Annotated in this window: 83 protein-coding genes, 1 tRNA gene and 3 pseudogenes (2 of these 87 only partly in view); 41 read left to right on the top strand and 46 right to left on the bottom strand. The window is 73.5% G+C overall.

Annotated features, from left to right (window positions below; all coding sequences use genetic code 11):
* On the bottom strand, positions 1-347 hold the 5' portion of the coding sequence (locus tag NAEX_RS03275; RefSeq protein WP_096326056.1) for a hypothetical protein. The gene continues 154 nt to the left of window position 1, outside the view; only the first 347 of its 501 coding nucleotides appear in the window; it begins with the start codon at positions 345-347; its stop codon lies beyond the left edge, outside the window.
* A gap of 99 nt (positions 348-446) precedes the next feature.
* Between NAEX_RS03275 and NAEX_RS03270 the strand changes: the two genes are divergently transcribed.
* Positions 447-1,718: a leucine-rich repeat domain-containing protein gene (locus NAEX_RS03270; protein ID WP_143140423.1), complete on the top strand. Its 1,272-nt coding sequence runs from the start codon at positions 447-449 to the stop codon at positions 1,716-1,718.
* 247 nt (positions 1,719-1,965) lie between these two features.
* Here NAEX_RS03270 and NAEX_RS03265 read toward each other — a convergent pair whose 3' ends face one another.
* Positions 1,966-3,144 (bottom strand): DNA polymerase III subunit, encoded by a 1,179-nt coding sequence (locus NAEX_RS03265; protein ID WP_096326054.1) that lies wholly within the window; start codon positions 3,142-3,144, stop codon positions 1,966-1,968.
* A 115-nt stretch (positions 3,145-3,259) separates the two neighbouring features.
* Between NAEX_RS03265 and NAEX_RS03260 the strand changes: the two genes are divergently transcribed.
* The 3 genes from NAEX_RS03260 (at position 3,260) to NAEX_RS03250 (ending at position 7,712) form a co-directional block, all read left to right on the top strand.
* Positions 3,260-3,961, top strand: coding sequence for a PspA/IM30 family protein (locus tag NAEX_RS03260; protein WP_096326053.1), 702 nt, complete (start codon positions 3,260-3,262; stop codon positions 3,959-3,961).
* Positions 3,962-4,019: 58 nt separating this feature from the next.
* Positions 4,020-5,795 (top strand): hypothetical protein, encoded by a 1,776-nt coding sequence (locus tag NAEX_RS03255; protein ID WP_096326052.1) that lies wholly within the window; start codon positions 4,020-4,022, stop codon positions 5,793-5,795.
* A 381-nt stretch (positions 5,796-6,176) separates the two neighbouring features.
* Positions 6,177-7,712, top strand: coding sequence for a DUF7305 domain-containing protein (locus NAEX_RS03250; protein ID WP_143140422.1), 1,536 nt, complete (start codon positions 6,177-6,179; stop codon positions 7,710-7,712).
* A 95-nt stretch (positions 7,713-7,807) separates the two neighbouring features.
* Here NAEX_RS03250 and NAEX_RS49485 read toward each other — a convergent pair whose 3' ends face one another.
* Both NAEX_RS49485 and NAEX_RS03240 read right to left on the bottom strand, forming a co-directional pair.
* Positions 7,808-8,776 carry a YndJ family transporter gene (locus NAEX_RS49485; protein WP_170135409.1) on the bottom strand — a complete coding sequence of 323 codons (969 nt, stop codon included), beginning with the start codon at positions 8,774-8,776 and terminating at the stop codon, positions 7,808-7,810.
* Positions 8,777-9,417: 641 nt separating this feature from the next.
* Entirely contained in the window at positions 9,418-11,244 is a 1,827-nt protein-coding gene (locus NAEX_RS03240; RefSeq protein ID WP_096326049.1) for a DUF2330 domain-containing protein, read from the bottom strand.
* Between the two features lie 254 nt (positions 11,245-11,498).
* On the opposite strand from NAEX_RS03240, the gene NAEX_RS03235 reads away from it, so the two are divergent.
* The 5 genes from NAEX_RS03235 to NAEX_RS03215 all read left to right on the top strand — a co-directional run bounded on the left by NAEX_RS03235 (position 11,499) and on the right by NAEX_RS03215 (position 14,255).
* Complete coding sequence (locus NAEX_RS03235; protein WP_096333509.1) at positions 11,499-11,777, top strand: integration host factor subunit alpha; 279 nt, start codon at positions 11,499-11,501, stop codon at positions 11,775-11,777.
* Between the two features lie 10 nt (positions 11,778-11,787).
* Positions 11,788-12,402, top strand: a complete 615-nt coding sequence (locus NAEX_RS03230; RefSeq protein ID WP_096326048.1) for a MerR family transcriptional regulator — start codon at positions 11,788-11,790, stop codon at positions 12,400-12,402.
* Positions 12,403-12,665: 263 nt separating this feature from the next.
* A tRNA-Pro gene (locus NAEX_RS03225) sits at positions 12,666-12,739 on the top strand.
* Positions 12,740-12,861: 122 nt separating this feature from the next.
* On the top strand, positions 12,862-13,671 hold the full coding sequence (gene surE, locus NAEX_RS03220; RefSeq protein WP_096326047.1) for a 5'/3'-nucleotidase SurE: 810 nt from the start codon (positions 12,862-12,864) through the stop codon (positions 13,669-13,671).
* 11 nt (positions 13,672-13,682) lie between these two features.
* A complete protein-coding gene (locus NAEX_RS03215; protein ID WP_338042513.1) occupies positions 13,683-14,255 on the top strand; it encodes an adenine phosphoribosyltransferase in 573 nt (190 codons plus the stop codon).
* A 167-nt stretch (positions 14,256-14,422) separates the two neighbouring features.
* Here the strand turns inward: NAEX_RS03215 and NAEX_RS03210 are convergent, their stop codons facing one another.
* Positions 14,423-14,932 carry a hypothetical protein gene (locus NAEX_RS03210; protein ID WP_143140421.1) on the bottom strand — a complete coding sequence of 170 codons (510 nt, stop codon included), beginning with the start codon at positions 14,930-14,932 and terminating at the stop codon, positions 14,423-14,425.
* Positions 14,933-15,662: 730 nt separating this feature from the next.
* On the opposite strand from NAEX_RS03210, the gene NAEX_RS03205 reads away from it, so the two are divergent.
* A complete protein-coding gene (locus NAEX_RS03205; protein ID WP_170135408.1) occupies positions 15,663-16,874 on the top strand; it encodes a patatin-like phospholipase family protein in 1,212 nt (403 codons plus the stop codon).
* A gap of 175 nt (positions 16,875-17,049) precedes the next feature.
* Here the strand turns inward: NAEX_RS03205 and NAEX_RS03200 are convergent, their stop codons facing one another.
* The 5 genes and pseudogenes from NAEX_RS03200 to NAEX_RS03180 form a co-directional block, all read right to left on the bottom strand.
* Positions 17,050-19,401, bottom strand: a complete 2,352-nt coding sequence (locus NAEX_RS03200; RefSeq protein WP_143140420.1) for a prenyltransferase/squalene oxidase repeat-containing protein — start codon at positions 19,399-19,401, stop codon at positions 17,050-17,052.
* Between the two features lie 102 nt (positions 19,402-19,503).
* A pseudogene (locus NAEX_RS54345) lies at positions 19,504-19,644 on the bottom strand (helix-turn-helix domain-containing protein); the annotation flags it as partial.
* Positions 19,645-19,854: 210 nt separating this feature from the next.
* The gene (locus NAEX_RS03190) at positions 19,855-20,964 is read right to left on the bottom strand and encodes a HEAT repeat domain-containing protein (protein WP_096326043.1); all 1,110 of its coding nucleotides are present in this window, start codon (positions 20,962-20,964) and stop codon (positions 19,855-19,857) included.
* A 162-nt stretch (positions 20,965-21,126) separates the two neighbouring features.
* Complete coding sequence (locus NAEX_RS03185; RefSeq protein ID WP_096333507.1) at positions 21,127-21,492, bottom strand: Mpo1-like protein; 366 nt, start codon at positions 21,490-21,492, stop codon at positions 21,127-21,129.
* 317 nt (positions 21,493-21,809) lie between these two features.
* Positions 21,810-22,274: an NUDIX domain-containing protein gene (locus tag NAEX_RS03180; RefSeq protein WP_245913601.1), complete on the bottom strand. Its 465-nt coding sequence runs from the start codon at positions 22,272-22,274 to the stop codon at positions 21,810-21,812.
* A gap of 62 nt (positions 22,275-22,336) precedes the next feature.
* Here NAEX_RS03180 and NAEX_RS03175 point away from each other — a divergent pair, with 62 nt between their 5' ends.
* The 3 genes from NAEX_RS03175 to NAEX_RS03165 are packed head-to-tail and all read left to right on the top strand — an operon-like array spanning position 22,337 to position 25,351.
* Entirely contained in the window at positions 22,337-22,849 is a 513-nt protein-coding gene (locus NAEX_RS03175; RefSeq protein ID WP_096326042.1) for a DUF507 family protein, read from the top strand.
* The gene (locus NAEX_RS03170) at positions 22,849-23,655 is read left to right on the top strand and encodes an adenine nucleotide alpha hydrolase family protein (protein ID WP_096326041.1); all 807 of its coding nucleotides are present in this window, start codon (positions 22,849-22,851) and stop codon (positions 23,653-23,655) included. The genes NAEX_RS03175 and NAEX_RS03170 overlap by 1 nt, the downstream gene beginning before the upstream one ends.
* 13 nt (positions 23,656-23,668) lie before the next feature.
* Positions 23,669-25,351: an acetate--CoA ligase family protein gene (locus NAEX_RS03165; protein ID WP_100792877.1), complete on the top strand. Its 1,683-nt coding sequence runs from the start codon at positions 23,669-23,671 to the stop codon at positions 25,349-25,351.
* A gap of 315 nt (positions 25,352-25,666) precedes the next feature.
* Here NAEX_RS03165 and NAEX_RS03160 read toward each other — a convergent pair whose 3' ends face one another.
* From NAEX_RS03160 to NAEX_RS03145, 4 genes are all read right to left on the bottom strand, one after another.
* Positions 25,667-27,457 carry a HEAT repeat domain-containing protein gene (locus NAEX_RS03160; protein WP_096326039.1) on the bottom strand — a complete coding sequence of 597 codons (1,791 nt, stop codon included), beginning with the start codon at positions 27,455-27,457 and terminating at the stop codon, positions 25,667-25,669.
* A 318-nt stretch (positions 27,458-27,775) separates the two neighbouring features.
* Positions 27,776-28,744 (bottom strand): TerC family protein, encoded by a 969-nt coding sequence (locus tag NAEX_RS03155; protein ID WP_096326038.1) that lies wholly within the window; start codon positions 28,742-28,744, stop codon positions 27,776-27,778.
* 11 nt (positions 28,745-28,755) lie between these two features.
* On the bottom strand, positions 28,756-29,277 hold the full coding sequence (locus NAEX_RS03150; RefSeq protein ID WP_096326037.1) for a hypothetical protein: 522 nt from the start codon (positions 29,275-29,277) through the stop codon (positions 28,756-28,758).
* Positions 29,278-29,316: 39 nt separating this feature from the next.
* Positions 29,317-30,135, bottom strand: coding sequence for a competence/damage-inducible protein A (locus NAEX_RS03145; RefSeq protein ID WP_096326036.1), 819 nt, complete (start codon positions 30,133-30,135; stop codon positions 29,317-29,319).
* A gap of 131 nt (positions 30,136-30,266) precedes the next feature.
* Here NAEX_RS03145 and NAEX_RS03140 point away from each other — a divergent pair, with 131 nt between their 5' ends.
* The 5 genes from NAEX_RS03140 to NAEX_RS03120 all read left to right on the top strand — a co-directional run bounded on the left by NAEX_RS03140 (position 30,267) and on the right by NAEX_RS03120 (position 37,292).
* Positions 30,267-31,271: an aspartate carbamoyltransferase catalytic subunit gene (locus tag NAEX_RS03140; protein WP_096326035.1), complete on the top strand. Its 1,005-nt coding sequence runs from the start codon at positions 30,267-30,269 to the stop codon at positions 31,269-31,271.
* Positions 31,272-31,290: 19 nt separating this feature from the next.
* A complete protein-coding gene (gene carA / locus NAEX_RS03135; RefSeq protein WP_096326034.1) occupies positions 31,291-32,481 on the top strand; it encodes a glutamine-hydrolyzing carbamoyl-phosphate synthase small subunit in 1,191 nt (396 codons plus the stop codon).
* Positions 32,482-32,758: 277 nt separating this feature from the next.
* The gene (locus NAEX_RS03130) at positions 32,759-33,418 is read left to right on the top strand and encodes a hypothetical protein (protein ID WP_143140419.1); all 660 of its coding nucleotides are present in this window, start codon (positions 32,759-32,761) and stop codon (positions 33,416-33,418) included.
* A gap of 266 nt (positions 33,419-33,684) precedes the next feature.
* A complete protein-coding gene (locus NAEX_RS03125) occupies positions 33,685-35,547 on the top strand; it encodes an OPT family oligopeptide transporter (RefSeq protein ID WP_096326032.1) in 1,863 nt (620 codons plus the stop codon).
* Positions 35,548-35,663: 116 nt separating this feature from the next.
* Entirely contained in the window at positions 35,664-37,292 is a 1,629-nt protein-coding gene (locus tag NAEX_RS03120; protein ID WP_170135407.1) for an NAD(P)/FAD-dependent oxidoreductase, read from the top strand.
* 164 nt (positions 37,293-37,456) lie between these two features.
* Here the strand turns inward: NAEX_RS03120 and NAEX_RS03115 are convergent, their stop codons facing one another.
* Both NAEX_RS03115 and NAEX_RS03110 read right to left on the bottom strand, forming a co-directional pair.
* On the bottom strand, positions 37,457-38,095 hold the full coding sequence (locus NAEX_RS03115; protein WP_096326030.1) for a M23 family metallopeptidase: 639 nt from the start codon (positions 38,093-38,095) through the stop codon (positions 37,457-37,459).
* Between the two features lie 248 nt (positions 38,096-38,343).
* The gene (locus tag NAEX_RS03110; protein ID WP_096326029.1) at positions 38,344-39,321 is read right to left on the bottom strand and encodes a hypothetical protein; all 978 of its coding nucleotides are present in this window, start codon (positions 39,319-39,321) and stop codon (positions 38,344-38,346) included.
* Positions 39,322-39,427: 106 nt separating this feature from the next.
* Here NAEX_RS03110 and NAEX_RS49480 point away from each other — a divergent pair, with 106 nt between their 5' ends.
* The 6 genes from NAEX_RS49480 to NAEX_RS03085 all read left to right on the top strand — a co-directional run bounded on the left by NAEX_RS49480 (position 39,428) and on the right by NAEX_RS03085 (position 45,358).
* On the top strand, positions 39,428-39,583 hold the full coding sequence (locus NAEX_RS49480; protein ID WP_170135406.1) for a hypothetical protein: 156 nt from the start codon (positions 39,428-39,430) through the stop codon (positions 39,581-39,583).
* A 41-nt stretch (positions 39,584-39,624) separates the two neighbouring features.
* On the top strand, positions 39,625-40,059 hold the full coding sequence (locus NAEX_RS03105; RefSeq protein ID WP_143140418.1) for an acyl-CoA thioesterase: 435 nt from the start codon (positions 39,625-39,627) through the stop codon (positions 40,057-40,059).
* A gap of 27 nt (positions 40,060-40,086) precedes the next feature.
* Positions 40,087-41,136 carry an NAD(P)H-dependent glycerol-3-phosphate dehydrogenase gene (locus tag NAEX_RS03100; protein WP_096326027.1) on the top strand — a complete coding sequence of 350 codons (1,050 nt, stop codon included), beginning with the start codon at positions 40,087-40,089 and terminating at the stop codon, positions 41,134-41,136.
* 252 nt (positions 41,137-41,388) lie between these two features.
* On the top strand, positions 41,389-42,975 hold the full coding sequence (locus NAEX_RS03095) for a serine/threonine protein kinase (protein ID WP_143140417.1): 1,587 nt from the start codon (positions 41,389-41,391) through the stop codon (positions 42,973-42,975).
* 72 nt (positions 42,976-43,047) lie between these two features.
* Positions 43,048-43,761, top strand: a complete 714-nt coding sequence (locus NAEX_RS03090) for a hypothetical protein (RefSeq protein WP_096326025.1) — start codon at positions 43,048-43,050, stop codon at positions 43,759-43,761.
* A gap of 418 nt (positions 43,762-44,179) precedes the next feature.
* Positions 44,180-45,358: a coproporphyrinogen-III oxidase family protein gene (locus tag NAEX_RS03085; RefSeq protein WP_096326024.1), complete on the top strand. Its 1,179-nt coding sequence runs from the start codon at positions 44,180-44,182 to the stop codon at positions 45,356-45,358.
* Between the two features lie 265 nt (positions 45,359-45,623).
* Here NAEX_RS03085 and NAEX_RS03080 read toward each other — a convergent pair whose 3' ends face one another.
* The gene (locus NAEX_RS03080; RefSeq protein ID WP_096326023.1) at positions 45,624-46,301 is read right to left on the bottom strand and encodes a hypothetical protein; all 678 of its coding nucleotides are present in this window, start codon (positions 46,299-46,301) and stop codon (positions 45,624-45,626) included.
* 531 nt (positions 46,302-46,832) lie between these two features.
* The gene (locus NAEX_RS03075; RefSeq protein ID WP_096333505.1) at positions 46,833-47,531 is read right to left on the bottom strand and encodes a pirin family protein; all 699 of its coding nucleotides are present in this window, start codon (positions 47,529-47,531) and stop codon (positions 46,833-46,835) included.
* A gap of 86 nt (positions 47,532-47,617) precedes the next feature.
* On the opposite strand from NAEX_RS03075, the pseudogene NAEX_RS54340 reads away from it, so the two are divergent.
* The 6 genes and pseudogenes from NAEX_RS54340 to NAEX_RS03045 form a co-directional block, all read left to right on the top strand.
* Positions 47,618-48,436: pseudogene (locus NAEX_RS54340) on the top strand (LysR family transcriptional regulator); the annotation flags it as partial.
* Positions 48,437-49,040: 604 nt separating this feature from the next.
* Positions 49,041-50,108 carry a hypothetical protein gene (locus NAEX_RS03065; RefSeq protein WP_096326022.1) on the top strand — a complete coding sequence of 356 codons (1,068 nt, stop codon included), beginning with the start codon at positions 49,041-49,043 and terminating at the stop codon, positions 50,106-50,108.
* 87 nt (positions 50,109-50,195) lie between these two features.
* Positions 50,196-50,765, top strand: a complete 570-nt coding sequence (locus NAEX_RS03060; RefSeq protein ID WP_096326021.1) for a nucleotide exchange factor GrpE — start codon at positions 50,196-50,198, stop codon at positions 50,763-50,765.
* Between the two features lie 6 nt (positions 50,766-50,771).
* Positions 50,772-52,607 carry a molecular chaperone DnaK gene (dnaK, locus tag NAEX_RS03055; RefSeq protein ID WP_096326020.1) on the top strand — a complete coding sequence of 612 codons (1,836 nt, stop codon included), beginning with the start codon at positions 50,772-50,774 and terminating at the stop codon, positions 52,605-52,607.
* A 5-nt stretch (positions 52,608-52,612) separates the two neighbouring features.
* A complete protein-coding gene (locus NAEX_RS03050; protein ID WP_096326019.1) occupies positions 52,613-53,698 on the top strand; it encodes a DnaJ C-terminal domain-containing protein in 1,086 nt (361 codons plus the stop codon).
* A gap of 534 nt (positions 53,699-54,232) precedes the next feature.
* The gene (locus NAEX_RS03045; RefSeq protein WP_143140416.1) at positions 54,233-56,158 is read left to right on the top strand and encodes a WD40 repeat domain-containing protein; all 1,926 of its coding nucleotides are present in this window, start codon (positions 54,233-54,235) and stop codon (positions 56,156-56,158) included.
* A 311-nt stretch (positions 56,159-56,469) separates the two neighbouring features.
* Here NAEX_RS03045 and NAEX_RS03040 read toward each other — a convergent pair whose 3' ends face one another.
* Together NAEX_RS03040 and NAEX_RS03035 are read right to left on the bottom strand one after the other, a co-directional pair.
* A complete protein-coding gene (locus tag NAEX_RS03040) occupies positions 56,470-57,213 on the bottom strand; it encodes a hypothetical protein (protein WP_096326017.1) in 744 nt (247 codons plus the stop codon).
* Positions 57,210-57,800 (bottom strand): MYXO-CTERM sorting domain-containing protein, encoded by a 591-nt coding sequence (locus NAEX_RS03035; protein WP_143140415.1) that lies wholly within the window; start codon positions 57,798-57,800, stop codon positions 57,210-57,212. The genes NAEX_RS03040 and NAEX_RS03035 overlap by 4 nt, the downstream gene beginning before the upstream one ends.
* A gap of 726 nt (positions 57,801-58,526) precedes the next feature.
* On the opposite strand from NAEX_RS03035, the gene NAEX_RS03030 reads away from it, so the two are divergent.
* Entirely contained in the window at positions 58,527-59,474 is a 948-nt protein-coding gene (locus tag NAEX_RS03030) for a myxococcus cysteine-rich repeat containing protein (RefSeq protein WP_100792892.1), read from the top strand.
* Between the two features lie 125 nt (positions 59,475-59,599).
* Here NAEX_RS03030 and NAEX_RS03025 read toward each other — a convergent pair whose 3' ends face one another.
* From NAEX_RS03025 to NAEX_RS03015, 3 genes are all read right to left on the bottom strand, one after another.
* Entirely contained in the window at positions 59,600-62,113 is a 2,514-nt protein-coding gene (locus tag NAEX_RS03025) for a TonB-dependent receptor plug domain-containing protein (protein ID WP_096326014.1), read from the bottom strand.
* Positions 62,110-63,153 carry a hypothetical protein gene (locus NAEX_RS03020; protein WP_096326013.1) on the bottom strand — a complete coding sequence of 348 codons (1,044 nt, stop codon included), beginning with the start codon at positions 63,151-63,153 and terminating at the stop codon, positions 62,110-62,112. The genes NAEX_RS03025 and NAEX_RS03020 overlap by 4 nt, the downstream gene beginning before the upstream one ends.
* A gap of 382 nt (positions 63,154-63,535) precedes the next feature.
* Entirely contained in the window at positions 63,536-66,262 is a 2,727-nt protein-coding gene (locus tag NAEX_RS03015; RefSeq protein ID WP_170135405.1) for a trypsin-like peptidase domain-containing protein, read from the bottom strand.
* Positions 66,263-66,940: 678 nt separating this feature from the next.
* On the opposite strand from NAEX_RS03015, the gene NAEX_RS03010 reads away from it, so the two are divergent.
* Positions 66,941-67,459 carry a hypothetical protein gene (locus NAEX_RS03010; RefSeq protein WP_143140414.1) on the top strand — a complete coding sequence of 173 codons (519 nt, stop codon included), beginning with the start codon at positions 66,941-66,943 and terminating at the stop codon, positions 67,457-67,459.
* 96 nt (positions 67,460-67,555) lie between these two features.
* A complete protein-coding gene (locus NAEX_RS52725; protein ID WP_143140413.1) occupies positions 67,556-69,076 on the top strand; it encodes a hypothetical protein in 1,521 nt (506 codons plus the stop codon).
* Positions 69,077-70,107: 1,031 nt separating this feature from the next.
* On the opposite strand, the pseudogene NAEX_RS54335 reads toward NAEX_RS52725, so the two are convergent.
* Positions 70,108-70,656 (bottom strand): annotated as a pseudogene (locus NAEX_RS54335) (serine/threonine-protein kinase); the annotation flags it as partial.
* A 269-nt stretch (positions 70,657-70,925) separates the two neighbouring features.
* On the opposite strand from NAEX_RS54335, the gene NAEX_RS49475 reads away from it, so the two are divergent.
* Positions 70,926-71,822: a hypothetical protein gene (locus NAEX_RS49475; protein WP_170135404.1), complete on the top strand. Its 897-nt coding sequence runs from the start codon at positions 70,926-70,928 to the stop codon at positions 71,820-71,822.
* A gap of 172 nt (positions 71,823-71,994) precedes the next feature.
* Positions 71,995-72,411 (top strand): inorganic diphosphatase, encoded by a 417-nt coding sequence (locus NAEX_RS02985; protein ID WP_177325898.1) that lies wholly within the window; start codon positions 71,995-71,997, stop codon positions 72,409-72,411.
* 156 nt (positions 72,412-72,567) lie between these two features.
* Here the strand turns inward: NAEX_RS02985 and NAEX_RS02980 are convergent, their stop codons facing one another.
* From NAEX_RS02980 to NAEX_RS02955, 5 genes are all read right to left on the bottom strand, one after another.
* Positions 72,568-73,308: a hypothetical protein gene (locus NAEX_RS02980; RefSeq protein ID WP_096326005.1), complete on the bottom strand. Its 741-nt coding sequence runs from the start codon at positions 73,306-73,308 to the stop codon at positions 72,568-72,570.
* A gap of 9 nt (positions 73,309-73,317) precedes the next feature.
* Positions 73,318-74,433 (bottom strand): hypothetical protein, encoded by a 1,116-nt coding sequence (locus NAEX_RS02975; RefSeq protein WP_096326004.1) that lies wholly within the window; start codon positions 74,431-74,433, stop codon positions 73,318-73,320.
* 693 nt (positions 74,434-75,126) lie between these two features.
* Positions 75,127-76,542, bottom strand: a complete 1,416-nt coding sequence (locus tag NAEX_RS53650) for an MYXO-CTERM sorting domain-containing protein (protein WP_096326002.1) — start codon at positions 76,540-76,542, stop codon at positions 75,127-75,129.
* Between the two features lie 78 nt (positions 76,543-76,620).
* Positions 76,621-77,451: a polyamine aminopropyltransferase gene (speE, locus tag NAEX_RS02960; protein ID WP_096326001.1), complete on the bottom strand. Its 831-nt coding sequence runs from the start codon at positions 77,449-77,451 to the stop codon at positions 76,621-76,623.
* Between the two features lie 107 nt (positions 77,452-77,558).
* Positions 77,559-79,856, bottom strand: a complete 2,298-nt coding sequence (locus NAEX_RS02955) for a hypothetical protein (RefSeq protein WP_096326000.1) — start codon at positions 79,854-79,856, stop codon at positions 77,559-77,561.
* Positions 79,857-80,024: 168 nt separating this feature from the next.
* Between NAEX_RS02955 and NAEX_RS02950 the strand changes: the two genes are divergently transcribed.
* The 3 genes from NAEX_RS02950 (at position 80,025) to NAEX_RS02940 (ending at position 85,188) form a co-directional block, all read left to right on the top strand.
* Complete coding sequence (locus tag NAEX_RS02950) at positions 80,025-81,827, top strand: phospho-sugar mutase (RefSeq protein ID WP_096325999.1); 1,803 nt, start codon at positions 80,025-80,027, stop codon at positions 81,825-81,827.
* Positions 81,824-83,134: a carboxypeptidase-like regulatory domain-containing protein gene (locus NAEX_RS02945; RefSeq protein WP_096325998.1), complete on the top strand. Its 1,311-nt coding sequence runs from the start codon at positions 81,824-81,826 to the stop codon at positions 83,132-83,134. Before NAEX_RS02950 ends, NAEX_RS02945 begins: the two co-directional genes overlap by 4 nt.
* A gap of 185 nt (positions 83,135-83,319) precedes the next feature.
* On the top strand, positions 83,320-85,188 hold the full coding sequence (locus NAEX_RS02940; RefSeq protein ID WP_096325997.1) for a serine/threonine-protein kinase: 1,869 nt from the start codon (positions 83,320-83,322) through the stop codon (positions 85,186-85,188).
* Positions 85,189-85,277: 89 nt separating this feature from the next.
* Here NAEX_RS02940 and NAEX_RS02935 read toward each other — a convergent pair whose 3' ends face one another.
* The 11 genes from NAEX_RS02935 to NAEX_RS02885 all read right to left on the bottom strand — a co-directional run bounded on the left by NAEX_RS02935 (position 85,278) and on the right by NAEX_RS02885 (position 98,615).
* Complete coding sequence (locus NAEX_RS02935; RefSeq protein ID WP_096325996.1) at positions 85,278-87,932, bottom strand: VIT and vWA domain-containing protein; 2,655 nt, start codon at positions 87,930-87,932, stop codon at positions 85,278-85,280.
* A 440-nt stretch (positions 87,933-88,372) separates the two neighbouring features.
* Positions 88,373-90,265, bottom strand: a complete 1,893-nt coding sequence (locus NAEX_RS02930; RefSeq protein ID WP_143140412.1) for a hybrid sensor histidine kinase/response regulator — start codon at positions 90,263-90,265, stop codon at positions 88,373-88,375.
* A 518-nt stretch (positions 90,266-90,783) separates the two neighbouring features.
* Positions 90,784-92,583, bottom strand: coding sequence for a Na(+)/H(+) antiporter subunit D (locus NAEX_RS02925; RefSeq protein ID WP_096325994.1), 1,800 nt, complete (start codon positions 92,581-92,583; stop codon positions 90,784-90,786).
* Positions 92,576-92,821, bottom strand: coding sequence for a hypothetical protein (locus NAEX_RS02920; RefSeq protein ID WP_096325993.1), 246 nt, complete (start codon positions 92,819-92,821; stop codon positions 92,576-92,578). Before NAEX_RS02920 ends, NAEX_RS02925 begins: the two co-directional genes overlap by 8 nt.
* Complete coding sequence (locus tag NAEX_RS02915) at positions 92,818-94,395, bottom strand: proton-conducting transporter transmembrane domain-containing protein (protein WP_096325992.1); 1,578 nt, start codon at positions 94,393-94,395, stop codon at positions 92,818-92,820. The genes NAEX_RS02920 and NAEX_RS02915 overlap by 4 nt, the downstream gene beginning before the upstream one ends.
* Complete coding sequence (locus NAEX_RS02910; protein WP_096325991.1) at positions 94,392-95,912, bottom strand: monovalent cation/H+ antiporter subunit D family protein; 1,521 nt, start codon at positions 95,910-95,912, stop codon at positions 94,392-94,394. The genes NAEX_RS02915 and NAEX_RS02910 overlap by 4 nt, the downstream gene beginning before the upstream one ends.
* Positions 95,905-96,363: a cation:proton antiporter subunit C gene (locus NAEX_RS02905; protein WP_245913597.1), complete on the bottom strand. Its 459-nt coding sequence runs from the start codon at positions 96,361-96,363 to the stop codon at positions 95,905-95,907. The genes NAEX_RS02910 and NAEX_RS02905 overlap by 8 nt, the downstream gene beginning before the upstream one ends.
* Complete coding sequence (locus NAEX_RS02900) at positions 96,360-97,568, bottom strand: Na(+)/H(+) antiporter subunit B (protein WP_170135403.1); 1,209 nt, start codon at positions 97,566-97,568, stop codon at positions 96,360-96,362. The genes NAEX_RS02905 and NAEX_RS02900 overlap by 4 nt, the downstream gene beginning before the upstream one ends.
* Positions 97,565-97,876, bottom strand: coding sequence for a monovalent cation/H(+) antiporter subunit G (gene mnhG, locus NAEX_RS02895; protein ID WP_096325989.1), 312 nt, complete (start codon positions 97,874-97,876; stop codon positions 97,565-97,567). Before mnhG ends, NAEX_RS02900 begins: the two co-directional genes overlap by 4 nt.
* Before the next feature lie 2 nt (positions 97,877-97,878).
* Positions 97,879-98,142: an MrpF/PhaF family protein gene (locus tag NAEX_RS02890; RefSeq protein ID WP_170135402.1), complete on the bottom strand. Its 264-nt coding sequence runs from the start codon at positions 98,140-98,142 to the stop codon at positions 97,879-97,881.
* Positions 98,142-98,615: a Na+/H+ antiporter subunit E gene (locus NAEX_RS02885; protein ID WP_177325897.1), complete on the bottom strand. Its 474-nt coding sequence runs from the start codon at positions 98,613-98,615 to the stop codon at positions 98,142-98,144. Before NAEX_RS02885 ends, NAEX_RS02890 begins: the two co-directional genes overlap by 1 nt.
* Before the next feature lie 192 nt (positions 98,616-98,807).
* Here NAEX_RS02885 and NAEX_RS02880 point away from each other — a divergent pair, with 192 nt between their 5' ends.
* The 3 genes from NAEX_RS02880 (at position 98,808) to NAEX_RS02870 (ending at position 104,984) form a co-directional block, all read left to right on the top strand.
* A complete protein-coding gene (locus tag NAEX_RS02880; RefSeq protein WP_096325987.1) occupies positions 98,808-101,459 on the top strand; it encodes an endonuclease MutS2 in 2,652 nt (883 codons plus the stop codon).
* 26 nt (positions 101,460-101,485) lie between these two features.
* Positions 101,486-104,200, top strand: coding sequence for a signal peptide peptidase SppA (gene sppA / locus NAEX_RS02875; RefSeq protein ID WP_100792871.1), 2,715 nt, complete (start codon positions 101,486-101,488; stop codon positions 104,198-104,200).
* A gap of 61 nt (positions 104,201-104,261) precedes the next feature.
* Positions 104,262-104,984 carry a TerB family tellurite resistance protein gene (locus NAEX_RS02870; protein ID WP_170135401.1) on the top strand — a complete coding sequence of 241 codons (723 nt, stop codon included), beginning with the start codon at positions 104,262-104,264 and terminating at the stop codon, positions 104,982-104,984.
* 402 nt (positions 104,985-105,386) lie between these two features.
* Here the strand turns inward: NAEX_RS02870 and NAEX_RS02865 are convergent, their stop codons facing one another.
* The 6 genes from NAEX_RS02865 to NAEX_RS02840 all read right to left on the bottom strand — a co-directional run.
* Positions 105,387-108,422 carry a M16 family metallopeptidase gene (locus tag NAEX_RS02865; protein WP_143140410.1) on the bottom strand — a complete coding sequence of 1,012 codons (3,036 nt, stop codon included), beginning with the start codon at positions 108,420-108,422 and terminating at the stop codon, positions 105,387-105,389.
* Positions 108,419-109,060 carry a hypothetical protein gene (locus NAEX_RS02860; protein WP_096325983.1) on the bottom strand — a complete coding sequence of 214 codons (642 nt, stop codon included), beginning with the start codon at positions 109,058-109,060 and terminating at the stop codon, positions 108,419-108,421. Before NAEX_RS02860 ends, NAEX_RS02865 begins: the two co-directional genes overlap by 4 nt.
* A gap of 68 nt (positions 109,061-109,128) precedes the next feature.
* Positions 109,129-111,843 (bottom strand): signal peptide peptidase SppA, encoded by a 2,715-nt coding sequence (gene sppA, locus NAEX_RS02855; RefSeq protein ID WP_096325982.1) that lies wholly within the window; start codon positions 111,841-111,843, stop codon positions 109,129-109,131.
* A complete protein-coding gene (locus NAEX_RS02850; RefSeq protein ID WP_245913595.1) occupies positions 111,840-112,262 on the bottom strand; it encodes a co-chaperone GroES in 423 nt (140 codons plus the stop codon). The genes sppA (NAEX_RS02855) and NAEX_RS02850 overlap by 4 nt, the downstream gene beginning before the upstream one ends.
* A 67-nt stretch (positions 112,263-112,329) precedes the next feature.
* Complete coding sequence (locus tag NAEX_RS02845) at positions 112,330-114,681, bottom strand: hypothetical protein (protein WP_096325981.1); 2,352 nt, start codon at positions 114,679-114,681, stop codon at positions 112,330-112,332.
* Positions 114,682-114,696: 15 nt separating this feature from the next.
* Positions 114,697-115,343, bottom strand: the 3' portion of a protein-coding gene (locus NAEX_RS02840; protein WP_170135400.1) for a DUF4159 domain-containing protein. 160 nt of this gene lie beyond the right edge of the window; only the last 647 of its 807 coding nucleotides appear in the window; the start codon falls outside the window, past its right edge; the stop codon is at positions 114,697-114,699.

The following is a 115,343-nucleotide window of genomic DNA, read 5'->3' as shown; positions in this document are numbered from 1 at the left end:
GCCAGGCCGAAGCCGGCGGTCAGCACGAGGGCGCCGCCGATGACGTCGACCTCGTTGTCGCGCTCGGCCGCGAGCAAGACGATGGCGAGGCCGGCGGCGCTCAGGCCGAGGCCGGCGAGCGAGAGGCCGATGCCGGCGCCGAGGCGCCGGCGATAGCGGGCCCGCGTGAACTCGTAGAAGCCCTGGCCGGCGCGGCGCTCGCTCAGGTAGGCGGTCCACACGCGCTCGAGATCGAGGCCGGTGCGGGCCTGCAAGTCGCGGTAGACGGCCGCCTCGTCGGCGGGCGCCGGCGCGGCCGGGGCGACGAGCAACAGGCCCGTCAAGGCGGGCGCGAGGCAGGGCGACACGTGGCGATCGTACTCCAGGCGAGCGCCCGCGATAAGGCGGCCGCCAGGCGTCGAGTCCGCCAGACCGGCGCCGGATGCCGCGCGTAGTAGGCCGGCAAGATGCGTAGGTTAGGTCTGTGGATCATCCTGGTGTCTGCTTGCTCCGACCGCCCGCTGCCCGGCGAGAGCGCCAGCGACTCGACCACCACCTGGACGACGACGTCCGGAGAGCCGTCGCCGACCACGCCGTCGCCGACCACGGAGTCGCCGACGACCACACCGCTGCCGATGACCTCACCGACGGCGCCCGGCGACCCGACCACGGGCGAGCTTCCGACCACGACGTTCGACGTGACGACCGAGCCGACGACCGGCGTCCCCACCTCGTGCGGGCCGCCGTGCCCGGAGGAGCTGTCGATCGCGGGCGACCTCGACGTCGGCGCCACGCCGGGCGACTTCACTTGCGTGACCATGATCGGGGGCAACCTGAGGATCGACGCCGACGCGTCTCCGGCCGACGTGGCCACGCTGGCTAACGTCCGGCAGGTCTTCGGCAACCTCACCATCCGCGACCAGCCGGGGCTCGCCGACCTGTCCGCGTTCTCGTGCCTCGAGCGGGTCAGCGAGCTGACGATCCAGGGCATGCCGCAGATCGCCGACCTGTCGCACCTGTCGCGGCTCGAGTTCGCGTTCTCGCTCACGCTCGAGGACCTCGGGATCACGGCCCTCCCGAGCTTCGGCCCCGGCTTCACGGGCGTGGGAGAGCTGTTCCTGCGCGACAACCCGGGGCTGACGGACCTGAGCGCGACCTCGAATTGGAGCTCGATCCTGCTCAGCCTGGTGATCCAGAACAGCCCGGCGCTGGCCGACCTGTCGCCCCTGGCCGGGGTCCTCGGCGATCCGGAGCTGTTCTACAGCGTGTCGCTGATCGATCTGCCGGCCGTGACGTCGCTCGACGTGCTGAAGTCGCTGGTCGACATCGACGGGCTGCAGCTGGTCGGCCTGCCTGGCGTCACCGACCTGTCGGCGCTCGCCGGCCTGCGGCGGGCCGACCTCCTCGCGCTGTTCGGCTTGCCCAAGGTGACGAGCCTGGCGGGGCTGTCCGGGCTCGAGCAGGTCGACGGCAGCCTCAGCCTCGGCCATTGCACGAAGGACGGCATGGACGGGCTGACCAGCCTGGCCGGGCTCGACTCGCTGATGCACGTCGGCGCGCTGTCGATCTTCCACTGCGACGGGCTGACCTCCCTGGCCGGGGCGCCGGCGCTCGGCCACGTCAACCAGCTCGCGGTGTCCGGCAACCCGCTGCTGCCCGGGGCCGAGTTCGACGCGTTCGTCTCCGCGATCGGCACCGTGCCCGGCGAGTGTTTCAATGAGGAGTGCGGCTGCGAGTGACGCATCGCGAGGGGTCATGCCGGGCCTGTGCGAGCTCGCCGGCGCGCCGGCGTCGATGCACGTCCACTCGTCGACGGTAACCGGCGACCCGCAGCTCCCGCAGGGGGCGTTCGAGATCTTCGTGGCCGAGGGTCCCCAGTTTGCCCGACGCCTGCTTCACCGACACGTGCGACTCGGGTGAGCCGGCGAAAGACATGTCGCCGGAGCATGTCCCGAGGAGCAGGCTCCTTCGCGCATGTCCTTCGGGCTATGTCCCCGAGAGCAGGGCGCTCTGCTCGAGCAGGCCCTGCTCGAGCATCAGCCTGACGTTGCCCATGCGCTCGACGCGGGCGCCGAGGCGCTGCAGGGCGGTGATGGCGGCGACCATCGTGCCGGGGGCGACGGCCGGCGGCGGGGGCAGGCCGGGCAGGCCGGGGCGGCCGCGCAGCTGCTCGCGGACGTGGAGGATCCACAGCTCGACCAGGCGGCGGACGGCGGCTCGCTGCAGCGCGGGGGCGTCCTTCTTGCTCGCGGGCTTGTCGCCGTCGTCGCCGCCGGCGGCCTTGGCGGCCTTCTTGGCGGCCTTCTTCTTCCTGGCGCCGGGGACCTCGGGCTCGGCCTCGGCGGGGCTGTCCTCGGGGACAGCTTCGCTCGGGGCGGTGGCGACGGACCAGGCCTGCCACAGCGGGTGGTTGTCGCCGCCGAAGATCGCCGGCGGGCCGGCGCGCACGGCGGCGATCGCCTGCTTGACCAGCTCGAGGCTGCGGGCCAGCGACGGGTCGGAGGCCAGCTCGAGGGCCACGCCGGCGCTGCCCTCGGCCAGCAGCACCGCCATGTCGAAGCGCTCGGGCGGCGCGTCGGCGGCGCGGGCGTCGACGATGCTGCGGACGATGTCGTCGTCGAGGCGGCCGAGGCGGACCGGGAGCGAGCGGCTGAGGATCGTCGGCAGCACGCCCTGGAGGTTGGTGGTGAGCAGGGCGAAGTGGACCCCGGGGCGCGGCTCCTCGATCGTCTTGAGCAGGGCGTTGCCGGCGGCCTCGCCGAGGGCGTCGGCCGGGTCGACGACGACGAGGTAGGCGCGGCCCTCGTAGGGGGCGTGGGTCTGGCGGACGTGGCAGGCGCGGGCGGCGTCGACGGAGATCAGGCCGGCCTTGCTGTCGGGCACCAGCCAGTCGACGTCGGGGTGGTTGCCGGCGAGCACGCGCTGGCAGGTGGGGCAGGCGCCGCAGCCCACGCCGGGGCGCTGCGGGCACAGGAGGGCGCAGCCGAGGCCGCGGGCGAAGGTCGCCTTGCCGACGCCGCGCGGGCCGACGAGCACGAGCGCGTGGTGCAGCTGCCCGCGCCCGAGCGCGCGCAGCACGGCCGCCTGGGCCTGCGCGTGGCCGAGGACACCGACGAGGCGCGAGCCCGGCTCGGCGCCGGGCGAGGGTGGAGGGTCGCCTGCCATCCGCGCGGCCTTGATAGGCGGTTACGCGGGCGCTTGCAAGGTCGGACGCGACAGGCGACGGGCCGCGCGCTAGACTGGGCGACCGAAGGCGGGCGAGGCGCCCGCGAGGACGCGCATGTCGGAGAAACCGGGGCTGTTCCGCCGCCTGAAGAAGGCCATCCAGAGCACGCTGAACGACGCGGTCGAGGCCGTGTCCGACCCGGGCCAGGAGGTGGCCCTGATGCTCGACGACCTGGCCGAGAACATCCGCAAGTCGGAGCTCGACCTCAAGCAGTCGATCGTCGACCAGAAGATGATGGAGAAGAAGCTCGAGCAGCTGACTCGCGACGAGACGGCGTGGCAGCGGCGGGCCGAGCAGGCGATCACGATCGGCGACGAGACGCTCGCCCGCGCGGCGCTGCAGCGCAAGGGCGAGATCACGCAGGAGAAGCAGGCCACCGACGAGGCGCTGGTGCAGCAGCGCAAGCTGGTCGAGGACCTGCGCCAGGGCATCACCGACGCCAAGGCCAAGCTCAAGGCGCTGAACCTCCGCCGCGGCACGCTGATGGCCCAGGCCCGCGCGAGCAAGCAGAGCGGCGGCGCGAGCACGATCCCCGGCGACGCCGGCGCCGGCGCCCGCATGGACGCGATCGAGAGCAAGATCGCCCGCCTCGAGGCCCTCAACGAGGTCAGCGCCGAGGACATGGACGGCCGGATCCAGGAGGCCCAGATCGACGCCCAGCTCAACGGCCTCAGCGCCAAGAACGACCTCGACGACGCGCTCGCGGCCCTCAAGGCCAAGATGCAGGCCAAGCAGCTCGACGAGGGCAAGAAGTAGGGCGGTCCTCTCGGGCATGCCCGAACGGCCAGGTGTGATGGGACAGGTCCCCGGGGACATGTCTGCCGGAACATGTCCTCGCGGCGGGGCGGCGCTGCTGGCCGCCCTGGCCCTGCTGCTGCTGGCCGCGTTCCCCTACGCCGAGGCGACCCGCAACGCCAACGAGCGCCCGCGCCTGCTGCAGGCCGCGTCGCTGGTCGAGCGCGGCGCGTGGCGCATCGACGGCCTCGGCCTCGACCCGGGGCCCGACGTCGCCCGCGCGCCGTCCGGGGCGCTCTACCCCAACAAGCCGCCGGGGACCAGCGTGGTCGCGGCGCTCGGGTACTGGGCCGCGCGGGCGACCGCGGGCGACCGGCAGGCGGCCCGCGGGGCGGGTGCCGATGGCGTGTTCGAAGGGACAGGTGGAGGCGGGGCGTCGGCGGGAGCGGGTGCGCGGGGCGTGTCCGAAGGGGCAGGTGCACGAGGCGTGTCCGAAGGGACAGGTGCGCGGGGCGTGTCCGAAGGGACAGGGGCGCGGGGCGTGTCCGAAGGGGCAGGTGCGCGCGGGCCGACGCTGCGGGCGGTGACCTGGTGGGCGCGCCTGTTCGGCGGGGTGCTGCCGACGCTGGCGCTGTGCGGGCTCCTGTGGCGGTCGCTGGCGCCGAGCTACGGGGCGCGCGCGGCGGCGCTGGCGATCGGGCTGTACGCGCTGGCGACCCCGGCGGCCGCCTACGCGCACCTCCTGTACGGGCACCAGCTGGCGGCGTGCCTGCTGTGGGCGGGGCTGCTGCTGCTGGTGCGGGCGCGCGAGCAGGCGCGGCCCGGGCCGGCGGCGCTCGGCGGGGCGCTGGCCGGGTCGGCGGTGCTGGTCGAGTACACGGCGGCGTTCGCCGGGCTGGCGGCGGCGGGGCTGGTGCTCGGGCTGGCGCGCGCGCGGGCGTGGGCGAGCGCGGGTGCGGCGGTGGCCGGGGCGGCGGTGCCGGCGGGCCTCCTCCTGGCGTACCACGCGGCGGTGTTCGGCGGGCCGCTCAAGACGGGGTACCACCACAGCGCGACGGCCGAATTCGCCGAGAAGCACGGCCAGGGCCTGCTCGGGCTGGTCGGGCCGAGCTGGCACGCGATCGAGACCCACGCGCTGGCGCTGGCGTCGGGCCTGTGCGGCTGGGCCCCGCTGTGGCCGCTGGCGGCCTGGGGGCTGTGGCGGCTGGCCGGCGGGACATGGGACAAGGGACATGTCCTGCGGGGCAGGGCCGAGCTGGCGGCGTTCGCGACGGTGCTGCTGGCGTGCGTGAGCCTCAACTTCGAGGGCGGCTGGCGCGTGGGGCCGCGCTACCTGGTGGTGGTGCTGCCGGCGCTGGCGCTCGGCTGGGCGGCCGCGGCCGCGCGCGCGCTGGCCGGGCCGCCGCGCGGCTGGCCGGCGACGCTGGGCCTGGGCGTCGCGGCGGCGCTGGCGAGCTGGTCGCTGGTGGTCAACGGGCTGGCGGCCAACCTGTGGCCGCACTTCGACCTGACGAACGTGCATCAACCGGTGCCGGAGGTCCTGCTGCCGCTGTGGCGGGCAGGCTTCGCGCCGTACACGCTGACGGGGGCGCTCGGGCTGCCGGGGCCGGGGATCGGCTGGGTCGTGTGCGCCGGGCTGGTGGGGCTGATCGCGCTGGCGACGCCGCGCTCGCTCGGCCTGCGCGGGCGGATCGCGGTGCTCGTCGGGGCGCTCGTCGGCCTCGGCCTGGTGGCGGCCACGCAGGCGCTGCCGCGACACCCGCGCTCGGCCGCCAACCTGCGCTACATCGAGAAGGTGTGGGAGCCGCCGCGCTCGGGCGCACCCGCGCCGAGCCAGCGTTTTCTGGTGCCCTGAGGGACATGTCGGGAAGCACATGTCCGCGGGGGCAGATGGGCGGGCGTCTGCCGTCCGCGCTGCGGACGGGTGTCGGCTGCTGCGCGATGACCCCCGCTCTCGTGAGCGGGTACGCGTCGCCGGCCGACGGCGAAATCGAGCTCGTGCTCGGCCCGATCGTCCTCACGGGGAAGATCGGCGGATGTCCTGACGAGCGGCGCTCGCCCGCGGAAATGTCCGCAGCTGCACACGGGGTGGACGGTCGTCGCGCCGGTTCTTCGCGGGCAGGCGAGTCCGCAGCGAGGCGCTGCGACGGCGCCGCGCACAGCACCACGTGTCGCACGCAGGGCTCGGAGACTTACATTGCGACGGCGCGGTCCGAGTCGATACGCTGCGACCCGTATGGCGAGACGCGGCGCGAGGTTGTGGGTGGCGATGGCGATGGCGGCCTGCGGCGGGTCGGGCGACGACAGCGGCGGGACGGGGCTCAGCGCCGGGACGACGATGATGGGCTCGACCGGTACGGCGTCGGGGACCGGCAGCGCCGGCACGGAGGTGCCGACGACGGGCTCGACGGTCAGCGGCGGCGTCAGTGATTCGACGGGGACGTCGACGACCGGGCCGACCACGGGCGAGCCGGGGACGTCGACGACGAGCCCGGGCACGAGCACCGGCACGACGGGGACGACGACCGCGACGACCGGCGGCGAGACGACGGGCGAGACGACGAGCGGGACCACCGGGGCCGTCGACTTCTGCGACGGCGAGGGCGGGATCTTGCTGCCGGGCGACGAGGTGACGTGCACCGGCGACCTCGGCAAAAAGACGTTCTTGTTCGCGATCTGCTCGTGCAGCGGGCTGACCGCCAACAACAGCCTGAAGACCGACTCGTTCGACAGCAACGACCCGAACATGGTGCCGATGGACGGCGGCTCGGTCGGGGTCAACGGGCCGTACAACGCGGCGTCGATGGTCGACATCGGCGGGTCGCTGTGGGTGGACGGCAAGATCCAGACCTTCAACGCCCATCAGGTCGCGCAGCAGCTCAAGTGCAGCGACGACCTGACGGCCGGCTCGGCCTCGCACGTGGCCGACGACCTGTTCACCGAGGGCAACCTGTTCGCGCAGAACATGACGCTGACGATCGACGGCGACCTGCACATGTTGCCGAACAAGACCAACAACGGGGCGAAGGTGCTGGGGGCGACGATCAAGGAGCAGGTCGACGTCAAGACGCCGTGCGACTGCGAGGACCTGATCGACGTGCCGAAGATCGTCAGCGGCTACATGCAGGACAACGACAACGACGCCCTGCCGATCGCGCCCGACGAGCTGGTCGGGCTGCCGCAGCCGAAGTCGGTCGAGCTGCCGTGCGGCCGCTACTTCTTCACGGCGATCGACAGCAACAGCAGCCTCGACATCACGCTGACCGGTCGCACGGTGATCGCCATCGCCGGCGACGTGCAGAACGCCGGCGCGTTCCACATCACGCTCGGGCCCGAGGCGGAGCTCGACCTGTTCATCGCCGGCGACGCCAATTTCAACAACGTGGCGACGATCGGCGACCCGAAGCGGCCGGCGGCGACGCGGATCTACGTCGGCGGGTCGTTCAAGTTCGCCAGCAACTTCACGCTCGGGGCCAACCTGTACCAGCCCAACGCGGTGTTCACGGCCAACAACATGTCGGAGATCTGGGGCGCGCTGTTCGTCGGCGGGCTGCAGCTGGCGAGCCCGCTGGTGGTCCACTACGACCAGGCGATCCTCGACCTCGACGGCTGCGACCCGCCCGACCAGGGCTGCGGCGACTGCCACGACTGCGCCAACCCGACCCCCGCTTGCACCCCGGAGGGGACCTGCGGGCCGTGCGTGGTCGACGACGACTGCTGCCCGCCGCTCGTGTGCGACGCGGGGATGTGCAAGGCGATCATCCCGCAGTAGGCGGCGGCACGGCGCGAGGTCGCGAAGGGTCATGTCCTGAGGGACATGTCTCGAGGTTCTCTCTCCGCGAGCTCGGGCCGAGGTCTCGTGCTCGTTCAGTCGCGCGGCGCGGGCGCCTGCAGGCCGGTCCAGGCGAGCAGGCCGAGGCCGAGGAAGCCGAGCGCGTTGACGAGGCCGTGGGCGCGCAGCATCGTGAGGATCGGGACGGCGGCGCCGTAGAAGCCCTGGGCGGCGAACATGCCGGCGAGGGTGGTGCTCAGCAACAGTGACCCGGAGGACAGGGCCAAAAGGACACGTGCCCAGGCGGGCCGATCGCCCAGGCGGGCGGCGGCGACGAGCTGCAGGCCGGCGAGGAGCGGGAGGCCGAGGACGTAGAGGCCGGCGCCGGCGAGCTCGATCGATCGGACGCCGGTGCCGATGCCTACCGCGAGCGTGGGGAAGGCGAGCATCAGGACGAAGGCGGCGAGGCGGTAGACGGGGCGCGTCCAGTCGGCGGCGCCGCCGAGGCCGCGGCCGAGCAGGCCGACCATGACGAGCGTGCCGAAGCCGGCGGCGTGGAAGTGGCCGGCGGTGAGCGCCGCGGCGAGGCCGCCGAAGCCGCCGAGGACGAGGTCGCCGCGGTAGACGAGCAGCCACACGGCCGCGGCGGGCAACAACACGAGGCCGAGGTCGAGGGCGAGCTCGGCGGGGGCGAGGCTGCGGCGGACGTGGAAGCGGAGCAGGCCGTGCAGGGCCGCGAAGCCGCACACGAGCAGCCAGAGCCCGGTGAGCCCGGCGGCGGCTGCCGGTCCGAGGCCGGGCGCGAAGGCGGGGACGGCGGCGACGAGGCCGGCGAGGCCGGCGAGGCCGGCGAGGCGAGCGGCGTTGGCGTATGTCCTCGGGGACATGTCGTCCGCCGCCGTGAAGAGCAGCGCCCGCGGGACGGCGACGAGGACCACGAACAGGACGATCACCTCGGCGAGGGCGGCCTCGTCGCCGAGGTCGCCGAGGCGCACGCCGACGACGGCGAGCCAGACGAGGAGGCCGATCACCGGGGCGCCCGTGCTCAGCGAGGCAGGAACCACGCGCGGGAGTGTAGCGTGGCGATGCGCGCGGGTGGCCCGGGGCGCATCGCTGGCGCGGCCGACGAGGGCCCGGATCGGCAGGGTCGATGGCCGGGCGAGGCGCGACGGCGGCGGGGCGAGGGCGGGGTCGAGCGCGAGAGCTCGGGGACGCGGCCGGGCGAGGCGTCGGCAGGACGATGGACGGACGCAGCGAGGCGTCGGGGTCGCCGGGGCCTTCGTGCGGAGGGCGGAAGCGCTCGTGGCGGCGACCGGTGAGCTCCGCCCTCGCGCGCGGCGCCAGGGCGCGGAGGTGCGAGTGCTGCAGGGCATGTCACCTAAAACATGTTCTAAAAAACATGTCCTACGAGGCATGTCCATCGTCGTCGGCGGCGGGCAGGGCCGGCGGCGACGGAGCGCTCGCGCGCTGCAGCGGCCGTCGCAAAGCCGCGGCCAGGAGACATGCTGCAATGACATGTCTCCGGAGACATGTCCCTTGTTTCGGCCGCGCACGACGGGGAGGCCGAGCGGGCCAGCAGCGAGGGGGCGGTCGGGGCGGGCTCGGCCACCCCGGGGGCGACCACGGTCGCAGGGGCAGCCCGAGGCGCTGCCGCCCGGAGACATGCTGCTATTTAAAACAGGTCTCCAGGGGCATGTTTTTGGGGTCAGCCGCGTCGGCGGCGCGGGCGGACGGCGAGGAGGCCGAGGAGGGCCAGCAGCGAGGGGACCGTCGGGGCGCCGCCGCGGCCGTCGCAGGCGCAGCCGCTGCCGCTGGCGCCGCCGACGACGTTCGGGCTGCTGTCGCTCTCGGTCGAGTAGAAGGTGGTGCCGGTGCTGCCGCTGCCGCCCGAGGTGTCGGGGCCGGTGGTGGGGCCGTCGGTGTCGCTGGTGGTCGGCCCGCCGGTGGTGCCGGAGGGCGGCGGCGGGTGCTGCTGGTTCCACTCGGCCAGCAGCTGGTCGATGAGCGGGGTGTTGTCGACGAGCGGCTGCGGCATGCCGTCCATGACCATCTGGTCGACGTCCTCCTCCCACGGCATCTCGTCCTGGAACTGCGGCCACGGGTCGCCGAAGTCCATGTTGACCTGGCGACCGTCGGGCAGGGTGACGACCGCGAAGTCCTCGCACGAGATGTCGCGCTGGGCGATCCGGACGTTCGGGACGTCGGGCAGCTCGGGGTTGAGGAGGAACAGCGGATCTTCGGTCATCTCGTTGGGCGAGATGGTGGTGTAGAGGCGCGTGAGGTACGGCCAGGTATCGACCAGGTTCTTGGCGTGCTCGGCCGGCTCGATCACGCGGGCCAGCAGATCCTTGGCGAAGCCGCTGCCGTCGCCCCACGCCCCGAGGTCGATGTCGGCCTCGAAGCAGCTGAGACAGCTGTAGAACTGCTCGGGCGAGATGCCGTTCGGCACCGGGAGGTAGGTGGCGAGCAAGCCCTCGATCAGCGGGTGGTTGAACTGACAGAAGAACTCGTCGCTGCAGTCGGTCAGGCCCTGCTGGTTGAGCTGGCTCATGACGTCGACGGCGGCGAGGCCGGTGAAGGGGTCGGCGCTCCACCCGGCCGAGTAGAATCGGCCGACGCTGAGGACGCTGCTGTCGCCGGCGAACTCGGTGACGAAGGCGTGGCCCTCGGCCATGAAGGCGTCGACGGCGAGGCTGACGACCTCCTTGTAGTTGGCGCCGAGGTTGAGCCAGTCGATCTTGAGCGGGTTGACGAGGACGTGGCGGTAGTTGGTGGGGATCGCCCGGCCGTCGCCGAGGCTGAAGGCGCGGATGTCCATGTCCTCGACGGCGGCGATCCGGGTGAGGCGGATCGGGACGCAGCCCTCGGGCTCGGCGAAGCTGAGGACGATCGGGTGGATGCTGCTCAGGCCCTCGCCGTTGCTCAGCTTGAAGGCGACGACGCTGTTGCCCTCGTCGAGGTACTCCTGCAAGATCGGCTCGGCGTTGGGGTCCTGCTGGTAGCCGTTGTCGCCCAGCCACTGCATGATGTCGCCGGCGTTCATGCCCCCGAGCACGACGACCTCGAAGGCGCCGACGGTCTCGATCTTCTTGACGTCGACGCCGGTGTCGGTGCCTTCGCCGGTCGTGCCGTCGCCGGTGAACGAGCCGCCGGAGGTCGCCGGGAAGCCGTCGGTGCCCTCGCCGCCGCAGAACTCGAAGTTGTCCTGCAGGCCGTAGGTCGGGACGGTGGCGTTCAGCAGCTCCCGGAACAGCAGCTCGCTGCCGACCGAGAAGGTGGGGACCTCGGGCAGCGGGATCAGCCACGCGAATTGCTGCGCGTTGGTGTCCGGGTCGTACTGGATCTGGATGTGGACCTCGACCTGACCCTGGTCGATCACGAAGAGGATGTTCTCGCCGGTCTGATCGACCGGCATGGCGTTGGGCCCGGGCTCACAGACGGTGCCGCCGCAGGCGTCCGCCTGGCTGGGCGGGAGGGCGGCGAGCAAGAGGGCTGTCCACGGTAAGGCATAGGCGCAAGCAGATCGCAGCATCGCCGCGATCCTCGCTCGCGGCCGCCGGCGGCGCAACCCGTCTGAGCGGCGTTCTGCGAGCTCCTGCGAGGTGGTGCAGTCGTGAACAGGAAGTCCCGGACGGGGGAGGGCGCGGCGCCCGGACGGATGCCGCTCGTGCCCGACGTGTAATGCTGCAAACAAGCGCGGCAGTTGAGTTTTTCTCGCGCGGAGCTAGGTCCAACGCACGGCCGCCGGGCTTGCGTGACGCCGAGTTTTTGCCAAAGATCCGCGGCGTGACGAAGGCGGACATCATCGAGCGCGTATGCGAGGAAGTCGGCGGCTTCTCCAAGAAGGAGGCCGCCGACGTGGTCGAGGTGGTGTTCGAGCTGATGAAGAACACGCTCGCGGAGGGCGAGAAGATCAAGATCTCGGGGTTCGGCAACTTCGTCGTCCGCGCCAAGAACCCGCGTCCGGGCCGCAACCCGCAGACGGGCGTGCAGATCACGATCGACGCCCGCAGGGTGCTGACGTTCAAGCCGAGCAACGTGCTGAAGGCCGCGCTCAACGCGTAGCGAGACGGCGATGAGCGGCGCAGACGAGGACGCGGGACAGACGAGCCGGCGCAAGGCGGGCGACGGCGCAGCGAGCGAGGGGCCGTCGAAGCCCGCCCGCACGCGCGCCCGCGCGAAGAAGGCCGGCGCGGCGACGGGGCCCGACCTGGGGTCCGACAAGCTGTACTTCAAGATCGGCGAGGTGGCGCAGATCGTCGGCGTGCCGGCCTACGTGCTCCGCTACTGGGAGACCGAGTTCAAGGTCATCCGCCCGCAGAAGTCGCGCACGCAGCAGCGGGTGTACCGGCGCCGCGACGTCGAGACGCTGCTGAAGATCAAGCACCTCCTGTACGCGAAGAAGTTCACGATCGCGGGGGCGCGCCAGCAGCTGCGCCTCGGCGGCGAGGCGGTCGAGATGGCGCCGCCGTCGAGCCGATACCTGGCGTCGCAGTCGCTGGCGGCGCTGCGCGAGTCGCTCGACGACCTGATCGCGTGGGTCGAGAACACCGAGGCGACGGCGAGCACCGCGGCCGACCCGGTCGAGTTCATCCGCACGCGCGGCGGCGCCCGGGCCCTGATCGACGAGGCGGCCGCGGCCGGCGAGGCGCAACCACTGCTGCAGCGCAGCGGCCGCGAGCCGCTGTGAGGGCGAGCGCGACGCGAGGGGAGCCTCGCGGGCGTGCGGAGGACGAAACTCGGAGGCTGGGGAGCTCGCCCCGGCGCGGAGAACGAGCCGCAAGGGCCCCGGGAGGCTCGAAAGGCTCGGGGCGGAGGCGGTCGAGGGCGTGCGGGGCCGGCCGCGGGCCGGGCGATCCGCGTCGGCGGCCGCGCTCGTGAGTTTGCCGGGCGGACCGGGGTCGCAGGGGGCTTGCCGGGGCGGAGCAAAGCGCGTATACCGGCGCTCCGTTTCGGGGCGTAGCGCAGCCTGGTAGCGCACTAGACTGGGGGTCTAGGGGTCGGAGGTTCGAATCCTCTCGCCCCGACAAACGCGAAGAGCCGACAGGTTTCCCCTGCCGGCTCTTATTTTTTTCCGCGCTCCGCGGGAAGCTTGCGCCGCCCTGTTTCGCGTCGGGGCCGCCGGGTGGTCTGTGCTACAAGGCGCGGCGTGTCGCAACGGCCGCTGATCCTGGTCACCAACGACGACGGCATCCTCGCGCCCGGGATCCTCGCCCTGGCCGAGGCGGTGGCGCCGCTCGGCGACGTGGTGGTGTGCGCGCCGGAGACCGAGCGCAGCGGCTCGTCGCACGCGATCACGCTGCACTCGCACCTGCGCGTCGACGAGGTCCGCCCGGGCTGGCACCGGGTCAACGGCACGCCGGTCGACTGCGTGTACCTGGCGTCGCTGCACCTGTGCGAGCGCCGGCCGGCGCTGGTCGTGTCGGGGGTGAACCCGGGCTATAACCTCGGCTCCGACGTGTTTTACTCGGGGACGGTCGGGGGCGCCGCCGAGGGGTTCATCCGCGGGGCGTCGGCGATGGCGGTGTCGGTCCACGCGCGCGAGTCGCCGCGGGTGGCGATCCCGGTGGTGCGGACGCTGGCTCGCATGCTGCTGGCGCAGCCGTCGCTGAGCCTGCTGAACGTCAACATCCCGTGGATCTCCCACAGCGCGCCGCCGCCGGAGGGGCCGCCGGAGGTGCTGGCCGAGGGGATCCCGATCGTCGTGACGCGGCTGGGGGCCCGGCCCTACGTCGAGCAGGTCGAGCGCCGCCAGGACCCGCGCGGGATGGCCTACTTCTGGATCGGCGGGCCGCCGCGCGACGCCGGCGAGCACGAGGGCGAGGACACCTGGGCGGTCAAACGCGGCTTCGTGTCGGTGACCCCGCTGGTCCTCGACATCACGGCGCCCGATCTGACACCGTGGCAGCAGATGTTCGCCGGGACGACCGTGCAGGTCGATCCGCGAGGCGACGAGTGAGGACCGAGACGATGCGCGAGAGCCCCGATTTTCGCATGTCCGAGGTCGAGCGCGCGGCGGCGCTGCGCGACGTGGCCAGCCTGATCCGCGCGGTGCCGGACTTCCCGTCGCCGGGGATCCTGTTCCGCGACATCACCCCGGTGCTGCGCGACCCGGCGGCGATGGCGGCGGCGCTGCGCCTCCACCTCGACGCGGTCGCCGATCTGGCCGGCTCGATCGACCGCATCGTCGGCGTCGAGTCGCGCGGGTTTCTGTTCGGCATGCCGATCGCCCACGCGCTCGGGGTCGGCTTCGTGCCGGCGCGCAAGCCCGGCAAGCTGCCCGCGGCCACGGTGACGCAGGCGTACGCGCTCGAGTACGGCGAGGGCACGCTGCACATGCACGCCGACGCGATCGACGCCGGCGACCGCGTGCTGCTGGTCGACGACCTGCTGGCCACCGGCGGGACCGCGGGCGCGGCCGCCCGCCTGGTCCAGCGCCTCGGCGGCGAGGTGGTCGCCGGCCTGTTCCTGATCGAGCTGCCGTTCTTGAAGGGCCGCGAGCGGCTGGCGCCGCTGCGGGTCGAGGCGCTGCTGCCTTTTTGAGCATGTCGTAAAAGGCATGTCCAAACGGGCATGCCCGTACGAGCATGTTGTTCCGGGCATGTCGCAAGGGACAGCGCTCGGCCGCGTCGCGGGCCGTCGGCGAGCGAGGGCGGCGGGCGGCGCGGGGCGTGCTCGAACGGGCGGGTCCGTTCGGCGAGGGGCGCCGCTCAGTCGCGGCGCGGGCCGTCGTCGAGCAAGGCGAGGAGGGCGGCGCGGCGCGGGTCGACGACGGCGAGGACGTGCTCGACGATCGCCCCGGCGAGCGGGTGCCCGTGGGCGCGCCAGAAGCAGCGGGCGCGGTCGCCGAAGCCGGCGAAGAAGCGCGCGGCCAGGGCCTCGGCGGTGGCGAGGGGCATGCGCGCGTCGTCGTCGTAGATGCCGCGCATGAGCAGGCCGACGACGCTGGAGCGAGCGGCGGCGGGGTCGGCCTCGACCCACGGGAAGGGACGGCCGGGGAGGTCGACGATCCGCGCGAGGTCGGCGAGGGCCTGCGCGAACGGGTCGGCCTGCTTCGCCGCCGGCGCGGCCGACAGCAGCTCGCCGCGCAGGAGATCGGCGAAGTCGTCGTCGGGCAGGTCGGAGGCGGCGGCTGGGTCGTCGCGCTCGAGGGCGCGGCAGACGACGCGGCCGCCGCGGGCCTGGGCGATCGCGCGGGTGAGGTCGGCAGCGTCGAGCACGACGAAGGCATGATGCCGCACGGGCGGGCGCGGGGGCACCGGCGGCGTCGAGCACGACGAAGGCACGATGCCGCACGGGCGAGCGCGGGGGCACCGGCGTTTCGCGGCCGGACACGCGAGGGCCCGGGCGTGGCGCCGGCCTCCACCATCCGCCGCACGGGCGGGCGCGGGGGCACCGGCGGCGTCGAGCACGACGAAGGCACGATGCCGCACGGGCGGATGCGGGGGCACCGGCGTGTCGCGGCCGGACACGCGAGGGCCCGGGCGTGGCGCCGGCCTCCGCAATCCGCGGAGGGGGTCGGCGGAGCGGTCCCGGCAGGGCGGTGCCGCCCGGGTGGCGGCGCAGGGACGGAGCGCGGCGTGGCGGTGATCGACGAGCTGATCGATACGCCATGTCTTCGGCGCGTCGCGGCCGGCCACGCGGCGGTGGTCGAGCGAGCGCCCGGGCGTGGCGCCGGCCTCCGCGGTCCGCGGAGGGGGATCGGCGGAGCGGTCCGCGGGGCGGCAGGGCGGTGCCGCCGGATGGCGGCGCGCGGACGGAGCGCGGCGCGGCGGCGAGCGACGAGCTGATCGATAAAACATGTCTTTGGGGGCATGTCGTCGGGCGGCGGAGCCGCCGGGGTGAGGCGATCGCTCGCGGTGAGGGCAGGTCGGCGGCGGGTGCCATACTGGGGGGTCGGGCGCGTCGCGCGGCGACGGGCCCGCCGCGCCGGAGCCGACGGCCATGCCCGTGCCCAAGCGACCCCACACCGCGCTCGTGCTGTCGGCCGGCGGCGTGCGAGGCGCGTACCAGGTCGGGGTGCTCGACGGGCTCGTCGACGTGCTGGGCGTGCGCGGGGCGAGCGGGGCGCCGCTCTTCAGCGTCTTCGCCGGGACGTCGGTGGGGGCGCTCAACGCGGCGTACATGGCCGCCAACGCGCACCACGCCGATCACCGCGTCGCCGGGCTGGTCGACGTGTGGCAGCGGCTCGCGCTGCGCGACACCCTGCGCTGCACGCCGCTGACGCTGTGGGGCTGGCCGCTCTGGCACCTGCCGGGCCGCTACGCGAAGTACGCCAGCCGAAGCTCGCCGTACGTGGGGCGCTCGCTGTTCGACCCGCGCCCGACCGAGCGCCTGCTGGAGCGCGTGATCGCGTGGGACCGGCTGCACGCGAACGTCGAGGCGGGGGTGGTGCGCTCGCTGGCGATCGCGGCGCTCGACGTGTGCGACGGGCGGACGACGCTGTTCGCCGAGCTGGCGCCGGGGGTCGAGCTGCGCCCGAGCCAAACCCACGCGCGCACCCACCTGACGCCGATCGACGCCCAGCGGGTGCTGGCCTCGTCGGCGCTGCCGCTGGTGTACCCGGCGCGCAACATCGAGGGGCGCTCCTACATGGACGGGGCGCTCCGCTTCGGCACGCCGATCGGCCCGGCGCTGCGGGCCGGCGCCGACCGGGTGGTGGTCATCTCGCTGCTCGAGCGCTCGCCCGCGCCGCAGCCGATGGACGCGCCCGATGTCCCCGGCTTCGTGTTCATGCTGGGCAAGATCTTCGGCGCGCTGCTGCTCGACCCGGTCTCGCACGACGTCGACAACCTGCTGCGGATCAACCGCATGTTCGCGGCGATCGACGAGGTGCTCGGGGCCGCCGAGTTCGCGGCGGTGACCGAGCGCCTCGACCAGGCGCGCGACCTGCCGTATCGCCGCGTGCCGACGCTGGTGTTCCGGCCCAGCGAGGACCTGGCGGCGGTCACGGCGTCGTTCATCCGCCGCGACCTCGCAGACTCGGGGATCGACCCGATCCGGCGAGCGATCATCCGCTGCCTCAGCCGCTCGCCCGTCGCCCGCACGACCGAGCTGGCGTCGATCCTGCTGCTCGACGGCAGCCTGGCGACGCGGATGATCGAGCTCGGCCGCCGCGACGCGCTGGCGGCGACGGACCGGATCCGCGAGTTCTTCGCGTGAGCGCTCGCCCCGGCGCGCGCTCGTCCGCGTGCGCCGCGGTCACGGCGAGCGGCGGAGGCGAGCGGCTGCGCACGGCGTGCTCTCAGGGGCATGCTCGAACGAGCATGTGCTTTAGGCCATGTTCCATCGGGCATGTCTCACAGGGAAGGCGGCCGGCGGCGAATGCGGCCCGGGGTCACTCGGCGGTGCGGCCGAGGCGGCGGGCCAGGGCCCAGGCGGGGAAGATCTGGCGGTAGAGGTCGTAGTCGAGGACGGCCGTGTTGAAGAACACGCCGCTGGCGCGCTCGCGCGGCCAGCTGCCGTCGGGCTGCTGGCGGGCCTGGAGGTAGGCGATCGCGCGCTCGATCGCGGGCGCCTCCTCGGCGGTCTCGGCGGCCATGAGCGTGAGGACGGCCCAGGCGGTCTGGGCGACCAGGCTGGGCTCGTGCGGGGGGAGCTGGACGTCGCGGCCGTCGAGCAGGCCCTCGAAGCTCTCGCCCCAGCCGCCGTCGGGCCGCTGGCGGCGCAGCAGCCAGGCGACGGCGCGGCGGATCGCGGGGTGCTGGCGGGGCAGGCCGGTGGTGAGGAGGGCGTGCACGGCGAAGAAGGTGCCGTAGGTGAAGTTGATGCCCCAAAAGCCGAGCCAGCCGCCGTCGGGGTGCTGGGCGCGGAGGAGGAAGGCGACGCCGCGCTCGATCGCGGCGTCGACGTCGGCCAAAAGGCCCGGCGGGATGGCGTCGCCGAGGCGAACGCGGGCGAGGGCGAGGCCGCGGACGCAGCTCGCGGTGCACTCGGTGTACGAGTACTCGAGCATGCAGTTGCCGTAGATCTCGGCCGGGTTGAAGTGCTTGAGCACGAGGCTGCCGCGGCGCGGCTCGTAGGAGCCGAACCCGCCGTCCTCGTTCTGACGGCGCAGGACGAACCGCAGGGCGGCGAGCTGGCGCTCGCGCGGGAGCGGCTCGGCGAGGCGGTGGTCGGCGCAGTGGATCAGGGCCTCGAGCGCCTCGGCGGTGCAGTCGCTGACGGGCCACGGGTGGCGCTCGTCGGCGAAGCCCCAGCCGCCGTCGGCGGGCTCGCGGTAGTGCGCGGCGCCGCCGGGGATGTCGCCGCGGATCTGCGCGGTCGCCAGCCAGGCGGCGGCGCTGCTCCCCAGCGCCTCGGCGGTGGCGCTCCGCGGGCCCTCGCACAGGGCCTGGAGGAGGAAGGAGGTGTCCCAGATGTCGCTGCGGGCGCCGCAGATCCGGGTGCCGTCGACGTCGTCCTCCCAGAACCAGTACTCGAGGCCGCGGAAGGCGGCGTCGCGCTCGGGGTGGTGCGGGTCGTGGTGGTGGAGGGCGAGGTTGAACAGCAGGCCGTTGACGGGGCTGAGGCAGACGTTGCCGGTGCTGCGCAGCTCGAACAGGACGTGGTCGATGGCGCGGGCGAGGGCCCGCTTGCGCACGAGGCCGGGGGCGGCGCGGTCGAGCGCCCGCATGGCGGCGAAGGCGGCGCGCAGGCCGGCGCCTGGCGCCTCGTACAGGTCGGTGGCGGCGATGTCGTCGCGGTGGGCGCGGAACGGGGCGCGGTCGTAGCCGCCGTCGTAGAGCTCGTCGCGGATGTCCCGAAGGACAGGCGAGTCGGGAGCCTGGACGCGGGCGCCGTAGAGATAGCTGAGCCCGAGGTAGATCAGGCGCATGTGGCAGTAGAGGCGGCGCGGGTGGACCGGCGCGGCCTCGGGCAAGAGCCACATCTCGGGCAGGATCGGCTGGACGCACTGCCACGGGTAGAGGCCGAGGAGGGCCAGCCAGATCCGCCCCCACGTCGGGTTCTTGGTGACGCCGCCGTGAGCGCGGATCCACCGCAGCGCGCCGGCGGCCAGCGGGTCGTCGGGCGGGTGGCCGAGCAGGCGCAGGGTGACGTAACCGAGGGTGGTGTGGAACAGCCAGCTGTCGCTGTCGGGGTGCATGCCCCAGCCGCCGTCGGCCCGCACCTGACGCTCGAGGGCGAGGCGGATCCGCTGCCGCCGCACCGGGGCGATCGGGCGCCCGAGGACGTGACAGGCGATCACGTACTGGCACACGAGCATCGGGTTCCAGATCACCTCGCCGCCGACGGCGCCCTTGGCCGCCTGTACGCCGCGGAGGTGCTGCAAGGCGCGCTCGTAGGCGGTGGCGAGGTCGCTGCGGGGATCGGTGGCGGTGGCGGGCGTCACGAGGCGAGGGTGGCAAAGCGGGCGGCCGGGCGCTGTGCGCTGGATCGCAGGGCCTCTGGCGCCGACGAAGGCCAGCACGGCCCGGGCCACACCGTCCTCCAGCGCCCGATCGCCGGCGAACGCCGGGGGCTCGAGCGCGGCCGCGTGGACCCGCGACTCGGTCCGTTGCAGCAGCACGTAGGCGTCGAGCCGCTCGTCACGCGCGTGTCCGCGGCCGCGCAGCCAGGCCGCGGCGCTCGCCAGCAAGGCGCCGGCGCCCGGGCTGGCCGCGAGCGGGCGCTCGCGGAAGGCCGCCGGGCCGTGCAACAGCGCTTGCAGGCGCGGCTGCCGGCGATGCAGCGCGATCAGGTCGGTCACGAGCCGGCGCAAGGCGGGCTCGGTCGGCGTGGCGACGTCGGCCAGCGCCGCCGCGACGAGGGCGGCGACCTCCTCGGCGTGGCGCTCGGGCAGGGCGGTGAGGAGCGCGTCCTTGCCCGGGAAGTCTTGATAGAGCGACCCGACGCTGACGCCGGCGAGTTCAGCGACGTGGTCGGTCGTGGCGGCGTCGTAGCCGAGGCGATCGAAAACACGAGCCGCAGCGACGAGGACGGCGCCGCACAGCGCGCGCGAGCGGTCCTGCTGCGGGTCCTTGCCTTTCGAAGCATGTCCTTGAGCGTCAGGACGGCGCGCGCGTCGGCGACGGCCTCCTGCGGCGGGGCGGTGCCGGCGAGCTCGTCGAGACGGAGCTCCAGCGCGGGCGGTCGTCGAGCGTCGTCGAGCGGCGCGCGGCGGCGGGGATCGTCACAAGGTCTTGCGGACAGGTCCCGGAGGCTATGTCTTGGGGGGCATGTCCTCGAGCGCGAGGGCGGCGAGGGCGGCGCGGGCGTCGGCGACGGCCTCCTGGACGGCGGGGCGGCTGCTGCGGGCGAGCTCGTCGAACAGCGGCTGGCCGATCCGGGGGGCGATGCGGACGAGGACGTAGGCGGCGCGGACGCGCATGACGGCGGGGGTGAGCCAGCCGCGGGCGATCTTCACGATCGGGGGCACGGCGGCCGGCGGGGCGGCGGGGCCGAGCGCGGCGAGGGCCTCGAGGGCGCGGGCGCGGTCGCCGGAGCGCTGCAAGGCGAGGAGCAGGGGCGGGCCGCCGCGGGGGTCGCGGGCGGCGGCGAGGCCGAGCGCGGCGGCGAAGGCGAGCTCGGTGGCGGCGCGCGGGTCGGCGACCACGGCGGCGAGGCGCGTGCAGGCCTCGGGGCCCGGCGGGTCGAGCTCGGCGAGGGCGCTGACGAGGGCGAGGCGGACCTGCGGGTGCGCCTCGCCGTCGAGGGCGGCGCACAGGGCCGGCTCGGCGGCGCGGCCGGCCAGCTCGACGAGGCCGCCGGCGGCCTGGAACCGCAGGTCGGGCGCGGGCGCGCGGAGGGCCGCGGTGATCCGGGCGAGCGCGGCCTCATAGGTGATTCGGGACAGGTCGCTCGGGACATGTCCCGGAGGACGCAAGGGGTGCGGGGCGGCCGGCGGGGCCTCGACGGGGCGCGGGCCCTCGGTTTCGTCGGGCTTGACGAGGTGCTCGGGGGCGGCGGCGAGGCCGAGCAGGACGCAGGTGATGGCGGCGCACTCGCGCAGGTAGCCGGCGTCGGGCCCGGGGTCGGGGTCCTGCAGCCAGGGGTCGATGTGGGGGATGACGTCGGGCTCGCCGAGCTGCCCGAGGCCGGTCGCGGCCATGGCCCGGACCGGGACGACGGGATCGGCGAGCGCGGCGGTCAAGGCGGCGACCACGGCCTCGCCGCGCGGGTGCGCTGCCGCGAGGTGCAGGGCCGGTGACGGATCGCCGAGCTCGGCCAGCAGCGCGGCGGCCAGGTGACGCACGGCCACGCTGCGCGAGGTCGGGTCGGGTGAACGCGCGTCGCGCAGGGCGGCCTCGAGGGTGAGCGGGAGCGAGGGCATGCGGGCGCGTGGAGGAGCCCGGGGACGGCCGGAGGGGGCGAGCGGGCAGAGGCGACGCGGCCCGGGAGGAGGTGGGGGGAGACGGTGGGTTGTCCTGGAGGACAGGTCTTCAGGGACAGACGTGACTGTCCTTCAGGACAGGATGCTCGCGGCGGCGGCGGGTCAGGTGCGGGCGCGCTGGGGGGCGTCGGGCGCGGGGGCGGTGCTGCCGAACAGGCGGATCATCTCGCCGCGCATGCGCCCGGTGAGCCGGAGGCGCAGCATCTTCATGTCGCCGACGAGGGACCACAGCGGGTACTTGAAGCTGGCCGGCTTGTTGCGCTCGATGAAGAAGTGACCGATCCACGCGGGGCCGTAGCCGATCACCAGGGCCAGCGGGAACAGGCTCCAGCGGCCGGTCCAGGCGATCCAGGCGAGGAAGAGGTAGGCGCTGCCGGTGCCGACGTAGTGGAGCGCGCGATTGACGGGGTGGCGGTGCTCGCCGAGATAGAAGGGCCAGAACTCGGAGAAATCGCGGGGCGCGGGCATCGCCCCGACCATACGCCGCGGCCGGGCGGCCGTCACGCGCAGACGCGGGAGGTGGCTGGAAAGACAGGTTGTGCGCGCGATCGCCGGACGGGCGCCGGGGGTGCCGCCCGGCGAGCGCGGAGCGGCCCTCGCGCAGCAGGTGGGGGCGGACGCCGCCAGATCGACGAGGAGGGTGTCCTCACGCCCCGCTCGCGGCGGCACCGGCTCACAGCGTGGGCCCGGCGCGAGGATGGTCGCAAGGACAGGTGCGAGCGGGGCCCGCGCGCGCCGGCGGGTGCTCTCGAGGGTCCAGGCCGGCCGGGGACGGGCGGAGCCGCTCAGGGACGGATGGGGAGCGGCGGGGGGTGGATCCGGCCGTGGCGCACGTCGGCGATGAATTCGCGGTCGGCGGCCAGGAATTCGCCCACGGGGAGGGCGTCGAGGTCGTGGGCGACGACGGCGGCGTCGGCCTCGAGGCGCAGGGCGGCGTGCCAGTCGGTGCCCAGCCAGGCGCAGGCGTCGACGTGGTAGACGACGAGCAGGACCTCCGGGCCGGGGCCGGGGTAGACGTGATGCAGGACCTCGGCGACGGCGCCGATCGGCAGCTCGCCCGCGGCGGGGCCCCACTCCTCGACGAGCTCCCGGCGCAGCGCGGCGCGCGGTGACTCACCAGGCTCGACCTTCCCGCCGGGGAGCTCGAGGGCGCCGGCGCCGTGGCGGGCGCCGGCCGGTCGGCGCTGGACGAGGAGGCGGTGGGGGCCGAGCCAGACGAGGCCGGCGGCGACGATGAGGCGGGGCTGCACGCCCGTGGTTGGTACCGCACCCTGGACGCTCGGAAAAGCTACGCCTATCCTCGGCCCACCCCATGCGTCTTTATTCAAGTAAGATCTCGACGATCGTCGAAGCCGTGAACAAGACCCTGGTCGACGCCGGCGACCTCGAGGTCAGCGACCGCGAAGAGTTCAAACGGGATGTCGAGTCGATCCTCAAGGAGTACCGACGCAAGGACCGCGAGCTCACCGATCGCGCGAAGGACGAGCTCGAGCGGAAGAAGCTGGCCTACTCCGAGCTGTTCAAGGTCAAGCGCTCGATGGCGGACGAGCAGGACTTCGGCATCGGGGAAGAGGCTTTGAACTGGATCGCCAATCAGCTGCTCGAGCTGTTCATGCAGAGCAAGTTCGTGTCCGAGATCTACGCCGACGACTCCGTGATCCGGAAGAAGCTCAAAGAGATCCTCCGCCGCCACATGCAGGCCGACGAGGACCTCGACCGCGAGGTGCGGCGCCACCTCAAGCACCTCACCGAGAACACCTCCACGTTCGAGATCGAGTACCAGAAGCAGCTCGAGCTCATCAAACGGAAGCACGGTCTCGACTAATGGCTCATATCCTGGTCTACGCCCAGCGCACCCCGCAGGGGATCCATCCGGCCAGCGCCGCGGCTCTGTGCCTCGCCCGCGACATCGGCAGCGAGCGCGGCGCCACGGTCAGCGCGGTCTGCCCCGGCGACGCCGGACGCGCCGACCAGTTCGTGATCGGCGCGGTCAGCCGGTTCGGCGCCGACGGGCTGACGTTCCTCGGGCCGGCCGGCCTCAAGCCGCTGCAAGAGCGCCTGCACCCGCTGCTGGTGTTCCTGCCGCACACCGAGGAGGGCCTGGCCGTCGCGGAGACGCTCGGCGGCGCCGAGGCGCTGTGGCTGCAAGAGCCCGAGGTCGAGTGGGAGCGGCTGGCGTCGATCACGGCGATCGTCGCCGGCACGCTGCCGTGGTACGAGCTGCCGGCGATCATCGACGCCGAGTACGACAACGAGGCGAGCCTGGTCGACCTGCCCGAGTGGGTCGCCCGCCTCGAGCAGCACAGCGGCCGCGGTCCGCTGCGTCACTTCGCCCGCGAAGACCTCGACCAGGCGACGCGCGCGGCCCTGGCGTCGATCGGCGCCAAGCCGGTCGGGCCGGAGTACCTCGACCAGCACACGGCAGGGACGCTGCTGTGGCTCGGCGGGGCCGACCAGCCGGTGCCCGCGGCGCTGGCGTCGCGCGGCCCGGGCGCCCGCGTGATCCTGTTCCCCGGCGAGAACGCGGAGGTCGACGCCTCCTGGACGCGCGCCGACTGGGTTTTGCCGGGCGCGTGGCCCGAGGCGGTCAAGCAGCTCCACAGCGAGCTGTGGAAGCCGGTGATCGTGTGACGGGCGCGCCTTGGTGACCGCCGTCGAGCGAGCTGCCTCATCGACCAGGTCCGCCCTGCGGGCGCTGCTGGCCGGCGAGGCGCTGGTCGGCGAGGACGTCGGGGCGGCGTTCGCCGGCCCCGGCGAGGTGCTCGGCGAGGCGGCGCTGGCCCGCCGCGTGCGCGAGCAGGGCGCGGCGGTCGTGGTCGCGCGCGAGCCGTCGCCGACGCTGTTGCGAGCGCTGCGCGAGCGGCCGCCGGCGCTGCTGGTGATCACGGGGCCGGAGCTGCCGGTCGGGCTGTCCTCGCGGACGCTCGGGCCGGCGGCCGAGCTGGCGATCGAGGGCGGGGAGCTGGTGATCGTCGGGCCCGACGCGGCGGCGCTCGCCGGGCTGCGGGCGGCGTTCGAGGCGGCCGGGATGCGGCCGCGGCTGTCGCTGTGCCCGGCGCCGGGGTGGCTGCCCGAGTGGCTGGCGGCGCCCGAGCTGGCCGGCTGCCGCACCGCGGGGATGGTGCCGGCGGCGAGCCTGCACGCCGGCTGGGCCCGCTGGGCCCGCACGGCCGGGGCGCGCCAGGTGGTGGTGCCGCTCGGGGTCGAGGCCCCGCGCGTCGACCAGCCGCGCCACCCGTCGCTCGGCCAGGCGGCGGCCGCCCACGCGCTCGAGCGCCTGACCGGGCCGGTGTTCCCGAGCCCGGGGGTGCTGGCGCTGCTGCTCGACGCGGAGAGCATGTCGCATGGGACAGGTCCGAAGGAACATGTCGTTGAGGGCATGTCCGAAGAGGCAGCGTCGGCGGCGGCGCTGTGGCGCCAGGCCCGGCGGGCGCTGCCGCTGCAGGGCGACGACCACGGGATGGAGGCGCCGCACCCGGGCCTGCGGCGGCGCGGGCCGGCGAACGCGACCACCGACGCGTTCCTGGCCCAGCGCGCGCTGCTCCGCCGCGAGCGCGCAGAGGCGCTGGTGCGCGCGGCCGCCGACGAGGCGGCGCCGACGCTCGAGCCGGCGGCGCTGGCCCGCGCGGAGGAGGTGCTGCGCTCGGCCGGGCAGGCGCTGTCGGAGCACGAGAGCAAGGTGGTGCTGCGCGGCTTCGGCATCGAGGTGACGCGCCAGGCGGTCGCCAGCTCGGCCAGCGGCGCGGCCCAGTTCGCCGAGCAGATCGGGTTCCCGGTGGTGCTCAAGGCGGTCAGCCCCGACCTCCGCCGCAAGCAGGAGCTCGGGGCGGTGGTGCTCGATTTGACGACGTCGGCGGCGGTCCGCCGGGCCTACGCGACGATCGTCAGCAACGTCGAGGAGCGGGCGCCGACGGCCCACCTCGACGGGGTGCTGGTGGCCGAGCAGATCGGCGAGGGGCTCGAGATCCACTGCGGCGCGGTGGCGCTGCAGAGCGGCGAGACGGCGCTGTTCGGCCGCGCGCTGGCGGGGCACCAGGAGGTGGTGCTGCGCCTGTCGCCGCTCGACCCGGCCGAGGCGATGCTGTTCGCCCAGGCGATCGTCGCCGGGGTGCCGCTGCGCCGCAAGGAGGACCCGGGCCTGCGCGAGCTGGCCGGGCTGCTGCTCCGCCTCGACGCGCTGGTCCGCCACTTCGGGGCCGCCAGCGCCGACAGCGAGGGCCGCCTCGAGCTGGTCGACCTCAGCCCGGTGCGCCTGTGCGCCGGCCCCCGCGGCTACGTGACGCTCGACGCGCGGATCGTCCAGCGGGCCCACCTCGAGGGGCTGTGAGGTCTTTTCCGAGAGAAGGAAGAAGTGCGGCGGAGGTGGTCGCGGCGGAGCGCAGGCCGAAGCACCAGGCCCGCGGCGACGTGAAGCTGGAGCTCCGCTCGTACGGGGGGCCCACCGCTCGGGGCTGTGCGCGTCGCCCGAATGATGCCGCGCCTCGCGGCGGGGTGACGCCCAGCGGGCTCCGGGTCGCGGCGGTCAGCCCGGTGGGTGCTCGCGGACGGGCGTCGAGCGTGAGATCGGGCCCGGTCTTTTGGACATGGTCGAGCGAGCATGCTCTCATGGGCATGTCCTCATGGGTCCTGGAGTTCGGAGCGCTCAGCGCCGGCGGTCGTTGCGGCGCCAGCGGGCGTCGTGGGCGCTGCGCTCGGTGATGGCGGCGATCGCCTCGCGGGCGGCGTCGCGGACCGGGAAGAACTTGCGGCAGCGGGCCTCGTCGCAGCTCTGCAGGCCGTCGGGGGCGTAGGGATCGCGCAGGCGGGCGCGCAGGGCCGGGAGCGCGGCGCGGTGGCCGATCTTGCCGAGCGCGACGGCGGCGGCCTCGCGCGTCCCGGGGTCCTCGGCGCCGAGCCACGCGGTGAGCGAGCGGGCCAGCGTTTCCGCCTCGTGGAGGCGCAGGACGGTCTCGCAGCTGCCGCCGAGGCCGGTGACGTGGCGCGACCACTGGCTGCTGATGCTGCCGAAGTAGATGCCGGGGTCGTCGGGGTCGCACGGGTCCCACGCAGGCCGATCGGCGACGGCGCCGATCGCCGCGAGCGCGCGCTGGCGCGGGCCGTCAGCCAGGTCGGGCAGGCGGCGCTCGAGCTCGGCGAGCGCGGCGCGGCCGCTGACGTCGGCGAGGCCCTCGATCGCGTGGACGCGCGCCTCCCAGGCTTCGGGGCCGCGGCGACCGAGGCGGGCCAGAGCGGCGGCGCGCAGCGGCTCGGGCGCCCGCTCGAGGGCGGCGCGCAGCACCGCGGGCTCGGCGTCGCGGCCGGCGGTGAGGAGGGCGCCGCGGTACAGCCGGGCCACGTCGAAGCCGGCGGCGGCCAGGCGGGCGGGGCCGTAGTCCATGCTGTCGGGGGCTGGCCGCGGGTACATGTCCCGAGGGCCATCGACGTCGAGGAGCCGCTCGGGGACGGCGACGCGGCAGTCGCCGGCCCGCTCGGCGCTGCGGATGGCGCCGCGGACCTGCTCGGCCCAGCGGTAGGAGACGCTGGTGCCGCACATGCCGCCGCCGGGGTCGGCGCGGCGGTAGAGCCGGCCGGCCAGGGTCGGGTCGCCGAGCAGCTCGGCGCCGAGGGCGAGGTCGCGGAAGACGTAGGAGTAGCGGGCGCCGCCCCACGCCCAGTGGCTCTCGGCGCTGCCCTGGATCGGGCCGGGAAAGCCGAGCCGGGCGAGGTAGGCGCGGCCGTGCTGGACGAGGCCGACGACGTCGCCGCGGGCCCGGGCGTCGCTCGCGGCGGCGGCGAGACGGTCGTTCTCGGGGTCGGGCGCGGCCGGGGTCAGCGGGCTGCCGGGGCTGGCCTCGACCGCGCCGCCGACGAGCGGGCCGGCGTCGGCGACGGCGGCGAAGAAGTAGACGAGGTCGTCGAGCTCGGCGGGGGTCGGGGCGTCGCCGCCGAGGACGCCGCCGCGGCGGCGGAGGACGGCGAAGTCGGCCAGGGCGAGGCGGGCCGCCGCGACCTCGCCCGGGGTCGGCGCGGCGCAGCGGGCCTTCGGGATCGCGTCGGCCATGGCGCGGGTGAGGATCGCCTCGAGGGCGCGCTCGGCCTGGTAGATGCCGATCGCGTCGAGGCGCAGGAGGATCGGCGCGTCGGCCGGGAGGCCGATCTCGCCGAGGGCGTCGAGGAGGAGGCCGGTGGCGCGCTCCTGGGCCAGGGCGGGGCAGGGGGCGGCGCTGCAGGCGGCGTACATGTCCTCGAGGACACGTACGACCTCGGCCCGCCCCAGGCCGGCGGCGGCGGCCCGCTCGCCGAGGGTCTGGTCGCCCGGGTCGGCCAGGCCGGCGCGCGCGACCGCGGCCCGGGCGGCCTTCGCTGCGCTGTCCCAAGAGACCTGTCCCGACGTGCCGGTCGATGACGCGGCGGGAGCGAGGGCGAGGACGAGCGCGAGCGCGGCGGGCGTCATGGCGGGTCAGACAGTGGCGCGGCGCGTGGGTTCCGGGCGCGAGCGCGGATGATGTCGAGCGAGCGGTTCGGCGTGGGAGCGCCCGGAGCTCGGCGCGCTCGAGCTCGGCACTCCGTGCGTGACTCGAGCCCGCCGCATCGTGACGTGACGGACGACGCGTCCTCGCCCCGCACGTTCGGCGCGCACCGCATCGACCCTGGCGTCCGGGAGCGAGGACGCAGGGTACTCTTACGCCCCCGGGACGCGGACGGCGCAGACGGGCGCGCGCGGATGCCTGGCGTTCAAGACATGTCCTTGCAGACATGTCTTTGGAAACATCTACTTGTTCGGCTCGGCCGGGTGGCTGGGCGGGAACAGCAGGCTGAGGGTGATGGCGCCGCCGATCAGGACCGACACGGTCGCGAGCGAGACGCCGACGGGGATGTGGAACGGCTCGAGGTACGGCGGGTAGCCGACGCCGAGCAGCATCTTGACGCCGACGAACGACAGCACCAGACCGAGGCCGTACTTGAGCAGCCAGAAGCGGTCGATCACGTTCTCCAGCAGGAAGAACATCGCCCGCAGGCCCATGACGGCGCACACGTTGCTGGTGAAGACGATGAACGGGTCGGTGCTGATGCCGAAGATCGCGGGGATCGAGTCGAGCGCGAACACGACGTCGGCGGTCTCGACCATCAGCAGGGTGACGAACAGGGTCGTCACGTAGCGCTTGCCGTCGCGGGTGACGAAGAAGCGCGGGCCCTGGAATTCCTTGGTGACGCGGAAGTAGCGCTCGGCCCAGCGCTTGACCCAGTTGTCCTGGCCCTCCTCGTCCTCGCCGCCCTCGCGCACGAACAACAGGCGCAGGCCGGTGAACACGAGGAAGCCGCCGAACAGGTACAGCGACCAGGTGAACATCTCGATCAGCGCCAGGCCGGCGACGATGAAGATGCCGCGCAGGATCAGCGCGCCGAGGATCCCGGCGAACAGGATCCGGTGCATGTACTCCTGCTGCACCCGCATGTAGCGGAACAGCACGATGAACACGAAGATGTTGTCGACCGAGAGCGCCTTCTCGATGAGGTAGGCGCTGAGGAACTCGAGCGCCTTCTCGGAGCCGTAGGCGTGCCAGACCCAGCCGTTGAAGGCCAGGCTCAGCAGCACCCAGATGCAGGACCACATCAGCGCCTCGCGCATCGACACGCGGTGCGGCTTGCGGTTGAAGAGCCCGAGGTCGATCGCCAGCAGGAAGAGGATGCCGACGAGGAACGCGCCCCAGGTCAGGGGTGAGCCGACTGATTCAAACAAGTGAGGCTCGCTCAGCTCGCGGGGGTCGTCTTGTCGGTGATCAGCTCCATCGCGTCGGCCTTGACCTGGATGGTCAGCTTGCGCGGCTTCGCGTCGGCGTCGTAGCGCAGGTCGACGAGCGTGCCAGTGAAGGAGATCGGGAGGTTGCGACCGAGCGGGCGGCCGAGCTCCTCGGTCGAGAAGATCCGGTAGTCGATCGTGATCTCGAACAGCACCGGCTCGGTGACGTGGGCGAAGGTCTCCCAGGCGCCGTGCTCCGAGCCCTCGACCCCCGCCGCGATGCCGTTGCCCGCCTCCGTGACCGCCTGCCCGCGGAAGCTGCCCGGCTTCTCCTTCAGCGCCTTGACGAAGTCGTCGCGCTCCTGGGGCTTCATCATGTTGAAGCTCTCCAGGTTCTTCTTGTTAAAGGTGAGGTCGGCGCCCTGCGGGTCGTACGCCGCGGGGAGCGCCAACAGGTCCTTCTTGGGCTGGCTGCACCCAGAGACGGCCAGCAATGCGCTGGTGAAGAAGAGCGCGGTCAGGCTGCGGCGCATGGCCGGGAAGCTAGCACGGAACTTTCGGCGGAGGGATGGTCACAAGAGCGCGCCGTCCGGCGGGACCGTCAGGACGGCGGCGTCGCCGAGCGCCCGCGCGAGGGCGTCCCGGGCGTCGCCCGCTCGCCCGGCGTGCGCGCCGATGGCCTCAAAGGTCACGCGCACGACGCAGCGCAGCCGCCCGTCGTCGCCGCTCAGCCAGCGCGGATAGGACCCGATCTCGACGTCCGGATAGTCGGCCACGACCCGGTTCAAGCTGGCCGCCAGGTCGGACTCGTCCATCTCCGTGTGCAGGGTCTCCAGCGCCCAACCACCGGCGTCAGGCAGCTCGCCGGGGATCTTCTCGAGCGCCTCGATCTTGGCCCGGCACAGCTCCGGGATGCCCGGCAGCACGTAGATCCGCCGCGCACCGTCCTGCGCACCGGCGGGCAGGTCGATCCGCATCACCGGCCAGCCGCGGGCGGCCGTCAGCGCGGTGCCCTCCGGCAGGTCGGCCATCTTCAGCGCGGCCTCGGTGATCCGCTCGCCGAAGTGCGCGCGCAGGGTCCGCTCCATGTCCGGGTCGCGTCGCAGCGGGCGGCCGATGGCCCGCGCGATCGCCTCCATCGTCACGTCGTCGTGGGTGGGGCCGACGCCGCCGCTGGTGAACACCAACGGCACGCGGGCGAGCAAGCGGAGGAGCGCCTCGCCGATCGCGCCGAGGTCGTCCTCGACGGTGCACATCTCGACCAGGCGGATCCCTCGCCGGCGCATCATCTTCGCCAGCTCGTGGCCGTTCTGGTCGCGGATCTTGCCGCTGAGGAGCTCGTTGCCGATGAGAAGGACGGCGGCGCTGGTGACGGTGGGTTCGCGGTCCATGGGGCCCTCGTCGCAGGGTACCAGGAGTGACAGGCAGGTGAGCCAGGGCACCGCCGCGGTCCGGGCGCGAGGGGGTGCGCGGGTTGACGCGACGCGCAGGCCGGCGCTATCCCTCCGCGCCAGGTAGAAGGATGCACCGCGCGGGCGACAGCGGCGACGGGGGCGCGGCGACGCGGCGGGGTCGTCGTCCCGGCCGCGACCTGTGCGAGATCGCCGACCTGTCGCCGGCCGAGGCCTGCGCCGTACTCGCCGCAGCCACCCGCGTCCTGCCGCTCGCCGAGGGCACCGGGGCCCGCGAGCTGCCGATCCTCCGCGGGGCCCAGATCTTGAGCGTGTTCTCCGAGCCGAGCACGCGCACCCGCCTCAGCTTCGAGGTCGCGGCGCGCCGGCTCGGCGCCGAGGTCGTCCACTTCGTGCAGGACGCCGCCAGCTCGGCGAGCAAGGGGGAGAGCGAGCGCGACGCGCTGCAGAACCTCGACGCCATGGGCTTCGACGCGGTCGTCGTCCGCGACCGCCGCGACGGGGTCCCGCGCGCCTGGACCGAGGTCATGCGCGCCCGCGTCGTCAACGCCGGCGACGGCGTCAACGAGCACCCGACGCAGGCCCTGCTCGACGCGCTGACGATCCTCGAGGCGTTCGGCCGCGCCCCGGCGCAGGGGGCGATGACCGGCCTGCGCGTGGCGGTCTGCGGCGACGTCCGCCACGGCCGGGTCGCGCACTCGGACCTGCAGTTGTTCCGCACCCTCGGGGCCCAGTGCGTGGTCGCGGGGCCCGGCGATTTGGCCCCGCCCGAGCTGGCCGCGCGCCTGGGAGCGACCGTCGCGCCGAGCCTCGACGAGGCGCTGGCCGGGGCCGACGTGGCGGTGATGCTGCGGATCCAGCGCGAGCGGCTCGGGGCCGACGTGGCGATCCCGGACGCGGCGAGCTATCACGCGGCCTGGGGGCTGACGCCCGCGCGTCTGCGCCTGCTCGCACCCGGCGCGATCGTGATGCACCCGGGGCCGATCAACCGCGGCGTCGAGATCGCCGACGCGGTCGCCGACGGCCCGCACAGCCGGATCCTCCGCCAGGTCACCCTCGGCGTGGCGGTCCGCATGGCCGTGCTGGCGCGCGCCTGCGGGGTCGAGCTGCTCTGAAGAACATGTCTGGAGGACCATGACCCAAGCAACAGCCCGTCCCGACCTCGCCGCCCGCCCGCTCGCCGCCGCCGGGCCCGCCGCGCGCCCAGGCGCGCTGGTCCTGGCCGACGGCCGGGTGTTCCGCGGGCTCGGCTTCGGCGCCGCGACCACCGTGGTCGGCGAGGTGGTGTTCAACACGTCGATGACGGGCTACCAGGAGATCGTCACCGACCCGTCGTACACCGGCCAGCTGGTGTGCCTCACGGTCTCCGAGGTCGGCAACGTCGGCGTCAACCCGGACGACGAGGAGTCGCGCGCGCACGGCTGCGCGGGCCTCGTCGTCCGCTCGCTGTCGCCGGTGGTCTCGAACTGGCGGGCGCAGGAGGACCTCGGCAGCTATCTGGCGCGCAAGGGCCTGCCGGGGCTGGCCGAGGTCGACACGCGGGCGCTGACCCGCCACCTGCGCGACCGCGGCGCGGTGATGGCGGCGCTGTCGAGCGAGCACGACGACGTCGAGGAGCTGCTGGCGCTGGCCCGCTCGGCGCCGTCGATGGAGGGCCAGGATCTGACCGGCCGGGTGACGACCGCGACGCCGTACGCGTGGGACCAGCCGAGCTGGGACCGCGCGGCGCCGCCGGCCGACGTCCACGTGGTGGCGTGGGACTACGGGATCAAGCTCAGCATCCTCCGGCGCCTGCGCGACGCCGGGGCGCGGGTGACGGTGGTGCCGGCGAGCACGCCGGCGAGCGCGGTGCTGGCGATGCGGCCCGACGGGATCCTGCTCAGCAACGGGCCCGGCGACCCGGCCGCGGCGACGGCGGTGATCGCCGAGCTGCGCAGCCTGTTGGCCGCGCAGGGGCTGCCGCCCGTGTTCGGGGTGTGCCTCGGCCACCAGCTGCTGGCGCTCGCGCTCGGCGGTCGGACCTTCAAGATGAAGTTCGGCCACCACGGCGGCAACCACCCGGTCCGCAACGAGGACGACAAGAAGGTCGCGATCACGTCGCAGAACCACGGCTTCGCCGTCGACCCGGCGTCGCTCGGCGCCGGCGCGGCGCTCACCCACCTCAACCTGTTCGACAGGACCTGCGCCGGCCTGCGCGTCCGCGGGCGCCCGATCGGCTCGGTCCAGTACCACCCCGAGGCCGGCCCCGGCCCCAACGACGCCACCGACCTGCTGGCCGGCTTCGTCGCCCAGGTCCGCCGCCTCCGCCGCGAGCGCGCGGAGTGAGTCCGGGCGGACAGGTCCGCCAGGACATGTTCGCAAGGGCAGGGCGCGACGGGCAGGGGTGAAGGGACATGTCCCGAGGGGCAGGTGAGGGCGGGACCGAGGGCCCCGCAGCCGGGTGGGCGGCGAGGACGATCCGCCGGGGATCTGCCAGCAGGGTGCTTGTCCGGCGGCCGAACGGCGACCGAAGCGCCCGGGCGACGGTCGGGGGGTCGCGCTTCGGCGAGCGGGGCGAGGTGTCTGTCTCAAAGGTCGGACGAGCGCTCGCCGGGAGGCGCGGGTGAGCGGGCCTGTCCCCGAGGACATGGGCCGGGCGCGGCTGTCGGCGGCGCTCGACGAGCTCGGCGAGCGGGTGTTCGGCGGGCGCGACGGGGCCCGCCGGGCGGCGCCGCTGCTCGCGCGGTGGGACCGCGAGGTGGGGGTGCACACGACGCTCGACAGCGGCCACGAGGCGCTGTCGGCCGCGCGGATCGACTGGGCGCTGTGCGACGCGGAGCCGCCGGGGGCGGCGCCGGGCGACACGTGGGCGTGGCGGGCGGCGACGGGCCGGGTGCCGGGGATCCCGCCGACGCCGCTGTACCGCCTGCTGGCGACGACGCAGGCGGGGATCTTCGAGGTCTGGCCGGGGGCGCCGCTGCTGCTGCGCGACCGCCTGCGCGGGCTGTGCGTCCGCGTCGACGAGCCGGCGCCGTGGCTCGGCGAGTCGCGGCGGGCGGCGGCGCTGTGGGAGCTCCGCCTGGCCTTCGGGACAGGCGTCGCGTGGGTCTGCCGGACGCCGATCGAGTACCCGCTGGCGATCGCGCCGCTGCTGCAGCGGGCCCACGAGGGCCACTGGCGGGCGCCGCAGCGGATCGACCTGACGCCGTGGCGCCGCCAGCGGCTCCGCTGGGCCCGCGACCGCCGCGGCGAGGACCCGCGCAGCTTCTTCTCGGGCCTGTGAGCCGGACGGAGCACGCGGCCTCGTCGGGCCGGGCGACGACGACGAGGCGCTCCGCGGCCTCGACGAGGCCGACGCACGGAGGGACTTCGGCCCCGACCCGCGGCGTGCCGGCCGGTTCGCGCTCGCCGACGGCGGGACGCTGCGTCACCCGCACCCGCGGTCCGATGCGCCGGACCAGGCGCTTCGCCCCCATGCTTGAGCGTCGGCGAGATCGGCGGGGCGGCCTTCGCCGGCGTCGGGACCTCTGGTATTGCTGAAGGCCCGCCGTGACCGACCCGACGAGCCCCCAGCCCTCCCTGCGCGAGTTCACGGCCCGCGCGGTCGTCACCGGGGTCGCGCTCGGGGTCGTGTTCGGGGCCGCCAACGCCTACCTCGGGCTCAAGGTCGGCATGACGGTGTCGGCGTCGATCCCGGCGTCGGTGATGACGGTGGCGCTGCTGCGCGGGCGCGCCAGCCTGCTCGAGGCCAACCTGTCACAGACGATCGGCTCGGCGTCGACGTCGCTGGCGACCGGCACGATCTTCACCATCCCGGCGCTGTTCCTGTGGGGCCTCGCGCCGCCGTTCTGGCAGATCGCGCTGCTGGCCCTGCTCGGCGGGGTGCTCGGCCTGGCGGCGATGATCCCGCTGCGGCGCATGCTGATCGTCGACGGCCACGGCGAGCTGCCGTACCCCGAGGGCCGCGCCTGCGCCGAGGTGCTGCGGGCGACGACCACCAGCGCGTCCGGCAGCGCGTGGATCTTCCGCGGCATGGCGGTCGGCGCCGGCATGAAGCTGCTGGTGGCGCTGCTGTTCGCGGTGCCGAGCGAGGCGGGCGCGGCGGTGCCGCTCCTGCCCAAGGCCGAGGTGGCGCTGGAGTTCGCGCCGGCGCTCCTGGCCGTCGGGTTCATCCTCGGCTACCGCCAGGCGGCGGTGGTGGTGGCCGGCGCGGTGGTGTCGTCGCTGGCCCTGATCCCGCTGATCGCGTGGATCGGCGCCGGCCTGCCGGGGCCGCTCTACCCCGAGCGCGAGCTGACGATCGCGCAGATGGACGCGTCGCAGATCTGGCGCCAGTACATCCGCTACATCGGCGCGGGGGCGGTGGCGACGGCGGGGATCCTGACTGTCCTCAAGAACATGCCCATGATGGCAGGTGCGTTCGTCTCTGTCGCAAGGGGCATGCGCAAAGAGACAGGCGAGAAGGCGGCCGCCGGCGCGGCGACCGACCGCGACCTGCCGGGCGGGTTCATCGCCGCGGCGATCGCGGTGGTGATCGCCGCGGTCGCGCTGGTGCCCGGGCTCGTCGCCGGCGACCTGGGGTTTGTCGCCCGGCTGGTGTGCGCGCTCGGGGTGGCGGTGTTCGGGCTGCTGTCGGTCGCGGTGGCCGCCCGCATCGTCGGCATCGTCGGGGTGTCGTCGCAGCCGACGTCGGGGATCACGCTGGTGACGCTGCTCGGCACCGCGGCCGTGTTCGCGGCGCTCGGCTGGGACGACCTCGGCGCGCGGGCGGCGGTGCTGACGGTCGGGACGGTGGTGGCGGTGGCGACGTCGAAGGCCGGCGACATCTCGCAGGACCTGAAGACCGGCTACCTGGTCGGCGCGACGCCGGCCTGGCAGCAGCTCGGGCAGCTCATCGGGGCCGCGTGCGCCTGCTGGGTGGTGGCCGGGACGGTGCTGCTGCTGTCGAGCTACGGCTTCGGCGGCAAGGAGCTGGCGGCGCCGCAGGCGACCCTGATGAAGACGATCATCGAGGGCGTGCTCAGCGGCGAGCTGCCGTGGGGCCTGGTCGCCACGGGGGCGGGGATCTCCGGCGCGGCGATGCTGTGCGGGGTGTCGGGCCTGGCGTTCGCGATCGGGGTGTACCTGCCGATCGCGTCGATGCTGCCGATCTTCATCGGCGGCTGCGTGCGCGCGCTGTCCGAGCGCGGCCGCCCGGCCGAGGGCGAGGCCCGCACCGGGATCCTCGCGGCCGCCGGGGTGGTCGCCGGCGAGGGCCTCGCCGGGGTGCTGGTCGCCGGGCTGGTGGTCTCGGGCCTGGTGCCGAAGAAGGCCCCGCCGCTGCTCGGCGGCGAGGTCGGCGAGCTGGCGACGCTGGCGCTGGTGCTGGCGATCTGCTTCTTCCTGTACCGCGGGGCGAGGGCCGGCGGGTGACGGGGACGCCGCAGGAGCGCTCGGGCATGTCCCCGGAGCCAGGGTCGAAAGAGCATGGCTGAAGGGGCATGTCCGAAGAAGCACGTCAGAGGGGCGCCGCTCACGAGGGGGCGCTCGTGACGGAGGTCGCGGGGCCGGACGCGGTCGACGTGCTGGTGATCGGCGGCGGGCCGGCGGGCAGCACGGCGGCGGCGGTGATGGCGAAGGCGGGGCTGCGCGTGCTGCTGCTCGAGGCCGGCGCGCACCCGCGGGCGCACGTGGGCGAGAGCTTGCTGCCGGGGATCATCCCGATCCTGGCCGAGATCGACGCGCTCGCCGAGGTCGAGGCGGCCGGCTTCGGGCGCAAGACCGGCAGCACGCTGTGGGGGTGGGGCAAGACGCCGCGCTGGGACCTGTGGTTCTACGACAGCGACGCCTACGACCACGCGTGGCTGGTCGAGCGCGCGCGCTTCGACGCGATCCTGTTCGCCGCGGCGACGCGCGCGGGGGCGACGGTGCTCGACCGGGCGGTGGCGCGGACGCTGTCGTGGGACGGCGAGCGCCTGGTCGGCGCGACGTGGGAGCGCGCGGGGCAGTCGCACGAGACGCGGGCGCGGCTGGTGATCGACGCGACCGGGCAGTCGATGCTGCTCGGCCGCGCGAAGGGCCGCCGCGAGGAGATCGCGGGGCTGAGGCACCAGGCGATGTGGGCCCACTTCACCGGCTGCGTCGGCGTGCCGCCGCCGCGCCACGAGCAGGCGCTGTTTGTGGCGGAGGCCGAGCAGTGGTGGTGGTTCTTCCCGATCGGCGGCGGCAAGGCGAGCGTCGGGGTGGTGCAGCTCGACGCCGGCGAGGCCCGCGGGGCGCCGCGCCGCGACTTCGACGCCCTGCTGGCGGCGGCGCGCGAGCTGGGCCCGGTGCTCGGGCCGGCGGCGACGCGGGCGACGCCGGTCCGCCACGAGCGCGACTGGAGCTACCGCATGTCCGAAGTGACAGGTCCCGGGTGGATCCAGATCGGCGACGCCGCCGGCTTCATCGACCCGGTGCTGTCCACCGGCGTGCTGCTGGCGATGCACTCGGCGTGGCACGCGGGTCGCACGGCGATCGCGGTGCTGCGGGACGGCGCCGACGAGGCGAGCGCGCGCGCGAAGTACCAGGCGCACCACCGCGAGATGTTCGGCGACCTGCTGCGGATGGTCCGCTTCTACTACCAGCAGAACCTGTACCGCGAGGACTACTTCTGGGAGTCGAAGCGGATCTTGCTGACCCGCGACACCGAGCTGAAGCCGCAGAAGGCGTTCGTGGTGCTGACGAGCGGGCTGGTGCAGAACCTGGCGCTCGACGAGGTGCGCGACGAGGCGACGGCGCGCCAGACGGCCCGCGCCGAGGGCCAGGGGCGCGAGCTCGGCGAGGCGGGGCCCGACCGGCTCGGGTTCGTGTGCGTCCACCTGCGCGAGCGCGCGGCGGCGCCGGGACAGGGCGACCTGTACCTGCTGATCGAGCCGCGCGACCCGGTGGCGCCGGCGCTGGCCCGCACCCGCAACTTCGATATCGGGGCGATCGCGCCGCGCCACGGCTCGGACCCGCTGCGCGCGCCGACCCTGGCGCCGGCGATCCGCGGGTTCGTGGCGCTGGTCCAGGGGCTCGACGCGGCGGTGGGGACGACACTGGCGGAGTTCTGGCGGGCGTCACGGGTGCGCGTCGGGACATGGCTCAAGGAGCATGTCCCGGCGAACATGGAGCTGGTGCGCGTGTTCGGCGAGTGAGCGGCGGAGCCCCGGCGACGGCCCGCGCCGCCCGCAAAGGCGGCGGCTCGCGGCGGCGACGCGGCCGCGTGCGGGCGGGCCTCGGGCCGGTGACGAGATGACGCCAAGGACATGCCCCATCGGGCATGGTGAACGGGCATGCGCTCGAAGGCATGTCCGAAGGGCTAGTACTCGACGTCGGTGTCGGCCTCGGCCAGGGCCGGCAGGCCGGGATAGCCGTGCAGCGGGGCGCCGATCAGCCACAGCGGGTCGACGGCGAGCGCGCCGATCTTGACGGTCAGGTGGAGGTGGGGGGCCTCGCTGCGGCCGGTGTTGCCGACCAGGCCGAGGGCCGTGCCGCGGTCGACGGGCAGGCCGGCGTGGACCAGGATGTCGTGCATGTGCCCGTAGTAAGAGGTGACGCCGAGGCCGTGGTCGACGATCACGAGGTTGCCGAGCAGCAGGTCCTGACCGGCGAAGGCGACCACGCCGGGGCCGATGCTGAGGATGAGGTCGCCGATCCCGCCGCGCAGGTCGAGGCCGCGGTGCAGCTTGGTGCCGACGCCCGTCATCGGGTTGGTGCGCCAGCCGAAGTACGAGGTGATGTGCGGGCTCTCGACCGGCCAGCCGAAGCGCAGGCCCGGGCGCGCGGCCTCGATGCCCTCGGCGGCGAAAGGGTCGGGCGGCGCGGGCTCCTCGGGGGCGGCGGCGGGTGCTGCCGCGTCGGTGGACGCCTCGACGGGCGCCGCGGGCTCCTCGGCGTCTCCGCACGCGAGGACCACGGCGAGGGCGGCGAGCGAGGATGTCCGCTGGGACAGCGTCACGGCGCGCGCAGGCTAGCAGATCCGCGCGCGCCGGTCACCAGGGCTGTGCGGCGCGCGGGGGCCGCGGCCGCGCGGCGTCGGCCGGCTCGTGGCGGGGTCCACCGCGAAGGGCCGCCGGTCCCCGGCCGGCGGCCCCGTCCCCGCCAGGGGCCGCGGCGGTGACGCCGTGGCTCCGGAAACATGTTTGAGAGAGCATGTGCCATCGAGCATGGCCGAATGGGCATGGCCTTCAAGGCATGTCTGGACGTTCAGGCAGCGTCGGTCAGCAGCTCGAAGTCGACGAGCAGGCGCAGGAGGGCGGGGGAGACCTCGACGCCGAGGCCGCGCAGCTCGGCGAGGACGGCGCCGGTCGGGCGGCCGTCGAAGCGCGGCAAGAGGTCGAGGAGGGCGGTCGGCAGCTCGAGCGCGTCGGTGTCGAGGTAGGTGACGACGCGGCTGCGCTCGACGCCGCGGTGGGAGACGCGGATCGTGCCGAGCTGGAGCGCGTCGGGCAGCGGCCCGGCGAGCGCGGCGTGGGCGGCCAGGAGATCGCCGACCTGGGCCTCGATCGCGGGCCCGATCAGCGCCTGTACTTCGGACCAGGTGAGCGCCTCGACAAGCTCCGCGGCGCGGCGGAAGAACTCGCCCTCGCGGCCCGACCACCAGCTCCACGCGGCCTCGCCGCTGTCGACCGGCGGGGTCTCCTCGAACAGGATCGTGCAGGCGCACCAGTGGCTGAGCTCGCGCTCGACGGCGGTGAGCAGCACCTCGAGCGCCTGCCAGAACCGCTGGCCGCGCGCGCCGCGGTCGTGCTTGCAGTACCAGGTCGCGCAGATGCCGTTGCGGTGGCGCCACACGCCGCACAGCCCGCCCGCCTCGGCGAGGTAGTAGGGGCAGAACAGGGACGGGTCGCGGCCGAACTGCTCGGCGGCGAGGATGTCGCGGTAGCGGTCGCGCTCGTCCTCGGTGGCGTCGAGCCCGTGCGGGCTGACGCTGCCGGGCTGCGCGGCCATGCGCCGCAGCAGCCGCTCGCGCCCGGCGAGCGAGCCGGCCCTCAGCCCGCCGCCGACGAGGAAGTTCGGCAGCGCCGGCACGTAGGTGCAGCACTTGGTGGCGTCGGCGAACCGGTAGCCCTCGGGCACGTGGCTCTGACACTGCACGCAGTCGCTGCAGGTCGCGGCCTGTTCTTCGGGTAATGGCCCTCCGAGCAGGTCGGAGATCCAGCGGCCGTACAGCGGCGGGAGCATCGGCGGCGAGGTCGGGGCCGACGCTAGCACGCGGCCGCGGGCGAGGGCGCTCTACCCCCACCCGCCGACCTTGCGCGCGCCCCGGCCGTGCAGCTACCTTCGCGCCGTGGGTGGGGTGCAGGCGGGGCCGCGACCGGCGGCGAAGAAGGTGTTCGACGTCGACGCGATCCGGCGGGTGCCCGGCGGGATCGCCTCGCACCGCGCGACGCTGCAGGTGCTCGGCCCGCAGACGCCGAGCCCGGCCGCCGACGCGCCGCGCTGAGGCTCGCGCCCGGGCCGGCGGCCGTGCTCTACTCGCGCCGCATGACGGCCGACCTCGCGGCGCTCCCGGGCGTGTTCGATCACCATCACTCCGTCACGCCCGACGAGATCGACGAGCTCGACCACGTCAACAACCTCCACTACCTGGCCTGGACGCAGACGGCCGCGAAGGCGCACTCGGTCGCGGTCGGCTGGCCGTTCGCGCGCTACCGCGAGCTCGGAGCGACGTGGGTGGTGCGCGCGCACGCGATCGAGTACCTCCGCCCGGCCCGCCTCGGCGACGCCGTGGTCGTCCGCACGTGGGTGACCGAGATGGGGAAGATCCACTCGCTGCGCCGCTACGAGATCGTGCGACCGGCCGACGCGACGGTGCTGGCGACCGCCGAGACCCGCTGGGTGTTCGTCAAGATCGCCGGCCAGTCGCTGGCGCGCGTGCCCGAGGAGCTGCGGGCGGCGTTCCCGGTGGTCGCGCGCTGACGCGGGCGAGGTGTAAAACCAGTGGCGATGACGAACGCTCCCGCGTCCCCGCCGCCACCGACGGTCGCCGTGCTCGGCGCCGGCAGTTGGGGCACCGCGCTGGCCCTCCACTGCGCCCGCCGCGGGCTGCCCGTCCGGCTGTGGACCCGCAGCGTCGAACACTACGAGGCGATGGCGGCCGCCCGCGTCAACGCCCGCTACCTGCCCGAGTTCCCGTTCCCCGACAACCTCGCGGTCGAGCACGACCTCGGCCGCGCGCTCGCGGCCGCCGGCTTCGTCATCCTCGCCATCCCCAGCCACGGGCTCCGGGCCACGCTCCACCTGGTCCGCGCCGCCCTGGCCGAGCTCGCCGGCGCGGCGCCGCGGCCGTACTACCTGGTGGCCGCCAAGGGGGTCGAGATCGACAGCCTGCGGACCATGGCCGACGTGGTCCAAGAGACATTGCCCAAAGAACATGCGGAGCGGATGGCGGTGCTCGGCGGGCCGAGCTTCGCCGCCGAGGTCGCGCGCGGGCTGCCGACGGCGGTGGTGATCGCCAGCGCCGACGCGGCGGCGGCCGCCGCGATCCAGCAGTGGATGCACGGCGACGGGCTGCGGGTCTACGTCACCCACGACGTCGTCGGCGTCGAGCTCGGCGGGGCGTTCAAGAACGTGATCGCGCTGGCCGCCGGCGTGTGCGACGGCGCCGGGCTGGGCCAGAACGCGCGCGCGGCCCTGATCACGCGCGGGCTGGCGGAGATCGGTCGCCTGTGCATCGCCCTCGGCGCCGACCCCGTCACGCTGTCGGGGCTGGCCGGGCTCGGCGACCTCGTGCTCACCTGCACCGGCGGCCTGTCGCGCAATCGCAGGGTCGGGCTGGCGCTCGGGCAGGGTCGGGCGCTGCAGGAGATCCTCGACGAGATGGGGATGGTCGCCGAGGGCGTCAACAACACGCTCAGCGCTCATCGCCTGGCCCAGCGCGAGCAAGTCGAGATGCCGATCACCCAGATCATGCACGCGATCCTCTACGAGGGCATGAGCGTGCGGCGGGCCGTGGCGGCGCTGATGCAGCGCGACCTGAAGCCCGAACGGGACTGACGCGCCCGCAGACCGACCCCCCGGGCGAATGTCGCCACCGACAGGTGGGCACTCGCCTACCAACGGCGCGCGCGATCCCGGTTGCGGCCGGGGCGCAGGGGCAGGTCCCCATCGCGCGGTCCGCCGCCTCAAAGCGCGCCGCCGCGGATTTCACCCGCAAGGCCGCGACTTTATCGCCGACGCCGCGCCACCGGGCGCTGCGGGCCGCCGGGGCTTGGCGACAGATCGCAGATCCGTTAATCTGGGGCCGCCTTGAGCAACATTGAGCCAACGCCCTTCGGCGACAAATATGTGCTGGTCGAGCACATCGCTACCGGCGGCATGGCCGAGATCTATCGCGCCACGTACTCCGGCATCGAGGGGTTCGCCAAGGAGCTGGTGATCAAGCGGCTGCGCGAGGAGTTCGCCGAGCGGCCGAACGTCGTGCGGATGTTCCTCGACGAGGCCCGCGTCGCCGCCACGCTGACGCACCAGAACGTGGTGCACACCTACGACCTCGGCGAGATCGGCGGCGAGTACTTCATCGCCATGGAGCTCCTGAAGGGTCAGGAGCTGGTGGCGGTGCTGCGCAAGTCGGCCAAGACGGGGCTGCACCTGCCGCTGCAGATCTCGCTCGGCATCATCATGCAGGCGCTCGAGGGGCTGTACTACGTCCATTCGAGGGCCGACGATCGCGGGCGCCTGCTCGGGCTGTGCCACCGCGACATCAACCCGACCAACATCCACGTCGGCTACGACGGCACCTGCAAGATCGTCGACTTCGGCATCGCGGCCACCCGCGCGAGCGTGCAGGGCGGCGGCGAGGGCCAGTTCGCCGGCAAGCTGGCCTACATGGCCCCGGAGCAGGTGCTCGGCCACCCGATCGACGCGCGGGCCGACATCTTCGCGCTCGGCGTGGTGCTCTACGAGATGTGCCTCGGCCGGCGACTGTTCCGCGGCGCCGCCGAGGAGGTCGCCGAGCGCATCGTCGAGGGCGACATCCCGGCGCCGACGTTCGTCGACCCCGAGTTCCCGCCGGCGCTCGAGGCGATCATCATGAAGGCGCTCGAGGTCGACCCGGCCGAGCGCTACCAGAACTGCGACCACATGTTCCGTGACCTCGAGCGGTTCACGGAAGAGGCCGGCATCCGCAGCACGCCGCGCATCATCTCGAACTACATGGCCGAGATGTTCGGCGAGGGCGCGCCGGCCGAGGTCAACTACGACGACCTCTACGACGACCTCGCCGACGAGGCCCTCGACTTCGACCAGTTCGACCGCCTCGACACGCAGCCCGAGAAGGACGACGCGCCCGACTGGGCCAAGCCGGCGCAGTCCGACACGCGCAGCAAGAAGTCGATGACGATCGGCAACCTCGACGCGGTGCTCGCCGAGGCCCAGCGGCTGCAACAGGTGCAGCAGCAACAGGCCCAGCAGCAGGCGCAGGCGCAGCAGAAGCCGTCCACCGGCTCCTCGGCGCCGACGACCCGCAGCCAGCGCGCGGCGTCCGAGGCGGCCGCGGTGGCGGGCGCCCGCCGGGCCCGCAAGAACCAGTCGGCGCGCCACAAGACGGTGCCGCCGAGCGCCGCCCAGAGCATGGGCTCCGGCCCGCGCCGGCCGCCGACCGGGGCCAACCGCTCGCTGGCGTCGGGCCGCTCGCCGCTGGCGAGGCCGAACCCGGCGACCTCGACGTCGTCGGTGCCGGTGGTGGTCGACCCGGGCGCGACGAGCACGACCTTCGGGCACGGCATCATGGCCGAGCAGAGCAAGCGAGGCAGCGCGGCCATCACGTGGATCCTCGTGCTGTTCGGGCTCGGCGGGCTCGGCTACGTCGCGTACACGATGTTCTCGATGAAGTAGCGCGGGGCGGGCCGCACAGGCCCTAGACAGCAGCGACACAAGAAGCGGGCGACGGGCGAGACGAGTAAGCCGATGCACAGCGTCGAGGTCCAAGGCAATCACACCTGGGGTAAGTTCTCCGCCTTCCGCGTGCTCGGCGATCACGAGCCGATGCCCGGGTTCCGTCTGGTGATGCAATTCGCGCCGCGCCCCGAGGGCGTGGCCCGCCTGCTCGAGATGCGCGCGCGCGCCAACGACCCCCTCGACTCCGAGCTCGCCCGCCTCACCGTGCGCGCCGGCATCGGCCTGCTGCAGTCGCACAACGTGTCGTTCGCCTACGCCAGCGCCGAAGAGGTGGTGGCCCTGGTCCGCACCGACGCGGTGTCGCGCATGGGCAGCTCGCTGGCGGTCTACGAGCAGCTGCTGTCGATGTACTCGGCCCGCCTGGCGGTGCTGCTCGGCGAGGAGCTGGTGGTCCACGGCCACATCTTCGAGTTCCCCGACATCGGCATCGCCCGCCGCGCCTTCGTGTCGGCGCAAGAGTGGCTCGAGGAGGCGACCCCGCTCCGCTCGTCCCGCCGCCTCGGCCTGCAGATGCGCGGCCTCGGCCAGCCGTTCCACCCGTCCAGCCTCGAGACCGTCGAGGCCCAGGCCGGCCTGCTCCGCTCGGCCGGCATCGACCTCGAGTCGCTGCCCCACTGGTGGTGGCGCGGCGTGGCCGCCCGCTTCCGCTCGGACGGCGGCGTCGAGCTCTACGACGATGTCCCCCACGGCGCCGACTTCGCCGCGCTCGTCTCCGACGTGTAACTCGCGAGGCGACCGCCGGGCAGGCCGTTCGCGCAGGTCGTCCGGGGCATGTCCGCTCGGGCATGTTCGCTCGGGCATGTCGGTTCGGGCATGTCGCAAGGGGCAGAGACGTCACCGAGGGCACGGGGCGGGCGCGAGGGCGGTGCGCAGGGGCGTGTCGGTTCGGGCATGGCGCTCGGGGCAGGGGCGCTGCCGAGGCCGCCGGGCAGGCGCAGGGCGGCGCGACTCGCGGGGCGCGAAGCCTGGGGGTCTGGCGCTCGCCTGGGGCGCGCGACGGAAGGGATGTCGGGCGCCGATCGTGGACGTACTTCGGTTCAGTCCGCTGGCGACCTCGCGGGCCGGTGAAAAGGTTGGACGCCCGTGCCGGCCCGGGTCGGCGGTCGGGGCGGCAGGTCCTCTCGCGGGCAGGTGGCCGTAGATGCGCGGGATCTACATTCACGTGCCGTTCTGCGCCCGGGCCTGCCCGTACTGCGACTTCGACTTCCAGGTCGGGCGCGCGCCGGACACGGAGGCGTTCCTCGCCGGGCTCGCGCGCGAGGCGAGCGGGCGCGCGGCAGAGCTGGCGGATTGGACAGGCGGCGAAGAACATGGCGCTCAAGACATGTCCGATGCGACATGGTCGACGGTGTACCTCGGCGGCGGGACGCCGAGCCTGCTCGGACCGGCCGGCCTGGCCAGCCTCGGCGAGTGGCTGGCGCGCCGGTTCCCGGGGGCCGGCGCGAGCGAGTTCACGGTCGAGGTGAACCCCGAGCACGGCGACGCGGCGCTGTACGCGGCGGTGCGGGCGATCGGCGGCACGCGGGTGTCGCTCGGGACGCAGAGCACCGAGGCGGAGGGGCTGCGCACGCTCGGGCGGGTCCACTCGCCGGCCGAGGCGCTGGCGTCGATCGCGGCGGCGGCGGCGGCCGGGCTGCGCGTCAGCGCCGACCTGATCGTCGGCTGGCCGGGGCAGACGGACGCGGGGGTGCGCGCCGACGTCGCGCGGCTGACGGCGGCGGGGGCGGAGCACGTGTCGGTGTACGCGCTGACGATCGAGGCGGACACGCCGTGGCCGACGCTGGTCCGCCGCGGCAAGCGACGCCTGCCCGACAGCGACCACCAGGCCGACATGCTGGCCGCCGCCGAGCAGGCGCTGACGGCGGCGGGGTTGCTGCACTACGAGGTCGCCAGCTACGCGCGCGCCGGCGCGGAGGCGCGGCACAACCTGCTGTACTGGACATGGCAGGACTACCTCGGGCTCGGGCCGTCGGCCCACTCGGCCCGCTACTTCGCCGACGGGTCGGTGCTGCGCCGGGGCAACGTGCGCGGCCTGCCGACGTGGCTGAAGGACCCGAGCACGCCGGCCGAGGCCGAGCGCCTGACGCCCGAGGCGGCCGCGACCGAGGGGCTGTGGACGGGCCTGCGCGACCTCCGGGGGCTCGACGTGGCGGCGTATTTGCGCCGCTTCCCGGCGGTGACGCGCGCGTGGATCGAGCAACGCACCCGCCGGCAAGTGGCGCGCGGGAACCTCGAGTGGATCGAGGAGGGACGGATCTTGCGGATCGCGCCGGGCCGCTGGTACTGGCACGACGCGGTCGCGGCCGACCTGCTGGCGTGAGCCGGCGAAAAGCCGGATCAGGCCAGGGGTTCGAAAGGACATGTCCCAAACGCCAGGCCTGGCGACCGACGAGGATGGCCCAGCCCTGAGGTCGCCTTGCAGCGACGGCGCCGGCGCGTCGACCACGAGCCAGCCCAAGGCGGCGAAGTGGACGCGGGGGTAGAGGACGAGGGCGAGCGCGAGGCGGCCAGCAGCTGCAGGCAGCGGGCCATCGCGGCCCGTCCCGGGCTAGCCACGGCGAGCTCCGTGCGCCTTTATCCGCCGATCACTCCGGCTTTGGCGGGTCGAAGCGCATCGACAGCGAGATGGCGTCGCGGCCGCCCTGTTCGGGCGGGGGCAGGGTGACGGCGAGCAGCGACTCGCGCACGCACTCGAGCAGGGCCGGCTCGGCGATCTCGTTGCCCTTGCCCGGCTCGAGGGTGTTGACGACGCCGCCGATGTCCTCGTCGCCGAGGATCTCGAGGTCGAGCACGAGCATGCCGGTGAGCTCGGGGTGCTCCTCGCGGACGAGGGCGTGACACTCGTCGACCAGCGGCATGAGCTCCCGGCTCAGCACCCGACTGAGGTAGCCGTGGTTGCCGGTGCGGTCGAGGATGGCGTCGGCCGGCGCGTCGTCGGCCGCCCGAGCGCCGGACTTGCCGGGGCGCGTCGGTTCGGGGTCGGCGGGGGTCCGCGAGGCCGCGGCGGCAGCGTCGCGCGCGGCCATGGCGGTGACGATCCGTCGCTGCATGACCTCGCGCCGGGCCGCGCCGTCGCGCAGGCGGCGGGCTCGTTCGGGCTCGCCGTCGTCGAGGCGGGTGCGCCGCTCCGCCGCCTCGGCGGCCGGCTGCGCGGGGGTCGTCGCCGCGACCGCGGCTTCGACCGCGGACGGGGCCGGCCGCGTCCACCACCACGCGCCGAGCACGACGAGCACGACGAGGACGAGCGCGAGCCGGTTCCGCATGCAGTGTTGCCTCGCAAGGCACTTTACGGCGTCCGGGAGCCGATCTGACAGGTGCGCGAGCCGTCGTCCGCGGGTACGGGGCGCCGCCCCTCGATGCGACGCGCTCGTGGGTCGCCCGCGATCCCGAGGACGCCTCGGCGAGCTCCACTGGAGCACGCCGCGGCTCGTCGCTCGGAGCGTCGGCGAGGAGCGCCGAGGGCGTCGTTCCTCCGACCGCTCGTGATGCGCCGCGAAGGCTCGTCAAGGCGCGGCGCCGGAGGCCGCAGGGCTGTCGAGTTCGCGGAATTTCCCGCGCACGCGCTGACGTTCTCGTTGACGCTGCGCGCCGTGCGCGAGCCCGTCCGCGCTGTATCCGCCGTGAGCGCGGCGAAGTACGCCCGCGGTTCGTGGGGCGCGCAGCGTCGTGACCGCGGGCGCACGGCCTTCAGGACATGAAACGAGCGCGCCCGCGGAGGTCGGCTCCGCGGGCGCGCTCGGTCCTGTCCTTCCGGGCATGCTTTCTAGGACATGCCCCAACGGACATGGCTCGTGTTACCCGAGGTCGAACACCAGGACCTCGCCCCCGCCGGTGCCCTCGACGGTGACGGCGGGCTCGTCCGAGAGGGCGAGGGCGTCGCCGGCCTCGAGGTCGCGGCCGTTGACGCGGACCGTGCCCCTGGCGACGTGGACCCAGGCGTGGCGGCCGGAGGCGAGCGGGTGCTCGGCGCGCTGACCGGCGGCGAACACACCGGCGTAGACGCTGGCGTCGGTGTGGATCGTGACGCTGTCGTCGCGGCCGTCGCGGCTGGCGACCAGGCGCAGGCGGCCGTCCTTCTCGGCCGGACCGAAGCTGCGCTGCTGATAGCCGGGCCTCAGGCCGCGGCGCTCGGGGAGCAGCCAGATCTGCAGGAAGTGCACGGGCTCGGTGCGCGAGGCGTTGAACTCGCTGTGCGTGACGCCGGTGCCCGCGCTCATGACCTGCACGTCGCCGGGCCGGATGACCGAGCCGGTGCCCATCGAGTCGCGGTGCTCCAGGCCGCCCTCGAGCACGTAGGAGAGGATCTCCATGTCGCGGTGCGGGTGCGTCCCGAAGCCCCGACCGGGCTCGACGCGGTCCTCGTTGATGACGCGGAGGTTGCGGAAGCCCATGTGCGCCGGGTCGTAATAGTCGGCGAACGAGAAGGTGTGGTGTGAGTCGAGCCAGCCGTGATCGGCGTGGCCGCGAGAGTCGGCGAGGCGTTGGGTGATCATGACGGGGCCCATCATGACGCGGGCTTTTATTCTGTAAATCAATGAAAATGTGATGCCTTCCATCAGTTCATGCGATACTCCGCGGCATGATCGGGGACGTGACGCTCGACCAACTCCGGGTGCTGACGGCGGTCGCGGAGGCCGGGAGCTTCTCGGCGGCGGCCAAACGGCTGCGCCGGGTCCAGTCGGCGGTCAGCCAGGCGATCGCCAACCTCGAGCGCCAGCTCGACGTGGCGGTGTTCGACCGCTCGACGCGGGTGCCGACGCTGACCGAGCCGGGCAAGGCGATCCTGGCCGCGGCGCGCCGGGTGGCCGGCGAGGTCGACGCGCTGCGCGGGCTGGCGGCGGGGATCGCCCGCGGGCTCGAGCCGTCGGTGTCGCTGTGCGTCGACGCGTTGTTCCCGCTGGCGGTGCTGGTGGCGCTGTGCCGCGAATTCGCGGCGGCGTTCCCGACGGTGGCGCTGCGCGTCGACACCGAGACGATGTCCGCCGTGTCCGCGCGCGTGCTGGCCGGGGCGGCGACGCTCGGAGTGGCGGCGCCGATCGCCGTGGCGCCGGGGCTCGAGCGCCGGCCGCTGGCGCCGATCCGCATGATCGCGGTGGTGGCGGCCGATCACCCGCTGGCGCAGATCGAGGGGAAGATCGACAGCGGCCGCCTCGGCGAGCACGTGCAGGTGGTGCTGTCGGAGCGCGGGTCGACGGGCGTGCCCGATCAGGCGGTGCTGTCGCCGCGGACCTGGCGGGTGGCCGACCTGCACACGAAGCAGGCGCTGCTGCGCGCGGGCCTCGGCTGGGGCAACCTGCCGGCGGCGATGGTGGAGGACGACCGGGCGGCCGGCCGGCTGGTGGCGATCCGACCGGCCGCGTGGGCCGAGGACGAACACACGCTGCACCTGGCGGCCATCCACCGGGCGGACACGATCCTCGGGCCGGCGCATCGGTGGATCGTCGAGCGGCTGACGACGCTGTGCGCGGCCGCGAGTGAGTCGGCGGCGGGCGTGGGGCGCGAGGCGGAGGGAGCTGCGAGCGCGGGAGGCGAGGGCGCGAGCAAGTCGCGGGCGCCGGGCAACGGCGCGAGCAAGACCCCGGGCGAGGGCGCGAGCAAGTCGCGGGCGCCGGGCAACGGCGCGAGCAAGACCCCGGGCGAGGGCGCGAGCAAGTCGCGGGCGCCGGGCAACGGCGCGAGCAAGACCCCGGGCGAGGGCGCGAGCAAGTCGCGGGCGCCGGGCAACGGCGCGAGCGAGACCCGGGCAGACGAGGCGGGCACGAGGACGAGCCAGTCGCGGGTGGCGGGCCGGGCGGAGGAGGCGGGCAAAGGGGCGAGCAAGACCCGGGGGCGTCGCGCACGGGCGCGCGGGGCGGGGCGGAGGGGCGCGGGGCGAGGAGGTCGGGCGCGGCCGCGGCGAGGACGGCGAAGTCGGCGAAGTGAGCGGGGCGCGGCGCGGTCCTGCGGGGGGCGCGCGCGAGCCTGCTGGCGTCCGGCGGCGAGACGAGGTAAATGCGAGTCGAGTGGAGCTGAGCCCCAGACGCCAGCGGATCCTGTTCGCAGTGTGCCGCGAGTACATCGTCACCGGTCGCGCGGTGGCGTCGGGGGCGCTGGTTCAGGTCCACGGGCTCGAGTGGTCGCCGGCGACGATCCGCAACGAGCTGGTGGCGCTCGAAGAGGCCGGCTTCGTGTCGCAGCCGCATCAGTCGGCCGGACGCCTGCCGACGCCGCTGGGGATGCGCCTGTACGTGCGCTCGCTGGTGCGGCCGCCGCCGCTGCGCCCGGAGCTGCGCCGCGCGGTCGACGTGTCGCTGTCGGAGCCGGTGCACGGGCCCGAGAGCATGCGCGTGGCGGCCCAGGTGCTGAGCGAGGTGGCGAGCTGCGTGGCGGTCACGTTCGTCAGCGAGGACCGCGGCGGCAAGGTGTCGCAGGTCGACCTGGTGCCGGTGCAGGGCCGCCGGGTGATGGTGGCGCTGACGCTGGACGGGACGCACGCGCGGCTGCACCCGGTGACGATCGACGCCCGCTTCGCCGAGGGCGGGGGCCTGCTGCGGCTGCAGGAGCGGCTGCGCGGGCTGTGCGTCGGCAAGACGCTGGCCGAGGCGCGGGCCGAGCTGTCGCGGCTGTGGGCCGAACACGAGGCGCGCCTCGACCGCCTGCTGGCCGAGAGCCTGCGGATCGGGCTGTGGCTGTGCACGGCGGCGGCGCTCGATCCGTTGTGGGTGCAGATCGCCGGGCAACGCCTGCTGGCGGGCCAGAGCGACCAAACCCTGGCCCAGGTGCTGGCGCTGTTCGACGACTACCACGGGCTCGCCGAACTGCTGTGTCAGCTGCTGCCCGAACACTCGCTCGAGCAGGCCCGGGCCGAGGTCCACGTGGCCGCCGAGCTGCGCCCGGCGCTGGCCGGCGTCGGTCCCACGGGGCCGTGTGTGCTGTCGGGGATGAGCCTCATCGGTTGTCGGGTCCAGCCGGTCGAGGACGGCCGTACCGCAGCGGTGGCGCTGCTGGGCTCGGATCGCATGGATTACGAGGCGGCGATCCCTCTGGTAGAATACGCCGCGCAAGCGCTGGCGGCGCGCACCAGCGAGTGATCCCTCACTGGCGGGTCGCACTCCGCGAATACGAGGTCGCGATTCGGGCTTGTCTCGCGCGCCCGCCGGCCTTAAAGCGGGAGCCGCATGAGCCAGGATCGACAGGAAGAGAAGGCGGACGGCGCGGGCGAGAACGGCAACGGCGCGGCCGTGGAGGCCGAGTTGGTCATCACTCCGGAGGAGCGGGCCGAGCTGGCCGAGGCCGAGAAGGCCGAGCTCAAGGACAAGTGGCTGCGCGCGCTCGCCGAGCTCGAGAACTACAAGAAGCGGACCCGCCGCGAGATCGACGACAACGTGTTCCGGGCCCAGCAGAACCTGCTGAACGCGTTCCTGCCGACGGTCGACAACCTCGGGCGGGCGCTCGAGCTGGCGCGCGGCAACGAACAGCTCCACAAGGGCATCCAGATGGTCGTCAACGACTTCATGAGCGCCCTCGGCCGCTTCGGCGTCGAGCCGGTGCCGAGCGTCGGCCACCCGTTCGACCCGGCGATCCACGAGGCGCTGCAGCAGATCGACACGCCCGACTTCCCGCCCGGGGTGGTCGCGCGCGAGTGGGAGAAGGGCTTCCGCCAGGGCGACCGCCTGCTCCGCCCGGCTCGCGTGGTCATCGCCGGCCCCGGCTCGACCGGCGGCAAGGCCGAGGGCCAGGCGTCGTAACCGCCGATGGCCGGTCCGCGACCGAGCCCGATCCTCGGCATCGACCTCGGCACCACCAACTCGTGCGCCGCGGTGATGGACGGCGGCGAGGTCCGCGTGCTGGTCAACGCCGAGGGCAGCCGCACCACCCCCAGCGTGGTGGCGTTCGCCGGCCAGGAGGTCCTGGTCGGCACGCTGGCCCGGCGCCAGGCGGCGGTCAGCCCGGCGACGACGATCTACGCGGCCAAGCGCCTGATCGGCCGCAGCTACGCGGCGGTCGCCGGGCTGCGCGCGCGGCTGACCTACGACCTGGTGCCCGGCGAGCACGGCGACGCGTGGATCGAGGTCGCGGGCCGCACGATCGCGCCGGCCGAGGTCGGCGCGCACGTGCTGGCGTCGCTGCGCGACGCGGCCGAGGCGGCGATCGGGCAGCCGGTGACGCGCGCGGTCATCACGGTGCCGGCCTACTTCGACGACGCGCAGCGCCAGGCGACCCGCGACGCCGGCACGATCGCCGGGCTGCGGGTCGAGCGGATCGTCAACGAGCCGACGGCGGCGGCGCTGGCCTACGGGCTGGCTGACCGAAAGGACAGGCCGCCGAAGATCGTCGCGGTCTACGACCTCGGCGGCGGGACCTTCGACCTGTCGCTGCTCGAGCTGCGCAGCGGGGTGTTCGAGGTGCTGGCGACCGCCGGCGACACGCTGCTCGGCGGCGAGGACTTCGACGCGGCGCTGGTCGACCACCTGGCGGAGGGCTTCTTGCGCGAGCACGGGGTCGACCTCCGCCGCGACCGGGCGGCGCAGGTCAAGCTGCAGGACGCGGCGCAGAAGGCCAAGCACGAGCTGTCGTGGTCGCTGGCGACGGAGATCCACGTGCCGTTCGTGGCCGCTTCGGGCGGCAGGCCGCTGCACCTGCAGGCGAGCCTGTCGCGGCTCGAGCTCGAGCGCCTGGTGCGGCCGCTGATCCAGCGCACGCTGGCGCCGTGCCGCCGCGCGCTGGCCGACGCGAAGCTGCGCGCGCGCGACGTCGACGAGGTGATCCTGGTCGGCGGCCAGACGCGCATGCCGCGGGTGGTCGAGGCGGTGGCGGAGTTCTTCGGCCGGGCGCCCAACACGTCGCCGAACCCCGACGAGGTGGTGGCGGTGGGCGCGGCGATCCAGGGCGCGGTGCTGGCGGGCGAGGTCGAGGAGGTGCTGCTGCTCGACGTGGTGCCGCTCGACATCGGCGTCGAGACGCAGGGCGGGGTGTTCACGCCGCTGATCCCGCGCAACACGACGGTGCCGATCCGCCGCTCCGAGGTGTTCGGGACGACGATCGACGGTCAGACGGCGGTCGACGTGCACGTACAACAGGGGCTGCGCGAGATGGCGGCCGACAACCAAACGCTGGCCCGCCTGCGGCTGTCGGGGATCGCCGAGGCGCCGCGCGGGACGCCGCAGATCAAGGTGCAGTTCGAGGTCGACGCCGACGGGATCTTGCACGTGTCGGCGCGTGAGCTCGGGTCCGACGCGGAGGTGGCGACGACGGTGCAGCCGGCGGCCGGGCTGACCCGCGCGCAGGTCGAACAGCTGGCCCGTGAGGCGGCGGCGGCCCGCCAGGCCGACGCGGTCCGCAAGGACGCGGCGCTGCTGCGAAATCGCGCGGAGGCGCTGGCCTACGCGTGCGAGCGCGCGGCCGAGGGGCTGCCCGGGCTGCAGCCGCCGCAGCGGGCGGCGCTGCAGGCCGAGGTGGCGACGTTGCGCGAATTGCTCGCCGCGGCGGCGCCGGCGACGGCGATCGAGGCGGCCCTCTTGACCCTCGAGCGCTCCTCGCAGCAGATCTACGCGGCGCTGCTCGGCAGCGAATCCACCGGGAGCTCCTGACCTTCATGGCGCAGCACCAAGACCACTACGCCGTGCTCGGCGTGGCCCCCGAGGCCACGCTCGACGAGATCAAGCGCAACTATCGTCGGCTGGCGCTGGCCAGCCACCCCGACCGCCACCCCGGCGACGTCGAGGCGGAGGACCGCTTCCGTGCGATCAGCACGGCGTACGCGGTGCTGAGCGATCCTGTTCAAAGGGCCAGGTACGACGCGCAGCGCCACCTGCCGGTCGGCCTGTTCGACCAGCCGGTGACGCTGCAGACCGCGCGCGACCTGCTGGCGGCGGTGGTCGGCGACGTGTTCGGCCGCCAGCGCCGCGAGCGTCGCCGCGGCCGCGACGTCCGCTACACGCTGACGGTCGACCTGGCCGAGGCGGCGCTGGGGTCGGAGCACGAGATCCAGTTCGAGGCGCTGGGGCCGTGCGCGAGCTGCGGCGGCACCGGCTCGAAGCCGGGGGGACGCCCGCCGACGAGCTGCCCGCTGTGCCACGGCCGCGGCGAGGTCAAGGGCGAGGGGTTCCTGGCCCGCCACACGACGTGTGGCCGCTGCGCCGGCACGGGCATGGTCCACCTCGACCCGTGCGAGACGTGCCGCGGCCGCGGGGCCAGGCGCGAGCCGCGGTCGTTCAAGGTCCGCCTGCCGCCCGGCACCGAGGGCGGGGCCGAGAAGGTGATCGCCAACCACGGCGAGCCGGGCCAGTTCGGCGGCGGGCCCGGCAGCCTGCGCGTGACGGTCAGCGTGCGCCCGCACGCGTGGCTGCGCCGCGAGGGCCAGGACATCCACTGCGAGCTGTTCGTCAGCCCGCTCGAGGCGGCCCGCGGCGGCAAGGTGCCGGTGCCGACGCTCACCGGCTCGGCGCTGCTCGAGCTGCCTCCCGGGGTGGCCACCGGCGCCAAGCTGCGCCTGCGCGGCAAGGGCGTGCCGTCGGAGGGCGGTCGCCCGGGCGACCAACTCGTGACGGTGGTGGTCGAGACGGCGAACCTGTCCGCCGGGACAGCTGCGGTCGGGGCCGCGCTCGAGGGGCTCGAGCGCGCGCTGCAGGCCGAGCCGCAGGCGCTGCCGAAGCGCGCGGCCCAGCGCGGGCTGAAGTAGGCGCGGGCCGCGAGCGCCGTCGGGCATGTTCGAAGGGGCATGCGCTGAAGGGCATGGTCTGCGGGACATGTCGTAAACGGCATGTCGTTTCGGACATGAAGGTATGCGCCCGCGGCCGGCACGAGGAGCGCCGGACAGGGGACGCGCGGCCCGAGCCGCGCGGGGGTCGGGGTCGCGTGTCGCCTTGGCGAGGTGACCGACGGTGACGGGGAGGCGCGAGGCGCTGGCTGGCGCTTCGGCGGCGGTGATGCGCCGTCGCGGCGTGGCGAGGTGACCGGCGGTGACGGGGAGGCGCGAGGCGCTGGCTGGCGCTTCGGCGGCGGTGATGCGCCGTCGCGGCGTGGCGAGGTGACCGGCGGTGACGGGGAGGCGCGAGGCGCTGGCTGGCGCTTCGGCGGCGGTGATGCGCCGTCGCGGCGTGGCGAGGTGACCGGCGGTGACGGGGAGGGCGTGAGGCGCTGGCTGGCGCTTCGGCGGCGGTGATGCGCCGTCGCGGCGGTCCGCGGTATCATGCGCTCGGAGACCATGGCCGACGTGCCTGACTTGTTGGACCCGGCCGTGCTGGAGCGCGCCGCCGCCGAGGGCTCGCTCGCTCGCCTGGTGGCAGACTGGACGGCGCGCGTGGCCGCGGGAGACGAGCTGCGGCGGGTGGTGCTGGCGGCGCTGCGCCTCGACCTGGCGCTGATCGTGCGCGAGCCGGAGCTGCTGTTTCCGTGCCTGTACAACCGCGTGTACTGGCACGCGAGCGCCGAGGCCGCGGCGTTCTACGGCGAGGGGATCGACGTCGGGGCGCCGCTGCGGGGGTGGGCGGAGCGCTGGCGGGCGGCGCGAGGCCGGCGCGGGCCGTGGGCGCGCTCGCTGCGGCCGCCGGAGTTCCCGCTGCTGGGGCCGCTGCGCGAGGAGTACCGGGGGGCGCTGGGCCAGGGGGCACCGGCCTTCTCGCGCGACGGCCAGGTCGTGGGGTGCGCGGGGGCGACGGCGAGCGCGTGGGAGCGGGCGACCGGCCGCGCGCTGCCGTCCGAGCTGGCGGCGCAGCGCCTCGGCGACGGCGGCCCGGAGCTCGAGGTCCGGTTCGACTCCGGGGCGTGGGGTTGGGCCCGGGTGCGCGAGCGCGGGCGCGAGAAGTGGCTGGTCGAGGTCGACGTCGACGGCGACTCGAAGTTCGACTGCGCGTTGCGCCTGGCCGATGGCACAGCCGTGATCGTGGCCGGGTGGTGCGCCGACTACGACGGGTCGATCGCCCGCATCGACCTGCCAGGCGCGAAGGTCCGCTGGCGGGTGCAGCTCGGCGGACAGATCCACGCGCTGGCGTGCGACCGCGCCGGGGCGCTGGTGGCGGCGAGCGACGGCGCGGCGGTCCACCTGCTCGATGGGACATCCGGGGCGACGCTGGCGAGCGCGCCGCTGTCAGCGCACGCGCTGGGGCTGGCAGCCGACGGGTCGACGTTGGTGACCCGCCACGAGGACGTGCTGCGGGTGTGGGACGTCGCGGGGCTGCGCCGCGGACGACCGGTGCGGCTCCGCGGGACCCACGACGGGTGGATCGACGCCGCGTTCTCGCCGGACGGGCAGCGGCTGATCACGGGGACGCTGCTGTGCGACGGCCGCGACGGGCGGCTCGTCGCGCGGCTCGATCTCGACGGACCCGGTTGCCTCGAGGGCGGACCGCCGGAGGACGGGCGACGGCTGGCGGACGATCGCTTCGTCGAGATGGCGCCGATGCGCGGGGTGGCGATCTGGGACGCGCGCGACGGGAGGCGCCAACGCGTCGACGCGGGCCGGCGTTACGGCCACACCCACGAGATCGTCCTGTCGCCGGACACCCGCTGGTACGTCCACGGCCGCCGCCGCGGCGCGGAGCCGACCGAGATGCGGCTGTGCGCGGTCGACGACGGGAGCGTGCGCGCCGAGCTCGGGAGCATCGAGCGCGATTGCGTCGTGTTCACGCCCGACAGCCAGCGCGTGCTGGTCGCGGCCGGCGAGGCGGTGACGGTGTGGCGGGTGCCGACCGGGACCCGCGAGGCGACGCTGCGCCATCCGGCGGCGGTGACCGGGGTGGGCGTGGCGCGCGACGGCAGCTGCGCGGTGACCGGGGCGCGAGACGGGGTGCTGCGCGTGTGGGACCTGGCGCGCCGCGAGCTCCGCGGGTCACGCCCGCTGGCGGCGGAGGATCCGCTGCAGCGCTCGTGGTCGGGGCGCGGGGAGGAGACGGGCGCGTGGCGAGCGACGCCGGAGGCGCTGGCGCGGCTCGAGGGCTGGCTCGGGTTCTCGTACGCGCGACACGCCTCGACGCCGCGCCGGCGCGACGGGCTCACCGACATCCTCGAGGCCGGGCGGGTGCGGGTGCGGGTGCCGGCGCAGGCGCGGCTGGAGGCCGCGCCCGACGGATCGCGCTGGGCGTCCCGCGTCGATCACTTCGTGATCGAGGACGAACCGCTCGCGGCGGCCGCCGAGACGTGATGTCGCGGAGACAGGTGAGACGGCCCGCGCGCCGCGACGAGGCGGTCTTCGTACGGGTGAGGCGGCGTCGGTCGGCGCTCGGGAGCGGCTGTCCGCAGGGACAGGTGAACGAGCGAATGTCTTTCGAGACATGTGACCGGCAGGAGCGAGCTGCGCGCGGGGTCGACCGTCGCTGGGGGAGCTGTCCGCGGCGACAGGTGACGGCGGGCGCGACGGCGCCGCGACAGGAGTGGATGTCCTTTGGGACAGGTGTTGCGGCGACCGCGAGCGAGGGCAGGGTCGAAGGCGAGAGCCCCAGGGGACCGGCCAGATCAGGGCTGCGCGAGCGGGGTGAGCGGGAGGCCGAGGTCGTCGCGGAAGAACCGCTCCCACTCGGGGAAGACGCGCTTGTAGGCCTTCATCTGCTGCCGATGGCGGCGCTCGGCGGTCGGGCCGGAGGCGGGCGGCTCGAATTCGGGCCACACGAGGATGTCGCCGCACTCGAAGCAGACGTTGACGCTGCCGACCGGCGTGTCGCCGGCGAACAGCACGACGGCGTGGCGCGGGAAGGCGCACTTCGAGACCTCGAGCGCGCCGCGGGTCGCGACCACCCACTCGACCGCGCGCCCGGCCTGCGCGGGTGAGATCGGCTTGCGCTCGGCGATCTCGGGGCTCCAGCCGTTCGTCGCGTCGTAGACCCGCAGCGGCACGCCCGGGCCGTAGGGGACGTGGTTGAAGGTGAAGGCCTCGGCGCGATCCCAGGCGACGAACGGCCAGGTCTTGCTCGGCTTCCGCGCGGCGTCGCCGACCGATGGGCTGGTCGCGCCGGGGCGGGTCGGGTTGTCCGCGGCAGGCGAGGGCTCGATCGGGCCGGGCTGGGGTTGCGCGGCGGTGGGATCGGGCGGAGCGGGTGCGGGCTCGGTCCCCGGCGCGGGCGGGGCGGAGGCCGTCGGAGCGGGGGGCGTGGGCTCGGGCGCCTGCGGGGCTTCACGCGGGGCGCAGGCGACGAGGGCGACGGCCGCGACGGCGAGGCGGAGGTCTCGTCGCGCGCGCGTGCGAGAGCGAGCGATCGTCATGGCCGGCCCGGCGCGTTGCGACGACGCCGAGGCACGAGCGCGGCGATCGCCAGGAGCGCGAGGGCCGTGGCGCCGGGGTCCGCGTCGGCGCTGCAGCTGCCGCACCCGCCCTTGCTGCCGCCGGGGTCGTCGCCGGTGCCGCTCGCGGTGCCGGCGTCGGTGGTGGCCGTGCCGCTCGAGGTGGGGCCGCCGGCCGAACCGCCGCCGGTGGTCGGCTCGACGACCGGGAGGCACAGCTTGATCGCCTCGCAGGTCTCGCCTGCGCCGCAGGCCTCGCCGCCGTCGCACAGCGAAGAGAGCGTCGGGGTCGGATCGGGTCCGCCGTCGCCGCCGCCGCAGTCGACCCAGCCGATGCAACCCTTGGTGTCCTGGCAGGTCGCGCCGTCGGTACACTCGGCGTCGCTAAAGCACTTGAGCGGGCTGCAGAACGGCCCGCCGTGACAGGTGTTGCCCTTGGTGCCCGCCGGGCAGTCGGCCGGCGGCTCCTCGACGACGTCGGCCCGGGCCGTCGTCCCCTGCAACCACAGTGACAGCGATAGGGCGGCCCACCACGCCCGCGAACGACCCCGCCTGCTCTTGCCTTCCATCGCTCGACGGTATCATCCTGCGATCGACGGCGACAACCATTCGTGAGGGGGTCGCCGGGGCGATCGCGCCCGGGGCGGTGGCTGTCCTTCGGGACATGCTAGCGCGCGGACAGCCGGTGAGTCGTCTCGAGAGCCAGGAGAGACCGGCGGTGTGACGAGCGGGCCGGGCCGGAGAGATGTCGCGAGAGACAGGCGGCGTCCACGGGCGGGGTGCGGAGTGGGGGCGGGGAGCGTGATGTCCCGAGAGACAGGCTTCGCCCGCGGGACGGCAGGGGGCGCGGAGCCCCGACGCGGAGCCGGCGCCGGCGGGACGCGGAGCCGGGGCGGGGAGACGGATGTCCCGAGAGACAGGATGCCCTTGCAAGGGGTGGAGTCGGCGGAAAAGGATGTCCCGAGAGACAGGCGTCGCCCGCGCGAGACGGCAGGGAGAGGGGCGGGGAGCGGGATGTCCCGAGAGACAGGAGGCGATCGCGGGAGGCGCGGCATCGGGGGGAGCCGGTGTCCCGAGAGTCAGGCGGTGCCCGCGCGACGGCCGGTGCGGCGGAGCCGTGCGTCAGATGTCCCGAGGGACATCTGGCTCTCTGCGGCCCGGCGCGAGCGGCCGCGCGCGGACCTCGGCGAGTGGGGACGGCGAGCGGCCCGTCGCGGGCGCGTCCGCTCCGTGAGCGCGCCACGCCGCTGCTCGTGCTTTGACGCCGCGCCCGGGTGTCTTCGACAATGGCGGCGATGGTTCGTCCGCGCGTCGCCTCGCTCGTGCTCTTGCTGGCGTCCGGGTGCTTCTCGCCGAGCGGGAGCGAGTCGACGACTGCGGGGCCCGGCACGGGGGAGACCAGCGAGACGACCGCCGGGCCCGGCCAGGCGACGTCGACGAGCACGGGCTCGACGAGCCCGAGCGAGCCGACCTCGACGGGCCCGACGACGAGCACCTCGGGGCCGGTCGAGACGACGACGACGACGAGCGAGCCCGACACGACGAGCCCGGCGTCGACCGACGGCGCGAGCTGCGGCGACGGGGTGGCCGCGCCCGACGAGGAGTGCGACGACGGCAACATGGTGGACGGCGACGGCTGCTCGAGCGCGTGCAAGATCGAGTTCTGCGGCGACCTGATCGTACAGCCCCACGAGGAGTGCGACGGCGGCGAGGGCTGCGACGGGTGCGTCCGCGCTTACTTCCACGTGTTCGTCACCTCGCTGGCGATCTCGATCGTCGAGTTCAAGGACATCGGATCGGCCGACCAGATCTGCAGGGCCCACGCCCGGTTGGCCGGCCTGCCGGGCGAATACGTGGCCTGGCTGAGCACCGAGGCCCAGACGGCGGCGGACCGGCTGGTCCACTCGACGCGGCCGTGGCAGCTGAGGAACGGCGTGCAGATCGCCAAGGACTGGTACAACCTGATCGACGGCGACCTCGATGCGGCGATCGACCGCGACGAGAACGGCGACGAAGTGTCGGTGCGGTTCCCCGACTGCGGGCCCTGTCCGGTCTGGACGGCGACGACGAAGACGGGGCTGGCGATGGGCAAGGACTGCGACGACTGGAGCGCGCCCGGGCCAGGGCCGGCGCAGGTCGGCGAGTGCTCGCTCTCCGACGCCCGCTGGACCGAAGGCTGCCCCGACCTGACCTGCAGCGGGCATGCGCGGCTGTACTGCTTCGAGCAGCCGCCGCCGCCGTGACCGTCAGGACGCCGGATTTCCGCGAGATCGGGGACGTGGAGGAGGCTGAGTGACGGAGGAGCGCGCACCCGAGCTTGCCCGCAGCGGGCGCGCGGCTGTCCTGCTTCGAGCAGACGGCGTGCGCGTCAGTACTCCACGCGCACGCCGAACACCGGCAGGATCGGGACGCCGACGACGGTCTGGGTGCCGGAGTAGTCGGTGAGGTACCACAGGCCCTCGGCGTTCTGGCGGTTGTAGATGTTCTGCACGTCGAGGTAGGTCGAGACGATGGCGCGCGAGAGGACCCACGTCTTGTCGACGCGAAGGTCGAGCTGGTGGAACACGGGCATGCGGGCGCTGTTGTAGGCGCCGTAGATCGGGTTGGTGAAGGAGAAAGGACCCTCGGGCTTGACGCCGCCGACGACCGGGGTGAACGGGAGGCCGGTGACGAGGCGGAAGCGGCCGGCGATCTGCCAGCGGCGCGGCAGCTTGACGCCGAGCACGGCGACGAGGTTGTGCCGCTGATCGAAGTCGTTGGGGGCTCGCAGGTTAAAGCGGTCGCGAGTGTCGAAGGTCCCGGTACGCGCGCGCATCAGCGTGTAGGCGACCCAGCCGAACAGGCGGCGGGTGAGGTCGTGGCGCAGCATGACCTCGAGGCCGTGCACGACGGCGCCGCTGTCCTTGACCCGCCGCCCGAGGGCGTCGACGAGGATCGGGTGACGATCGCGGTCGCGGCGCCAGAAGCCGGTGACGTCGAGGCCGAGGCCGGCGGTCAAGCGGAGGTGGAGGTTGACGCTGAGCTGCACGGCCTGCATGAGGCCGAGGCGGCTGCGCGGGTCGACGTTGATCCGGGGGTCGAGGTAGCGGATCGCGCCGGGCAGGACGATCTGGTCGTCGAGGCCGAGGCTTTCGAGGGCGCTGAAGTTGCTGAGGCCGGGGACGTTGCTGAGCGGACGGAACGAGGGCTGCGAGTAGCGGCCGGCGCCGAGCTGCACGGTGACGCGCGGGTGCGGGGCCCAGCGCGCGTGCAGGCGCGGGTCGACCGAGAACTTCGGGTCGCCGAGGCCGGTAAAGAGGCTGGCCCGAAGGCCAGGTGAGAAGGTGAACCGGCCGGCGGCGAGCAGCGGGGTGACGTACACGCCGCTGGTGGTGGTGGTGCCGCGGGCGACCTCGTCGAAGGTCTCGACCGGGCCCTGGGAGGACTCGATGATGATGCCCTGCGGGATCTCGAGCTGACTGCGCGTGCGGTGGCGATCGATCTGGGTGTCGGCGCCGACGGTCCACTGGAACCGTCGCGACGGGCGCGCGGTGAGCTCGGCGCGCAGCAGGCCGACGACGTCGGTGCGGCGGCGCATCTGGTAGTCGGTCTCGATGCCGCCGGTGTCGAGGCGCAGCGCCGGCGACAGCAGGAAGTCCCACGGGCCGCGGCGCTGCTTGTAGACGAGGTCGATGCGGTGGAAGCCGGCGCTGAGGGCGACGCCGCCGCTGCCGGCGGCGAACGAGTCGAAGCGGAGGACGTCGCTGGCGCCGAGGAGGCGGGCGGTGAGGCTGGCGCCGGGGCCGACGGGGTGATCGAAGACGACCTGGTAGTCGCTGTACTTGGGGCGGAGGTAGTCCCGGTTGAACGCGAGCTGGCCGACGGCCTTGAGCGCGAGGTCGAGGTAGCCGCGCTGGGCGGCGATCAGGAACGAGCCGCGGCCGACGGGTCCCTCGACCTGCGCGCCGGCGGAGATCAGGTCGAGCTTGGCGTGGCCGTGGACGCCGTCGCGTCGGCCGACGCGCGGGGTGAGGACGACGATGCCGCCGGTGGCGTTGCCGTAGTTGGGGGCGAAGTTGCTGGGCACGTACGAGAGGCCCGACAGCACGCCGGCGGGGACGATGCTGGCGAGGCCGGGGACGTGGAAGGCGCGCGGGACCGGGTGCTCGCCGACGAACACCTGCGACTGATTGGGCGCGGCGCCGCGGAGGATGAGGAGGCCGAGGCCGCCGGGGACCCGCGCGGAGCCTGGCAGGTTCTGCAAGGCCCGCAGCGGATCGCCCTGGCTGCCGGGGAGGGCGGCGATCTCGTCGGGCGCGAGCTCGACGCTGAAGGGGCTGGGCCTGGGGGTCCGCTCCTGGGCGACGATCGTGCGGTAGCGGCCGGCGCCGGCCGGTTGCAGGTAGATGACCGGCGGACGGCGCCGGCGCCAGAAGCCGGCGGTGGTCGGCTGCTCGAGCCGCTCGTGACCGGCGGCGACGACGACGAGCTCGAAGTCGAGGGACGGGAGGTCGGCGAGGACGAAGCTGCCGTCCGCGGCCGTGACCGCCGCGCGGGTCCAGTCGGGGCCGCGGCGCGAGCGGGCGTAGAGGCGGGCGCCGGCGAGGGGTTGGCGCTCGCCGGCGCTGCGCAGGGCGCCGCGGGCTTCGAGCCGGCTGGTCGAAGGGACAGGTAGCGGGAGCGATGGTCGGCGCCGGGTCGACGCGGGAGCGACACCGGGCGGGACGGCGAGCCGGGGCCGAGTGTCCGAAGGGACAGGTGACGGCGAGGTCGGCCGGGGAGCGGGGGCGGCCGACTTGGCGGTCATCGGAGCGAGGTGCGGCGGGCTGTCCGAAGGGACAGGTTGTTCCGTCGCCGCCGTCGGGGCGACGGCGAGGAGGAGGCCGAGCGGCGCGGCGATCATGGCGCGGGGCTGGCGTCCTCGACGACGAAGCGCAGGGTGGCGAAGGCGCGGCCCTGGCGGTTGTCGCCGATATAGAGGTAGAGCATGATCGGGTCGGGCTCGTCGGGGACGGACCAGCCGTGAAGAAGATCGTCGTTCGGGTCGCCTCTATCCTCGACGAAGGTGGAGATGCCGAAGCGGACGCGGATTCGCTCCTCGTCGGGGACGGGGCGGAGGTGTCCCGGCTGGCCGGGGACCTGCGAGAAGGCGTAGTGGGTCTGCTCGGAGTCGGCGGTGTACTGCGGATCGACCGAGACGTAGTCGCCGACGCGCACCGTGATGGTGTCGCCGGGCTGCGCGATGAACTCGCGGAAACCGCGGCCGATGTGAAGCACGCGCAGGCCGGTGAGGACGGGGTGGAAGTCGGCCGGCTCGTCGGCGATGTCGTCGGGCAGGCCGCCCTCGACGGTGTAGAAGTCGGCCAGCGCGGGCACGGCGGAGAGCATCCGGCCCAGCGGGCCGAGTCGGAGGGCGCGCGCCTGGACCAGGCAGTGCTCGAGGCCGGCGCGTGGGACGGTGCGAAACCGCTGCAGGCAGGTCTCGGGGTCGACGGTGCCGTCGCCGGTGATGCCCATGACGCCGATGTAGCCGCGGAAGAGCTCGTCGGCCGTGTAGGCGCCGCCGAGGCCGAGGCGGACCCGCTCGCCCTCGCCGAGGCGACAGTGCTCGCTCCGCGACAGCGGCAGGGGGAAGGGGCAGGCCGGGATGGGCTCGTCGACCGGCAGGCCGTCGCAGTAGTCGGGACAGACGAACCAGATCGGCGACGGGACGGTGACGCCGGGCGGCGCGGCGGTGATCCACTGCAGCTCGAGGGTGTCGAGCGGGAGCGCCGAGGCCCGCACGCGATCGTCCGGGACGACGAGATCGGAGGAGTAACCGCCCGGCTCGACGACGCTGGCGATGATGCCCCAGGGCATCGGGTGGTCGACGAGCCAGGGAGGGTGCTCGTTGGGCACGCAGGCGCCGAGGAGGCCGACGCCGACGACCAGCGCGGTTCGCATACGAGGTCAACGTAGCGGGAATGAGGCGGCGAGGGAAGCGGTTGACGGGGCGTGCGCGGGGGGGATGTCCTGAAAGACAGGCAGTGCGCCGCGGTCGGCGGGCGAGGGCGATGAGCGAGCTGCTCTCGGGACAGGTCCGGCGTGGGTCACCGGATGTCCCAGGAGACATGTGCCTGTGGCGACGCCGCGGTGCGCGGAGGGAGGGCGCCGGCCCGGCCATCGACGTCGCACGGCAGAGCTGGCCCTCGGGACAGGTCGTGCGACGGTCGTCGCTCCGAAGGCCGCAGTGCCGCGAGCAGGGCCGCGCCACGGCGGCCCGCGAGGGGGCGCGCCGAGACGCTCGGCTCGGCTGTCTCCGGGGACAGTCCAGCGTCGCGGCGCCTCAGCTGTGCTCGATGCGGATCCAGCCGTCGCGAGTGCGGCGCAACTCGTAGGTCGGGAAGTACTCGAGGTCGAGGCGGAGGGTGAGGAGGTCGACCTTGCCGTCGAGGTCGACGGTCTTGAGGCGGACCGAGGCGCGGTCGGGCTTGCCGGCGACGGCGGCGAGGAAGCTGTCGATGTCGGGGGTGGGGCGGTCCTCGGCGGCGACGATCCGGCGGGCGGCGCGGAGGCGCGAGCGGCTGGCGGGCGAGCCGTACCAGTAGAGCGAGATGTACACGCCCTCGTCGGGGACGGCGCGCTGGATCAGCGCGGCGTGGTGGGGCGCCTGCAGCAGCGCGCCGGCCCAGTGGAGCACGCGGTCGGTGCCGCGGCCGTCGTCGGGGCGGGTCTCGACCTCGAGCTCGAGCTCGCGGCCGTCCCGCAAGAGGTGGACGGTGACCCGGCCGCCGCGCAGCGACCGCTCGATCTCGCGGACCGAGGTGACCGTGGCACCACCTGCCCGCAAGACCAGGTCGCCGGCCTGCCAGCCGCGGGCGAACGCGGCCAGCCGCTGGACGACCAGCACCTGACGGCGCAGCGGGTCGTGGCCCTCGAGCTCGGCGGCTGTCTCGGGGGACAGGCCGCGGTGGCGGGCCTCGGCGAGGGTGACGGTGCCGAACTCGACCCCGAGGTCGCAGACGATCGGCGACTCGCCGCGGCGGAAGATCTCGACGGCCTCGGCGAACAGGTCGGCGGCGATGCCGTATTCGGCGACGCGGTGGTCCTTGCCGTCCTGGTAGGAGAAGCCGGCCCACAGGGCGAGGACGCGGGCCTCGCTGTCGACGATCGCGCCGCCGAGCGAGGCGGTGGCGCTGGTGAGGGAGATCCGCTCGAGGTTCATGGCCCGGAACCGCGGCGGGCGCGGCAGCGGCAGGTCGACGGCCTCGACGGCGGCGACCGCCGTGCTCTGGGCGAACACGCGGTGGCCGGACTTGAGCCCGACCAGCCACACCGGGTCGCCGGGGTGGAGCGGCCGGGGGGCGAGGTCGACGGCGCGGATCGGCGTGTCGCCGAGGAGGGCCGGGTCGTACGAGACGATCGCGTAGTTGTGGTGCGGATGAAGGAAGGCGATCTCGCCCGGGATCTCGACCGCGCCGGCGACGGTGAGGGTGATGTCCGCGAGGGCGATCGGGACGGTGTTGCGGTCGACGAGCACGAGGCCGCGCCGGGCGTCGACGACCAGGCCGGCGCCGACGAAGCGGGTCGCGTGGATGCCGTCGATCTTGTAAGGGATGTTGCAGGTGACGGTGACGAGCGAGGGCTGGACCTGCTGCACGCGGACGTCGTCGGACGGCGGCAGGTTGGTGGTGACGGGCGTGCGCGTCGGGGGCGGCGGAGGCGGCGGGCCGTCGGTCGACGGCCAGCGGCCGGAGGCGTCGTCGCGGGTCGAGCGGGTCATGGCGAACCACCGCCGGTCCATGGTGACGACGGTGACGTGCTCGCGGGTCGGCTGGTCGAGGTCGACCCAGCGGACCATGAAGGGGGCCCCGTGCGGCAAGCTGCCGAGGACGGCCTCGGCGGCTGCCAGATCCGGCGTCGGCACGCCGGCAATGGCGCGGACGACGGCGCCGCGGTCGAGGTCGAGGGGCGCGAACAGGTAGCCGCTGTTGGCCAGGTAGACGCCGGTGAGCGGCACCTGGGGGTTGCGGGCCCGCTGGTACGAGAGGTCGTGGAGGATCGCGCCGCCGACCTCGAGATAGGTGCTGGGGGTGATGGCGTGGAGGTCGTGGACGCGGGCGCGGACGGTGAGCGGCCGGCCGCCGCGCTCGAGCTCGAGGGTGATCGTCTGGCCGACCGAGGCGTCGAGGTGGGCCTCGAGCGGGACGAAGCGGGGGATGAACTCGCCGTCGACGCGCAGGAGGATGTCTCCCGGCTCGAGCAGGCCGTCGGTGACGCCGCCAGGGATCAGCTTGTCGACGATGAGGAGGCCGATCCCGCCCGGGTCGGCCGCGCGGCAGGCCTGCTCGGTCTCGGGGCGGAGGCCGAGGCGCGCCAGCTCGTCGAAGGGGGTGTACGAGAAGGTTGTCATCAAGGTGCCGCGCGGGATCGGCTGACCCGCACGCAGCAGCTCGAAGGCGCGCAGCACCCGCTCGAGCGGGAGGAAGAAGCTCGAGGCGGCCTGGGTCCGGCTGCCGGCGTTGAGGGCGATGACGTCGCCCTCGATGTCGACCACCGGCGAGCCGGAAGATCCACCTGTCGCACCACTTGCAGCTTGGAGGTAGAACGTGTTGAAATCGTTGTACTTGCTCGACCCATAGAGCGGCGCCGGGCGGTCGACGCGGGCGAGCGTGCCGGCGAGGATGGAGAGCTTCTCGCCGGCGTCGTTGCCGACCACACGCAGCTCGGTGCCGACGAGCGCCTTGTCGGGCCGCAGGCGCAGCGCGGGCGGCCGGATGAAGCGCAGGGCCGCCGGGTCGTAGCGGAAGAAGCCGAAGTCGTGGACCGGGTCGCGGTAGACCGGTCGCAGCGGGATCTCCTCGTGGTTGAGGAAGACCGCCTCGGCGACGACGGGGCCGGGCTGGACGACGTGGCGGTTGCTGAGCAAAAGGCCCTGCTCGGCGTCGACGACGAACGCGGTGGCCTGCGAGCTGCCGTTCCACTCGGTGTCGAAGGGACGCGGGGCGTCGATCCGGACCGAGACGACGGCCGCACAGACGCGCTCCAGGCTCTCGCGCCAGGTCAGGGTCATGGCTGGAGCTTCGGATAGGGTCACGTGAAGCATCGTGGTAGCACTCGCGCCATGGAGGGCGCAAAGGGGCCGATGCGACAGCTCGAAACAGCTTGATTTTTTTGTTATTAAATCATTGAAATTAAACGTTTTAAAATATACGGTGTAATCGGTCGAGAAGGCCGCGATTCAGGCCCTCTCCGCGGGCCGCACCGGGGTCACGGCGGGGTATGCGTCATTCGCGACGTCGGGCGAGCGAGCCGAACCGTCGCTCGCCCGTCGGTCGCGGTCGGGTGTCCGCGCGGGCGCCCGGTCGACGTCGACGGAGTGCTCGGCTGTCTCAAAGTTCATGCGGGCGAGGCGGACGTCGACTCGCGGACAGCGGACGGTCGTCGCTCGCAAACCGCGGCGAGGGGCCCGGAGCGGGCCGCAAAGCGCAGGGAATGCGGCGCTGCGATCCGGCTCGCGGGTCTCGCTTCGCGGACTGATTACTCACTGCTCACTCACCAACTCGGCGAACATTGCTGCTGCTGCGAGGGCTTCGCGTGTGCCAGTGACGACGCGTGGGTGCTCGCGGCTCCACTGCCCGGCTTGCGGCAATAGCCCGTGATGGAGGTCTCTGAACCGGCAAAGCGGGCATCTATGGCCGTGCTCGCTTTTCTCTTGACCCCCGGACTGCGCCGTTGGGATAAAGGCGCCATGATCGCCTGGCGTACGCTCGCTTGCTCCGTTTCATTGCTGTGCCTCGTCCCCGCCTGCGGCGACGACGGCGGTCCGGGGGGCTTCAGCACCGCCGGCCAGAACAGCAACACGAACAACAACACGGACACGTCGAGCGGCACCGACACCTCGACCGGCGCGCCGGGGACGAGCACGACGACCGGCGACCCGACGACCGGCCCGGACACGACCACCAGCACGACCCTCGCGCCGACCACCCAGGGGCCGACCTCGACGACGCTGCCGGACACGACGACCACCGGCGACATCGACACGTCGACGACGAGCACCCAGACGAGCCAGACCCAGACGACCGACCCGGCCGGCTGCGGCAATGGGCAGATCGATCCGAACGAGCAGTGCGACGGGGCCAACCTCAACGGGTTCACCTGCGAGTCGCTCGGCAACGCCGGCGGTTCGCTCGGGTGTGACCCCGTGACCTGCACGTTCGACACCTCGCTGTGCATGGGCAACAGCTCCAGCGGCACCTCCGGCTAGTCGCTGCGCTCGCCGAAGCTGGTTCGGCCCCTGGACCCGAGACCCCAAACACCGCGTACGCCCGGCGCAGCCGCTCTCTTTGCGGCCTGCGCCGTGTTGTTTTTGTGGACCGCGCCGGGCCGGATCCAGTTCCCCGACGACGAGATCGTGTTTCAGACGACGGCGAGCCTGGTCGACCGCGGCTCGCTGGCCATCGCCGGCATCGCCCACCGCACCGGTGAACCGCCCGGGCGACCGCCGGGGACGTTCGGCTGGGCCGAGGGCCGGGACGGGCGCCGCTACGGGTTCTTCGGCCACGGGCTGTCGCTGGCGGCGACGCCGATGTACGCGCTGGCCCGCGCGACCGAGCGGCGGGTGCCGTTCGCCTGGACGCGCGCGGTCCGCTCCGACCACTTCACGTTCCACGTGCGCGAGGCGAGGGCCGACTGGCACCACCTGGTCGTCAGCCTGACGAACTGCTTCGTGACGGCGGCGACGGTCTGGCTGCTGGTCCGGTGGGTGGCGTGGCTCGGCTTCTCGGGGCGGGCTGCCCTGTGGACGGGGGTCGCGTACGCGACGGGGACGGCGGCATGGCCGTATTCGCGCACGTTCCTCAGCGAGCCGCTGTCGGCAATGGTGCTGCTGGCGGCGGCCGTGGCGATCGCGCAGGCGCATGCCCTTCGCGGCAGCCGGCCGCGCGCGGCCGACTGCCGCCTGTGGCTGGCCGGTGCCGCGGCCGGCTTCGCCGTTCACGTCCACGTGCTCAACGTGGTGGCCTGGCCGTGCCTGGCGGCGTACGCGCTGTGGCCTCTCGCGGCAGGTCCGAAGGGGCAGGATCGAAAGACCAGGTCCTTCGGGACATGTCTGAAAGCGCTGGCGCCGATGCGGCGCGGCTCGATCGGCGCGGCGCTGCTGGCGGGGCTCGGGCTCGGGCTGCTGTTGCTCGGGCAGTGGCTGCGCTTCGGCGACCCGCTCGAGACGGGACGGTTCGGCCACTACAGCGCGTGGACGTGGCCGTGGACGGGGCTGTGGGCGCAGATGCTGGCGCCGGGGCGGAGCCTGTGGCTGTACGCGCCGGCGGCGACGCTCGGGCTGGTGGGTCTGCGGGCGGCGCTGCGGAGCGCGCCGGCTGCCACGTGGTTGGCGCTGTCGCTGCTGGTGACGCGCTGGCTGGTGGTGTCGGCGCGCACGGACTGGTACGGCGGCTGGGGCCTGGGGCCGCGTCACCTGGTGCCGGCGATCCCGTTCGTCATGATCGGCTTCGCGGCCGCGGTGGAGGAACTGCCGACGCGGGCGGTGGCGGTGCGGCGGCTGTTCTGGATCGGGGTGGCGGCGAGCGCGGCGCTGACGGGGTGGCTGGCGACGCGATCGATCTTCGAGTGGATGATCGCGCTGACGAACGACCCACGCTCGGCCGGCCACGTGCTCGAGACGTCCCACTTCGCGTGGTGGGCGAGCCCGATCGCCGGGTTCGCCTCGCTGCAGCCCGACGTGCTGGCGCTCGGGGCGGTGCGGCTGGCGCGAGCGGGACACCCGGGGCTGCTGGTCGGGTTCGCGATCGTGGCGCTCGTCGGGCTCGCGGCGGCGGGGCTGGTCGCGCGGGCGCTGGGGCGGGCGCGGGCGCCGGCGGCGGACTGAGGCTGGCCCCGGGGACAGGTGAGCGGAGCGCGTGCGGTCGCCGGGTGAGGCGGACGAGGTCGGGTGGCTGGCCGGAGAGGCAGGTGGGCGGGAAGCACCGTGGCCTGTCCTGGGGGACAGGTCACCCGCTCTTGAAGGCGTGGGTGTAGGTCTCGTCGGGGGTCCAGGCGAGCTCGGTGCGGACGAGCTGGCGCAGGGCGCAGCTCTCGGCGTCGTTGTGCAGCGGGGCGCCGACGACCCTGGCCGAGCCGGGGATCAGGCGGCCCTCGGCGTCGGCCTTCCACTCCAGCCGGACGGTGTAGTCGAAGGTGCCGGCGCAGCGGCGGCGGATGGCCTTTTGGACAGCCGCAGGGCTGCCCGCCGGCAGCGCGCTGACGGGCGGCGGCCCGGGCCCGTCGGTCGTGGCGCCGGGATCGGCGGGTGGTGCGGGGGGAGGCTCGGGGTCGGAGGTCGCGGAGGCGGTGCGCGGCTCGACGGTCGAGGGCGCAGTCGGGGGGCGCGGCTCGGCGGAGGTCGGCTCGATCGGGGCGGGGACGGGCGGCGGGGGGACGGGCGGCGGGGGGCAGGCGGCGCGGGGCGGCGGCGACGGGCGGCCCGGGCTCGGCGTCGCTGCGCGCGGGCTCGACGGGGACGCCGGCGGGCTCGGCCGGCGGCAAGCCGTCGGCGCGCAGGCTGAAGAACACGAACAGGCCGAGGCCGAGCAGGAGGACGCCGAGCAGCGGGGCGCCGATGGTGAAGGAGAGCCCGCGGGCGTCGTGGGTGACGGCGAGGAGCGGGCCGCTCGCGGCGGGCGGGTCGGAGCCGGGGTCGAGGCTGACACCTGTCCCGGCGGCCAGGTGGCGGAGGTCGGCGGCGACGGCCTGGGCGGTCGGGTAACGCGCGGACGGATCGTCGGCGAGGGCGCGGCGCAAGATGGCCTGAAGGCCAGGTGGCACGGCGGACAGGGCGAGCTCGGTCGGGTCGTCGCTGCCGAGGCGCATCGGCGGCAGCTCGCCGGTGAGGAGCTTGTGCATGAGCGCGCCGAGGGCGTAGATGTCGACGCGGTGGTCGGCCGCGAGGCCGCGGTAGAGCTCGGGGGCGATGTAGCCGGGGGTGCCGAGCAAGGCGCCGGTCTGGGTCAGCGAGGCGTCGTCGCCCCGCGAGGCGCCGCCGACGACCTTGGCCAGGCCGAAGTCGAGGACCTTGATGTAGTCGGGGTCGTCGTCGCGGGTGAGGCGGAAGCAGTTGGCCGGCTTGATGTCGCGGTGGACGACGCCGTGCTTGTGCGCGGCCGCGAGGGCGCGGGCGATCTGCTCGCCGATGTGGACGACCCGCTGCCAGGCGAGCGGCCCCTCGCGCGCGACGGTGGCGGCGAGGTCCTCGCCTTCGAGCCGCTCCATGACGAAGAAGGCGGTGCCGCCGTCGGTCTCGCCGAAGTCGGTGATCTCGACGACGTGGGCGTGGGCGATGACGGAGGCGGCGCGGGCCTCCTGAATGAAGCGCTGGGCGATGCCGGGGTCGTCGCCGAAGCGCGGCTTGATGACCTTCACGGCGACGGGTCGATCGAGCAGGAGATGGGTGCCGGCGTAGACGGCCCCCATGCCGCCGGAGCCGAGGCGGCGATCGATGCGGTAACGGCCGGCGAGGACGCCCCCGAGCAGCGAGTCGGCGGCGTCGGTGCGGCGGGTGACGCCGGAGGCGACGTCCGTCGGGGCATCACCCGCAGGGCTGGCCTGCGTGGGGCCGGTGCCGTCGACGTCGTCGCCCGCCATGCGGCGAGTATAAAGGTGTGGACGGCGGCTCCGGCGCGTCCCGTCGGCGCGCGGAAGCGACCGCTGCCGGAGGCGCCGAAGTGGCCGATACTGCGGCGATGGCGAGGCGCAGGACGACGGCGCTGGCGTGCGCGGTGGCGCTGACGAGCGGTCAGGTCGAGGCCGCGAACCCTGCCACCGAGGCGCTGCGCCGCGAACACGAGGGCTGCCAGGCGCTGCGCAAGGAGGGTCGCAGCGGCGAGGCGGGGGCCTGCTTCGAGCGGGTGTACGTGAGCCTGACGGCGCTCGAGCCGCGGGCGAGCCGCGATCTCTTCAACGTGCTGAGCGACACGGTGGCGGCGTACGAGCAGGCTCATGCGCCGGGCGGCGAGGCGAGCTCGATGTGCCGCGCGGCCGGAGTGGTGCGCGACTACCTCGAGCGGCCGCAGAAGGCGGAGGCGATCCGGCTGCGTCGCCGCGCGCTGGCGCTGGCCGACCGGATCGATCAAACGCTGCGCGCCGCCAGTCAGGCCGCCGGTCGGGACGCGTGCGCGGAGGCGCCGGCGCCGGCCGAGCCGGCAGCGGCGAAGGCGGCGGATGAGGCCGCGCCGGCGGGCCCGACGACACCGGCGCCGGCGCTGAAGCGGCTGCCGCCGCCTCGCCCGAGCCAGTGGCGCGGACAGACGAGCTGGGCGGCGCCGGCGGAGCCGTCGCTCGAGCTGCTGGCCGCCGGCTTCGGAGTGTCGGTCGGCGGAGCGCTGACGTCGGCCGTCGGCGTGGGGCTGCTGCTGTACCGCGCGGAGTGCACGACGACGACGCCCGACTGCTCGGACGCGGCGCTGGCGAGCTACCACGACGCGGGCTACCTGACGCTGGCGGCCGGGGCGGGGATCCTGCTGGCCGGGGCGAGCCTCCTGTTCGCCGACCGCGTGCAGGAGCGCAAGCGTCGGGCGGCCCGCGCGGCGCCGACGTTCGGGGCGGGAGGGGCCGGGATCGCGGCGTTCGGGCAGTTTTGAGGGCACTTTAGCGGCTGAACCGCAGGGACGAGAGAGGACCCGGTTGAAGTTCCTCCCGCACCTCTTGCTCGGAGGCGTGACGGCGCCGGGCAGGGCGTCACATGTACCTCCGGACAGGAATGAAGGGACATGCGGGTTGCGGGCGCGGCGGGGCTGGCGTAGACCACCCGGCGTGGACCTGCCGGAGATCGGGACGCGCTGCAGGGTGACGATCGAGTACCCGCGCGGGAGCTTCGTCAAGCGCCGCAGCGACGGACGGGTCGACTTCGTGTCGCCGCTGCCGTGCCCGTACAACTACGGACATGTCCCGGGGGTCATGTCCGGCGACGGCGATCCGCTCGACGCGGTGGTGCTCGGGCGCCGCCTGCCGGCCGGGGCCGAGGTCGAGCTGCCGGTGGTGGCGATCGTCGGCTTCGTCGACGTCGGCGAGGACGACCCGAAGGTGATCTTCAGCGCCGCGCCGCTGACGCGCGCGCAGCGGGGCGGGCTGGAGCTGTTCTTCCGCGTGTACGCGCTCGGCAAGCGGGCCCTGGCCGCCGCGCGCGGGCGGACGGGGGCGACGCGGTTCGACGGCTGGCGCGCGGGCTGAGGCTGGCGCGCCCCTCGCCGTGTCCGCGGTGATCGTTGCGTGTCCTTCGGGACATGCCTGAAGGGGCAGGTCCGAGTCGGCCGGGACGAGGACCGCTCGGCGATGACGGGGGAGGCCTGCGAGGAGCGCCGCCCGGCGTGTCCTTCAGGACATGTCTCAGGGTGCAGGAGCCGGCGGCGGGGCGGCGACCGGGACCAGGCCCTGGCGACGCGGACCCGCGACCTCCTCGGGGGCGGCGATGATGTGGCGGAGCAGGCCGCCGATCTTGTCGTCGCTGCAGCTCGAGGTCTTCCACGCGAACATGCGGACGGTCTTCCAGCCGGGCAGGAAGGCCCAGCGGTACTCGTTTTGCTTGGTCCAGAAGGCGCCGGGGACGTCGGGCACGGGCTCGACCGTGACGTTCGGGTCGGTGCGCCGCATGATGTAGAGGTTGTCCTCGGCGGCCTTCCGCGGGGTGTCGCCGAGGATGGTGGCGATCCGGAACCACTGCGCGGGGCTGTTGGGCCGGGGCACGAAGTAGAAGCCGCAGCTGTTGTGGAACGACTCGCCGAGGTAGACCTGCAGGCCGCAGGTCTCGGCGGCGACCTTGCTGTCGAAGCCCAGGGTGTGCTCGCAACACTTCGGGTCGGGCAGCTCGGGGGCGTAGAGGCGGCACACGCCGTTGGTCTCGTCGGGGCGGCCGGTGCCCGGGGACTTCACGGGCTCGGCCTCGGGCTGCTTGGCCGCGCTCGGGGCGCTCTGGGCGGCGTAGAGGTCGCCGGTGTCCTCGACGACGCGCGGGTCGGCGGGGGCCGGGTGCGCGCCGTCGACGGTCGGGGTGGGCGCGGGCGCCTGGGCTTGCGGACAGGCGGCGAGGAGCACGAGGGCGAACGGGGCGAGGCGCAGGCGGTGCGTCACGGATCTCCTTTAGCGCGGCGCGGGCGGGCTTGCCAGAGCGGTGTGGCGGACCGCGAGCGCGCGCCGGCGCCGGCGCCCGAGCGCGAGCACGACGAGCCAGGCCGGACCGCCCGCGGTGATGCCGAGGTCGCAGCCTTGCTGCTCGGACAGGCCGCCGGTCTCGCCGGTGTCACCGGTGTCGCCGGTGCCGTCGCTGTCGCCGGTGGTGCTGTCCGGATCTTCGCTGCCCTCGGGGAGGATCGTGAAGCGCACGCGGTCGCTGCCGGCGTTGCCGCCCTCGTCGCGGACGGTGACGAGCAGGTCGTAGGTGCCCGGCGGCGGGTTCGTCAGCCGCAGGTCGACGCGGATCGCCTCGTCGCTGAAGATCGTCTGGCCGTCTTGCTGGATCTCCACCGCGTAGAACTGCGGCTCGAGGTCGTCGGTGACGTCGCCGTAGAGCGAGAGCTCGACCGGCAGCACGTGGTACGAGCCGTCGACCGGGCTGGTGAGCTTCAGCGCCGGCGCGACGATGTCGGGCTGGGCCGGGCCGAACAGGTAGAGCAGCTCCTGAAACGAGTTCTGGTAGCCGGTCTCGCAGAACATCTCGTGCACGAGGTTGCACACGCCGGCGGTCTCGACCAGGTCGGTGTTGGCGACGATCTTGTTGCACTGATCCTGGAAGAACGGCGTCGGCGCCTCGACGAACGGGTGCAGGTTGTCGAACGGGCTGTTGACGTGCTCGAGCCCCCAGGTATGCGCGGCCTCCTGCAGGATGATGGTGGCGCCGGTGTTCGAGCCCTGGAAGGCGCCGGCGAAGCAGGTGTCGTTGGCCCACAGGTTGCCGCAGTCGATGTACGGGGCGATGCCCGCGAAGTCCTGGGCGCCGATGTCGCCGTAGAGGACCATGGTGTAGCCGGGGTCGTCGGGCGGGCGCCGCCAGGTGGTGCGCACGCCGATCTCCCGCAGGTCCTTGCGCACCGACTCGATGATGGCGACCCGCCGCGCCTCGGTGCCGACGAACGGGCCGATGTAGCCGTCGAACAGGTCGGCCAGAGTGCTGCAGTCGTGGCGCGAGTCGTTGCCGCAGCCGCGCCGCAGGACGGCGCCGTCGAAATTGACATAGAGGGTGTGCGGCGTGCCGGGCATGGCCGGCAAGGCGTCGGGGCCGCGCGCGGCCAGCGGCGGGGTCGCGCCGGGGCGGACGGGCTCGGCGGCGGGGCGGGCGGCGCCGGGGCGAAGGGACAGGTCGAGGGGGGAGCTGCGGGTCAGGGCGGCCGGGATGTCGGAGCCGGCGGCGCTCTGGGAAACAGGTGGGGCGGCGCGTGAGCCGGCGTCGGCTGCGATGTGGCCATCGGGACCGACTGCGCCGGATCGAGCGGCGGCGGAGTAGCCTGCGCTTTGGGACAGGGCCGCGGGGACAGGTGGACCGCAGCGCGAGCCGGCATCGGCTGCGCTTGGGGACAGGGCTTCGGGGACGGATGCGCCGGAGCGAGAGGCGGGGATGCCGGCTGCGCTTGGGGACAGGGCTTCGGGGACGGATGCGCCGGAGCGAGAGGCGGGGATGCCGGCTGCGCTTGGGGACAGGGCGTCGGGGACGGATGCGCCGGAGGAGGCGGGGATGCCGGCTGCGCTTGGGGACAGGGCGTCGGAGACAGGTGCGCCGGATGGCGCAGCCGTGGAGTCGGCTGCGCTTTGGGACAGGACCGCGGGGACAGGCGGTGGGGACGCGAGCGCGCCGGCGTCCGGGTCGCCGGCGCTGGCGAGCGCGGCGAGCAGGGCGGGGGCGAGGGCGAGGTTCACGGCGCCAGGGTACGCGGTTCGGCGCGGCGGCGCAGGGGGCTAGGCGCGGGCGCGCCGACGCCCGCGCGCGAGGCCGAGGAGCAGGAGGAGGGCCGGGGCGCCGGAGGTCGGAGCGAGGTCCGATCGGCAGGCGCAGCCGTCGTCGCCGTCGGCCTGATCGCCCGTGGTGGCCGAGTCCGTGACGCCGCCGGTCGCGCTGGTGACGCCGGTGGTCGGGTTGCCGCTGCCGTCGCCCGTGGTCGGGGCGTCGCCGGTCGTCCCGGGCTCGTCGCCGGTGGTGGTGTCCTCGCCGGTGGTGGTGCCGGGCTCGCCGGTGGTGGTGTCGGGCTCGCCGGTGGTGCCGGGGACGGGCTCCCCCTTGACGGTGAAGTGGACGACGTCGATCGCCTCGTTCTTGTCCTCGTCGCGGACGGTGGCGGTGACGGTGTACTCGCCGGGGGCGAGGCCGGTGATCGGGAAGGTGAGATCGGAGGGGCTCGGCCAGGCGGTCGGGTCGGTCTCGGCGGCGCTCGGGCCGTCGATCTTGAGCGACAGCGTGAGCAGCTGCGGGGTCTGATTGTCGGCGGCGGTGAGCTTGAGGTCGAACTTGGCGTCGACCTCGGCGCCCTCGGCCGGCTCGGTGATGTCGAGCGTCGGCGCGGTCAGGTCAGGAGAACCGGGGCCGAAGATCTGGAGGAGCTCCTGGTAGCTGTTCTGGAAGTTGCTCCCGTTGCAGAACTGCGAGTGCTGGTTGGGGCACTGGATGTTGTTCTCGGGGACCGGCTGGTTGCTGTCGTCGAGCTGGACGATCTGGAAGCACTCGTCGACGAAGGTCGGGTCGGGGACGCTCTGGGTGGTGGGGTAGAGCAGGTCGGCCTTGGACTCGACGTGCTCGAGGCCCCAGGTGTGGGCGATCTCCTGCAACACGGCCTTGGCGATGCCCGTCGGCGAGCTGGTGTAGTCGAGGGTGAAGCTGACTTCGCCGCCGTCGCTGTTGAAGCAGTCGATGCTCGGCGCGACGCCGGCGAAGCCGCCGCCCGGGGCAGGGTTCCAGTCGCCGATCATCTCCATGTCGTAGTCGCCGCTGGCCGGGCGGACGTCGGTGACGTGGATGTTGAACTTGCCGAGGTCGTTGCGCATGACCTGGACGACGGCGGCGCGCCGGCCGAGGTCGCCGGTGAACGGCAGGACCTGGCCCTGGAAGATGGTGGAGCAGTTGTCCTGCGGGCTGTTGTTGCCCCAGCCGCACCCGTTCATGTCGGCGCCGTCGAAGTTGGTGAAGACGATCCACTCGCCGGCCGGCAAGGGCGGCTGCTCGAGGTCGGCGCCGAACACCAGCGGCTCGTGGAACGGTGAGGTGATCGGGATCGCCGCGGCGACGTCCTCGGGTGTTTCACCCGCGACGGCCGAGCCGGGCACGATCAGCAGCGTCAGTACGAGGCAGGAAAGACCGGTGCGGGCGTTTTGAGGGGCCATCGTGGCGACGGTACCAGACGGCCTGCAAAACCACGCAGCGCGCGCTGCGTGTGTGTGATCACCCGTGTTTGGGTGGTGTCAGTCGCCCTCAACGAGGCGCCGCACGAACTCGGGCAAGGCGAAGGCGCCGAGGCCGAGGCTCGGGCCGACGTAGCGACCCGCGACGGCGGCGAGGCGGGTGGCGTCGAGATCGGTCAGGCGGAGGTCGTCACCGGCGAGGGCGAAGGTCCAGCAACCGCTCGGATAGGTGGGGATGCAGCCGTAGTAGGCGTGGACGCCCGCGAAGACGCCGCGCAGCTCCTTGAAGACGCCGCGCACGGTGTCGGCGGCGTAAAACGGCGACTCGGTCTGGGCGCTGACGATGCCGCCGGGCCGCAAGGCGCGGCGCAGATCGGCGAAGAAGGCCCCGCCGAACAGGCCCGCGGCGGGACCGATCGGCTCGGAGCTGTCGACGAGGATGGCGTCGAAGCTGCCCGGGTGGTTGCGGACGTACTCGACGGCGTCGGCGAACACGAGCTCGACCCGCGGATCGTCGAGGCGCCCGGCGACGGCGGGGATCCACTGCTGACAGACGCGAGTGACTCGCTCGTCGATCTCGCACAGGACGACCCGCTCGACCCCGGGGTGCCGCAGCACCTCGCGCACGGTGCCGCCGTCGCCCCCGCCGACGACGAGCACGCGCCGCGGGTCGCGATGGATGCACAGCGGGATGTGGCTGATGAGCTCGTGGTACACGAACTCGTCGAGCTCGGTCAGCATGACCATGCCGTCGAGCATGAGCAGGCGACCGTGACCCCGGGTGTCGTAGACCTCGATGCGCTGGAAGGGGCTCTGCTCCTCGTGGACCTTGTCGGTGACGTGGAGGCCGATCGCGGAGAGGTCGTGGTAGTGCTCGTACAACCAGGGCATGGCAAAAGGGTCCTTGAACGGGCTCCGGGCGGAGGCTGGGCCTTATAGCCCTGCCGCCGCCCGGGACTCAAGCCGCAGTCGAGGACCGCGGCCGGTGACGCGAAGAATCAGTGCAGCCAGCGACCGCGGCGCTCCTCGTCGGCGTCCTCGTCGGCCTGGTCGTCGGCGTCGGCGGCGGCGGCCCGGGCCTGGTCGCGCTCCCGCAGGAGGGCGGTGAGGATCAGGCCGAAGCCTGCCCCCCAGGTCAGGATCATGAGGGCGATCCAGTAGGGCGAGGCGTTCATGCCGTAGAGGAACGGCATGCCGGCGCTGTGCGTGAGGGCGACGTGGTCGACCTCGAGGCGGTAGACCAGCACGGCGAAGACGATCTGCAGGAGGAGCAGCGCGCCGCCCATCATGCCGATGCCGAGCTTGCCGTCACGCTTGCGCGAGGCGAGCAGCAGGGTGGCGACCGCGGTCTCGGCGATCAGCAGGACCTGCGTGAGCGTGGCGTACATGATCTCGCTCTGCTCGCCGGCGAGGCCGTTGCGCTGCATCACCGCGCTGTAGGCGAAGCCGACCACGAGCATGGCGACGGCGAGGACGCCCTGGAACCGCAGGAAGGCGCCGCGGGCCTCGACGTGGCTCGGCACGGCGTGCGCCCGGGCCGGACGGCGCAGGCTGGCGACCAGCAGCCAGCCGAGCACCGGCAGCAGGAAGCCGCTGGCGAGGAAGGTGACGAGGTTGAGGCCGTCGAAGGTCTGGGTGTTGGTGCGCGACGAGAGGTCGAGCAGCGTGAGGCCGGAGCAGCCGACGCAGGCGAGCGCGAGCGCGATGCCCTCGGCGGGGCGGAACAGCGGGGCCCAGGCCTGCTCGACGCGCCGGCGCCAGCTGAACAGGCAGATCGTGGCCAGCATGACCTGCGTGCCGACGGCGTAGGCGAGGAAGGAGGAGCCGAGCTCGGGGTCGCCGGCGGTGACGAGGTCGGCGGTCCCGGGCAGGCCGGTGAAGCCGAGGATCCCGCCGAGCACGGCGGGCAGCGGGCCGAGGAGGAGGCCGGCGCTGGCGATGTTGGCGCCGACGAGCGCGGTGCCGAAGAGGCCGGCGCCGGCGATGCCGACGGCCATCAAGGCGCCGACGAGCAGGGCGTTGACCCGCTGGCCGAGCGCGTCGCCGAGGCCGATGGCGGTAAGGTGCGTGGCCCCGGTGAAGAGCACCAGGAGGCCGAGCGGCAGCAGCAGCGGGCCGAAGCCGACGGTGAGGCCGAGCAGGGCGAGCGCGGGCAGCAACAGCAAGGCGCCGGCGACCATGGCGAACACGTTGGGCCCGACCGACATGGCGAGGGCGAGGTCACCGGCGGACAGGCCGGTCATGCGCAGGACGGGCAAGGTGCCGGCCTCGCGCTCGCGGGCGGTGTGCGTGGCGGTGACGACCGGGCCGACGAGCAGCAGCATGAAGGCGGCGAAGCCGAACAGCACCGAGCCGATCAGCTGGCCGCGCTGGCCGTCGGAGACCGGCGAACGGTAGCGGACCGACGGCTTCTGCAGCGCGGTGTACTCGGCGATCGGGTCGACGAGCCCGCCCTGCCACAGCGCGGCGCCGGGGGTGAAGACGGCCTCCGCGAGGGTCTTGAGGTCGCCCTGGGCGAGGTTGGCGAGGGTGATGGAGATGTGCGGCAGGCCGCCCGAGCTCAGCACCCAGCTGGCGAGCTGGCCGCCGTCGCCGTAGGGATCGTTGTTGAAGAGGTCGGCCCACAGCGCCTGGCGATCGGTGCCGTTGGTGTCGATGGCGACGGCGCCGTCGCGCCGCTCGAGGCGATCGATGCGGGCGGCGAGGGCGGTCAGCTGGCGGCGCTGGGCCCCGATCTCGCGCAACAACGGCGCGGCGGGCTCGCCGAGCTTGCCGTTGTCGACGTCGACCGCGAAGGCGGCGGCCTGGAGCGCGGCGGTGCGGGCCAGATCCTCGTCGCGGGTGGTCAGCGGGCGAAGATCGACGGTGGTGAGCAGGAGCTCCTGCAGGTCGGTGCGCCCGCCGAGGAGGTCGCCGCGCAGGTCGACGGCCTCGCGGCGCAAGATCGACTCGGCGCGGTCGAGGTTGCGGACGACCTGATCGACGCGGGCCCGCAGCTCGGTCAACACGGCGATCCGCACGCGCTGCTGGGCGGCGAACTCGCGGTCGACGACGGCCTGCTCGCGGTCGTCGAAGCTGCAGCGCGGCATCTGCGGGCCGTCGCACACGGCCCAGGCGTCCTCGAGGCCGATGGCGACCCGCACGTCCTGGGCGGCGGGGCTGTCCATGCGCGTCAGCGCGGAGGTCCCGAGCCACGTGAGGCCGCTGATCAGGGTCGCGGCGACCAGGGCCGAGGCGGTGCGCGACCGGAGGTCGCGGCGGAGGAAGGGACGAAGTCGTTGGGAGAGGGACCGCATCGGGCCCGAAGCCCCGGTCGGTCGTGAAGGAGTACGAGGATCCTGGTTCGCCATAAACCCGCCTTGCGTGCTGGCCCGGACAACCGGCAGCCTTTGAGTGTTCCACAAAACGTAGGCGCGGCGCAGATGATTTCACTGGCGTGCATGTCGCTGAGGTAAGATCCGCCCGTGACCCCGAACCCCAGCGCCCTCCGCCTCCCCGCCGATGTCGAGCGCACCCTGTCCTACTGGCTTGCCGAGCCCCGATTCGCCGTCGAGCGCGAGGCGCTGCAGGCGCTGGTCGCCTCCGCCGAAGCGGGGTCGACCGTGGCCCTGGCGGAGATCCTCGACGCCTACTCCCAGGTGCTCCCGATCGGCACCGGCGGCCGCCGCGGCAAGGTCGGGCCCGGTCCCAACCGCTTTAATAAGGTAGTGGTGCGCGAAACAGCCCAGGGGCTGGTGCAGGCGATGCGCGCGGCCGGCGACACCCCCCAGGTGGCGGTCGTCTACGACACGCGCACCCACTCGCGGGACTTCGCGTTCGCGGTGGCCGAGCAGTGCGCCGCCGGCGGGCTGACCGTCGTCCTGCTCGACGCGCCCCGGCCGACGCCCGAGCTGTCGTTCCTGGTCCGCCGCCTCGGCTGCGGGGCCGGCGTGGTCATCAGCGCCAGCCACAACCCGCCGGAGGACAACGGCATCAAGATCTACGGGCCCGACGGGGCGCAGGTGCTGGGCGAGCGCGACGCGGCGTTGATGCGCGCGATCCTGTCGGTGCAAGAGCTGCCGGAGCTGCAAGAGGAGCAGCGCAAGCTGATCCACGTGCTGTCGCCCGAGCGGGTCGCCGCCGAGGCGGACCCGCCCTACCACGCCTACGTGCTGGCGCAAGGCGTGGCCCCGCCCGACCTGTCGGCCGCGGGGCTGAAGGTGGCGTTCACGCCGCTGCACGGGGTCGGGCACACGAGCGTGCTGCCGGCCCTGCGCGCCCGCAAGATCGAGGTGGTGCCGGTCGAGCGCCAGTGCGACCCCGACGGCGGCAGGTTCTCGACGGTCCGCTCGGCCAACCCCGAGGCGCCGGAGTCGATGACGATGGCGATTCAGCTGGCCGAAGAGACAGGTGCTGACCTGGTCCTGGCGACCGACCCCGACGCTGACCGCCTCGGCGCGTGCGTGCGCGGGCGCGACGGCAAGTTCGTCCCGCTCGACGGCAACCGCCTCGGGGTGCTGATGCTCGACCACGTGCTCGCCAACGCGACGATCCCCGCCAACGGCTGGGTGCTGACGACGCTGGTGACGACGCCGCTGCTCGCGACGATGTCGCAGGCCCGCGGGTTGATGGTGGTCGACGACCTGCTGGTCGGCTTCAAGCACCACGCCGGCATGGCGGCCGAACACCCGGAGCGCACGGTCGTGTTCGCCTGCGAGGAGAGCCACGGCTACAACCGCGGCGACGAGATCCGCGACAAGGACGGGTCGATCGCGGCGCTGCTGCTGGCCGAGGCGGCGGCGCTGGCCAAGCTGCGCGGCGAGACGCTGCTCGACGTGCTCGATACGATCTGGTGCCGGTTCGGCTACCACCGCGAGAAGACGCTCAACTACATGGCGCCGGGGCTGGCCGGACGGCAGGCGATCGCGGCGCTGATGCAGGCGTGGCGGACGTCGCCGCCCGCAGGCTTCGCCGGCCTGACGACCCGCCGCTTCGAAGACCGGCTGCAGCCGCGCCACACCGGCTCGCCGACGCGCGACCTGCCCGGCGACGTGCTGAGCCTCGAGCTCGAGGGCGAGGGCGGCAAGAAGTGCCGGCTGGTGCTGCGTCCGAGCGGGACGGAGCCGAAGCTGAAAATTTACGGGCTGGCTCGCAGCGCGCCGGAGATCGATCGCGCCGAATTGCCGGCGGTGGTGTCGCAGATCGACGGGGTGGTCGAGGCGGTGCTGGCCGACGCGCACGCGCAGATCGAGGTGATGATGCGGCCCTGGCTGGGTCCGGCTTCATGAGGAAGGCGGCGGTGGCGGCCGCGCTGCTGGCGTTGCTGGCGGCGCTGGCAGTCTGGCTGGGGACGTCCGAGCGCGCCGGTCCCCGTCCGGGTCCGCGCAAGAAGGCCGCGACACGGCAGGTGACGGCGGCGGTCGAGGGCGACGCGCCGGCGCACGGCGTGGCCCGCCGCGCCGACGTCGATCGCAGCGGCGAGGGCGTCGTGCACGGGCGGATCGTCGACCGCGACGGCAGCCCGGTGAGCGACGGGCGGGTCATCCTGCACTGCCTGGCGAGCGGGACGGGTCACAGCGTGCCGATCGACGGCGGGGTGGTCGAGCTCGGCGCGGAGGGCGAATTCAGCGGCCCGGGCTGCCGCGGGATCGTCTGCGCCGAGCTGCGCCACCCGACCCTGGTGCCGCGCGATCCGTGGGTGCTCGAGCCGAATCGGGCGCCGGTGACGCTGGTCGCGCAGGCGCTGAGCCGCGTGGTCGGGTCGGTCAGCGACGGCGAGGGCCGGGCGGTCGCGGGGGCGCAGATCTGGGTCCGGCGCGGCGGCGACGACGACCCGGCGGCGCTGCCGCCGTTCACCTCGCGCAACACGGTCAGCGACGGCGAGGGCTTCTTCAGCTTCGCGCGGGTCGAGAAGCCGCCGTGTGACCCGTGCGGCGAGGCCAGCGGTCGCTGCGAACCGGGCGACGCGCGCGACGTGCCGACCTACGCGTCGCTGATGCTCATCGCGCGCGCGCCAGGGTTTCGCCCGACGGAAAAGGAAGTGTCGGTCGACGACGAGGAGGGCTGGCAGCTCGTGCTGGCGCCGCCGCTGTCGCCGCTGCAGGGCACGGTGACCGACGCGGAGGGGCGGCCCTACGCGCGCGCCCGCGTGCTGGCGCGGGCGCACACGCGGGGCTACGAGGTGCATCAGGCGCGGGTGGAGGCCGGGCAATTCAGCCTCGCCGAGCTCGGCGAGGGCAGCTACGACCTGCGCGTGGTCCAGGACGGGGTGGAGCTGGCGAACTCGAGCGGACACGTGGCCGGAGAGACGGTGGCGCTGGTCGGGAACGTGCCGGCGCTCGGCCGCGCGGTGACGGTCGCGGTGGTGCGACGCGGCAGCGACGAACCGGTGGCCGGGGCGGTGGTCGACGGCGGGCCCTTCGCCGGCGCGCGCACGGGTGAAGAGGGCACCGTCGGGGCGACCGACGTGTTGCCCGGGACGTACACGCTCGGCGTGCGGGTGCGCGGGCTGCGTTCACAACGCGGGCAGGTGACAATTCCCGGCGACGACGCCGGCCCGTGGACGGGACGCGTCGAAGTCGACGACTCGCCGTAAACTCCTGGCCCGGCGGGCGGCGCGGAATATCGCCGCAGACATGTGTGCCGACAGCTCGCGGCCGCCGGTTTTCGCAGGTCGGGGCGCGCCATGCCTGAATTTGCGCGGGGGCACAAATTTGAGGGTGTGACCGGCTCGCGTTAGCCTTGGGGGCCCGGCGCTGCAGCGCCGGACAAGTTCGAATCATGGCGGATATCGAGAACGACGGCCTGCTCAGCAACCCCAACAGGGCGACCTTGTCGCCGCGCGAGGCCGCGGAGCAGCGCTGGGGCACGATGATCGCGCACCGCTATCGCGTCGAGGAGCTGCTCTCCTTCGACGAGATGGGGGCGCTGTACCGGGCACGCGACACCGAGCGCGGGGTGCCGTGCGCCCTCCGGATCTTGCCCGAGATCTACGCGCGCGACCCCGAGATCCGCGACCGCTTCCTGCGCGACGCCGAGGCGGCGCAGGTGCTGCAACACCCCAACATCATCGAGGTGTTCGGCACCGGCAAGCTCGACGACGGCAGCGTGTACTCGGTGATGCAGCTGCTCGACGGGCAGAACCTGCGCGCCGTGCTCGACGAGGAGAAGCGGATCTCGGCCGGGCGGGCGGTCCACATCGCCAGCCAGGTCTGCCGCGCCCTGGGGACCGCCCACGACATGGGCATCATCCACCGCGACCTCAAGCCGAGCAACATCGTGCTCGTCACCCAGGACGGCGAGCTCGACGTCGTCAAGGTGCTCGACTTCGGCGTGTGCTCGCATATGGACAGCGAGCGCTCGGGCGTGTCGACGATCGACAAGCTGGTCGGCTCGACGGCCTACATGGCGCCCGAGCAGGCGGCCGGCGAGGAGGCCGACCCGGTCTCCGACATCTACGCGCTCGGCACGGTGCTGTTCGAGATGCTGACCGGGCGGCTGCCGTACACCGGCCGCAACGACTACGACATCATGATGAAGAAGGGCCGGCAGGAGGCCCCGCGCGTCGACGAGCTGGTGCGCGACGTGCCGGCGGCGCTGGCCGACCTGGTGGCCCGCTGCCTGGCGCCCCGGCCCGAGAACCGGATCCGCTCGATGCGCGTGCTCGAGGTCGACCTGCTGCGCTCGCTCGACGCCCCGGCCGCGCCGCGGGCCGCCCGCTCCAGCGTCGACCTGTCCGAAAGGTCAGCCGCGACGTCGCTGAGCTCCGGCTCGCTGATGCCGCCGCCCGAGCCGGCGGCCGCCGTGTCGCACCCGAACATGATCCTGGCCAGCGCGTCGATGAGCGCGCCCCGGCCGGCCCCGGAGCCGCGCACGATCGTCGCGCCGGCCAAGGAGCACCCGCACGCGTGGCTGTGGCTGGTCGGCGCCGGCACCATCGCGGTGGTGCTGGTGCTGTTCGGGCCGCAGATGTTCGGCGCGGCCAAGACGCCGCCGGAGGAGCCGCCGGCGCCGCTCGCCGCGACGCAGGACGTCGACGACTCGACCCCGCCCGACCCGCCGAAGCCGATCGACCTCGCCATCCCGCAGGCGGTCGAGAACGCCGGCGACCCGCTGGTGCTGGCCGGACGCGCCGACCTGGCGCTGGCCGAGGGCCGGATCTGCCAGCCCGCCGGCGAGTGCCTGCGCGACTACCTGGCGGCGCTCAAGGAGATCGACCCGAAGCACGAGGCGATCGAGCGGCTGACGCAGAAGATGCCGGCGGCGGGGCTCGACGCCGGCCGGAAGGCGCTGGCCGAGAAGCGCTTCCACGACGCGGGGCAGGTGTTCCGCTGCGTGATGGCGCTGGCCCCCGAGACGGAGGGCGTGAAGGAGCTGCTGGCCGAGGCGCTGGTCGGCGAGGGCAAGATCCTGCGGCTGATGAAGGCCTGGGACGACCTGGCGGCGCTGCTCGAGGAGTACGACAAGCTCGGCGTCAAGCCCGGCTTCGACGCGCTGGTGCTCAAGGGCCAGGGCATGGCCGGCAAGGGCCGCTGGCAAGAGTCGGTCGACGCCTACGCGGCCGCGGCCAAGCTGCGGCCGAACGACAAGGACGTGAAGAAGGCGCTCGACGAGGCGAAGCAGCAGCTCAAGAGCGCCGAGAAGAAGTGAGCTGACTTGACGGGCATGTTCTAAAGAGCATGCCCCTTGGGTCCGGTCCCGAGAGACATGGTCTTTTGACCATGTCGCTTCGGACAGGCTCAGAAGCGCATCCACACGCCGAGGTCGATCTCGACCGTGGTGCCCGGGCCGACGACCCCGCGGACGCGCGGCCACACGCGCTGGCGCAGGCAGGCGGTGAGGGCCGGGCCGAGGGGCTCGCGGCCCTTGACCTCCATGCGGGCGAGGCCGCCGGTGGCGGTGAGGTGGACGACGAGCACGAGCTTGCGGTGGACGCGGTAGGTGGTGCGGCCGGCGTCGAGGAAGCACTGGGCCAGCGGCTCGGCGTCGGCGCGCAGGAGGGCGCGCAGGCGGTCGCTCTCGGCCTCGCCGGGCCCGCTGACGGCGCCGATCCGGGCCCGCGCGTACGGCTCGACGGCGACGAAGCCGCGGCCGGGATCGCCGAGCGCGTCGGGCATGGCGGGAGCGGCCGGGCGATCGAAGGTCGAGACCTGGGCGTTCTGGCCGTCGAGGACGTAGCGCGCCTCGGCGCCGGTGCTGCCGCCGAGGCGGATGCCGGCGGCGTCGCGGCTGGCGGTGGGGGCCAGGTCGACGACCGCGGTGAAGTCGCGCGAGGTGCCGCCGAGCAGGACGTGGCGGGCCTGGTCCATGCGGATCTTGGTGACCTGGGCGACGTCGCTGACGACGCGCCCGTCCATGCCGTGGACGGCCTCGACCGGCTGGACGACCTCGACGGCGAGGCCGTCGACGCGGCGCGAGCGGTCGACCGCGATCAGGCTGGTGTAGGCGGTGACGAGCTGGTGCTGCAGGCCGAGCTGCAAGATCGCCCGGCGCGCCTGTTGCTCGACGTCCGCCGAGGTCGCGGTCGCGCGGGTGAGGTCGAGCGCGCCGATCTGCTCGCGGGCCCACAGGCGCCCGAGCGTGCGGCCGGCGTCGGCGCTGGCGACGACCTCGATCGGGAAGGTGACGGAGCGCTCGCCGATCCGGGCGCGCAGGCGCAGCTCGTCCGGGGCGGCGCCGGTGTAGCGGCCGTGGACGACGAGCGGGTGGCTGGCCAACAGGTCAGGTGGCAGCGAGGTCGAGAGGTCGCGCGGCGCGAGGGTGCCCCAGTCGACGGTGATGTCGGTGAGCACGGGGGCGTCGATGGTGCGCTCGATGACCTGGCCGGCGCGCGCGAGGTCGGCGGGGCCGCGCACGTGCAGCGAGGCGCCGTCGCCGGCCCGGGCGACCGAGGCGATCAGGTGGCTGTTGGGCGCCTCGCCGATGCCGACCCCGAACACGCGCGCGCGCCGGCCCGCGGCCCGCTGGCGCTCGAGCAGGGCGCGGGCGCTGCGAGCGAGCTGGTCCTCCTCGCCGATGTAGCCGTCGGTCATGAGGAAGACGTAACGGTGCCGGCCGGCCCCGACGGGGCCGTCGAGCGCGCTGCTGACGGCGGCGAGCATCTCGCTGCCGCCGCCGGCGCCGAGGCCGTCGACGAACTCGGCGGCCTGGCGCAGGTTCTCGGCGTTGGCCGGGCGCGGGGCGCCGAACAGGCGCGCGCTGCCGCTGGCGAAGGTGATGACGTCGAAGGTGTCGACCGGGCGGGCGCGGGCGAGGGCCTCGCGCATCGCGACCTTGGCGAGGGCGAGCGGGGCGCCGCGCATCGAGCCGGACACGTCGACGACGAACAGGAGCTCGCGCCGACCGACCGCGTCGTCGACGTCGAGGCGCGGCGGATCGACGACGAGGAGGAAGTGGCCGCCCTGCTTGTCACCTGGCCCGAGGAACAGCTTGGCCGCGGGCTGGGCGGCGGCGCTGCGGTAGCGCAGGACGAAGTCGCGATTGGGGATCTCGTCGCGGCGGGCGAGGGCGACGCGCAGTCGGCCGTCGCTGGCGTCGGCGTCGACGGCATGGGCCGGCGCGATCCAGTCAGTGATCGGCGTGGCGGCCTCGGCGACGACGGAGATCGAGAGGTCGTGGCCGGTGCGCATGCCGTGGCCGAGCAGCGGCGGGGAGATCCGCGAGGCGTCGGGGACACGGTCGGTGTCGGCGCCGGTGCCGGTGCCGAGGTCGCCGCGCGCGAGCCGCTCGCCGGGGAGGTAGCGCGGGCCGACGACGGTGGGGAACACGAACTCGTACTCGCCGGCGTCGTAGCTCAGGGTCTGCAGGTAGCGCAGCTCGACCTCGACGGTCTCGCCGGGCGGGATGTTGGCGAGCGACTGGGTGAAGACGTTGGGCCGCTCCTGCTCGAGCAGCGCGGCGGTGTGGCCGGCGTCGCGGGCCGCGACGTACTCGGCCCGCGCCTGGCCGCGCTCGCGGATCTCGGCCTCGATCGTGCGCGCGCCGACGATCATCTTCATGTCGGTGACGGCGCTGTTCTCGGGCAAGGGGAAGGTGTAGACGGCGTCGAGGATCGCGGCGTTGTCGTTGACGAAGCGCTGGCGGACGAGGACCTCGGCGACGGGGCCCCGCAGGTGCGCCCGCACGTCGGTGTGACGCAGCGGCAAGGCGACGCCGGCGTGCAAGAGCTGCGGCAGCGCGCCCGGGTCGGTGTAGACGACGTCGCGCACGCCGTCGGGGTCGGCGACGACGACCGGCGGCGCGGCCCGGGGCGCCGGAGCCTCGCTGCGTACGCCGAGCTCGAGCCGCTGCCAGTCGGGCTCCGGCAACAGCTCGGGGTGCGCGACGGTGGTCGCGGTGCGACTACAGGCGAGGAGGATGCCGAGACCGAACAGCGCGGACAGCCGGATCGTCATGCGATCGGGTGTAGCTCGGGGCGCCCGGGGGCGGCACCGACTGCGATCGGACAGTCCTGCATGCCGGCGGGATGTCCACGAGGGCATGTTTGAAGAGGCATGCTCGATCGAGCATGTCCTTGAAACCATGTCGGCGGCGGTGGACGAGGACGTGGCTGGAGTTGCGGCCGTCGGTGGTGTACGGCAGCGCGCCCGCTCCGTCGTCGACGCGGTGCGGGGCGTCGACCCACCCCGGGAGCCGGTGGAGCGGAGGGCCGCTGTCGCGGACGATCACGCGGCCTGCTCGCTCGCGGCTCGGCGAACCGTGGGCGCAGGCGAGGAAGAGCGGGGCGGCGAGCCGGACGCAGCGGCCGCGCGACCCGGGCCGCGGGAGCACCATGCGTCCGGTGTAGCGCGGAGCGGCGGGCCGCTTCTCCGACGCCGATCGGACCCGGGGCGCGTCAGGCCGACGTCCTCGCGCGCACGAGCTCCTGGAGGATCTGCAGCAGCGTGTCGAGGTCGGGCGGCTTGCCGAGGTGACGATCGAAGCCGGCGTCCCGGGCCCGCTGGCGGTCGTCGGGCGAGGCGTAGCCGGTGAGCGCGACCAGCTTGGTCGCGCGCTGGGTCGGGTCGGCGCGGATCGCCCGCGCCACCTCGTAGCCGTCCATGCCGGGCAGGCCGATGTCGCAGAGCACGACGTCGGGCCGAAAGGTCTGCACCCTGGCCAGCCCCTCGGGCCCCGAGTGGGCGAGGCAGACCTCGTGGTCGCCGAGCTCGAGGGCGTCCTTCAAGGTCTCGGCGGCGTCGAGGTTGTCCTCGATGACGAGGATCCGCCCGAGCGAGGCGTGGCTCGACGGCGCGCTCGCGGCTGCTTCGCCCGCGGGGGCGGCGATCGCGGGCAGTCGCACGGTGAACTCGGAGCCCCGGTTCGGTCCCTCGCTCGCGGCCCGGACCTCGCCGTCGTGCAGCTCGACGAGCCCCTTGACGAGCGCGAGGCCGAGGCCGAGGCCGCCGCGGCTGCGGTCGAGGGTGTTGTCGGCCTGCGTGAACGGGTTGAAGAGGAGGGGCAGCATGTCGGGTTCGATGCCCATCCCGCTGTCGCGGACGCGGACGAGCACGTCGGTCTCGCTCGCCGCGACCGAGACCCTGGCCCAGCCGCCGGGGCCGGTGAACTTGGCCGCGTTCTGCAGCAGGTTGCCGACGATCTGCGACAGCCGCGTGGGGTCGCCGTCGACCCAGGCGGGCCGGTCGGCGAGCGCGAGCTCGAGCGACACGCCGCTGCGCTCGAACACCGAGCGGTGATCCTCGACCGTGCGGCGCACGAGCTCGTTCATCTCCACCGTCGTGCGCCGCAGCTGGATCTTCCTCCGCGAGATCCGGGTGACGTCGAGCAGGTCGTCGATCAGCCGCGTCATGTGCTCGATCTGCCGCTCGATCACCTCCTCGGCGCGGCGGGCTCGCTCGCTCCCCGGAGCGGCGTGCGAGAGGATGTAGAGGCTGTTTTTGATCGGCGCCAGCGGGTTGCGCAGCTCGTGCGAGAGCATGGCGAGGAACTCGTCCTTGCGGCGGTCGGCCTCGCGCAGGGCCTCGGCGAGCGCGCGGTGGCGTTCCTCGCTGGCGCGCAGGGCCGCCTCGGTGCGCTTGGCGTCGTGGATGTCGGTCGAGGTGCCGTACCAGCGGACGACCCGACCGGCCTCGTCGCGCACGGCGAGCGCGCGGCCGAGGTACCACCGGTACTCGTCCACGGTGGGGAACTTGAAGCGGTATTCGATCTGAAACGGCTTGCCGGTGCGGACCGACTCGTGCCAGACGTCCATGCAGTGCTGCCGCTCGTCGGGGTGGAGCACGCGCAGCCAGCTGGCTTCGCCGATGATCCCGACCGGCACGCCGCTGAGCTCGTACCACCTGCGGTTGTAGTAATAGGGGCTGCCGTCGGGCTGGCAGGCCCAGACGATCTGGGGCATCGAGTCGGCGAGCTGCTGGAACTGCAACTCGCTCGCGCGCACCGCCTCGAGCGCCACGCGGGTCTCCGCGGCCTGTCGCTCGGCGTCCTCGGCGGCGCGGGCGGCGGCGATCCGCGCCTCGACGTCGCGGGCCCGCCCCGCGCGCAGCGAGCCGGACACGACGCTGATGACCGAGCCCGTGGCCAGGAACGCGACGAGCTGCAGCGCCTCCTTGGCGCTCGGTCCGCCGTCGGTCGCCAGCATCCACGCGCCGAGGCCGGTCGTCGCCAGCGCGGTCGAGACCAGCGAGGGGGCGGTGCCCGTGACTTGCGCGGACAGCGAGAGGACCGCGAGCGGCACGGCGAAGAAGACGCCGCCGAGCGGGCCGGCGAGGGCGAGGGCGAGGATCACGGCCCCCGCGGCGCTGAGGAGGGAGAGCGGCCATCTCGCCGCGGTCTCGACGCTCGCGCGCGCGGAAGGTCTCTCACTGGAGGTACGGTCGCTGGGCGTCATTCCCGACCTCGCGCCGTCACAGGGTAGTTCCACCCGCGACGTCATGCCGTCTTGATCCGACGAGCCGGCGGTGGAGGTCTCGTCGGGGCGCGACGGCCTCGGCAGCGTTCGGGCCGCTCACGGGCTGGGGGCGGACGAATGGCCGCGGGTCGCGGTAGACGCAGATGTCCCGAAGGACATGTCGCTGCGCGCCGCGGGGCGTGCGACTGCGGAAAGGCCGCCCCGCCGGCGCGGCGAGCGGCGCGCCCCTGGTGCCTCGACCGGGCGTGTCGAGCAGCCCTCGCGCCGGGGCTCCGTCAGGCCGGCCGGGCGCGAGGGCGTGAGCAACTCGGGCCCGCACGTGACCGACGAGCGACGCCGCCGCGTGGCCGAGAACCAGCGACCGAGGGCCGGAACGCCTCCGTCGCGGCGCTCGCTCAGGCGGCGATGTAGCCCAGCACGAGGTAGGCGAACAGGAAGCCCGTGATCACGACCATGGCGCCGCCGAGGCCCCACTCCTTGAACATGCGGGCCTCCTGCGGCGGCGAGTAGACGATGTCCTTGGCCATCTGCGGCAGCTGGCCGAACAGGTAGTCGAAGAACTCGCGGAAGGCGAGGACGACCGGGCGCACGAGGTGCTTCCAGGCGCCGGGGAACAGCCGGCGGTAGAACCAGTCGGCGTCGAGGGTGATCGTCAGCGTGCGCTTCAGGACCGGGAGCAGGGCGAAGAACGCCAACCCCGAGAAGAGGAGGAGCTGCAGCTGGTTGATCACGTGCGGGACGGTGTAGGGCTCGTAGAGGGTCTCGCCCGCGGCGGCCGGGAAGGGAAGGATGGCGTAGAGCGGGCCGTAGAGGCCGGGGACGCCGAGGAGGATGCAGACCGCCGCGAAGAAGATCATCGCCGCGCGCATGTTCCACGGCGGATCCGGCGGGCGCAGGCCCGAGTCCTTCTGGAAGAACACGAACCACGGGAACTTGATGCCGGCGTGCAGGAACACGCCCGCCGAGGCCGCGGTCAGGGTGAACCACGCCAGGGCGATGTGCTGGTCGGCCGCGGCCTGGTTGATCATCGACTTGGTGACGAAGCCCGAGGTCAGCGGGAACGACGAGATCGCCAGCGCGCCGATGATGCCGCACGTCATCGTGATCGGCATCGAGTGGTAGAGGCCGCCGAGGTCGGTGCACTTGCGCTTGCCGGTCATGTAGAGGACCGAGCCGGCCGACATCAGCAGCAGCGCCTTGTAGACGATGTGGGCGAACGCGTGGGCGGCGGCGCCGTTGAGCGCCATGGCGGTGCCGATGCCGATCCCGCAGACCATGAACCCGACCTGGTTGACGATCGAGTAGGCGAGGATCCGCCGCATGTCGTTCTCGAGGATGGCGTAGACGATGCCGTACACCGCCATCAACAGGCCGACGTAGATCAGCAGCTGGGTGCCGGCGAACAGCAGCATCAGCACGTAGACCGCCGTCTTGGTGGTGAAGGCCGAGAGGAACACGGTGCCGCTCTCCGACGCCTCCGGGTAGGCGTCGGCCAGCCAGGCGCCGAGCGGCGGGGCGGCGGCGTTGACGAGGATGCCGAGCAGGATCAGCCAGGCCGCGGCGTCACCTGTCCCGAAGGACAACCCCTCGAAGCCCGCGGCGCCGAAGAAGAAGTGGTGCAGCGCCAGCGGGTCGCTGACGCCTGAAGCCTGCAGCGCGAACACCTTGGCGAGGATGCCGGCCATCAGCAGCACGCCGCCGACGAAGTGGACGAGCGCGTAGCGGTAGCCGGCGCGCCCGGCGGCCCTGGTGCCGGCGCTCCAGATCACCGTGGTCGAGCCGATCGCCATCAGCTCCCAGAAGATGAAGAGGCTGAGGATGTCGCCGGCGAAGGTGACGCAGATCGCCGAGCCGGCGTAGACGAAGGCGGCCGGCAGCTCGACGCGCCAGCGGCGGCCGCGTTCGCTGTCGAGGCCGGTGATCGGGTGGGCGAACAGGGCCCCGGCGAACGCCATCACCGCGAAGATGGTGGCGAACACCTTGGTCGGCGGGTTGAAGGCCAGCACGGTGAGGTCGTACTGGCCCATGAACGGCATGGTGACGGTGAGGTCGTCGGGGATGCCCCAGATCGCCCCCAGCGTCAGCAGCGGCAGCAGCAGCGCGACGGCCGGGCCGAGCCCGCGTAGCAGCGGGAGCACGAGGCCGCCGAGGACCAGGATGATGCCCGGAGGAGGCAGGCCGACCGCGTCAGTCATCGTAGAAGGTGTCCTTCCGCTTCAAGATCAGGCCGACGACGAACTTCGACACCAGGACCATGACGGCGCACACGCCGAAGCCGTACCAGGAGTAGAAGCCGAACGTGCCGTCGACGCCGAAGTGGGCGTGGTGGTGCGGGTCCCGCAGGACCCAAAAGTCAGCCAGCACCAGCAGCGCCAGCACGACCAGCGAGGCGGTCCACAGCTTGCGTAGGGTCCGAGGATCTTCGAGGCTCATGGCAGGCCGCTCCGGAGCTGGTTCGCCAACCCGATGGCGAGGTCGCTGTAGAAGAAGAAGACGATGGTGGCGACGGCCGTGCAGGACAGCGCGACGACGATCGGCCAGGGCGCCTCGCCGTGGTCGTGGGCGTCGTGGCCGTGGTGGTCCGCGTCGTCGCCGAAGTCGCCGTCGGCCGAGGACTGGTGTGGCTCGTGGTGGTGCTTCGGCTCGGCGACGAAGAAGGCGCGGTAGACGATCGGCAGGAAGTAGGCGGCGTTGAGCAGGGTCGAGAGGATGACGACGACCAGCACGAACGGCGCGTCGGTCTCCCAGGTGGCCTGCAGCAGGTACCACTTGCTGACGAAGCCGGCCGTCGGCGGCAGGCCGATCATCGACAGCGAGCCGATGGTGAACGCGGCCATGGTGACCGGCATGCGCCGGCCGATGCCGTCGAGCTGGCTGATCTCGGTCTTGTGCGCGGCCGTGTAGATCGAGCCTGCCGCGAAGAACAGGGTGATCTTGCCGAACGCGTGGGCGGCGATGTGCAGCGCGGCCGCGGTGATCGACAGCGGCGACAGCAGGGCGGCGGCGATGATGACGTAGCTGAGCTGGCTGACCGTCGAGTAGGCCAGGCGCCGCTTGAGGTTGTCCTGGAACAGGGCGATGCAGGAGGCGATCAGGATGGTCGCGCCGGCGACGTAGATCAGCCACGAGCCGACGCCGTAGCGCACCAGCGCGGCCGGACCGAACACGTAGACGATGACCTTGAGGACGGTGAAGACGCCGGCCTTCACGACCGCCACCGCGTGCAGCAGCGCCGACACCGGGGTCGGCGCGACCATGGCGGCCGGCAGCCAGCGGTGCACCGGCATCAAGGCGGCCTTGCCGATCCCGTACATGTAGAGGATGAACAGGAGCCCCAAGGTCGGAGCCGTCAGGCTGCCGTCGGCGAGCACGCGGGTGAACACGCCGCCTGGCCGGAAGGTCATGTCCCCGCCGGTGAACACGTAGGTGCCGATGATGCCGGCCAGCAGGAAGCACACCGAGGTGACGACGAGGATCCCGAGGTAAGTGCGGGCCGAGCGGATCGCCTCGGCCGAGCCCTTGTGGGCCACCAGCGGGTAGGTGGTGAGCGTCAGCGCCTCGTAGAAGACGAACAGGGTGAACAGGTTGCCGGCGAAGGCGAGGCCCATGACGCTGGCGATCGCCAGGGCGAAGCACACGTAGAACCGGGTCTGGTTCTTCTCGTGGTTGCCGCGCATGTAGCCGATCGAGTAGATCGAGTTGAGGATCCACAGGCTGCTGGCGATCAGCGCGAACAGCATGCCGAGCGGCTCGACCTTGAGCTCGAGCCAGACGCCCGGGAGGACCTCGGCGAGCTTGAGCGCGGGGGCCCTGGCGTAGCTGGCCCAGAAGTCAGGGGCGAGGATCGCCGGGGCCATGCCGGCGACGACGTAGAGCAGCGCGCCGGCGGTCAGCAGGGTGACGAGCTCGCGCAGGTTCGGCCAGCGGCCGGCGAGCGAGATCAGCAGGGCGCCGAGCAGCGGGAGGTAGAGCGCCAGCAGCGGCGGGCTCACGTCGAGGTGGATCATGGGGCCCCTCCGAGCAGGCTCTTGGCGGCGCGCATGCTGATCTCGCCGGTGAAGGTGGCGGACACGCCGAAGTACACGCTGGCGCCGATGAGGATCCACATCGGCGCGACCATCGACAGCGGGGCCTCGGTGACGAGGGCGCTCTCGCCCTCGGGCTCCTGGAAGTAGGCGGCCTCGACGACGCGCCAGGTGTAGGCGACGGCGAGCAGCGAGCCGACCAGGACGACGGCGGCGACCGGCCACATGTGCGGCGCCTCGAGGGCGCCCTGCACGAGGTACCACTTCGAGATGAAGCCGGCGGTCAGCGGGAAGCCGACCAGGCCGAGGCCGCCGGCGACGAACGCGGCCATGGTCAGCGGCATGCGCTTGCCGAGGCCGCGGATCGCCCGCAGGTCGCAGCGGCCGAGGCGGTACATGATCGCGCCTGCGGCCATGAACATGCCGCCCTTCATGACGGCGTGGTTGAAGATGTGGATGACCGAGCCGGCGACGCCGTGGACGTTGGCGAGCGCGAAGCCGGCGACGATGTAGCCGAGCTGGCCGACCGAGGAGTAGGCCAGCATGCGCTTCAGGTTGGTCTGGCGCACCGCGGTGACGCCGGTGACGAGGATGCCCGCGCAGGCGGCGACGCTGAGGACGACGCTGGCCGGCATCGCCACGAACGAGAAGCCGACGCCGAAGATCGTAAACAGGAAGCGGAAGGCCATGTAGATGCCGACCTTCGTCGCCGTGGCCGACAGCAGGGCGCTGACGGCCGAGGGCGCGTAGGTGTAGGCCTTCGGCAGCCACATGTGCAGCGGGAACAGCGCCATCTTCATGCCCAGGCCGACCAGCAGGAACGCGAACGCGACCAGGACCGTGCGGTGGTGGACGATGTCCGGCAGGGCCGCGAGGCGGTCGTGCATGTCCTCCATGTTGAGCGTGCCGGTGACCATCATCAGGTAACCGATGCCGAGGAGGATGAAGCTGGCGCCGACCGAGCCGAGGATCAGGTAGCGCAGGCTGGCGGTGAGCGCCTGGCGGTTCATGTCCTTGCCCATGGCGATCAGCGCGTACACGGTGAGCGAGCTGATCTCGAGCAGGACGTAGACGTTGAAGGCGTCGCCGGTGACCGTGATGCCCAGAAGGCCGCACACGGCCAGGACCCACACGGCGTAGAAGAAGTTGTGGCGGTCCTGCGGGATCTCCTTCTCGACGCTCTTCTGGGCGTACAGCGTGGTGACGAACGAGACGCCGGCGACCGTGAGCAGGATGAAGGCGTTGAGCGCGTCGACGCGGTACTCGATGCCCCACTGGCGCGGCCAGTTGCCGAGCTCGTAGGAGATGTAGCCGGTCTTGGCGGCCAGGACCTGCTGCATCAAGAGGACGGTGAAGTAGAACACCAGGCCGGTGATCAGCGTGGCCCACGCCCACGGGCCCTTGCCGCGGCCCATGGCGATCGTCAGGATCCCGCCGATCAGCGGGGTGGTGACGACGAGGACGGGGAGGTTCGGGACGACCTCGAACGCATCAAGCATGGTGATGCCCCTCCAGCCTGTGCTCGACGTCGTCGGCGGCGTCGACGACCTGGCCGCGCTGATAGTCGGCGCGCTTGTCGGCCTGGTCCATCGCCTCGAGCTCGTCGTACTCGATGGTGCCGTAGGTGCGCTTGATGTTGATGATGAGCGCCAGCGCGACCGCGAGGACGCTGACGCTGACGACGATGGCCGTCAGGATCAGGACGTGCGGCAGCGGGTTGTCGTAGGGGCCCTCGTACTTCTGGGCCCCGTCGAGGATGGTGGTCCACACCGGCGCGGTCCCGCCGTCGATCACCGCCATCGAGATGTAGTAGAGGAAGATCCCCGTCTGGAACAGGCCCAGCGCGATCGCCTGCTTGATCAGGTTGGGCTTGGCGATCACGCCGTAGAGCCCGATCATCATCAACAGGACGTAGATCCAGTAGTTGTAGATCCCGAGGGCACCGGTCACGTGGAGCGCTCCTCCGCGAGCTGATTGAAGATCGTGAGCATGACCATGCTGACGGTGATGCCGACGCCGTACTCGACGAGGGTCATCCCCAGCGACTCGCCGTCGCCCGGCAGCTCCGGGTTGAGCATCGAGTAGTCGAGGAATTTGCCGCCCAGCAGCATGCAGACCGCGCCCGTGCCGCTGTAGATCAGCACGCCCAGGCCGGTGAGCATGTCGCTGACCGGCGGCGGGACCACGCGGTACAGCGCGGCGCGGCCGAAGATCAGGGCGTAGAGGATGAACGCGGTCGCCAGCACGACGCCGCCCTGGAAGCCGCCGCCGGGGCCGAGCTCGCCGTGGGTGATCACGTAGAAGCCGAAGATCAGGATGAAGGGGATCGACAGCTTGGTGACGACGCGGAGGATGACCTGGTCGCTCATCACCGCGCCGGGCTGCAGGTAGCCCTCGCGCCGCGGCCGCCGCAGCAGGAGGATCAGGCTGACGCCGGCGGTGAAGATCACCGTGGTCTCGAACATGGTGTCGTAGCCGCGGTAGGCCGCGAGCAGCGAGGTGACCGAGTTCGGGACGTGGCCGTTGAAGTCGTCGGGCGGGTGGAGGTGGTGGCCCGGCTCGGCGTGGGGCTCGTGGGCGGCGCGGACCTGCGGGACGATCAGGCCCTCGGTCTGGAGGATCGACTTCTCGCGCCAGGCAGTGTCCGTGGGGTCGGCGGGGATCGGGCCGGTGACCCGGCCGTCGAAGCGGCGGTAGCGCTCGAGGTCGAAGCCCTCGGGCGGCTTCTGCTTGCCGGGCGTGCCGTTCACGAAGCCGACGGTCTGGGCCATCATCTCCGGCACGCGGTAGTGGTGGATCGGCGCGGCCGGGTCGCCGAAGCGCGGCATGTCGAGGGTGCCGTAGATCAGCGCGGCGCCGGTCAGGGCGGTGAAGACGAGCGCCGGGACGTGGAGCCGCTTCTTGATCGGCTTCTCCTCGCGGCCGACGTGGACGAGCGTGCCGATCAAGAGGATCGTGCTGATGCCGCCGCCGACGGCCGCCTCGGTGAACGAGACGTCCATCGAGTGCATGTTGACCCACACCAGCGCCATCAGGAGGCTGTAGATGCCGGTGAGGATCGAGGAGGCGTAGAGGCTGCGGACCTCGACGATCGCCACCGCGGTGGCCGTGACGAGCAGGAGGAGGAGGGTGTCGATCAGGACGACGGCGTTCACTGCCGGCCTCCTCGCGTCCACGGGCGGAGGCCGTCGAGGTGCGCGGCCTTGGTGATGGCGAAGGTGGCCGTCGGCGCGACGATCAGGAGGATGAAGGCGACCAGCATCAGCTTGATCTTCGTCAGCACGTCGGGCGTGACGAACACGAGGCCGAGCAGGATGAGCACCTGCGCCAGCGAGTCGGTCTTGCCGGCCGCGTGCAGGCGCGCGTAGAAGTCGGGGAACTTGAGGACGCCGTAGGAGCCGGAGAAGTTGATGACGCAGCCGAGCGCGAGCAGGACGGTACAGACGACTTCGTTCCAGTGCATGGCTAGTCGAGCCGACCTTTCTCGATGTACTTGAGGATCGCGATCGTGGTGATGAAGGTGATCAGCGCGTAGATGATCGCCATGTCGATGAACTCGGTCCGGCCGCTGATGTAACCGAGCAGGGTGACGAACACGATCGTCTTGGTGCCGATCGCGTTGGTGGCGAGGATCGTGTCGTAGACGGTCGGCCCAGCCAGCGCGCGGTAGAGCAGCATGAAGGCGCCGACGATCAGGACGACGGCGGTGATCAGGTAGACCGTGGACATCAGCCGCCCTCCAGGCGCTTGCAGTGGCGCTCCATGTCGCCGTCGATCAGGCTGTCCTCGCCCTCCTTGGTGAGCGAGTGGATCAGCATCTCCGTCTCGGTCACCTGCATGGTCACGGTCCCCGGCGTGAGGGTGATCGAGTTGGCGTAGGTGACGGTGACGAAGCCGGCGCGCGTGCTGTAGGGGATCTTCGTGAGGCGGGGATCGATCGGCAGCTCGGCGGCCCAGATCCGCTTCAGCACGTCCCAGTTGGCGAGGATGACCTGCCAGACGATGTAGGGGACGTAGAGCAGCAGCTTCACGTAGTAGCGCGCGGGGACGCCCTCGTCGTCGATGAGCCCCATCCGGCTCGCCATCCAGCACACGAAGGCGATGCAGACGACGCCGCAGGCGATGAGGAAGTGGTTGTGGAACTGTCCGGACAGCAGCGCCCAGTAGCCGGCCAGGAGGATGACAAGCGATAAGGCGCGCATCATCGGGTAACGTACCCTATCTCGTTTGCGCCATGCGTGCCTAGTCGAAAATTCGCCGCAGGCAAGACATGACGCGGGTGACAGTTCGCCGCGGCCGCGCGCCCGGCGGCGGGCGATTTCAGGCGCGACGTGTTCGCAAGCGACGCACGCAGGGAAGTCCCCGGCCGAGGAACGGGGCTAAAATCCGCGGCCGTGAACGGCCAGGACAATTCGCGAACCACCAAGACCGGCCAGAGCTCGGCGAACAGCCGCTCGGTGCTCGTACACCTGGGCTGGCCGCTCCTGTGCGAGCGGCTCGCCGAGCACCTGCGCACGCCGATGGCCCGCTCGCTGCTGCAGGCCGAGGTGGCGGCAGAGCTGGCTCAGAAGAAGTACGAGCCCGACGCGGCGCCGGTGCTGCGGCGGACGTCCGAGCCGGCGCAGGTGCGAACGCTGCTCGCCGAGCAGGACGGGCTGCAGGCGCTGCTCGCGGTGCAGGCGTCGCTGGCCCGCGAATCCGGCGCCCCGGGCAATCTCGCAGATGCGCTGGGGGCTTTGACCGACATCTCCGACGCGGTCGTGCGCGCCAGCCGCGGGGCGATGCTGCTCCCCGCGGAACTGCTCGCAGTCCTGCGCCAATTGCAGGCGGTGAAGCTGTGCGTGGATCTGCACGCGGCGGTCACGGCCGAGCGCGGCTACGCGAGCGATCCCGGGGTGCTGACGCTGGCGACACGCGTCGGGGAGCTCCAACCCCAGCGCGATCTGGCGACCGCGCTCGGCCGGTCGATCGCCCCGGACGGCCCCGAAGGCGAGCCGTGGGTGGTCGACGGCGCGAGCCCCGGCCTGCAGAAGGCGCGGCAGCGCGTGCGCGAGCTGAAGGCGTCGCTCATGAAGGCGGCCGGTCGCCTGGTCAAACAGACAGGTGTGGCCGAGGTGCTGCAGGACTCGTACTACACCGAGCGCGAGGGCCGGATCGTGCTGCCGGTCCGCGCCGACGCGTTCACCCGCCGCGGCTCGCTGACCGGCATCATCCACGACAGCAGCGCGACCGGGCAGACGCTGTTCGTCGAGCCCTCCGAGCTGATCGAGGAGAACAACTCGCTGCGCGCGGCGCAGATGCAGGCGGCGGCGGAGGAGCGGCGGGTGCTCGAGCAGCTGAGCCGCAGCGTCGGTCAGGCGGCGGCGGCGCTGCGCAGCAACCAAGCGCAGCTGATCGCGATCGACGCGATCCACGCGCGGCTGCGCTTCGCCGACGCGTACCACGGGCTCGCGCCCGAGGTCGGAGCGGCCCGGGCGAGCGAAGACGAGGAGGCGATGGGGCGCTTCGAGCTGATCGGCGCGCGCCACCCGATGATGGTGCTGTCGGGCGTCGAGGTGGTGCCCAACGACATCGTGCTCGAGGTCGGCTCGGCGCTGGTGATCAGCGGGCCGAACGCGGGCGGCAAGACGGTGGCCCTGAAGACGCTGGGGCTGTGCGCCCTGATGGCGCAGGCGGGGCTGCGACTGCCGACGCGGCGACCCGCGAGGTTGCCGCTGGTGCGGGCGATCGTGACGGACGTCGGCGACGACCAGTCGATCGCGGCCAACCTCAGCACGTTCTCGGCGCACATGCAGCACGTGTGCGCGGCGCTGGCCGCCGCGCAGGTCGAGCACGGCGGGACGCTGGTGCTGCTCGACGAGATCGCGGTCGGCACCGATCCGGAGCAGGGCGCGGCGCTGGCCGAGGCGATCCTGCTGGCGCTGACGGAGCACGGGGCGACGGTGGTGACGACGACGCACTACGAGCGGCTCAAGCTGCTGGCGCAGCGGTTCCCCGGGCGCTTCGTCAACGCGTCGGTCGGCTTCGACCTCGAGAAGCTGGTGCCGACGTTCCGCCTGCTGATCGGGGTCCCGGGACCGTCGAGCGCGCTGACGGTGGCGCGCCGCCTGGGGCTGCCGGAGCCGGTGCTGCAGGTGGCGCAGGGGCTGATGGACGAGGGCCGGCTGCGCGTCGACCAACTGCTGCAAGAGGTGGTGGCGGAGCGCGACCGGTTGATCTCGACCCGGCAGGCGGTCGACCGCGAGCGAGCCGAGCTGCGCCGGCGTCATCAAGAGGTGGCGAAGCGCGAGGCCGCCGCGCTCGAGCAGGCGAAGAGCCGCAAACAGAAGGCGTACGACGCGGCGTCGGCGGAGCTGCGGGCGCTGCACGCGGAGGTGGCGGAGCTGCGCAAGTCGGTGCGGAAGGCGGAGAAGGAGGGCAAAATCGACGCGGCGCTGGGGGCGGCCAAGGAGGGGCTGCAGGCCGGGCGCGAGCAACTGGCGGAGCGCCGCGAGCCGGCTCCGAAAGCGCCCGGTGAGCCGCCGGCGCAGCTCAGCCCGGGCGACCGGGTGAAGGTGGTGTCGCTCGGCAAGGAGGGCGAGGTGCTGGCGGTGAAGGGCGAGCGCGCGGTGGTGCAGGTCGAGGCGCTGAAGACGACGGTGCCGCTGTCGGAGCTGCGCTCGCTGCGGGCGCCGACGCGCACGCGGGCGAAGGTGAAGCCGGACGTGGCGGCGCCGATCCACCGCTGGGAGGTGCCGGAGGCGATGCCGTCGACGGCGAGCAAGCACTTCGGCGAGTCGGCGACGGCGATCGAGGTCGGGATCGACAACAGCGTGGATGTCCGGGGGGCGCGGGCCGACGACGCGCTGCGGGCGATCGACCGCTTCCTCGACGAGGCGATGCAGAAGGACCGCGAGGTGGTGGTGGTGATCCACGGGCACGGCACCGGGGCCTTGCGCAAGGCGGTGCGCGAGTACCTGGCGGAGCAGCCGTTCATCCACCGCACGCGGCCGGGCATGCAGGCGGAGGGCGGCGAGGGCGTGACCGTGGTATGGGTGCAGCCGTGACGGCTGTTCGCTCTCGATCGCATGGTTTGTCCGCGCCGCGACCGGGGTCGCGTGGCGGATCCGCGGGTCGCCACGTCAGCGCGTTCGGGTGCGCGCTGCTGGCCGCGGGGCTGGCCGCGACGGCTCATGCGGCGCCGCCGGAGCCGGCGCCGTTCGGCGAGGGCGAGGGGCGCTCGCTGCTGCGCGACATCGACATGCCGCAGAGCCACGTCGCCGGCGAGGCCGACGCGGCGGCGGTGGCGGTCAACCCGGCCTCGATGGGCTTCCTGCGGGCGTTCAGCGGCGTGCTGGCCGGCAACTACACGCGCGCGGCGTCGCAGCGGCGCGGGGGCGGGTTCGGGGTGTTCGTCGCGGTGCCGCTGCAGCTCAAGCTGTTCGGGCAGAAGCTGGCCGACACGTTCCTGTCCCTCGGGGCAGGTTACCAGCGGCTGTGCCCGTTCGGCTGCGGGCGCCTGCCGACCCAGGACTCCGTCGAGTGGTACCGCGACGACTGGTACCCGGCCGACCTCGACTACAACAAGCTGACGCTGGCGGCCGCGGTGCCGCTGATGCGCTGGGCGCCGGGGCTGTCGCTCGGCATCAGCTACGCGCGCACGTGGTCCGAGCACAACCTGTACGCGCAGCGGCTGCACCAGGCCGAGCTGTCGCTGGCGTACCGCCCGAGCCGCGTCGTGGCGATGGGCCTGGTGGCGCGGGCGATCAACACGCCGCGCGCCGGCCAGGACCTGCGGGTCCCCGAGCCGCCGCGCCCGGGCATCCTCGATCGCCGCCAGCCCTTCGAGCTCGACGCCGAGGTCGCGCTGCGGCCGATCAAGGGCTCGCGCTCGCTCGAGCTCGGGGTCGGCGCCCGCGTCGTGCCGCTGCCGAACGCCGACCCGCGCTTTCACACGCCGGTGGTGGCGCCGCGCGGGCGGATCGCGGCGGGCGGCACCGGCTGGCGGCTGTTCGGCGAGGTCGAGCGCTACTTCGTCAACACCGTCGGGCAGCGCGAGGCGAGCGACGTACTGCGGGCGATGGTCGGGCTCGAGCTCGACTTTACCCACGTCGGCGTGGCGGCGGCGCCGGTGCTCGGGCCGAACGGGGCCGAGGGCTTCGGGGCGCAGGGCGGGGCGTTCAAGCTGCGGGCGTCGGCCGAGCGCTACGCGACGCTGGCCCAGCCGCCGCTCGAGGCGCTGCGCTTCGACGTCGACAAGTACGGCGGTGACCGCGGGGCGGGCAAGCTGGTCGACGCGCTCGACAAGGTCGCGGAGCTGCGAGGGGCTCGCGCGGTGGTGGCGCTCGAGGTCGACGGCTCCGCCAACGGCTGGGGCGAGATCGAGGAGATCCGCGAGGCCATGCTGCGGGTGCGCGGGCGCGGCGGGAAGGTGGCGGTGTACCTCCGCGGCGCGGGGCTGAAGGACTACTTCCTGGCGACGGCGGCGGACCGGGTGATCCTCCACCCGGGGGCGCGGCTGTCGATCGTCGGCATGCGCTCGGAGGTGTTCTATTACGCGGAGCTGCTCGGGCGCCTCGGGGCCAAGGCCGAGTTCGTGCGCGCGTACGAGTACAAGTCGCGGCCCGAGCAGTGGGAGCGCAGCGGGCCGACGCCGGAGTCGGACGCGCAGCGGCGCCTCTTGCTGACCGACATCTGGAACCACGTGGTGCGGATGGTGGCGAAGGGCCGCAAGACCACGCCGGAGCAGGTGGTGCAGTGGATCGACACGGCGCCGCACACGGCCGAGCAGGCGCTGCGAGCGGGGATGATCGACGCCGTCGGCTACGCCGACGAGCTCGAGGGCGAGCTCGAGAAGTGGCTCGAGCGCGAGGTGACGCTGCGGGCCCCGAGCTCGCTGCCGGTGCATGACATGTCCTTCGGGCCAGGTCCCGCGATCGCGGTGGTCCACGTCGAGGGCACGATCAGCGACGGGGCGAGCTTGACGGTGCCGATCGTCGGCAGCGTGCTGGCCGGCGGCGACACGCTGGTGCGGGCGATCGACCGCCTGCGCGAGGACCGTCGGGTCAAGGCGGTGGTGGTCCGCATCGACAGCCCGGGCGGGTCGGTGGCGGCGTCGGACGACATGGCCCGCGCGCTCGACCGGGTGGCCAAGCTCAAGCCGGTCGTGATCTCGATGGGCGACATGGCGGCGTCGGGCGGCTACTACGTGGCGACCGCGGGCAGCTACATCTTCGCCGACGCGACCACCAAGACCGGCAGCATCGGGGTGTTCCGGCCCAAGGTCGACGTGTCGGGGGTGCTGGCGAAGTTCGGGGTCAAGGTCGAGTCGGTCGACTACGGGGCGCGGGCCGGGCTCTACACGTGGTTCAAGCCGTACACCGAGGACGAGCGGGCGGCCGCGCAGGCCGGCGTCGACGCCAGCTACCAGGAGTTCACGGCGAGGGTGGCGAAGGCGCGCAAGCTGACGCCGGAGCAGGTCGATGGGCTCGCTCGCGGGCGCGTGTGGAGCGGGGTCCGGGCCCGCGAGCTCGGCCTGGTCGACGCCTACGGCGGGCTGCGCGAGGCGGTCGCCTACGCCCGCGAGCAGGCCAAGCTGAAGCCCGGCGAGGGCGAGGTGCGCCACGTGCCGGCGCCGCCGACCCTCGGCGACCAGATCAGCGCGATCTTCGGGCTCAAGCTGCCGTCGCCGCTCGGTCTGGGTGAGTCGGCGTTGGTGTGGGTGTTGCGCCGGCTCCCGCCGAGCCTGTGGCTGTCCGAACGCCCGGAAGAGCTGGCTCTGGCCGAGGAGACGATCGTGGTCGAGTAAGGCCCCGGCCGCCGCCCCGGTCGATCTGTTGTACCCTTCCGGCAGGCGAAAGAGAGGCAAGGTGTCGCTCACTTCCGAGCAAGAATGGATTCTGGTGGGCTGCGGGCTCATCGCCCACGCCGACGAGATCCTCGACATCGGCGAGTGGGACGAGGTGCTGCGCTACGTCGGCTCGACCCTCAGCGAGCAGGACCAACTGCTCTGGATGGAGATCCTGTCGCGCCAGGAGCAGCTCGAGCGCCGCTTCAACGAGCTTTCGCCGCTCACCGACGAGGCCAAGCAGGAGGACGTGCTGCGCCGCTGCTGGCAGATGGCCCTGGCCGACGGCACCGGCTCGGACGTCGAGGCGACGGTCCACGACCGCATCGCCCGCCGCCTCGGCGTCGACCTCGACCGCGTCGCCCACCTGCGCGACACCTGGACGCAGCAGGCCCACCTCCGCGCCGAGCTGACCGTCGGCCTGGCGGCGATGTTCGTCAACCTCGACGGCCACCTCGACTTCCACGAGGCGATCCACTTCGACAACCTGCTCGAGCGCCTGCCGATCCCGGTCGGCCGCCGCGTCGAGCTGTCCGAGCTGCTGCACAAGCCGCCGACGCTCGACTCGCTGGTCGAGCGCCTGCTGACCCTCGACCTCGCCGAGCGGATGAAGGCGCTGCACTCGCTGGTGCCGATCCTCCGCGCCAGCCGCCGCGGCGGCCGCGAGCGCGAGCTGTACTTCGAGCTCTCGCGCCGCGTGCTCGGCTCGCAGTCCGAGGTCGAGCAGCTGCTCGGCAACGGCTGAGTCTCGGGTGAATGGGCGCGAGGAGGGGCATGTCCGCGAGGACATGCCCCTTCGTACATGTGAATGGCAGCCGCGGCTGCTCCCGGGGCGAAGCGGTCGGCGAGGACCGGCCTCGCGTGCAGGGAGGCGGCAGCCGCGGTGGATCGCCGGGCGAGCGGCGCGTGCGCGAGGACCTGGCCGCGCGTGCAGGTGAGGCCGCAGCCGTGTCGAAGCCCGGGCCGGGGGAAGGACGTGCGCCGCGCCACCTCCCGAGCCCGTGAGTGGCGCAGGCGGTCGCGCCGCGAGGGCCGCGCGCCGGGTCCTCGAGCGCACGCACGGAGAGGGCCGCGAGCGGTGGCGCTGTGTGCTTCGGAACATGTCCGAAAGGATCGGTCCTCGAGAGCATGTCCGCGAGGACATGCCCTAGCGGGCGTACGGGAACAGGGCCGCCGGGGTGACGACCTGGACCTCGCCGAGGGCGCGCAGGCGGTCGAGGTCGACGCGGCGGCGGTCGCCCAGGACGCTGACGATCGGGGGGGAGCCGGCGAACTCGGCCAGGTAGGCCTGCAGGTCCGCCAGCTCGACGGTGCGGATCGTCTGCGCGGCGGCGAGGCGCGGGTCGCCGGGGTGGCCGAGGTCGAGCCACGACTGGACCCACCCGGGGCGCGAGCGGGGGGTGATCCGCTCGCTGGCGTACTCGCGCAGGAGGGCCAGGCGGGCCGCGGTGACGCGGTCGGGGGCGAGCTCGGTGCGGCGCAGCAGGTCGAGCATCAGCCCGAGCGCGCCGCCGGCCTTGTCGCACTGGGTGCCGAGGCTCCCGATCAGGGCGGCGTCGTCGCCGAGGCGGTCGCCGAGGTCGAGGTGCGCGCCGGCGTGGTAGGCCAGCCCCCGGGCCTCGCGGATCTCCTGGAACGCCATGCCGCTCATGTCGCCGCCGAGCACGTGCCCGAGCAGCTCGGCGCGCGGGCGTTCGCCGGCCGGCTGCGGCGGGCGCGGGAGGACGATGTCGATGCGGGCCTGGGCGACGTCCTTGTGGAGGAAGAAGATCGTCGGGGCGGCGACGCTGCGGTAGCGCAGCGGCGGCGGCGGGTCGACCGGCTTGCCCGCGCCCAGCGGCAGGGCGGCGGCGGCGGCCTCGTCGGTGCGCGGCCCGAAGTACAGGGTGACGTGGGCGGCGTCGCGGAGGGCCCGCAGCTCGGCGACCAGCTCGGGGCCCTTCACGCGCCGGAGTTGCCTGTCGCTGGGGCGGGTGAGCACCGGCGAGGCGTCGCCGAAGGCGGCGTAGTCGCGCAGGGCGGCGGCGAGGTCGTCGGGGTCGTCCTCCTCGTCGCGCCGACCGCTGAGGGTGTTGGCGACCAGGCCCGAGAGCACGGCGTCGGTGAACACGGGGCCGGCCAGCCAGGCGTCGAGCAGCGCGAGGCTGGCGTCCATGTTGCGGTCGATGCCGCTGACGGTGATCTCGGTGCGGTCGGCGTCGACGTCGACGTCGATCTCGGTGCCGAGCGCGTACAGCCGGCGCTGCAGCGCGGCGGCGCTGAGCGTCGCGTCGCCGTCCTTGACGCCGCTGCGGGTCAGCAGGTCGGCGGCGAGGCCGAGCAGCGGGCGCCGGCGGGTGCCGAGGTCGTAGCGCAGGACCAGGTTGAACAGCTCGCTGCGGTGGTTGCGGGCGGCGATGAGTGGCCCACAGGACATGTCCGAACGGACATAGTCGTGACCGGGCCGCAGGTGCTCGGCCGGCGGGTCCTCGACGGGGCGGGCCAGGACGTCGCGGGCGTAGCTGCTCTGGCGCGTGGGATCGATGGCGACCGGGGTGATCTGCGGCTTGGGGATCTCCGGCGGGGCGAAGCGGCCGCGCCGGCGCTGGACGACCACGACGTCGTCGCCGAAGTAGGTGCGGGCGACGCGGGTGAGGTCGGCCGGGGTCAGCGCCTTCAGGGCGGCCAGGCGGCGGGCGTGCTCGGGCCACGGGCGCCCGCTGGTGTAGGCCTCGAGCATCTGTTCGACGCGGCGCTCGCCGTTCTCGAGGTCGTTCTGCTCGTCGATGGTGGCGTGGAGGACGGCGGCGTCGAGGTCGTCCTGGCCGATCGCGCCGTCCCGGGCGGCGCCGAGGACCTCCCGCAGCAGCCGCTCGACCTCGGCCAGCGACTGGCCGTCGCGGGCGACGCCGGTGAGCGCGAGGTAGCCGCCCTCGTTCATCAGCGCGCCGAACACCTCGGCGTCGGGCAGGCGCTGCGGCAGGAGCAGGCGCGTGGCCACCAGGCCGCCGACCTCGTCGCCGAGCACCCGCTCGAGCGCGCGCAGGGCCGGCTCGTCGGGATGTCCGATGGGTACTGTGCGAAAGGCCAGGGTGACCGATTGCTCGCCGTCGGCCACGATCTCGCGGACGACGCGGCCACGCGGGCCGGCGAGGTCGCCCGGGGCCGGCGGGGCGAGCGGGGCGGGCTGCCACTCGGCGAAGGCCCGCTCGAGCGCCGGCAGCACGGTGGGGTCGACGTCGCCGGAGAGCAGGATGGCGGCGTTGTTGGGCAGGTAGTTGCGGCGGTGGTAGGCGACCATCTCGCCGTAGGCCGGGGTCTTGAGGTGCTCGGCGCTGCCGATGGTCGGCTGGGTGCCGTACGGGTGGCCGGGGAACAGCGCCAGGCGCATGGCCTCGTCGACCCGATCGTCGGGCGCGTCGAGGCTCATGTTCTTCTCCTCGTAGACGGCCTCGAGCTCGGGGTAAAACAGGCGGAACACCGGCTGGCGCAGCCGCTCGGCCTCGATCTCGGCCCAGGTGGCGAGCCGCGAGGACGGCACGTCGGCGCTGTAGACGGTCATGTCGTCGCTGGTGAAGGCGTTGAGGTCGGTGACGCCGAGCTGGGCGTAGAGCCGATCGACCTCGTTGGGGATCGCCAGCGCCGCGCAGGCCTGGGTGGCGCGGTCGATGTCGGCGAGGATGGCGGCGCGGCCGGCCGGATCGGCGGTGGCGGCCAGGCGATCGTAGAGCTCGGCGACGGCGGCGACGTGCGGCGCCTCGGCCTCGCCGTCGAGGGTGCCGAGCCGCGCGGTGCCCTTGAACATCATGTGCTCGAGGTAGTGCGCCAGGCCGGTCGAGTGCGGCGGGTCGTGCCGGCTGCCGGCGCGGAAGGCGATCCACGCGGTGACCCGCGGAGCGGCGCGATCGGTGCTGATGTAGACGGTGAGGCCGTTGCTCAGGCGGTGGATCGTGACGCCCAGCGGGTCGTCCGGCAGGGCGACCGGGAGCGGCTCGGGCAGCGCGGAGCCGGCGAGGATGGCGGCGCGCTCGGGGTCGACCGCAGGGGCAGGCGCGGGCTCGGGAGCGGGGGCGGGCGCAGGCGCGGGAGGTGTCTGTTCGAGCATGTTCGAAGGGGCAGGTGCGGCACGAGGCGGCGGAGCGGTGGCGGCGTTGCAGGCGAGGAGGCAGAGGGCCAGGGCCAGGCGTGCGAGGCGCGTGCTCATGCGGCCGATGGAGTGTGCGCGAGCGGCCGCGGGCGCGCCAGACGATCGCGGCCGCGCGTGAGGGCGGCCCGGAGGCGAGCCGCCGATGCACCCGCGCGTGAATCACCGGCGGCGCGGCGCTCGCAGGGCGTGATCACGGCGAACCTCGCAGGGGTGAAAGGTCGGCCGTCGCGGCCCGGGCGTCGACGCGGCGCGGCGCGTCGCGAACAGGGGGATGACCGTCTTCGGCGTGCCGCCGCGTGGCTGCGTTCGCAGGCGAGCCAGCGCGCGGGCGCGAGGTGGCGCAGGAGCGGGGCCGGATCGCGGCAGGCGAGGAAGACCTGGCGCGGGCCGCAGGCGGCGAGGCAGGCCGCGAGTCGCGGCCCGGACAGGCCGGTGGGCAGCTCGTCGGCGAAGACGACCGCCGGATTGCAGGCGAGATAGTCAACGCAGCCGAGGAGCCGCTCCTCGCCGTGAGTCAGGTCGTCGTGCGCGACGACGCGGCCGTCGCGGGGCGTGACGGTGAAGGTGAAGCCATGCACGTCGTGAGGGAGAGAGCCGGCGCCGAATTCGAATTCGCGGAAGTTGGCGGCGGTGATGACGTCGCGGGCGTCGAGAGCGCCGGCGTGGTCGCGCGCGGCGGCGTCGAGCCTGGGCATCACCCGAGAGGGTGCCCGAGTCGTCGGAGGGATGCGAGCGGTGAGGGGGCGCGTGGATGCCCGTGCGGTCACTCGATCGCGTGGACGACGGGCATGAGGGCGCTCGGTTGGTCCTGCGGGAGGAACAGGAGGGCGAGCGGGAGGCGGGCGAAGGCGGTGGTGAGGACCAGCGGCAGCGGGGGCTCGGCGTCGCGGCGGGCCTGGATCCGGCCGCGCAGGCCCTTGTCGCCGCGCTCGGGGCCGAGCAGGTCGAGGACGAGGTCGAGGATGGTCTTGCGGACAGGGAGGACGCGGAGCTGGAGCTCGCGCCGCTCGCCGACGCCGCTGCGCTGGCGCACGAGGGCGACGGCCTCGCGCAGGCCGCCGAAGGCGTCGACGAGGCCGAGCTCTTTGGCGTCGGCGCCGGAGTAGACGTGGCCGCGGCCGAGCTCGTCGACCTGCTCGAGGGTCTTGCCGCGAGCGTCGGCGACGCGCTTGCGGAAGAGGTCGTAGACGCGGCGGATCGAGGCGTCCATCCGGGCGCGCTCGTCGGCGGTGTAGGGGCGGTAGAAGCCGGCGATGTCGGCGTTCTTGCCGCGCTTGAAGGTGTGGGTGGCGACGCCCAGCTTGTGCAGGAGGCCGCTGATGTCGAAGTGCAGGGTGACGACGCCGATCGAGCCGGTGAGGGTGGTGGGCTGGGCGAACACGTGGTCGGTGCCGGCGGCGACGTAGTAACCACCGCTGGCGGCGACGTCGCCCATCGACACGACGATCGGCGGGCTCTTGCGCGGGTCCTTCTTCCACGCCTCGTGCGTGCGCGAGACCTCGCGCCAGATCAGGTCGGAGGCGAGGGCGCTGCCGCCGGGGCTGTTGACGCGCAGGACGACGCCCTGACACGCAGGGTCGTTCCGCACGGCCCGCAGCTGGGCGACGATGGTGTCGCCGCCGGTGAACTGGGTGCCGAGCAGGGGGATCGTGCGGCTCTCGCCGTCGATGATGGTGCCCTCGACGAGGACGACGGCGATGTAAGGCGCGCTCGACCAGGTCTTCGGGTCAGGTTCGGTGTCGTCGAACTGGGCGAACTTGACGCGCGCGCCGACGGCGTCGCCGATCTTCTCGACGACCTGGTCGCGGTAGACGACGGCGTCGACGAGGCCGAGCTGCTCGGCCTTCTCCGGGCCGTAGGGGGCGTCGTCGACGAGGTCGCGGACCTGGGCGATGCTGAGGCCGCGGGCCTGGGCGATGTCGTGGGCGACCTGGGCGAAGGTGTCGTCGAGGATGGCCTCGCGCTGCTCGCGATCCTTGTCCGAAGGCGCCGCCCGCGAGAACATCTCGTGCGCGGACTTGTACTCGTCGATGTGCAGGGCCTCGACCTGGACGCCGAGCTTGTCGAGGAGGCCGCGCAGGTAGAAGGTGGTGGACGAGAGGCCGAAGGTGGCGAGCTCGCCGGCGGGGTGGATGAACACCTGCTCGGCGGCGCTGGCGAGGTAGTAGTCCTTGAGCTTGGTGTCCTCGAGGTAGGCGAAGACGTGGCCGCCGGCGTTGCGGATCCGGACCAGCGCGCTGCGGACCTCCTGCAGGCTGGCCCAGCCGAGGCCGGTGCTGCGCGCGTCGACGAGGAGGATCGTGCGCCTCCCGGCCTTCTCGGCCCGCTCGAGCCGCTGCAAGAGGCCGAGGAGGTGGCGCTCGCCCTTGATCGCGGAGATGTCGACGCGCTCGACGTCGACGAGGCGCGGCCAGAACACGCGGCCCTGGCGGGCGGTCGAGAAGCGGGCGGCGAGGCCGAAGCCGTCGAGGCCTTCGCCGAGGCCGGCGTGCACGCCGCCGCTGACCTTCATGAAGTCCCAGGCGACGGCGAGCTGGACCGAGCCGCGCACGGCCTTGTCGGCGCGGACGAAGTTGTAGGTCGAGGGATCGAGGGCGTGGACGCGGACCTGCTCGACCTCGGCGGCCAGCTCGAGGCCCTTGTGACGCACGGCGATCCGGCCGCGCGGCAGGGCGCCGAGGTTGTCCCACTGGCTGACCTGAAGGCCAGGTTGATCGGCGCGGAAGCGGCCGCGCACGCCGCCGGCGAGCTCGAGGGTGCGGGTGCCGAGCGGGCGCACGGCCAGCTCGCCGACGATCGAGAGCTCGCTCGCGAGGTCGCCGTAGGGCCTGAGGTCGGCGGGGCCGAAGCGGGCGACGGCGCCGATCGAGGCGTAGTTGCGGACGCGAAAGAGCAGGCCGACGTCGAGGTCGGGGGCGCGGAGGAGGCCGTCGGCGCGCAACCAGTGGACGCCGAGGCCGAACGCGGCGATCTTGCCGTCGCCGCCGGAGAGCGCCCACGAGATCTTGGTGGCGTCGGGGTTGCGGGCGGAGAACGGGTCGGGGAAGCCGCCGCCGAAGCCGGGCCGCAGGGCCTGCACGCCGATGCCGGTGGCGAGGCCGAAGCCGAGGTTGAAGCTCATGAAGCCGCCGAGGCCGCCGCCGCGCGTGAACGGGCTGACCGAGCGGTAGCCCATGACGACGAGGTCGAGGCCCTTCACCGCCGACAGCAGGGCAGGGTTGAGCTCGATGCTGCTGGCGTCGCCCTCGCCGGAGTAGTCCTTGATCGGGCGGTCGACGCCGTCGGAGGCGGGGCGGTCGAGGGCCCGCGGCTCCTGGGCGTGGGCGGTCCCGAAGGACAGGATGAGACCGAGGCCGGCGACGAGCGCCGCGCACGAGGCGTCGCGCCGCGTCCTCGCCCGGGCAGCCGTGAAGGCCGAGCGGCGGCGGTCGGGCGAGGGTGAGGCGTGCGGCTCCGGTCGCGGCGCCCGGCGCGTCACTGCAGGTGATCCTCGGAGATGATGTCGACGATGGCGAGCACGTGGCGCACGCCGAGGATCCGCAGGCTGTCGTCCCAGGGGACGGTGATGCCCTGATCCTTGGCGAACAGGACCTGGGCGCCGACGGGGATCCCGCTGACGTTCTCGCCGAGGTCGGCCTTGGGCTCGTCGTCGTCGTCGTCGCCGTCGACCACGAAGGTCGGCTTGGGCATGGTGCGCGCGACCTCGACGACCTCGGCGAGCAGGGCCTCGCTGTGGCTGTCCTTCGCGCCAGCCGGGAGGAACAGCCCGGATTCGCTGCGGTCGGGGCTCTTGATCACGCGCACGAGGACGCGCGGGCCGAGCGGTTGGATGTGGCGCGAGACCCGGCCCGGCGGGGTGCGGTCTTCGTCGGCGGGCGGCTTGCTGCGAGAGGGCATCGGCCGGGACTTTAGCCGAGACGGCCGCGACAATGCAGGGGCGGCAGCCGGCAGCCCGCGTGCGCGTTCAGGCGAGGCCGATCCGGCGCCGCACGAGGACCTCGCCGCCGAGGCAGACGACGAGCAAGACCATGGCGACGCCGCCGCTCCACACCGGAATGTCGCGCCGGCTGTCGACGCGCTCGCGATCCTGGCGATCGGGGGCGAGCGGCGGGGCGGCGGGCAGGTCGTCGTCGGCGGCGCGCAAGAAGCGGCCGCCGGTGGCGTCGGCGAGCCGCTTCAGCCGCTCGTCCCCGGGGCCGCTGGCGAGGCGCGTGAGCTCGCGGCCGGCCGCCTGGACGAGGAAGACGCGGCGCGCCTGCTGCGGGGCGGCGGCCGCCTCGTCGCCGCCGGCGCGCTGGGCCACGGCCTCGTAGGCGCCGACCGAGAGGCCGCCCGCGAGGGTCTCGCTGGCCCGCCCGAGGGCGTCGGTGGTCCATGTCCCCTGGGACAGGATCGTGACGGGGGCGTTGGGGTCGGCGCCGGGGTCGTCGGCGGCCCGCCCGAGCGGCTGCACGCGCCAGCCGATCTCGACGCCGGCCTCGGGGGCGTACGACGGCGAGAGCGCGGCGGCCCGCAGGGTGATCGGGGCGCCCAGGAGGTAGGTCGGACGGTCGGTCTCGAGCGTGAGGCGGTCGGCGGCGCTGTCGCGGAGGAGCCAGCGGATCGCGCCGAGCCACAGCAGATCGTAAGGACGGGCGCCGTCGACGATCGGGAGGTCGGCGTGGAAGCCGAGCCGCCAGCTGGCGCCGGTGCTGAGGACGAGGACGCGGCCGCGGCCGGGCTCGGCGATGGTCAGCAGCGGACCGCCCTCGGGGTGACGCAGCAGCACGGCGCTGCCGATCTCGGCCTCGTGGCGGGCCAGCTTGGCCGGGTTGTAGCTGTCGAGCGGCGGTAAAGCTGTCCAATTGGACAGGCCGCTGTGATCGATCCACGCGGTGATCGGGTGGCGGCGCCCGGCGTCGGTGACGGTGGGGCGGAAGGCCTCGGTGTCGAGGCCGGTGGGCACGCGCAGGTCGACCGGGACGACCGCCGAGAGCGCGGGCGCCGGGTAGTCGCCGGTGGCGAGCCCCATGTCGCCGCCGATCATCACCAGGGCGCCGCCCTCCTCGACGTAGCGGCCGATGTCGGGCAAGTAGCGGCCGACCTGGTGGTTGAGGGCGTCGAAGTTGTGGAGGATGACGAGGTCGAAGCTGCCGAGCTGCTCCTTGAACAGCTCGTCGGTGGGGAAGGCGATCAGCGACAGCGGAGCGAACGGGTCCTCGCGGTCGGCGTCGTCGGCCCCGCGCAAGATGTAGTAGCTGAGCAGCTCGACGTTGGGGTCGCGGCCGAGCAGGGTGCGGAGGGCCCGGACGTCCCAGTCGGGCCGACCGGCGACGTGCAGGGCGCGGACCTTGTCGCGCAGGACCTTGACGACGAAGGCGCGGCGGTTGTTGTGCGGGCTGGCCTCGCCCTCGACCGGGCGGACCTCGATCTCGTAGACGAACTGGCCGACGCGGTCGGGGGCGACCTCGAAGCGGACGGTGGTCTGGCCGCTCGCCGGGGCGACGAACGGCTCGGTGGCGACGACCTGACCGTCGCGGCGCAGGACGACCTCGGTCTTGGCGCCCTCGAGGCCGTGGGCCTCGATGTCGGCGGCGAACTCGACGACGTTCTCGACGAAGGCGAACTCGCCGGCGCGCAGCTCGGTGAGGGCGAGGTCGACGAGGTGCGGGGCGCCGGCGGCGACGGCGGTGATCGGGACGCCGAGCTCGCGGCCGGCGAGGACGAGCGGGTCGTCGGCGCCCCGGTCGGCGCGATCGAAGAGGCCGTCGGAGACGACGATGACGCCGGCGAGCGGGCGCGGGTCGACGGCCGGGTCGACGGCGGCGAGCTCGGCGAAGGCGCGGGTGAGGTCGGAGGCGGGCTGGCGCGCGGCGAGATCGAGGGTGGCCTCGGTTTCGCCGGTGAGCGGCTCGCTGCCCTCGCCGAACCGACGCACCTGCACGGCCAGGCCCTGCTCCTTCCAGGCCGCGCGCGCCGGCTCGGAGCGGCGCCACAGCTCGCGCACGCGGTCGATCCGCCGCATGGCCTTTTGGCCAGGCGACTCGGCGTCGGCGACGCCCATGCTGGCGCTGTCGTCGACGAGCACGACCAGGCGCGGGCCGGCCGAGCTGGTGGTCTCGAAGCTGAGCGAGAGCTCGAGCGCGACCGCCAGCAGGGCCAGGGCGCCGGCGCAGCGCAGGGCGAACAGGGCGGCGCGCAGGCGCGGGCTGACCCCGGGGACAGGTTTACGGTAGGCCCGCGCGGCCTCGACGATCGCCAGGACCACGGCGGCGAGCACCAGCACGAGGCCGAAGGGTCCGGGGACGTGGCCCGCGGTGATGCGCCAGCGCTCCATGATCAAGCAGCTCGGTCAGCGCCACCGCCGGTTGCGGAGGAGGGTCTCGACGTGGGCGCGGTCGGCCTTGTAGTCGGTGCAGGTGGCGTAGAGCAGGATGTTGACGGCGAAGCGGAAGGCCCACTCGCGCTGGTCGGCGCCGCCGGGGACGCACGGCCAGGTGAACAGGCCCGACTCGCCGCGGGCCAGCGCGCCGCCGAGGTCGTTGCGGACGAGCAGGGCCTTGAGCCGGCCCTCCTCGTGGATCCCGAGGACATGGTCGAACGTGCTGGTGCGACCGAGCGGGGTCTCGACCAGGTAGAACGAGCGGTAGAGGACGTGGTCGGCGGCGACGCGGGTGAGCGCGGCGCCGGGCAAGATCCGTCCGAGCAGGGCGGTGACGTCCTTTTCGAAGCCGAGATCGGCGCCGCCGTCGGCGGCGTCGAACACGATCATGCCGCCGAGGTCGAGGAAGCGGCCGAGGGCGGTCTCGGCGGCGGCACCCAGGGGCGGCAGGTTGCCCTCGCCGGCGACGTAGAGGAACGGGGTGTCGAACAGCCGGCGCGAGTCGGCGGTGACGACGCTGGGCTCGCGCACGGGCTCGAGGCGGGTGCGCAGGCGCAGCTCGACGGCGAGCTCGCGCATGGCCCCGGGGCGCGGGTTCCACTTGCCGGGGTACTGCA

This window comes from Nannocystis exedens (genome assembly GCF_002343915.1).
Taxonomy (GTDB): Bacteria; Myxococcota_A; Polyangia; order Nannocystales; family Nannocystaceae; genus Nannocystis; species Nannocystis exedens.
Note: the sequence above shows the minus strand (reverse complement) of the source record. Positions and strands in the feature narration are given on the sequence as shown.

Coding starts and splice junctions, on each gene's coding strand:
- NAEX_RS53650 (WP_096326002.1), bottom strand. CDS start 76,542: ATGGCCCCTCAAAACGCCCGCACCGGTCTTTCCTGCCTCGTACTGACG.
- dnaK (WP_096326020.1), top strand. CDS start 50,772: ATGGCCGGTCCGCGACCGAGCCCGATCCTCGGCATCGACCTCGGCACC.
- NAEX_RS03265 (WP_096326054.1), bottom strand. CDS start 3,144: ATGGCAGGCGACCCTCCACCCTCGCCCGGCGCCGAGCCGGGCTCGCGC.
- NAEX_RS02940 (WP_096325997.1), top strand. CDS start 83,320: ATGGCGGATATCGAGAACGACGGCCTGCTCAGCAACCCCAACAGGGCG.
- NAEX_RS03015 (WP_170135405.1), bottom strand. CDS start 66,262: ATGACCCTGACCTGGCGCGAGAGCCTGGAGCGCGTCTGTGCGGCCGTC.
- speE (WP_096326001.1), bottom strand. CDS start 77,451: ATGCCCTGGTTGTACGAGCACTACCACGACCTCTCCGCGATCGGCCTC.
- NAEX_RS03160 (WP_096326039.1), bottom strand. CDS start 27,457: ATGACGCCCGCCGCGCTCGCGCTCGTCCTCGCCCTCGCTCCCGCCGCG.
- NAEX_RS03020 (WP_096326013.1), bottom strand. CDS start 63,153: ATGCGAACCGCGCTGGTCGTCGGCGTCGGCCTCCTCGGCGCCTGCGTG.
- NAEX_RS02850 (WP_245913595.1), bottom strand. CDS start 112,262: ATGCCCTCTCGCAGCAAGCCGCCCGCCGACGAAGACCGCACCCCGCCG.
- NAEX_RS03150 (WP_096326037.1), bottom strand. CDS start 29,277: ATGCGCCGCAGCCTGACCGCGCTCTTCTTCACCAGCGCATTGCTGGCC.
- NAEX_RS02865 (WP_143140410.1), bottom strand. CDS start 108,422: ATGAGCACGCGCCTCGCACGCCTGGCCCTGGCCCTCTGCCTCCTCGCC.
- NAEX_RS03040 (WP_096326017.1), bottom strand. CDS start 57,213: ATGACGATCGCTCGCTCTCGCACGCGCGCGCGACGAGACCTCCGCCTC.
- NAEX_RS02920 (WP_096325993.1), bottom strand. CDS start 92,821: ATGAGCCTCGAAGATCCTCGGACCCTACGCAAGCTGTGGACCGCCTCG.
- NAEX_RS02935 (WP_096325996.1), bottom strand. CDS start 87,932: ATGACGATCCGGCTGTCCGCGCTGTTCGGTCTCGGCATCCTCCTCGCC.
- NAEX_RS02890 (WP_170135402.1), bottom strand. CDS start 98,142: ATGTCCACGGTCTACCTGATCACCGCCGTCGTCCTGATCGTCGGCGCC.
- NAEX_RS03100 (WP_096326027.1), top strand. CDS start 40,087: ATGACGAACGCTCCCGCGTCCCCGCCGCCACCGACGGTCGCCGTGCTC.
- NAEX_RS02845 (WP_096325981.1), bottom strand. CDS start 114,681: ATGGAGCGCTGGCGCATCACCGCGGGCCACGTCCCCGGACCCTTCGGC.
- NAEX_RS02860 (WP_096325983.1), bottom strand. CDS start 109,060: ATGCCCAGGCTCGACGCCGCCGCGCGCGACCACGCCGGCGCTCTCGAC.
- NAEX_RS02945 (WP_096325998.1), top strand. CDS start 81,824: ATGAGGAAGGCGGCGGTGGCGGCCGCGCTGCTGGCGTTGCTGGCGGCG.
- NAEX_RS02885 (WP_177325897.1), bottom strand. CDS start 98,615: ATGCGCGCCTTATCGCTTGTCATCCTCCTGGCCGGCTACTGGGCGCTG.
- mnhG (WP_096325989.1), bottom strand. CDS start 97,876: ATGCACTGGAACGAAGTCGTCTGTACCGTCCTGCTCGCGCTCGGCTGC.
- NAEX_RS03185 (WP_096333507.1), bottom strand. CDS start 21,492: ATGCCCGCGCCCCGCGATTTCTCCGAGTTCTGGCCCTTCTATCTCGGC.
- NAEX_RS02955 (WP_096326000.1), bottom strand. CDS start 79,856: ATGCGGTCCCTCTCCCAACGACTTCGTCCCTTCCTCCGCCGCGACCTC.
- NAEX_RS03145 (WP_096326036.1), bottom strand. CDS start 30,135: ATGGACCGCGAACCCACCGTCACCAGCGCCGCCGTCCTTCTCATCGGC.
- NAEX_RS02910 (WP_096325991.1), bottom strand. CDS start 95,912: ATGCTTGATGCGTTCGAGGTCGTCCCGAACCTCCCCGTCCTCGTCGTC.
- NAEX_RS03260 (WP_096326053.1), top strand. CDS start 3,260: ATGTCGGAGAAACCGGGGCTGTTCCGCCGCCTGAAGAAGGCCATCCAG.
- NAEX_RS49475 (WP_170135404.1), top strand. CDS start 70,926: ATGGCGAGGCGCAGGACGACGGCGCTGGCGTGCGCGGTGGCGCTGACG.
- NAEX_RS03060 (WP_096326021.1), top strand. CDS start 50,196: ATGAGCCAGGATCGACAGGAAGAGAAGGCGGACGGCGCGGGCGAGAAC.
- NAEX_RS03080 (WP_096326023.1), bottom strand. CDS start 46,301: ATGCGGAACCGGCTCGCGCTCGTCCTCGTCGTGCTCGTCGTGCTCGGC.
- carA (WP_096326034.1), top strand. CDS start 31,291: ATGACCCAAGCAACAGCCCGTCCCGACCTCGCCGCCCGCCCGCTCGCC.
- NAEX_RS03105 (WP_143140418.1), top strand. CDS start 39,625: ATGACGGCCGACCTCGCGGCGCTCCCGGGCGTGTTCGATCACCATCAC.
- NAEX_RS03255 (WP_096326052.1), top strand. CDS start 4,020: ATGTCTGCCGGAACATGTCCTCGCGGCGGGGCGGCGCTGCTGGCCGCC.
- NAEX_RS03140 (WP_096326035.1), top strand. CDS start 30,267: ATGCACCGCGCGGGCGACAGCGGCGACGGGGGCGCGGCGACGCGGCGG.
- NAEX_RS03035 (WP_143140415.1), bottom strand. CDS start 57,800: ATGGAAGGCAAGAGCAGGCGGGGTCGTTCGCGGGCGTGGTGGGCCGCC.
- NAEX_RS03230 (WP_096326048.1), top strand. CDS start 11,788: ATGAGCGGCGCAGACGAGGACGCGGGACAGACGAGCCGGCGCAAGGCG.
- NAEX_RS02975 (WP_096326004.1), bottom strand. CDS start 74,433: ATGCCCGGCACGCCGCACACCCTCTATGTCAATTTCGACGGCGCCGTC.
- NAEX_RS03110 (WP_096326029.1), bottom strand. CDS start 39,321: ATGCTCCCGCCGCTGTACGGCCGCTGGATCTCCGACCTGCTCGGAGGG.
- NAEX_RS03010 (WP_143140414.1), top strand. CDS start 66,941: ATGATCGCCTGGCGTACGCTCGCTTGCTCCGTTTCATTGCTGTGCCTC.
- NAEX_RS03085 (WP_096326024.1), top strand. CDS start 44,180: ATGCGCGGGATCTACATTCACGTGCCGTTCTGCGCCCGGGCCTGCCCG.
- NAEX_RS03175 (WP_096326042.1), top strand. CDS start 22,337: ATGCGTCTTTATTCAAGTAAGATCTCGACGATCGTCGAAGCCGTGAAC.
- NAEX_RS02925 (WP_096325994.1), bottom strand. CDS start 92,583: ATGACTGACGCGGTCGGCCTGCCTCCTCCGGGCATCATCCTGGTCCTC.
- NAEX_RS03190 (WP_096326043.1), bottom strand. CDS start 20,964: ATGCCCTCGCTCCCGCTCACCCTCGAGGCCGCCCTGCGCGACGCGCGT.
- NAEX_RS03270 (WP_143140423.1), top strand. CDS start 447: ATGCGTAGGTTAGGTCTGTGGATCATCCTGGTGTCTGCTTGCTCCGAC.
- NAEX_RS03240 (WP_096326049.1), bottom strand. CDS start 11,244: ATGCTGCGATCTGCTTGCGCCTATGCCTTACCGTGGACAGCCCTCTTG.
- NAEX_RS03090 (WP_096326025.1), top strand. CDS start 43,048: ATGCACAGCGTCGAGGTCCAAGGCAATCACACCTGGGGTAAGTTCTCC.
- NAEX_RS03050 (WP_096326019.1), top strand. CDS start 52,613: ATGGCGCAGCACCAAGACCACTACGCCGTGCTCGGCGTGGCCCCCGAG.
- NAEX_RS02915 (WP_096325992.1), bottom strand. CDS start 94,395: ATGATCCACCTCGACGTGAGCCCGCCGCTGCTGGCGCTCTACCTCCCG.
- NAEX_RS03025 (WP_096326014.1), bottom strand. CDS start 62,113: ATGATCGCCGCGCCGCTCGGCCTCCTCCTCGCCGTCGCCCCGACGGCG.
- NAEX_RS03215 (WP_338042513.1), top strand. CDS start 13,683: ATGCGCGAGAGCCCCGATTTTCGCATGTCCGAGGTCGAGCGCGCGGCG.
- NAEX_RS03250 (WP_143140422.1), top strand. CDS start 6,177: ATGGCGAGACGCGGCGCGAGGTTGTGGGTGGCGATGGCGATGGCGGCC.
- NAEX_RS03075 (WP_096333505.1), bottom strand. CDS start 47,531: ATGATCACCCAACGCCTCGCCGACTCTCGCGGCCACGCCGATCACGGC.
- NAEX_RS03030 (WP_100792892.1), top strand. CDS start 58,527: ATGGTTCGTCCGCGCGTCGCCTCGCTCGTGCTCTTGCTGGCGTCCGGG.
- NAEX_RS03170 (WP_096326041.1), top strand. CDS start 22,849: ATGGCTCATATCCTGGTCTACGCCCAGCGCACCCCGCAGGGGATCCAT.